Source organism: Streptomyces sp. NPDC002619, assembly GCF_042889305.1.
Classification (GTDB): Bacteria; Actinomycetota; Actinomycetes; order Streptomycetales; family Streptomycetaceae; genus Streptomyces.
The window spans coordinates 113,027-227,529 of record NZ_JBIAQV010000011.1 but is presented as its reverse complement, the minus strand read 5'-3'; the positions used below and the strand labels follow the sequence as shown (position 1 = coordinate 227,529).

The following is a 114,503-nucleotide window of genomic DNA, read 5'->3' as shown; positions in this document are numbered from 1 at the left end:
GTCGAACGTGATGGTGTTGGAACCCGCCTTCAGGGCCAACTGGACGCTGACGGTGTCGACCGTGCCCCAGTCGCCCGTGGAGGGGAATCTGAGGCTGGTGCCGTTGCCGCTGTTGGAGTAGACGGTCACCGAGCGGGGGTCGCCGCTGACGTAGGCGACGTTGACCGTGTAGATGCCGTCCTTCTTCACCGTGATGTCGTTGAACTGCAGCTTGCTGTCGAGGTAGAGATTGCCGACCTTCTTGCCGCCGGAGCAGGAGTCGCATGTGGCGACGGAGGCGTTGCCGGTCAGGGTGTTGTTCGCGGACTCGGCCTCGTAGCCGGTGGTTGCAAGCGGGGCTCCGCCGGGCTTGACGGTGAACAGCCGTGAGCCGTGTGCGGGCAGCGTCGCGGTGATCTTGTTCTTGTACGTCCCGAGGTCCTGGTGGTTCCACAGGTCGCGTACGGAGGCCGCGCCGGTGAAGGCGAAGGATGCCCAGTTGGCGGTGACGGAGGCCGACGAGTTGCCGAGGTTGAACAGGGCGACGGTGTAGCTGCCGTCGGAGTTCTTGGTTCCCCAGACCTGCGCGTCGCCCATCGGGGTGACGGGACGTGCGACGGGCGAGTTGTTCTGGTCGACGGCGATGACTTCCTGGTTGGTCAGCAGGGAGAGACCGTAGCTGTCCAGCTTGGTGAGGTCGTCGCCGGTGAACAGCGGCGACTTGTTGATGGCCCACAGGGTCATGTAGCTCTGCCGCTCGGCGTTGGTGAGGCCGTCCATCGCCCCGTTGCCGACGTCGATCGCGTCGAGGTCGTTCCAGCCGCCCGGGCCTGCCTTGTGGCTCCACGCGGGGGCGTCGTTCCACCGGTCGTTGACCGAGTTCTCCCAGGTGACCAGGGTGTTGCAGTAGCACTCGACGTCGGTGTCGATGCGCCAGCCGTTGGAGTACTTCTTCCAGTCGGCGGCGTGACCGATGTCGAGCGACCAGGAGAGCTCGAGGTGGATGGGGCGCCCGGTGGCGGCGATGGCCTTGTGCCAGGCGGCGACGTCCGCGACGTTGTTGTAGTTGTCACCGGACTTGAACGAGCCCGGACCCACCCCGTCCAACTTCAGGAAGTCGTAGCCCCAGTCCGCGAACATCTGCGCCTGCGAGTCGATGTACTTCTGCGCGCAGGGGTTGTCGAAGTTCAGCTTGTAGGCGCTGTCCCAACCGTTGGTGGTGCGCAGGTCCGGGTAGACGGCGTCCGCGGTGGTGCAGCCGGGCGCGTTCCAGATCGGCACCTTGCCGTCGCCGTACCCCCCCTTCTCCAGGCCGACGGGCAGGTAGATGCCGGCCTTGAGGCCCTTGGAGTGGATGTGGTCGGCGACCGACTTCATGCCGTTGGGGAACCGGACCGGGTCGGGTGTCTGCCGACCGTACTGGTCGTAGCCGGTCTTCCAGTTGTTGTCCATCCACCAGCCGGCATCGATGTTGACGTAGTCGTAGCCGTACTTCTTCAGCGTGGTGGCGAGGGCGTCCGTCTGCTTCAGGACGTTCGTCTCGGTGAGGTAGCTGTAGTCACCGTTGGGGTTGAGGCCCGGGTACTTGGAGGACTGCATGCTCCAGCTGGACCAACCCATGTACGGCTTGGCTGCGATACCGGAGTCGGCGTCGACCGTGGTCGCGGCCGAGGTGACGGCTGCGGTCGTGGACGTGGAGGCGGCAGCCGTGGCCTGGGTGGCAGCCACCGGGACCGCTGTGGCGAGTCCGGCCGTGACGGCCAGGACCAGCGTGGCTCTGATGGTACGGCGCGGGGAGCCGGAGAGGGCTCCGCGCAGGGCTCTGTACGAGGATGACCGCATGGGTCGGGCCTCCTGGTGGTGGGATGAGCGGGATCGCGCGGTTGTACCCGGTGGGGGACGGGCGTGGTTCCGGGCAGGGGACGGCGTTGTTCCGGGGACGCCGGGGAAGCGGTCGGGCAACCGACTGCCGGGGCGTCGGGTCGGCGGCTCAGCCCTTGCCCGAGCCGATGGTGAGCTCGCTGATGAACTGTCGCTGCGGCGCGAAGTACATCTGCCGCGATGAGGTTGGGGTTGGGGAAGTACGCGCCCTGGAGATCGGCCGGTGCGGAGGTGACCGGACGCTTGTCACCCGTCTCGATCCCCGGTGCCGAACAGCTCCTGGAGCATCGTTCTGCGGCCGGGGCCTGGGACGGTCTGAGGGCTGCGGCTCTGCAGCGTCATTGCTACTCCTCGTACGTGTCTGATCCGATGAAGGACTGGATCGCGGTGGCCGCGGCCCCACGCGCCCACTCCTCGAAGGGCAGGGGACGTGTCATCACGTCGCATTGCGATGCGGTACCGAAGGCCGACGCGGCGAACGCGTCCCGGATGCCCTCGGCGAAAAGGTCGTAGGCGGCCAAGCCCTCCCCGGAGATGATCACCCGCTCGGGACCGAGGATGTTCACCAGGGAGCCGATGGCCTTGCCGATGGCTTCACCGGCCCGTGCGTAGACTTCTCGGACACCGGGGTCTCCGCTGTGGGCCAGGTCCAGTGCCTCGGCTGCAGTGGTCACGTGCTTGCCCGTCGCCTCGCGCACTCCGCGGAGTATCGCGGGGTCCGCCGCGATCGCCTCCACGCACCCCCGGTTACCGCAGTGGCAGAGCGGGCCGAGCGGGTCGAGGGACAGATGTCCGATCTCGCCGGCCACGCCGTGCGCGCCCGACACCACCCGTCCGTGCACCACCAGGCCACAGCCGACGCCGGCGCCCACGGTCACCAGGGCGAAGTTCGAGAGACCGACTCCGGCCCCGAACCAATGCTCGGCGACCGTGAGCGCCCGCACGTCGTTGTCGACCGTGACCGGCAGCCCGGTCGCGGTCCCCACGATCTCGGCGAGCGGTACGTCCCGCCACTCCAGGAAGGGCGAGTAGCGGACCACACCGTCCGCGCGGTCCACGTCCCCCGAGATCGCGATGCCCAGCCCCTGCACAGGCACACCGAATCCGTCGGCCTCCGTGAGCAGTTCCTGCACCAGCGCGGTGATGGCGGGAAGAACTGTCTCCGGCTCGCGGCCCGTGAGCCGTACGTGCCGGGGGATCCGAATACGGCAGCACAGGTCGGCCAGCACGGCGATGATCTCGTCGCCTGTCACCTTGATCCCGATGAACAGTGCCTTGCCCGCGTCCACCCACACCAGGCTGGCCGGACGGCCCACAGCGGACCGCGCCCCTTCGTCCACACCCTCGACCAGATAGCCGAGCTCCATCAGCGGACGAACCGCCTTGGTGATGGCGGCCGGGGAGAGCCTGGTCCGCCGTGCCGTCTCGGCCCGGGTGAGCGGACCGTGGGAGAGGAGGGTGGTGAAGACCTGGGAAGCGGCCGGCGTCATCGCCGGTACCGCCACATGGGAGGGGGTCGAGCGCATGGCCGGAAACCTAGGGAGGTTCTTTTTCGCTGTCAATGAAAAAAGCAAGTTTCTTCTGAAGGGCTTGCGTTGACCGCGATGAGCTTAGAAAACAGAGGCGCTGACCATGCATTGACACATGATCAAAGGAAGGGTTGGCTGCGCACTGCTCCTGTACGGCACTCTCCGAACGTGAGGATCAATGTCTGCGATCTCCTTCGACCCGGCCTCCGGTGTCTGGTTGCTCTCCACTGCGCGCACGTCGTACGCGATGCGGATCGACCGCACCGGAGCGCCCTGCCACCTCGCCTGGGGACCTCGGCTGCCCCTTGCGGCGGCCGGCCAACTCGTGCCTCCCCAGGCCGGGGAGATCAGCAGCTTCGAGGGCCGCTCTCCCGCCGGCGAGGAGTTGCCGGTCGACGGTGGGGCCCGGTACGGAGCGCCGTCCCTACGGGTGCGGTTCGCCAACGGCACCCGGGCCTTCGAGTGGGAGCCCCTGGGCCACCGGATCAGCGAGCCGGCACCCGGAACGACGGAACTCGCCCTCGAGTTCCACGACCGCCACTACCCGCTGGCGGTCACCCTCCACTACCGCGTCCACGCCGACACGGATGTCATTGAGCGCTGGACCGTACTGCGCAATACCGGACAGCGACCGGTTGCTGTACTGCGAGCGGACTCGGCCGCCTGGACGCTGCCGCCGCGCGACGACTACCGGATCAGTCACGTCACGGGCCAGTGGTCGGCGGAGGGCCTGCTGCACCGGGAGCCGCTCCCACACAGTGAGACCGTGCTCACCAGCCGGCGCGGCATCACCAGCCACCACGCCAACCCGTGGCTGATGCTGGACGCCGGCGATGCCACCGAGGACTGGGGCGAGGTGTGGAGCGCGGCCCTGGCCTGGAGCGGAAGCTGGCAGCTCACCGCGCAGCGCACGCCCGATGGACGTACGGCTTTCACGGGCGGGGCAGGGCATGACGGAACGGCACTGCCGCTCGGTCCGGGCGAGGAGTATGCGACCCCGCGTTTCGCGGCCATGTACACCGACCGCGGTTTCGGCGCGGCGAGCCGCTCCTGGCACGCGTACGTCCTGGCCCATGTGCTTCCGCACCCGGACGAGACGCGCCCCGTGCTGTTCAACTCCTGGGAGGCCACCGGCTTCGATGTCGACGAGGCCGGCCAGAAGGCGCTTGCGGCCCAGGCGGCGAAGCTGGGGGTGGAGCTCTACGTCGTCGACGACGGCTGGTTCCGAGGCCGCCGCGACGACACCGCCGGACTCGGCGACTGGACACCGGACTCCGAGCGGTTCCCCCAAGGGCTGGGTCCGCTCGTCGAGGAGGTCCACCGGCTCGGCATGCGCTTCGGCCTGTGGGTGGAGCCCGAGATGGTCAATCCGGACAGTGACCTCTACCGCGCGCACCCCGACTGGGTGTTGCACCTCCCGCACCGCACCCGCACCGAACTGCGCAACCAACTGGTGCTCAACTTCGCGCGTGACGACGTCGCCGAGTGGGCGCACGGATGGCTGACTCGGTTGGTCGGGGACAACGGAATCGACTTCCTCAAGTGGGACATGAACCGCGCCTTCAGCGAGGCCGGCTGGCCCGCCCTCGAGGACGGCCAGGACCTGCTGTGGACGCGTTACGTGCACAACCTCTACGGCGTCATCGACCGGCTGCGTGCGGACCACCCCGGGCTGCGGATCGAGACGTGCAGCGGCGGCGGCGGCCGCGTCGACCTCGGCATCCTCTCCCGTACGGACCAGGCGTGGCCGTCCGACAACACCGACGCGGCGGACCGGGTCTCCATCCAGCAGGGCTTCAGCCAGATCTACCCGGCACGGGTGATGGCGGCCTGGGTGACGGATGTGCCCAACCAGCTCACCGGCCGCTCGGTGCCGCTGCGTTACCGCTTCCATGTCGCGATGGCGGGGGTCCTGGCGGTGGGCGGCGACCTCGCACGCTGGACGCCGGAGGAACTCGCCCAAGGCGCGGAGCTGGTGACGGAGTACAAGAAGGTCCGTCACATCGTGCAGCACGGCACCCAGCACCGGCTGCGCGGTCCCGTCGATGACGGGCCGACCGCTGTGCAGTACACCACCACGGACCGCCGGGAGGTCTTCGTGTTGGTGTGGCAGCGGGCACCCCGCCACGGCACACCGCGCCCCGCCCTCAGGCTCGCCGGCTTGGACCCCGCCGCGCGCTACCGGGACGCCGCTACCGGCGCCGTGCATCACGCGTCCGTACTGACCGGGTACGGGATCACGCCCGAGCTGCCGGCCGGTGACTGGTCGAGCACATCCCTGCACCTGATCAGGGTGGACAGCGAGGCGGCTGACGGCATTGGCCCATCGGCGTCATGAGTCTTTCAGCGGCAACGCCATCTCGCAGTGGTGGACCTCTGTTGGCGTACGGGCGGCGGCCCAACTGCCTGAGTGGGGCCTCTGGATGTGGCCAATTTCCTATACGATCTTGACCGGACCGACAGTCGATGACGGTTGATCGAGGGGTAGGTATGGCCGGATTCAGGTGCTCCTGGGTCGCGTCAGCACCCTCCCGCCCTCATGTGAAGGCCCTGTAATACCAGGGAAGATGGCGATCGATCGTACGGTTCAGGGGGTTGACGGGGAGCAGTGTGTGGCTGAGCATCGCCATACTGATTTCCTATTTGATTCTGAAGAGTGGTGGAGATGCGTCCCCCGACCCGTTCCGTTCTGCCAGGAGTTGTCGCTGCCGCTGTGCTCATGGCGGGCTCGGCGGCATGCACCATCAAGTCGTCCGACGCGCCTTCGGGCACCCAGGCCCCCGTGTCCGGCACGGCCGGCACCGGCACGGCGGAGCTGGCCGACGGGTCGGGCACCAAGGTGGCCCTCGTGCCCGGCGGTGCCCACCCGTACTTCCAGCCCTGGAAGGCGGCGGGCGCCGCCGCGAAGAAGGAGTACGGCCTCGGGGACGTGACTTTCGACGAGACCTCCGAGTGGGACCAGCAGAAGCAGGACAACCTGGTCTCCACGCTCGCGGCGCGCGGTTACAACGCGTTCGGGATCTTCGGGGTGTCGCCCACTGACATCAACACCACCTTCGCGGATCTCAAGTCGCAAGGATTCGCTGTGGCTTCGCTCGCCTCCTGCCCGGCCGGAGGCACCGACAAGGCCGACTTCTGCCTGTCCACGGACGTGGAGGTCGCCGCCTACAAGGCGGCCAGGACCACGATCGACGCAATGGGCGGCAAGGGCACGCTCGTCCACCTCACCGGCAACAACGTGGACGCCAACACGCAGCTGCGGATCAAGGGCGTGGCCAAGGCGGTGAAGGAGTCCGGCGGCAAGGTGAAGCTGCTGCAAACCATCACCGACGTCGACAAGGACCTGCAGACCGCGCAGAAGGCCGTCTCCGACCTCCTCGCGGCCAAGGGCAACCAGATCCAGGGCATCGTCACCACCGCCTACAACCCCGCCGTCGCCGCCGCCGACGCGGTCAAGAACTCCGGATCCAAGGCCAAGGTCGTCGCCATCGACGACGACGCCAAGATCCTCAGCGCGATCAAGGACGGCTCGGTCGCCGCAACCGTGGTGCAGAACCCCGTGGGACAGGCCGAGGTCGGAACTTGGGCGCTGGCACTGCTACAGACGAAGCAGTGCACCATGCGCAACCCGGGCCAGATCATCGACTCCGGATCGTTCGTGGTCACCAAGGCGAACGTCGGCACCTATGACACGGCCAGGAAGTCGAAGACCGAGCAGCTCAAGGAGCAGTTCGCAAGCACGTTCCTGGTCTGCAAGTGACCACCGACGGCGCTACGGAAAGCGGACTCGCACGATGACCATCATCACGACCGCCACGGCGCTGCTCGCCGACATCGCGGTGGAGAAGGACCGCACGGACGCCGTGCAGGCCTTTGTCAAGCAGGAGACGATCCTCGTCGAAGTCACCACCGGGGACGGCCTCCAGGGAACCGGCTACGCCTATACGATCGGCACCGGCGGGTCGTCCGTCCTGGCGCTGCTTCGGGAGCACCTGCTGCCCCTGCTCATCGGAGCGGATGCCCGCAACGTCGAAGCACTGTGGAAGCGGCTGTTCGCCACGACGCGGGCCACCACCACCGGAGCCATCACCTCCCTCGCCCTCGCCGCCGTGGACACCGCCCTGTGGGACCTGCGCTGCAAGCGCGCCGGCGAACCGCTGTGGCGCCTGGCCGGAGGCCACCGCCAGGAAGTCCCGCTCTACGACACCGAAGGAGGCTGGCTCCACCTGAGCACCGACGACCTGGTCGATTCGGCGCTCGAGGCGCAGAAGGCCGGGTGGGCGGGCGTCAAGATCAAGGTGGGAAAGCCGCACGTGGCCGAGGACGCCGAGCGGCTGCGTGCCGTCCGCGAGGCGGTCGGTCCCTCGATGCACATCATGACCGACGCCAACCAGTCACAGACCATCTCCTCGGCGCTCCAACTCGCGGCCGCCCTCGAGCCCTACGGCCCGTACTGGCTCGAGGAGCCCCTCCCGGCCGACGACATCAGCGGACACGCCCGGCTGGCGGCCGCGACGAGGATTCCCGTCGCCGTCGGCGAGTCCATGTACTCCGCCATGCAGTTCCGCACGTACCTGGAGTCGGGCGCCGCCTCCGTCGTGCAGGTCGACGCCGCGCGCATCGGCGGCATTACGCCGTGGCTGAAGGTCGCGCACACGGCGGAGAGCCACAACGCCATGGTCTGCCCGCACTTTTTGATGGAACTGCATGTCAGCCTGGCCGCCGCGGTGCCCAACGGCATGTTCGTCGAGTACATCCCGCAGCTGAGAGCGGTAACGCACACCGAACTGACGGTCCGTGACGGCCTGGCCGTGGCACCGGACGTGCCGGGGATCGGGATCGACTGGGACATGGATGCCATCGACAACAGGAGGGTGGCATGAGGACACCCGTCACGGCATCGGAAAACGACAGCCGCGCCGAGGAGGTGGCCGCCGCGCCGCAGCCTGCGCGCCGGCTGCCGTTCTGGGTGAACCAGCGGCTCGGTCTGCTGGTGCTCATCGTTGCCCTCGCAGCGCTGTTCGGCGTCCTGCGGCCGGCGTTCCTCGACGAGCGGCTCGTGCTGTTCCCCCTGCTGCGGGACATCTCGACGCTCACCGTGGTGGCACTCGCCCAGATGGTGGTCCTCTCCGTGGGACACATGAACCTCGCCGTCGGCCGGATGGCGGCCTTCGGCGCTCTCTTCGCGGGCCTCGGTTACGACCGGCTCGGTCTGCCGCTTCAACTCGGCTTGTTCGTCTGCCTGTTCGCCGGCGCCACCATCGGCGCTCTGACCGGCTGGATCATCGCCCGTACCGGCGTGAGCTCCTTCGTGGTCACCCTGGCCATGGACTTCGCCCTGCTGGGACTCGTCTCCCTGCTCTACTCGGCGCTGACCGAGAACGCGGCCTTCACCACGCAGCCGAACGGGCTCATGGACCTTCGCTCCAGCTCACTTGCCGACATCTGCATCGGTCCCGTCTGCGGATCCCCGGCCGTCCCGCAGCTGGCCCAGTTCACGGTCCTGGCGCTGGGCGGCCTCGGTTTCCTGTACACCTGCACCCGCATGGGCCGGGAGCTTCTGCTGACCGGGGCCAACCCCGCGGCCGCGGAGCTCTCGGGCATCCCCACCGGCCGCCGCGTGATCCTCGCGCACACCCTCTCCGGTCTGCTCGCCGCGCTCGCCGGCTTCATGGCCGCCGTCGGCACCGGCACGTTCCGCGCCTCCATCGGCGACGACTTCATGCTGCCTTCGTTCCTCGGGGCGGTCCTCGGCGGCACTCTCCTCACCGGCGGCGTCGTCTCCGTACTCGGCGCGCTGCTGGGCACCTCCCTGGTCGGCGTCATCCGCAAGGGCCTGGACCTGCTCGGCGTCGGTCTCGAAAGCCTGAACATCTACCTCGGCTGCGTCCTCCTGCTGGCCCTGTCGGCCGACCGGGTGCGCACCGTCGTGTCCTATCGCAAGGTGGTGCGCTCCACGTGATCACGATCAACGATCGCGGAGCCCGTACCGGCGCGGTCCTGCGCCGCTTCTCCCGCTCCACGACCATGACGCTGCTGTGCGTGACGCTGGCCGGATACCTCGCCCTGGGTGTCGCCTCGTCGGGCGAGTTCTTCCAGGGCCCGTCGGTACGGACCTTCCTGCAGTACCTGGCCACGCCCATCCTCATCGGGCTGGCCCAGATGGTCGCTCTGTGCGTCGGACAGCTCAACCTGGTGGTCGGTGCCCTGGGCGGTTTCACGGCCTGTCTGACGGGCGTCCTGATGGCAGACGTCGGTGTCCCCGCACCGATCGCCGTTGCGGCCGGCGTCCTCGCGGCGACGCTGGTCGGTCTGGTGACCGGTGTGTTCATCGTGGCGACGCGGATCAACGGCTTCATCGTCACGCTCGGGACGATGACCATCCTGCTGGGAGCCCAGTACCGGCTGGCGGGCACGCGGACCATCGACGGCTACTCCCCAACTCTCAAGGAGCTCGGCCGGGCGGCCCCGCTGAACCTCCCGCTGGTGTTCCTCGTCGCGGTCGCCGCGGCGGCCCTGCTGGCCGCGTTCATGCACCGCGCGACCGCCGGTCGGCGACTCCTCGCGGCGGGCGGCAACCCGCTGGCGGCGCGACTGTCGGGCATCTCGACCGACCGGCAGATCGTGCTCGCCCACACCCTGTCGGGTCTCCTGGTCGGCGTCGCCGCCGTGACCGCAACGGCGTCGCTGCCCGGCGTCAACCGCAGCGTCGGAGGGGACTGGCTGCTGCCGAGCTTCGCCGCTCCGATCATCGGAGGTGTGGCGCTCAACGGCGGATCCGTCGCGGTGTTCGGCACGGTACTGGCGGCGTTCGTCATGCGGCTCATCGACGCCGCGCGCGCCCAGTTCTCGCTCGACCCGAGCTGGGTGAACTTCCTCATCGGCCTGGTCGTGCTCGGCACGGTGGTCGGCGGCCGCATCCACCAGACACATCTGGAAAAGAAGGGCAAGGCACAAGGGCGTACCCCGCCGGCACCGGTCGACCAGGGACCGACGGCCGACGCCGCCCTGCCGAACGCGGGAGGTGTGCGATGAGCGACGTCCTTCTCGAATGCCGGGAGATTGTCAAGGTCTTCCCCGGAGTACGGGCCCTGGATGGCGTCGGCCTGCGGCTGACGGCCGGATCCGTGCACGCGCTTCTGGGCGAGAACGGCGCGGGCAAGTCCACCCTCATCAAGGTCCTGACCGGCGTCCACACGCCCGACGGCGGCCGGCTCACCTGGCGTGGCGAAGAGGTCCACCTGCGCTCGCCGCTGGAGGCGATCCGAACCGGCATCGGCGTCGTCCACCAGGAACGTAACCTCATACCCGACTTCTCGGTGGCGGAGAACATCACGCTGCAGAGCCCTCCCTCGCGCCGCGGGCTCGTGGACCGGGAGGCCATGAACGCGCCCGCCCTGCGCTGTCTCGCGGAGCTGGGCCTGGACCTCGACCCGCACCGGCCGGTCCGCGAACTGTCCGTGGCCCAGCAGCAGTTGGTGGAGATCGCGAAGGCGCTCCACACCGAGAGCAAGGTGCTGCTTCTCGACGAGCCGACCGCCTCCCTGTCCCCGCAGGAGGCGGAACGCCTCTTCGAGGTCGTCCGGCGGCTGACCACGCGTGGCACGTGTGTCGTCTTCGTGAGCCACAAGCTCGAAGAGGTCTTCGCGATCTGCGACACCGTCACAGTGCTGCGCGACGGCAGGTCCGTGCTGGAATCCTCACCGCTCGCCGACCACACACACGACGACGTCGTGAACCTGATGGTGGGCCGCGCGCACGCGGCGACCGAGATGCGGCCGCGCACACCGGACCGGACGGCCGCCCCGGTCCTTGCGCTCGACGGGATCTCGACCGCCGACGGCCACCAGGAGATCTCCCTGGAGGTGCGGCCCGGTGAGATCGTCGGTCTCTACGGACTCGTCGGCGCCGGGCGCAGCGAACTGATCAAGGCCGTTCTGGGCCTCGACCGCGTCAGCGGCGGCGAGATCAGGGTGCACGGCAAGCAGGCCCGGATCGCTTCCCCTCGACAGGCGCTGCACGAGTTCGGCATCGGCTACCTGACCGAGAACCGCAAGGAAGAGGGCGTCTTCCTCGAGCAGCCCATCCACCGGAACATCACGGTCACCGTGTGGAAGAAGCTGGCCAAGGCCCTCGGGTTCGTCTCCGCCCCTGAGGAGCGGAACGTGGCGCAGGACCTGGTCGAACGCCTCGGCATCCGTATCTCGGGGCTCGAGCAGAACGCCGGTGAACTGTCCGGAGGCAACCAGCAGAAAGTGAGTCTGGCGAAATGGCTCGCGGCCGACACCCGGCTGCTGATCGTCGACGAGCCGACGGTGGGCGTCGATGTGCGTACCAAGCACGGTTTCCACGAGCTCCTCTGGGAGCTGGCCCGCGGGGGTCTGCCGATCCTGCTGATCAGCAGCGACCTCGCCGAGATGATCACCCTGGCGGACCGTGTCGTCGTCATGGCCGACCACCGCATCCGCGGCGAGGTCGACAACGACCGTGATTACGAACGGATGAGCGGCCAGATCATCCGCATCATCCACGACCGCGCGATCTCGGCAGTGACCGCGGAGGGGGACAGGGGATGAAGCGCGTGGCGCAGGTGGTCCGGGTCCGCCCGGAGGAGCTGGAGAAGTACCGCGAGCTGCACCGCAACGTACCCCGGCCGGTGCTGGACACACTGCGGGACTGCCACATCAGGAATTACTCGATCCACCTGCTCGGCGACCTGCTGTTCGGCTACTTCGAATACCACGGTGACGATTTGGCCGCGGACATGGCCCGCATGGCCGCCGACGAGGCGACGCAGGCTTGGTGGCGGTGCACCGCACCATGCCAGCAGCGGGTGGAGGAGGCGGCACCGGGGGAGTGGTGGGCCTCGATGGAGCAGGTGTTCCTCATGCCGTGAGACCCGACGGACGGGTGTCCTGCGAAATACGGCGCCGGACCGAAGTGGCCGGGTGTCCGGCCGTGGCCCCCACGCCTCTGTACTTCTGCGCGAAAGGAATCCCGTTGTCCCCGGACCCCGCACGGATCACCGACGGGTTGGCGTTTTCGGCGGCACGGCGGTGAACGCCTACTGGCTGCGCGTGCCTTGACGCCGCCGACGCCTGCGCCACACAAACACGGTCCTTCCTGCCGGCACCCCGGCCGGCGTGGCACTGGGCCTGCCCGGCACTCCCTACCTCCGCACCGGCGACACGGCCGAGCTGGAGATCGACGGCCTGGGGTGGCAGAGGCAGGTCTTCGCCACGGTCGAGGCCTGATCGCCGAAGCCGAACGCAGGATGAGCCCGGGCTGGGGGCCACGGGCACCGGGGTGGCCGCGCGACCGAGGCAGAGCCGGGCAACGCCCTCACTTGGGTAAACTGCTCTCGTCCCGACACCCCTGGAGCAGCAGGAGCAGGAGAACGGATGTCGCCGCATGACAGTTCCTCTGCCAGGGCCTCGGAGTCCGAAGGAAGAAGCCAATCCGCCGGTCCTGGTCGCCAGGTCCTTTCGGACAGCGTCTACGAGCAGATCAAGGCCATGGTCATGGACCATGAGATCGCCCCTGGCGCACGCGTGGGGATCGAGGCGCTGTCGCGTGCTCTCGGCGTCTCGCCGACGCCCATCCGCGAGGCGCTGGCCAGGCTCGAGTCCGACGGACTTGTGGTGAAAAGGTCGCTCTCCGGGTACCGGGCGACCGAGTTGCTGACCAGCGAGGGCCTCGAGGAGCTCTTCGAAATGCGGCTTCTCCTGGAACCGAGAGCGGCGGCGCTCGCCGCCATCAACGCCGCCGAGGAGCAACTCGACTCCATCGAGCGGCTCGTGGAAGAGATGCAGATTCATCCGGGGCCGACGGGGCGGTACGCGGACTACCGCGACTTCGCCGCTCTCGACCAGCGGTTTCACGACGCGATCGCGATGGCCTCGCAACGTCCGCTGCTCGTCGATGCGGTGGAGCGGCTCCACTCCCATCTGCATGTCTTCCGACTCAGAAGTGCCAGGAGCGCCGACGACCCAACGCTGGCGGAACACGAACGTGTCGTACGCGCGATACTGCGCCACAAGCCCGACCGTGCCGCGGAAGCCATGGCGGAGCACCTCACACGCAGCCTTCAGCGCCAACTCAGCCAGGACCCGGGGTCCTGACCGGCGGCGCGGAGGCCCGGCACCTGCGCCGCCGGGGCGAGGCCGCCTCCGTGGCCGCCGACACCGAAAGGCGGGCGAAGTCCGGCTTCAGGCAAACACCGTTGCCGTACTAGCGCACACCTTCCCAGAGCAGGCGTTCCTCCCTCCGTGGGTCGTCCTCCGGAGCGGGGTCGTCGGCGAAGACCATCGTCGTGCGGGTGGTCGTGTCGTACGCGGGCCAGCCGGGGTCGCCGGTCTTCGCGAAGGAGACCCACGCTGCGTGCATCGCGTCCGCGAGAGCCTGGGGTGGGTGGGTGCCGAGCATCGGGGCGTACGACGGGTCGTGGAGGCGGTCGAAGACGAAGGCCAGTTCCAGGGCGTGGCATGCGCCGAGGCGGCCGCCGAACCGCGGGGAGCGCCAGGCGAATTCGTACAGGTGCGAACCCGGGACGGACTCGGCCAGACGGATGGCGGGGATCCGGTAGAACCAGTCCGTCGCCACCGCGTCCAGGAGCTCGCCCGGGGCGGCGGTGGGGCGGGTGGCGCGGTAGACGGGGAGGGCCTTGTCCGGGTCCACGCCGTAGGCAGCCGCCATGGCGCGCAGTCGCGGTTCGGGGAAGGCCTCGAGGCGCTCTGTGGGAACCAGGAAGAGCCGGTACTCCTCGTGGTTGCTGCCGATCAGGAGGTCGACGCCGCAGTCGGGGCCGGGAAGGGCCGGACCGACGGTCACCGGTTCGAAAGGCATCATGTTGAGCGCCGCCTCGCCCCACAGGGCCGGATCCGGGAGGGCGCCCACCTCGGCGCGGAGTTCGGCCTGGGCGGGAAGGAGGTCGGTGAGGGGGACTGCGGCGAAGGCCTCCGAAGTCGGCTCGATGCCGAGCTTCGTGGCCAGGCGGGCCGCGATCAGGACCGCCGAGGACGGGCGGAGGAAGTGGTGACAGCCGCCGCTCTGCAGGATCGCCCGGCGGAACAGGCCGCGTGCCGAGCCCGTGGCCAGCAGGACGCCGATGCTCATGGCGCCCGCCGATTCACCGAAGACCGTCACCTGATCGGGGTCGCCGCCGAAGGAGGCGATGTTGGCGCGGATCCAACGCAGGGCGGCCAACTGGTCCAGGAGACCGCGGTTGTCGGGGACGCCGGGAAGATGGAGGAAACCATCCGTGCCCAGGCGGTAATTGAGGGTGACGCAGACGACCCCGTCGCGAGCGAAGGCGCTGCCGTCGTACGCCGATGCCGAGCCCGAGCCGTTGGAGAACGCCCCGCCGTGCAGCCACACCATCACCGGCAGGCCGGCCCCCGGCCCCGGGGCGGGGGTCCAGACGTTGAGGTTCAGACACTCCTCACCAGGGATGACGTCCTCCGGGATGAGGGCGTCGAAGGGCGGTGCGTAGGGCGCGTGCGGCGCCGTCGGACCGTAGGCCGTGGCGTCCCGTACGCCTGTCCAGGGCTCAGGGGGACACGGTGCGCGAAAGCGAAGAGGGCCAAAGGGCGGGGCGGCGTAAGGGATGCCCAGAAAGGACGCCACGCCGTCCGCGGACAGGCTGCCGCGCACGGCGCCCAGCTCAGTGGTGCATACCGTCATGCCGACAGGATTCCCAGCAGTGCCGCGCCGAACTCCTCGGGGCGTTCCAGGTGCACGGCGTGGCCGGCGCCGGCCACGGCGACCTCCCGTACCGCTCCGCCGCTTGTCGCGTAGCGGTTCAGGACATGGCGTGTCTGCGCCACCATCGGCTGGGCCGGGGTCCCGTCCCAGCCCGGCACCGCGCCGATCGAGCCCAGGTGTGCGAGGTCGAACATCGAGGTGTCCGAGACGATCACGTCGTCCTCGCCGCGTATCCACAGCACCGGCGGCTTGGGGTCGATCAGATGCAACTCGTCGATGCGGAAGCAGAGCGGCGAAAGGCAGTTGAGGACCCCGCGGGTGCCGGGTGCGACGCCCGGCCAGACGGCGGACGCCACGCTGTCGCCCGGGTAGTGGTCGTCGCCCGTCCGCGTGGTGAGCATGGACGTGACGTACTCGTCCTCGTGCTCGGGGCGCCATGGCGGCTTGACATAGCAGTTCGCCAGGACGGAGCGGGGTGAGAGCGGGGAGTCCTCACCGCGGTCGCCCTTGGCGAGCCGCGCGACGAACTCCGGGTTGGCCGTGCCGCCGCCCGAGCCCGCCCCGTCCTCGGAGTTGAGGGTTCCCTCCACACCGTGCGTACCGCCGAAGCCGTACGGGGAGACCGGGTTGACCAGGGTCAGGGAGCGCACCGCGGCCGGGTGGTCGCACAGGTACTGCATGATCACGCCCCCGCCCATGGACCAGCCCACCAGGTGTACCCGGTCGAGCCCGAGGGCCACCAGCAGAGCGGCGAGGTCGTCGGCGTGGTCGCGCAGGCCGCGCGTCGCGTCGATGGGCAGCGGGTCGGTGCTGCCGAAGCCGCGCAGGTCCAGCGCGATGGGGCGGTAGCGGTCCGGGAGGAGGGGCAGGATGGTGTGCCAGAAGGCCGAGGAGGAGACGTTGCCGTGAACGAAGAGGACCGGTTCGCCTTCGGCCCGGATCTCGGTGATCCCGACGGTGAGACGATCGGTGGGCACGCGGCGGGTACGGATGCTGCCTGTGGTCATGCGGGGTCCTTTACGAGAGCCAAGTGGCGATCTGGGCGGCGGCCGAGTTGTTCCATCCCAGCTCGAGGTGGTTGGCGCCGGCGATGGTGGCCGTGCCGCCGACCGTGGGGATGCCGGTGGTGTCGAGCGCGCTGGCGATGAAGACGACACCGTCGCTGGGCCCCCGGTTCTCGTTGAAGATGCCGAGGACGTTCGGGGATCCGCCGGCCAGCAGGTAGGTGGTGACGGATGCGGGTACTCCGGCGTTGTGCAGCGGCGTGATCAGTGAGCCGGCGTCGATGGCGGCCTGGATGCCGCTGCCCGCGGTGTAGAAGCCCTGGCCGCCGTAGTACGTCGTGTACCAGTCCTGGGTGGCGCCGTCGACTCCGTACACACTGTCCCAGCGGGCCAGCATCTGGCGTTGGCCGGGGTAGTCGTCATGGCCGCCGGAGGGCGTCATGGAGAACTCGGGGTGCGAGGTGTACAAGCCGTAGCACGTCATGTGCGAGTGCGGGGAGGGGGCGTTGACCTTCCCTCCACACTCGGGCCAGATGGAGAAGTCGTGCGACCAGCCGTGGGCGTACGGGTAGTCGTAGCCGCCGTTCGGACCGCCGACGGTGATCAGCCTGCGTACGTCGCCGGCGTACGCCCGTCCCCAGCTCGGCTTCAGGGACGACACGTATGCGCGGGTCGACATCTCGCCCTTGCTCCAGCCGACGAGGTCGACCTTGCCGACGCCCAGCTTCGCCTTGATGACGGCGATCGCGTCGCCGACGATCTGCGCCTGCATCAGGTTGTCGCCCTGCTTGTGCGCGAAGCCGACGGCGAAGACGCGGTGGCCACGCCCGGCCAGGTACTGCATCAGCCCGGTGGACGGGCAGGACGCGGTGCCGCAGCCGTAGCCGCCCGCCTCACCCGGATTGGCCCAGGCACGGTCCGCGGTGTCGTTCGCGCCGTGGACGAGGAGGACCGGCGTGGTACGGGTGCCGGTGTTCCAGCCGGGGGCCGAGTAGAGCAGGAAGCGGCCGGAGTACGGGCGTAAGACGCCGCCGAAGTACGTCACGCGCTGTCCGTCCTGGTCGCCGCGGCCGTCCGGCGGGTAGCCCTCGGCGCGGAATCCGGTGGTGGTGTCGAGATAGCGCTCTACGCGTTCCCAGCCGTTGGTGACAGTGCCCGCTGCGTAGCTCGCCTCGAGGGTGAGGTAAGGGGGCGGCTCGGCGGCGGACGCGGTGCCGCCGGCAGCCGGCAGTCCCGCCACCACCGCCATCAGGAGAGCGAGCAGCAGCCGCCACCGGCCTTCACGGCTGCGTCTGTATTGCATGTCCTGGCCCCCTCGCCCACGCTTCACGCCGTTATGCGGCGCGGCGCACACGATAGGCAAAAGGTGCGTGGGAGGGCATGTGTGCGGACGCCACAAGGGAGGCGGGGCGTATGGGGCCGCAGCCTGGCAGTCCAGGATCTCCGCCCGAGAACGGAGCTTTGGTTCTGGCGGGAAGGCCGGTCACCGTTGGCGAGCCCGTCGAGCTTCTTCTGTGCTGCTTCCTTGTCTCGTTGTGCCTCGTTGATCCACTGGGTGACGACGGCTGGGTCGACAGCCGGAGTTCGCCCCTGCGCGACCATGACCGTATTGCCAGCGGTCAACTCCCCCTCGGACACAACCACTGACGGTACGCACGCCGTAGCGCCAGGATTGACCTGTGCGGATCTTCTCGGCAGGCCTGCCATTCACTGGTCGCGGAGGACTCTGTGGGCCGGGTCAAATCACTGATTGCGGCCTTCCTGCCAAGGCGTGGGGAGGAGAAGACGGACGGCGGCTGCGGCCACGAGTGCGCTTTGGCGGCCGTCCGGAAGGGATGTGCGTGGGGAGGCCGTCGCCGCGTCCGCGCGCGTCAGCGCTGCGCGAGCCACGCGCTGAAGGTCGTGTGACCGATGTTGGCGCCCGGTTCGGGCAGAAGCGCGCGTCTCCCCACTTCGGCGGCGAAGAGCCTGGCGCGCGCATCGGTGACAACACTTCTGGCGTCGCCCTTGGCGGCGAGGAGCTTCGCCGTGAGGTCGTCAAGGCGGTACTCCTCGGGGCCGGCCACCTCGAGTGTGCCGAACAGTGGCAGTCCCACAGCGACATGCGCGACCGCAGCGGCGATGTCGTCCGTCGCCACGGGACGGACCAGCGCAGGCGCGACGTGGACCCCGTCCGGGTGTGTGTCTGCGACAGCCATGGCCTCGAGGGACTCGAAGGACAGCGCAGCACGCACGATCGAATGAGGGATCGGAGACTTTCGTACCTGGTACTCCTGCAATTCTTTCGCGAGGAAGTAACCCGACCGCAGCCGCTCGGCTCCCACCACCGACAGGACCACGTGATGCTCGACGCCGGCCGAGGCCGCCGCGGCCAGGAGGTTGGTCGTCGCGGTGCGGAAGAACCGCAGACCGGCTTCCTCAGTGCGCGCCGGCGCATCGGTGAGGTCCACCACCACCTCAGCCGCCCGCAAGGCCTCGTCGAGACCGTTCCCTGTGATCACGTCGACGCCATGGCGGCGTGAAACGGGCACGACCTGCACCCCGTTTTCACGGAGCCTGGCAACCGTGCTGGAGCCGATCAACCCTGTGGCCCCTGCGACAACCACTCTCATCTGGATCCCTTCCCATCGAGGGGTCATCGACCCCGTGTACGTCGTGGTGACGGTGAAGTCAGCAACGTGCACTACACACGACAGGACTCGCACCACTGTTGTGACACTGAGCGGAGCAGCCTGAAAACAGCGACCTCCGTCACACATGTCACCTGCACTCGGTCCATTCATGACAGCGCCCCTGTCGGGCGCTTCTGCACGGCCCCGCCCGAGCCTGCGGTGGGCCGGATCCCGAGCGGGCCGAACGCGTCGAACACGAAAGCCCTGTCCGGGTGGCGCTGAAGGACTGGAAGACGGACAGCCGGACCGAAGGGGCGCTCGGCCGCCCACCGGTCGGTGCCCGTTCCGGTGCCGTGCCGGACTCCGCAGTGGGCGAGGTCCGGCGAGCCGCAGGCGCGGGCCTGGCCGGGTAGGTGTCGTGGTCCAGCAGCGATCGGCGAAATGGACGATCGGCAGGGGCCGCGGTGGGCGTTGGTAGCGTCAAACATGTGCCGTGCCGCCCGGTACGGTGTGCCGAGCGAGAGAGACGTGATGTCCCCGACGATTCGCAGGGCCGTGATCCCCGCTGCCGGACTCGGCTCCAGGCTGCTGCCTCTGACGAAGGCGATACCGAAGGAGATGCTCCCGGTCGGCGACAAGCCAGTCATCGAGCACACCGTGCGCGAGCTGGTGGACTCCGGCATCACCGACATCACCATCGTCGTCTCCGGCGGCAAGAGCCTCATCCTGGACCACTTCCGCCCCAACCCCGCCCTCGTCGAGCAACTCCGCAAAGACGGCAAGACGGCTCACGCGGACGCGGTCGAGGAGGTCGCAGAACTGGCCCGCCAGGGTCACATCACCTACCTCGACCAGTACGGCCCGTACGGCAACGGCACCCCTGTGCTGAACGCTGCCCGTGCCTTCGGCGACGAGCCCGTGCTGGTGCTGTGGCCCGACGACGTCTTCGTGGCCGAGATCCCCCGCGCACAGCAGTTGATCCGCGCGTACGAGCAGACCGGCTGCCCGGTGCTGGCGCTCATGCCGATGGACCCCACCGACTCCCAGCGCTACGGCGTGCCCATCGTCAAGGAAGACCTGGGGGACGGCCAACTGCGCATCGCCGGCCTGGTCGAAAAGCCCAAGCCCGCTGCCGCCCCGTCGTCGTACGCGGCCATCGGCGGCTACGTCGTCACCCCCGGCATCATCGACGAACTGCGCGAACAGACCCGCCGCTGGTACGAGCACAGGACCGGCGAGATCTACCTGACCGACGCCATCAACGCCTACGCCTCCACCCGCGCGGTGTACGGGCAGGTCATCAAGGGCCGCTGGTACGACACCGGCAACCCGGCTGACTACCTGGTCGCCCAGATGGCGTTCGCTCTTGCCCACCCGGAGTACGGCCCCCTCCTGCGAGGCCTGGCCGCCGGACTCGACGTCGACCGTGCTGCCGCCCTCCAGGCGGAAACCGACGCCTGACCTGCCGCTTTCCGTCTGGGGCCGCCCGCCCGCAGCGAGCGGCCAGGACAGAGAGCACCTCGTGGTACCTCAACGCGTTTTCGAACCCGTCATGGATCAGCACGACATCTTCGAGTGAGGTCGGCGGCTCCACCGCCAGGACGTGGCACAGAATGACGATGCCGGCCGGTTGAGCGGACACCGGCGTGAACGCCGGTGTCCGCTCGGGCTGCGCAGTTCCGGATGGCGGCCGCGGCCCCGTGAGGGTCGTCTCCCGCGGGCCGCGGCAACGGGCGGGTGGCGGCGTCGTCCGGGCAGGGGCTCCCGCTCCGTTGCTCAGTGCCTCCTCGTGATTCGGCCGACGACGTCGCGGCGGAGACGCTCGACAGGGTCGACTTCGCGCCGGATTCTGCGCTGCCCCCTTCGGTCGGGGCCCTCATGGCAACGCGTTTTCTGTTGCCGCGGTCGCGCCGTGGTGGGCGCGGATGAGCGTGATCACGGCGTCGGTCGTGCGGTCGAGGTAGCTGCGGCCATCGGGCAGGTGTTCCTCCGGGCTGATGTAGCTGCGCGGCCCGATGTGGGTGGCTGGATCGAGCCGATGCACGGTGATCTTCCCGGCGCGGCGGGCGCGGTTCCATCCGCTACGGCGGAACAGGCGCCAACGCTGAGGGAAGATCCAGGTGCCGACCCGCTCGATCCGGTCGCTCGCACTGGTGAGCCGATACACGTGCTCGACGTGGGTGAGGTCGTTGGCGCCGTTGTGGAACCCGCCGAGCGTGATCACGATGAGCGGGGAGCGTAGCCGGGTATGCAGTTCGTCAACGGCGCCGGTGGCGACCTGGGCGCCCCCGCTGTAGCTGAGCAGCACCACGGGGATGCCGCTGTCGGGCTGGTAGCCGGCGAGCCGGAGCTGCGCGGCGATCTGGGAGCCGACGGCCCGGTTGTACAAGGGGCGGTACCGGTGGTCGGCGGCGACGAAGGTCTGCATGACGTTGTGCAGGAACAGCAGCAGCCCGACGTGGCGGCGCAGCCACGACCACCCCGGCCGATCGGCCAGCGGGTCGGCCAGCGGCGAGTAGGGCTGCACCTGACCCAGCACCCGCAGCTCCGGCGCTCCGGCGATCAGGGCCTTGACCAGCCGGCCGCCGTCACGGGTGTCGCTGACGCGACGTTTCCCGATGCCGTCCAGGTAGACCAGGTAGGCATCCGGGGGACGGTCGGCGGCCGCACCCCGGGCATACGGCACGCCCTCCGGGAGCTCGGTGTTAGTGGCCCGCCAGCCGGCGCTGTAGACCAGCACCTCATAGCGGGCCAGCAGACCTTCGGCGAGCAGAGCCGGCCCAAGCGCGCAGACCGAGAGCAGGAAATCGTTCATGTGATCGGCTCCGGCGCCTCGGTAGCACTGATCCTCACGACCAGACGCCGAACGGCCTCCACAGCGACACCCAGGCCCACCCCGGCGACGGCCACGTAACCGGCGGCGGCCCACCAGCCCAGCCCGGTCGCCGCTGCGAGCGTGCCGGCCAGACCGGCCCCGACCCCCACGAAGAGCAGCAGGTGGAGCAGGGGCCCGAGCAGCGGGAACGCAAGGACGGCAGCGAGCACCAGCGGGGCGACGAGGCCCGGTGTCCATACCAACTCGCCGCCTGGCGGTGGAGACGACAGCACCAACTCGGCCAGGTTCCATGCGGTCAGCGGCCACAGCGCGAACACGGCACCCTCGACGACGCCGGCGGCCAGCAGCAACCCGGCCACAAACGTCCGCGACATGCCAGGCCGACGTGTCACCAGCGGCAGGATGCGCCCGGCGGCCTCCGACAGCCCGGCCAACAGCAGCAGGACGACGACAGGTGACATCACTCAGCTCGATGTGACGGATCGACGGGAACCGACTGACGGACCGAGCCGGCCGTATGCAGGTACCGCTCGAGTTCGTCGGCAGCCCGCCGATATCCACCGGCCTTGTGCTGGGCGGCCTGCAGGGTGGTCGCGGCTGCCTGGAACCCGGGGTCGTGGAGCAGGCGTCGGGCGAGGGCACGCACGGAGCCCTTGGCGACGTCCTGGGTACGGATCGACAGGCCTGCGCCGAGTTCGACCACGCGACGGGCCACGATCGGCTGGTCGGCGCCCTGCGGGACCACCAACATCGGAACCCCGGCGTACAGGGCCTCGTTGACGCTGTTCATCCCACCATGGGTGACGAACAGCGCCGCGCGGGCCAGCACCTCCGGTTGAGGCACGAAACGGCGGGCGAGCACGTTGGCGGGCAACGGACCCAGCGTGTCGGGATCGGTCTGCCCGGTGGAGACGACCACGGTGCCGCCCAGCGGGGCGAGCGCGGTGGCGAAAGTGCGCAGCAACCGCGCGTCGGCGTTGAACACCGTGCCCAGCGAGGCATACAGCACTGGGTCCTGGAGCCGATCGGCCGGGAACGACGGGTCGATTGGGCGGGCGCCGATGCTTGGGCCGACGAAACGGTAGGACTCGTCGAAATCCTCGGCGGCGGGCTGGAACACCCGCGAGGTGTAGACCAGATTGAGCGGCTGGCGGATGTTCCCCAGGTCGAGCAGTGGCAACCCTCGCGTGTCGAAGCGACGGTGCAGCTCCCGGCGAGACCGCAGGTAGCCCTGGACGCTGCGGGGCCGGTTCGTCGCCGCGGCGAGTAGGTCCCACGAGCCGCGGGTGGGGCTGGGGACATGCCGGTTGAAGGCAAACGTGGTGAACGACGACGCCGCAGGCACGTCGAGTTCGCGGGCGGCGACTGCGCCCCACAAGCAGGCGTTGTCGTGGACGATCAAATCGGGTCGGACGCGGCGCAGGTCGGTGAGCATTGCGGGCAGCAAGCGGACGGCAGTGCGCGCGAGGCCCTCCATCAGGCTGACCGGCGTCGGCGGATCGGGGAGCGGCTGGTCGCCCCCGGGGTAGAGACACACAGTCGCGCCGGTGGCCGCGATCTCCTCACGGAACGCGGGTGAGGTGTGGTAAGTGACAGCGTGGCCGCGCCGAACAAGCTCGGCCACGACCGGCAGCGTCGGATTGACGCGCCCATGCATGCCAATATTGAGGAACGTGATGCTACTCACAGGCCTGCCCCTGGTATGGAAGAAGTCGATGCGTCGCCCGGACTTGCGGACGTCGCCGAAGGGTCGTTGACCCGATACAGGCCCGGCCCACTGATGCGCAGCCCGTCGAGAAAGCGTCCCGCCGTGAGGGACGCGGTGCTGATCAGCCGCTGGGAATGGCCGAAGTCCCACGGGGCGGGCCAGGCCTCGATGCCTGTTGGCAGCACGACGGTCGGGATGTACGTGGACACCTCATGCAGATCACGCTCGATCTGATGGCGCAACAGCAGCAGCCCGGCCCTGGCGGCGATCGCACTGGCACGTCGGCGCGGATTGATGGGGCGCAGCGGCGAGCTCTCCGGCCCGGTCGCCACCACCACCACGCTGGCCGCCCCAGCCTGCAGGGCTGCCAGTACCGGGACATAGGCGACCACTCCGCCGTCGACGAGCGTCCGGCCCTCACGATCGACCGGGGGCAGCATCCCGGGAATGGCTGCGCTGGCCAGCAGGGCGGACTCGAGGTCTCCGTGGTCGAGCAGCGCCGGAGCGCCGGTGCCCAAGTCCATGGCCACCGCGGTGAACGGGACCGCCAACTGCTCCATCCGCGACGGCAGCCCAGCCCGAGCGATCAGTCGACGCAGGCCGCGGTCGGTGAAGATGCTGGCCCGTGAGGACGGGTAGCCGAGGGGATACACCTCACGGCGACGCAACTGGGTCCACACGTGGTCCAGCCACCGCGCGGCCCTGTCGGGGTGGGCGGCCGCGATGGCCCCGTTGAGGGCACCCACCGAGGTTCCGATGATCATGTCCGGCACGAATCCGCGTTGCTCCAGCGCGTATCCGAGACCAACATGCGCCGCACCGAGCACGCCACCGGCGCCCACCACGACGGCGACGGGACGAGGGAGTGCGCGCAAGCCCGCCGACGGGTCTCGGGTCGACTGGGTCGGCGAAAGGGAACGTGTCCCCTTGTCTCCCGTCATGTCCGACACCCTCCATGGTCACGACCATGCGCCGAGTCGCCCCCGCTGAAGCCAGAACGTGCCGACGAGGCTGGACTCCGGCGACAAGTGACCCTCATGATCCAACTCTCTCCTCACGCATCGGGCTGGCATCACTAGGACCGGGCTGCGACCCGATGTGTGACGCTGTCGGCCGGGGTGGTCGTGTGAAGCCGTCAACTGGGAACGGTGACAACGCCCGGCACGTGTCAATGGCCACCGTCGGGGAGCAATCCGGGGCGATCCGCATGCTGTTGCAGCTGCTCAGCCTGGCCGCCACCGATCCGGAGCAGTGCGGCAACCTCGCTGCCGACACCGTCGAGGTCATGATCGGCCCGATCGCCGCGGCCTACCTCCGGCTGGGGCACCCGCCACAGCAGGCGCGGCCAGGGCCACGCCGCCCGTCTCCGGCCTGCGCGGATTGTGCCAGGACCGCCTGGTACCCATGACGTCGCCCGTACCGACACGGCCGCTCGCCGACTCATCAAGGACGCAGTCGCCGCGGCCGACTGACGCTCGCCGCGAATGCCCTGTCCGCAGGCGGACGACGGACGGTGCGTCACAGATACGGGTTGTGCCTTGTCTTCAGTGCGAAGCAAGTCGTGTGAGCCCGGAGTAGACGAACACGGTCACCGCCGAACGAGAGGTCGGTACACCGGCCCAGGAGGCGGTGGCCGACGCGAGATCGTCCATTCCGGGCAGGCCCACGGAGGTGCAGCACAGTGTCGGAGGGGGACTCAGTGGACGGGACCGCCGAGCAGGAGAGTCCGGCGATGTTCGGGCCCAAGGTGCTGGCAGCTCGACGGTGAGCCGGAGCGCGTGATCAAGGCCAGTGAGACGTTGTGGGAGTCGGGCGGTGACGTGATCCACCATCAGACGGCGACGCCCTGTCGGACGCGCCGACCGAGTTCGTCGTGACCACTCTGTGCGCGCCGGGTCGGCCGATGCTCACGCTGGTCGACGACGAGGAGCTGGAGAAGCGGGCCACCTGCGCGCCCCGCGTCCCTCCGCAGGCTGACCCGCGAGTTCGATACGGGAGGCGGACCCGGCTCCGACGGCTGGACGGCTTCGTGCGGCTCGCCCTGCGAGGTCGGAGCAGACGCGCTTCCCCCTTGTTCGCTTACACCACTTGGCGAAACGCCATCAACATCGAGAGAGAGGGCCTGGCTGTGCTCATTCCGGATCCCAAGGTCGTCAGAGGGCTGCTGACCCGGTACGCGACCCTGCAGATCGCGCTCGCCGAAAGGGAGACGCTCGAAAGGGCACGAGAGTCTGAGGACGTCAGTTACACGCTGTGTGTCTTGATGGGAACCCGGAGCGTGCACGAAGCCATAGCGGTCGGGGACGCGCTGCTCGTGGCCGGGACCGGGTGGGAGAGCGTCCAGGAGCCGACGACGGTAACGGGCCGCCGGTGGCGGTCTGAGGCACCACGACCGGCCTGACCGTCCACGTGAGTGACCCGCGCCCCGACCCCGCCGAGGCCATCAACACCGCGCCGGCAGAGTTCACCCCGCACCTTTCCGCCCTGGGCCTGAACGTCGAGGGCCTGGTCGACCGGGTCCACATCGCGGCCGACGTCACCGAGGCCGTCCGGGACGCCGACGCCGTACGGGAAAGCGGCCCCGAAAACGTCGAGTTCAAGAAGCATCTGTTCGCCCGGCCGGTCCGGGAGGCCCCGCGGCACGCGCTGCTGCTGAGTTCGTCGTCGGAGATTCCGGCGACGGCCTTCACCGGGGAGCTCGTGCGGGCGAGTACACCAGCGAGGACGCCGTCCAGGCGGCTGTGGAGCTGATCGACTTCGATCGCCCCGTCGGCGTTATATTCAGCGCCATCCTTCACCACGTCAACGACGAGGAAGACCCAGCTGGAATCGTCCGCTACTGGCGCGACCAGGTGCCCTCCGGGAGCTACTTCTTTATCAGCCACTTCCGTTCCGGCAACAACCCGGAGACAGCGGAGGCCGAGGGAGTCCTCCAACAGACTTTCGGCCGCGGTCGGTGGCGCACCGACGAGGAGATCGAATCCCTGCTGGATGGCCTGGAGATCCTCGACCCCGGGATCGTCCCCGCGTCTCTGTGGCGTCCTGACGTGGTTGACGGCCCGTGGCACAGCGGCGGCGAACGGGAACTCACCGTCTGGGAGCGTCTCATCGCCGCCGGGTTGGCCCGGAAGTCCAGTCAGCCGATTCCTGGCCTACGCCGACAGCGGTCTCAGAGGTAGAGCTCGGCCTGCGCCACCACGACCGTATCGTCAGTGGTCGAATCCCCCCTCGGACACAATCACTGACGATACGGAGTCGAGGGCCTCGACTTTACGGTCGGTGTCGGCGGCGTGGACGCGCTGTGCGACGCCGAGGGCAGCGAGTTCGCCGTGGATGCGCCGATACCCCCGGGAGCTGTTCTCGCGGGCCAGGGCGACGCTGTACGTCTTCGCCGTCATCGAGCACACCAACCGCCGCATCCGCGTCCTCGGTGCCACCGCACACCCCACCGCGGACTGGGTCACCCAGATCGCTCGGAACTTGGTCATGGATCTCCAGGACGCCGGCGCCACCGTCACGCACCTGATCAGGGACCGCGACAGCAAGTACACCCGCGCGTTCGACGCCGTCTTCGAGGCCGAGGGCATCGAGGTCGTCACCACCGGCATCCGCGAGCCCCGCATGAACTCAATCATGGAGCGCCGGGTGCAGACCCTGCCGACCCAAGCCTGCCGCCGACCACCCGGGGGGAGATCGGTTGCAGTATCAGGGGCGTTGGCTCGTGTCGCGGCTCCGTACTCGCCAGGCCTGCACCAGCAGGAAGAGTCCGATCAGCGCAACCACCGCGCCCAGCACGGCGTATTGGCCGTGGCCGGACATGCCCGAGCCGCCCATCGCACCCGTGCCCTGCGCGATCCAGACCGCGCCGAGGACGACGAGGATAATCCCGCCGATACCACGGACCAACATATTCGCTCCATTCTCCGCACCGGTACGACTGTCGCGGTACCCCGCGCGTCCATCATTCAGCTTGGTCCCATTCGGTGCGCCAGGGGCGGCCGAAATTCTTACGAATCGTGAACGTCGTACCGGCTGGTGCGCCGATGGCCCTGGGGTCCCGGTACGAGATGGGAGCGGACAAGGCAGGGTTCGGGCTGGCGCGGCTTCATCAGTGCCGGTGAGCTTCGTGGTGGACAAGGAAACCACCCGCGAAGACACCACCGGTGCAAGGAAGTTCCGGGCAGACCGGCTGGCCGCGAAGGTGCCGAAGCGGAGCTGGCAGAAGCTGTCCGCCGGGGCGGTCGCCAAGGGCGGCAACTCGGTTGGTGGGTTCCTGGGCACTGGCCGTGTAGCGATGGGCGGGGGGCTGATTCTCACGGGCCGACAGTCGTGCCACCTGGTGGATCTTGCAGCGCGAGAGATCGCCCGAGGCCTCACCGGCGCCCACTCCCGCGGCTCCGGGAGATCGTCGGCAAGGACATCGGGCACCGCCGCGCAACGTCTGCGAGCCGCACGGGCGTGGTTCCGGGCGGCCCCGCAGGTGCAGGGGTCGCCCGGAACCACATCGGTCGGCGGAACTTTTGCCCCAGGTCACATCGCCGGTACGACCAGGGGCTGCCGGGACAGGGTGTCCGGGTGGATGGCTCCGCTCGTCCGGCTGAGCGGCATCCCGCTGCCGCCGTGCCGGCCGCCGACGATCTCGGCTGCTATCGACAGGGCGGTCTCCTGCGGGCTGCGGGCCCCGAGGTCGAGCCCGAGCGGGCTGTGCAGCCGGGCCAGTTGCCCCTCGTCCAGGCCGACGGCACGCAGCCGTTCCAGACGGTCGCGGTGGGTCCGGCGCGACCCCATGGCGCCGACGTACGCGACCGGCAGGCGCAGTGCCTGTTCCAGCAGCGGGACGTCGAACTTCGGGTCGTGGGTCAGGATGCAGATCACTGTCCGCTCGTCGACGCAGGTGCCCGCCAGGTAGCGCTGCGGCCAGTCCACGACGACCTCGTCGGCCTTCGGGAAACGGGCCGGGGTGGCGAAGACCGGGCGTGCGTCGCACACCGTGACCCGGTACCCGAGGAACGATCCCACCTCGGCGAGGGCGGCCGCGATGTCGACCGCGCCGAACAGCAGCATGCGGGGGCGGGGCACGCTGCTTTCCACCAGCAGCCTCACCGGGCCGGCTGCGTCGGCGGCCGTGAGGGAGCCCGTGGTGCCCATGGCCAGCAGGTGGCGGGCCTGGCGGGCAGCGTCCTGGTCGAGGGACGCCGAACCGAGACTTCCCAGATCGTCGTGGCCCGGACGCAGTACGAGCGCCCGGCCCCGGTCGGCGGCCGGTCCCTCCACCGGGCGGACCAGCGCCACGGCTTCCCGGCGTGCCGCCGCGGCGAGGAACGCGGCGATCTCCGGACGTGCGGCGGGGTCGATCCGCTCGACCAGTACCTCGATGCTGCCGCCGCAGGTCAGGCCGACTGCGAAGGCGTCGTCGGCGGAGAAGCCGAACCGATCGACGACCGGCTCCCCGCTGTCGAGGACCTGTGTGCACAGCTCGAAGACGGCACCCTCCACGCACCCGCCCGAGATGCTGCCCAGGACTGCGCCGTCGGCGTCAACGGCCAGTGCGGCCCCCGGTGTCCGCGGTGCGCTGCCGCCCACCGCGGACACCGTCGCCACTGCGAACGGCCGCCCCTGCCGGGACCAGTGATGCAGTTCCTCAGCGATGTCCAGCACGGGGCGGCCACCCCCTTCCGCGGGCCGGCGGAGCCGGAGTGCGGGCCGTCACTTCTGCGCCCCCCGCAGCTTGTCCGGGGTGATGGGGAGTTCCCGGATGCGTGTGCCGGTGGCGTTGAAGACGGCGTTGGCGATGGCTCCGGCCACGGTGCCGATCGTCGGCTCTCCCGCGCCGAGCGCCGGCTGGTCGGGCCGGTCGATGAGGATCGTCTCGATGGTCGGGACCTCGTTGAAACGGATGACGTCATAGGCCGCCCCAGCGGTGGCGGACTGCCATGTCAGGGAGGTGATGCGGTCTCCCGTGTAGTGGACCTCCTCCTTCAGGGCCCGGCTGATCCCCTGCACCACGTTGCCCTCGATCTGGTTGCGCAGACCGTCGGGGTTGATGATCAGTCCGCAGTCGTGTGCGACGACGACCCGGTCGACGTGGACCTGCCCGGTGGCCGGGTCCACGTGCACCTCGACGTACGTGGCGACGTAGGCGTTGACCACCTCGTACTGATGGAACGCCACTCCGGCGCCGGTTCCGGCGCCGCCCTCGGGGCGTGCCTCCCAGGTGTCCAGCAGTGCTCGGCACACGGCGAGCGCCCGTGGATCACTCAGGGAGCCGAGGCGCAGGTGCAGCGGGTCGTGGCCGCCGGCGTGGGCGAGTTCGTCGAAGAACGACTCGTTGGCGAAGCTGTTGGAGAAGCCGCCGAGCGACCGCAGGGCGGTGGTGCGGGGTATCCGGTAGGTCAGCGGGGTGCTGGGGGCGGCTGACGTCGGTCCGGTGGTCTCGAAGCTCTTGATCAGCCGGGCCTCGACGCGCTGCGGGAAGTCGTAGGTCACCGGTGCGTTGCGGCCGGAGGTGTCGACCGACGTGGCGGGCAGCGGGTCGGGCAGCAACCCGGAGAGCGCGCCGGCCAGGAGCGTGCCGGGGTTGGTGGCGGTGGGGCGGCTGTTCGCGGTGGGGGCGTAGATCAGGTGCGACCAGGCGGTGATGCCCTTGTTGTCGAGGGCACCGGTCATGTCGTGGGCCTGCGCGCCGCCGTAGGGCTCCCAGCCGTGTTCGTCCTGCCGCGTCCACTGCACGCGCACAGGAGCGCCGACGGCGCGGGAGAGCAGGGCTGCGTCCGCGGCACAGTCGTCGACACCGTCGTGGCCGTAGCAGCCGGAGGACTCCTCGTAGATCACCCGGACCGCGGTGGTGGGCAGGCCGAGCAGCCCTGCGATCGCTCCGCGCAGTGCGGTCACGTTCTGGGTGCCGGACCAGACGGTGGCCCGTATGCCGGTGGCCGGGTCGGGTTCGCTGCGGATGTCGGCGACCGCGGTGGAGGCTCCCATGGTGCCGTGCATCTGGAACGGGGTGAAGTACTGCGCGGTGACGACGGTGGATGCCGCGGCGAGCACCGGGGCGACGCCGTCGTCCTGCTCGACCACGGTCTTGTAGTGGTTGACGGGGTTGCGCAACGCCGTGGGCAGGTCGGCCTGCGGGATGAGCGCCGGACCGTCGCTCCAGGTGACGGTGATACCGGTGGCCGGGTTGGCGGCTCGGGCCGCGGCCCACTGCGTGGTGGCGACGACACCGATGAACCGGTCCTGCTGGACGACGTCCACGAACCCCTCGATGGCCCGGGCACGGTCGAGGTTCCCGATCACGGGGTTGTGTGAGTTGCGGCCGGGGGGACGCACGACCCGCCCGTGCAGAGTTCCGGCCGGAGCGACGTCGTGCAGGAACCGGAAGGTGGCGTCCAGTTTGCCGGGCAGATCGACGCGGGGCTGGCTGGTGCCGACGACGTTGTAGTCGCGGGGTTCGACCAGGGGTGCGGTCGTGTCGAGAGGCAGGACGCTGTTGCCCGTCCTGAGCAGTTCGGCGTAGGTGACACGGTGGCCCTGGGCCGAGAACGCGCCGTCGGAGGCGCGGAGTTTACGCGGGTCGACGCCGAGTGCGGCCGCCGCGCGGCGCCGTAGTTCGGCGAACGCGGTTGCGGCTGCCTGACGCAGCTGCACGCCGCCGTTCTGCACGCTTTTTGAACCCGTCGTGCCGCCCTGGCTGACGCTGAGCAGGGTGTCGCCCTGCACGTAGTGCACGTCGCCGACGCCCAGACGCAGTTCTTCCACGACGATCTGCGTCAGCGAGGTCTGCACGCCCGTGCCGAGTTCGACCTTGCCGCTGTAGACGGTGATGGCTTCCTCGGTCAGGACCAGCCACGACTGGGAGGCTTCACCGTTCGGGTCGTCGACACGGACGAGGCCGGGATCGCCGCCTCCGTCACCGGCGGTGGTGTCCGCGGCGGCGGTGCCTGTGCCCGCCAGGGAGAACCCGACGGCGATGGCACCCGCTCCGAGGAGGAAGTGGCGGCGCGTGGGTGCTGCGGTGGTGCTCATCTGACCATTTCCTTCGCTGCGCTGCGGATGGCGTCGACGATGCGGGTGTGGGTGCCGCAACGGCACAGGTAGTTGCGCGTGTTGTCCGCGGATGCCCCGGACAGGAAGTCCTCAACCTCTTCCTTGGTCGGCACCGCACGGTTGCCCGCGGCGATCCGGGCCTCCAGCCAGCCGAGGGATCCCATGACCATGCCGTTGACGCAGAAGCCGCACTGGGCCGCCTGCAGGGCGACGAAAGCGCGCTGCAGCGGATGCGGCTCGCCCCCGTCGGCCAGGCCGTCAAGGGTGCGGATCTCGGACTGGTCGGGCACCGTGTGCATCTGCTGCACGCAGGACCTGGAGGGTGTTCCGTCGAGCAGTACCGTGCAGGCGCCGCACTGGGCGATGCCGCAGCCGAACCGCGGACCCTGCTGACCCAGTCGGTCTCTGAGCCAGTACAGCAACTGCTCTGAGTTCTGTGAACTTCCGGTGCCGGTCGACTGATAGTCAGCCTGCACTGTCTCCCCGTTCAGCCGAACGGTTCGTGACCCCATAGCACAGCCTTCTTTGCGGGAACGCACTCTTGGTTTGGAACAGCGCCGGCGGCGCCGTAAGGAGTACGGACATGCTTGGGTGAATGTTCAATCACCCGGGCCGTGTTCTGTTTTTTCTCGGTACAGCCCGTTCCTCTCGACTGCCGCCTTTGCTGGATTTGTTGACGGATGTGCCGATCGGGTCGAGAGGCGGGCGCCCGGGTCGTCGGGTTTCCGGCCGGGCGGCAGAAGACCATGACCGCCCACGCCGGCAGTGCCTGGTCCTACACCTACGACCTTCATGGCCGCCGGACCAGCGCCACCGACCCCGACACGGGCACCACGCAAACCCACTGCGCCGCCGTCGACCAGGTCGAGTGGACCCAGGACGCGGATGACCGCAAGCTCGTCCACCCGTACGACGTACTGGACCGGAAGGCCGACCTGTGGCAGATCGACACCACCGCCGCGGCCGCCGACAAAGGCCCAGTTCACGACCGGAATACGGGCTCCCGGAGCCGCCGTCGGACTGACAGTACGTCAGCCTGCAGCTTCGGTGGGAGCACGCCAGTCGACCCGATCGCAGCCGAGCGCCGGCCTCGGCCAGGGCCGGCGGTGTGCGGGCGGTGTGTGGGGGACGCCCCGCGCGGTGCGGCGCGCGGGGCGTCCAGGCGGTCAGAGCAGCGAGGACAGGTAGACCTGCTGCGTCCGGTCGCGCTGCGGGCGGGTCGCCGCGCGGTCGCTGGCGAAGACGACGACACCGCGGTCCAGTGCGGGCCAGGTATTGTTACCCCGCGTCGTGACCTGCTCCGCCGCCGACCAGCCGGTTCCGGTCGTGAGCGTGGCGGTAAAGACCTTCCACCGCCAGTCCGCCGCGCGGGAGTCGTACCAGACCGCGCGGACCGCGCCGTCGGGGTCGCAGCTCAGCACGGCCCGCTGGCTCATGGCCTGGGGCGCCAGGGCGACCTGCTCGAACGGCGTCCACGTCGTCCCGCCGTCGGTGGAACGGCTCGACCGCAGCTGCAGGTTGGCGCCCGAGCTCTGCAGCGCGCCGCTCTCCCAGATCGCGACGACCGTGCCGTCGGCGGCGATGGCCAGACCCGGGTGCCGGTCGGCGCGGTTGGTCACGGCGCTGACCTGCACCGGCGCTCCCCAGCTGCGCCCGGACGCCGTACGCACCGCCGCGAGGATCTGCCAGTTGTCCGGGTCGGTGCCGCCGCTCGCCGGCTGGCCGGCGGGCGGGGTGTGGCCCGTCCACAGCGGATCCGGGTCGAAGCGGTCGTCCTGCCAGGTGACCACGGCACGCCCGTCCCCACCCACGGCGATCGCGGGGAACAGGGAGGCCGGGAAGCGCGGTGACCGCGCGTCCTCCGGCGTGCCGGCGCTGGTCGTCTTGCCGGCCGCGGAGATGTTCACCGGGGTGCTGTCGACACCGATCAGCTGCGCGAACACATCGAACGCACCAACGGAGTTGTCCGCCCACGCCACCAGCGGGTACGTCCCGTCGACCAACGCCAGCGCCGGCTGGACGGCACGGCCGACGCCCGAACTGAGCTGCCGGGGGGCGGAGAACGAACGGCCGCCGTCGGTGCTGTTCGCCAGCAGGATCACCGGCCGGTGCGGCTGCTCCTGGCCCAGCTCGTCCTGCCAGACCACCCACACGCGCGCGCCCGACGCGACGACGCGCGGGGACCGGGCGGTCGCGGAGTCACCGGACAGCGTCAGAGCCCGGGTGAGCTTCCCCTTGGCGCTCCGCCGGAGGTAGACCACCTTGGTCGCCTGGTTCTCGTGGACCTCCGCGACGATGTGCGTGAACTCCTCGTCCACCGCCACGTCCGGGAACCCGGCGAACTCCCCCTGCTCGCCGACAACCAGCTCCGCCGGGTCGGCGGTGGTGTCCGCGACCGGCAGGGGGATCTCCGGCGTCGGGTCCGCCGGCGCACCGACGGACAGGAAGATCGGCGTTGTGGCGCCGCGCAACTGGTCGGGGAGGCCGGGGTTCGCGTGGGCGCCCGAAGGGCTGCCGGGGGAGCGCGCTTCGACGCGGTACCAGGTGTGGTCCGCGCCGGTGAGCGCCAGCGGCACCTCGTAGGTCTCGTCCGCGGTCTGTGGGGTGAACGTCTCGACCGGGCCCGCGGAGCGGCCGGGGGCCGCGTACAGGTGCACGGTGGTGCCCTGGCCGCCTTGGACCCTCACCCGCAGCGCGGCGCGCTTGTGCAGTCGGTGGTCGCGGACCACGACTTCGTCGCCGCCGATCGCCTCGAACTCCCCGTCCCCGTCGACATCCGCCTCAAGGGTGAGGAAGGGGCCCTGGATGTTCTGCGAGACCGTGGTGTGCCCATTGCGGAAGCCATCCAGGATGCCCTGCACGGAACGCTGCGGGGCGAAGACGCGCGTGGTGGGCTGCCCGGGCCCGGCGATGCCCCACAGCTCACGGAAGTGGCAGTCGCTGGCCGCGGAAACGCCGAAGCGGAAACCCGCGTTCCAGCGGTTCTCCGCGTAGTCGATCTCCGCGTCCGGGTCGCTGGCGACGTTCAGCACCTCGACGAGGTTCGCGCCCTGGACGCTGGCGTTGTCGTTGACGCCGGCGGCCGGGGTGTACTCGCCGTCGTCGGGGTGGGCCTGCGACCAGATCGCGTCCTGGGCGTGCACGTCCCAGACGGACTGCTGCACATGCCGGAAGGCCGCCGAGCCGGCCGGGTTGGCGCCGTCGACGACGACGTCGACCGCGCCGAGGACGACGGCGTGCGGGGAGCCGTTCGCCTCCTCTCCGGGGACCAGCAGCAGGGCCGACGACTCCCACTGGGGATCCCAGTGCTGGTCGTAGGTGCGGTGGTCGGTCAGGGGCATGAAGTCCAGCCCCGTCCGCTCGCCCTGGCCGATCTGGTCGCCCACGGGCAGGTTGCCGGGCTTCGTCTGCTTGGACGTCTGCCGCGGCAGGCTGCCGTCCGAGGAGTGGTCGTCGTGGACGTGGGTGTCGCCCGCCAGCCACTGACCGCGCCGGCCCCCGTGCCATTCGAAGCCGCCCGTCCCGGCCGCTCTCGCGGCGGGCACCGCGCCGTCGGTCGGGGCCGCCGCCTCGGCGGTGCCCGCGCCGATACCGGCCACTGCCACCGCGGCAGCGGTCCCGACGACGAAGGTCCTGCGTGTCAGTTCGCCCGAGTCGGTCCTCCCGGCAGGTTCGGACGATTCCATCGATATTCCCATCAGTGCACGCCTTTCTAGTGCCGGTTCACTGCGATATGCCGCGAACCGGTTGCGGTTGCTGAAAACCGTCGGGTGCGTAGCCGTGAACGCCCCTGGATCCGGTGGTGTCGCACGCCGGAACACCACGAAGATCTCCGGCGGCTACGAGCGCGCCTCGGTGACCGTCACCTCTGCAACCGCAATGCGGAGCGGGGACGGGCCGGACCGCGCGGTGCCCGGTGCCCGGTGCCCGCCGGCCGCCGCGGAGGGCGGGTCGGGCACCGGACTCGCCGATATGCGCGGCGAACTCGGTTTCGGCTACTCGGCCTTGTGCTTGAGGAACTGGCGGCCGAACGTCGCCATGCCGGGCGCCTGCGGCTCGACCGTGGCGGGGTGCTTGCCGCCGTGGTGGCCGGTCTGCAGCGGGGCGGGGGAGACCGACGGGGCGCTGTCGGCGCTGCAGGCCGCGGCGGCGTCGCTGACCGGGCCGAGCACCTCGGCGCTGGTCGGGATGGCCCCCGCGGGGACGGAGCGCCGGGGCTTGTTGTGGAGTACACGGCCCAGATCCTGGGCGTTCGCGTCCCGGGCGGTGAGCGGGCGCAGCCCGAACGTGCTCTCGATCAGCTTCAGTGAGGAGGCGTGCTCGAACGGGCCGTGGTGGGCGACCTGCGCCGGAGCCAGGTTTGACACCACGATGGCGGGTACGCGGAATCCCAGCTGCCGGTAGTCGGGGATCAGCCGCCCCTCGGTGGGCGTCGCGCCGTCCCCGGTGTGGTCCACGTGCGCCGGGTCCGTGTCGTCGACGACCCGCGGCGGCGGCACGTGGTCGTAGAACCCGCCCCACTCGTCGAAGGTGATGACGAACACCGTGTTGTCCAGGTAACCGGCGTCGGCCAGGGCGTGGTAGGCGTCGGCGATGAACCGCTCGCCCAGCCGGATGTCACCGAACGGGTGGTCGTCGCCCGAGGTGCCGGAGCTTTCCGCGTCGAAGGCCGGGTCGATGAAACTGACGTTGGGCAGGTTCCCCTGGGCGGCGGCCTCGGTGAACGACGGCCCGGCGACCGGGATCCCGTGGGCGTCGCCGGGGGTGAACGGGCGCCAGAACGGGGCGTACTTCGTGCCCCACAGGCCCAGGAAGGGCGCGTCGCGGAAGAAGTAACCGCCGGTCGGGATGCCCTTGTTGTTCGGGATGGGCGACAGCTGGTCCCAGATGGTCGGCAGTGTCGAGACGACGCCCGAGTTGTGGTCCCGGTCCGTGCGGGCCGAGTGCTGGTAGAAGCGGTTCGGGAAGGTCTCACCGGCGAACGAGCAGAAGTAGCGGTCGAGCACGGTGTAGTGCTGCGCCAGCGCGCCGATGACCGGCAGGTCCGGGACGGCCTTGGGGCGGCCGTGGTGGTCGAGGTTGGTGTAGTAGCCGACCGGGAAGGTGTTGGCGGCGGCGGGCGTCACCCCGGGGAAGACCGGCGGTGTGGTGGGCCGTTGCAGGAATCCGTCCAGTTTCCCGCCGTTGTGCTGGACGAGGAAGCCCTCCCAGCTGTGGTCGGGGTCGCTGTAGCCGCAGCCCGAGAAGTCGGGTGCCAGCGGGTAGTTGGGGTAGACGTTGCCGTCCGCGGACAGGAACGTCATGTCGTGGCGGCCGTCGGCCCCCGGCAGCCAGCCGAGGAAGTGGTCGAACGACCGGTTCTCCATCATGAGCACGACCACGTGCTCGATCCCGTTGGAGCCGTTGGGCCGGATCGAAGGGGTGGCACTGGCCACTGCACTGTTCAGAAGCTCGGCGCCGGAAACCGTGGCAAGACCCGCCGAGGCGCTCATGAGCTGCAGGAACATTCTCCGTGTGAGCATAGCCCTCAGCGTGGGGACCGGCCGCGAACGTCTGGCTGGTACTCCATGGCGGCCGCATGAAAATTAGGTAGGGCATAGTTCAAAAATCAACGACAGGCTTGCGTTCCACCGTGGTGGCTTCCACGGCTCTGGCCGGCGGCGCGCACCAAGCGACGGCCGCCGCATCGTGCTGGTGAACCCCGCCGACCTGGAGGCACTCGGCTTCGCCGACGGTGCCGAGGTGGACCTGGTGAGCGTATGGCGGGACGGGACGGGACGGAGCGCCGCGCCCCGGACTTCCGGCTCGTCTCCTGTGCGACGACGCCCGGCTCCGCCGCGTACCACCCGGAGACCAACGTCCTGGTACCGCTGGACAGTGTGGCCGACATCAGCAACACGCCCACGTCGAAGGGAATCGTGGTTCGGTCGGAGCGGGCCGGCACGCGAATCTGAGACAGACGCACACACGCCCCGCGCCCCGGCCCGTGCATGCGTCAGGGCAGCATGATGGCCTGGGCCGGGCCCGAGGTGACACGGGGCACTCGCCCCAACTGCTCCCGGGCGAAACCTGGAAGGCTGCTGCGCCGGTACACGGGGTGGCTCCCGCGCTGAGACCGACGGGTACGGTCACACTCGAACCGCTGCTGCTCACCGACGTGTCCGGCTCGACCGTCCCTCTCGCCGTCGTCGAGGCCACGACACACGCCCGGACCCTCCCCTGGGCATTGCTGCCTTTCCTCGTCGTCCTGTCCGGGGCTCGTCCTCGCGCGGCTCGTTTCCCGCCGCCGTCAGGCCGGGCATCGCGAGCATGCCGACGTCCAGGAGGCTGTCGAGCAGGTGCACCGCGAGCGGGAGACCTCTGACCTGGCGTTGCGCTGCGGATGATTTATCGGCACCCGCACCGCCCCAGCCGGTCGCAAGAAGAGCGTCTCCGGCCGGCTGGAGCGGTGGACAGCAGGGTGGCGGACCGTCAGGCCATCACGGCGAGGGCGCGGTTCGACGGTCGGGCCGACTGTGCGTCCGACCGTCAGGCCCACTGCGCGGCGATGCATCGGGCGTGGGCCGCCAACAGGACCGGCATCGGCAGCAGAGGGCCGTCAGGGTCCTTCGCCTCGTCGTCCCAGCGGCGCACCGCCACCGCGTCCGCGGCCAGCGGATGCGCCGCGAACTCCGCCGCCTCGCGTTCGTCCATCGGGCCGCCCTGGACCTTCAGGGACGCGACCGACACCGGGCTGAGCCGGGCGTGGTAGGCCGGGTCGGTCGCCACCAGATAGCGCTTGGCCGGTACGTGCTGGGCGATGACCCATGCCACGCGTTCGCTCAGTCGGCGCCGGGCGAACGCGGCGCCGGCCAGCTCGTGCGGCAGGCCCGGGTGTTCGGCCCGGACCGGCCGGGCGCGGCCGATGTCGTGCAGTGCCGCAGCCACCACCAGCTCGTCGTCCGCGCCCGCGTCCCTCGCCAGCCACGCCGTCTGCAGCGCGTGCGCCCGCTGATCGACGCGCTCCCCGCCGTACGGGAGTCCCGCGAGGCCGTCGACGAGTGCGGTCAGTTCCTCGCTCGTGAGCGGGGTAGGGGTGGTCATCGCTCCTCCGTTCCGCGGATGGTCTCCGCCAGTTCTTCTGCGAGTCGCGGGGTCGCCGCGACCACGCCCGACCAGCGGCGGGTGAGGTCGGGGTCGATCTCCAGCGGTCGGCCGTGCACATCGATCACCGCGCCGCCCGCCGCGGGGACCGTCACCATCGCGGCTGCCAGGTCCACGATCCGGTGCGTGTCGGAGCCGGCGTCGGCGAACGCGTCCGTCGACCCCTCGGCCACCAGCACCGCCTCCAGGCAACTCGTCGACAGGATGCGGATCCTGGAGGCCCGCGTCGCCACCCGCCACCAAGCGTCGGCGATGTGCGGCTGAGGCCGCAGCAGGCTCACCGCAGCGCCGTCCAGTTCCGTACGGCCGCTCGTCCGGTACGGCGACGGCTGCCCCGCCACCGTGTGCCAGCAACGCCCGGTGTCCAGCCAGCAGGTCAGCGCCTCCGTCGGCACGCCGTCCACCGCAATGACGCCCGCGAAGGCGGACAGCGGCACGCCCGACGCGGCGTTCGCGGTGCCGTCCACCGGGTCGGTGACGAGCGTGACGGCGGAGCCGTTGTCGATGCTGCCCAGCTCCTCGCTGAGCAGATTGATCCGGTGGGCCTCCACGACCTCGGCGATCGCGGTGTCCACGAGGATGTCCAGCCGCATCGTCGGCGTGCCGTCCGCGCCCATCTGGACCTTCTCGGCCAGCTGGGCTCGGTCGTACGTCTCGCGCGCGACCCGGAAAGCGTTCACCGCGGCCCGGGTCGCCGCGGCCAGCGCCGGGTGGACGCCGGACGGCAGGTGCGGTTCGGGCACCGGCCAGGGAATCAGGCCGCTCATGCCGCCTCACCCGCCGAGGCCGCGCGCAGCACGGCCGCGACGACGGGCCAGGGGCGGCCCGGCTCGGCCAGCACCAGGTCGGCCCGCAGGCCCGCCTCAAGCCGGCCGCGGTCCGGGAGACCGGCGACGTCCGCGGCACCGCCGGTGACCAGGCCGACCGCCGCGGGCAGCGGCGCCAGCCCCTCCTCGGCGAGCAGCAGTGCCGCCCCGAGCAGTCCCGACGGCAGGTAGTCGGAGGCGAGCGCGGTGACCAGACCGCGGCCGACCAGCTCGCGGCCGGAGGCGTTGCCGTTGTGCGAGTTGCCACGCAGGACGTTCGGCGCGCCCATCACGGTCGGCATGCCGTGCTCGCGTGCGGCCTCCGCGGCAGCGGCGGTGGTGGGGAACTCCGCCACCGCGCCGCCCCGTTCGCGCAGCTCCTCGATCTCCCGCGGCGAGCTGGGGTCGTGGCCGAGCAGCCGGATCCGGCCCGCCCCGGCCTGCTCGCCGAGCCAGTCCAGCGCCTCCTCGCGGACATCGAGCCGGCCGTCCCGGTCCTCGATGAGCCGGTCGACGTGGAGGCGGGCCTCCTCCGCGGTGACCCCGCGGGCGCCGACGAGATACCGCTCGTAGTAGCTGCGGTCCGCGTACTGGCCCTGGCCCGGAGTGTGGTCCTCGTGCGACACCAGTACCGGCCCGCGGGCAGCGCCACCGATCTCCTCCAGCCGCTGCCGCAGCCCGGCCAGGCCCTCCGGGCAGCGGACGTCGAGCCGGTGCAGAATCCGGTGGTCCACCAGGCCGTCGTCGCCACGGTTCTCCACGGCCGCGCAGATCCGCCGCGCGTTCTCCAGCGAGCGCCGCATCCCGCGGCCGCCGCTCTCCTCGAACGCCGCGCCGTGGAAGGCGGTGGTGACGCCGGCCGCGCGCAGCTTGCCTTCGAAGGACAACAGTGCGAATTCCAGGGGCAGTTCGGCCCCGGGCCGCGGCAGCAGCTCCTTCTCCAGACCGTCGCTGTGCACGTCCACGAGGCCGGGCAGGCACAGCATTCCCTGGCCGTCGACGTCGGCCTCCAACCCGGCCGGATGCGGTTCGACCGCCGCGATCCTGCCGTCCCGGACCGCGATCAGCGCGTCGTCCAGCACCCGGTCCGGCAGCACCGCCCGTACGTGCCCGAGCACGTAGTCCCGGGGCGGGCCGCCCAGCGTCCAACCCTGAGCCGGCGCCTCGGCCGGCCCCCTGCTCACCAGGCCCGTGCTCATGCAGCCACCTCCAGCATCTGAGCCGGATCGCCCTGCCGGGCGATCCGGCCGTCTTTGACGAACACCACTCGGGACGCCAGTTGCCGGATGGCGTCCATGTCGTGGAAGACGGCGAGGACGGCGACGCCCTGCCCCGCCAGTGAGTCGATCAGCTCCAACGCCGCCTCCCGGTTGGCCGGGTCCAGCGCGGAGACCGGCTCGTCGAGCAGCAGCAGCCGGGGCGGCTGCACCGTTCCCGCAGCGAGGTTCACCCGCTGCCGCTCACCACCGGAGAGGACACCGCAGTCGACGTCCCACAGCGCCTCGTCGAGGTTCAGCCGGCGCAGCGCGGCCACGGCGGCCTCCCTCGACCGCGCCCGGTCGAGCCCGCGCCGCCGGGCGGTCGCGGCGACCACCTCCAGCGGGCCAGTGCGCGGCGGGGCGGCGAGGAACTGCGAGACGTAGCCGAATTCCCGGCCGCGCAGCCGGGCCATCTCCCGGTCGGGCAGCGTGGTCAGCTCGACCGGCCCGGCCGCCGTGCGCAGCCGTACGGAACCGGAGTCCGGCAGGTACGTGCGGTACACGCAGCGCAGCAGCGAGGACTTTCCGGCGCCGCTGGGGCCCGCGAGGGCGACGTGCTCGCCGGTGCGGACGTCGAGGTCGACACCGCGCAGCGACGGGACGGTCCGCCCGTCGATGCTGTGCAGGGTGAAGGACTTGTACAGGCCGCGTATGGAGAGGACGGTGCCCTCCGGCTCGGTTGCGGACTGTTCGGTGTGTACGGAGCGGGTGGTGTCGGCGGTGTTCACCGGGCTCACCTCCGGGCCGCGGCGACGAGCCGCTGGGTGTAGGGGTGGTGGGGATCGTGGAAGAGCTGGTCGGTCAGGCCCTGTTCGACGACCCGGCCCGTCTGCATGACCAGCGTGCGATCGGTCAGTGCCTCGATCACGGAGAAGTCGTGGCTGACGACCACGGCGGCGACGTACCGCTCGGCGAGCAGGCTCCGCAGCAGGTCGAGCACCCCGGCGGCGACGGAGGCGTCGAGACCGGTGGTGGGCTCGTCGAGCAGCAGCACAGGCGGTTCGGTGGCCAGGGCCTTGGCGATCTGCACGCGCTGCCGCATGCCGCCGGAGAAGGTGTGCACGGGGTCGTCCATGCGGGACAGCGGCACCTCGACCCGGTCCAGCAGCTCTGCCGCACGGCGCCGGATGGCGTGGTAGCCGCGCCAGCCCGCCGCGGTCAGCCGCTCGGCGATGTTGCCGCCGGCGGAGACGCGCAGGTCGAGTCCTGCGGCCGGGTCCTGGTAGACCACGGCCATCGAGTCGATCCGCAGCCGCCGCCGTATGGCCGCGGGCAGGTCGAGCACGTCGGACGTGCCGCCGTCGACCGTGGCGAGGCGGACCCGGCCGGCGGTGGCCGGCTCGTCGCCGATCACACAGCGCAGCACGGTGGACTTGCCGGAGCCGGACTCGCCGATGAGACCCAGGGCTTCGCCGGGCGCGATGTCGAACGAGACGTCCCAGGCGGCCACCACGGCGCCGGTGGACGGGCTGATCGCGGTGCCGTGCTCAGGGCCCGTACCAGGCACGGCCGATGCGCCGCCGGCGCCGTGCACCTTGCCGAGTCCGTCGACCCGCAGGGCCCATTCGGGGCCGTCGGTCGGCCCCCGGCGCACCGCTGCCGAGTCCCGGGCCGCCTCCGCTCCGGCGTCACCGGCCAGTTCCGCGGCAGTAGGCGGGGTGCGGCGTCCGGCGCGGGCCTCGGGACGCGGCAGCAGGGCCAGCGGTGCGCGTTCGCGGTGGGCGGCGGTGTCGGCGTCCCCCGCCTGGACCCGTGCGCACCACTCGGTGTCGCTGCAGGCGAAGGCGCCCTCGGTGCCGGCGTTGACGAGGTAGACGTCGTCACTGCCGCAGAACTTGCAGCGCGCGCCCGGCTCGTGCTCGACCTCGAACGGCACGTCGTCGAAGGTCAGGGGCCGGACCTCGGTGTGCGGGGGGACCGCGTAGATTCGCTTCTCGCGGCCTGCGCCGAAGAGGTTGAGGTGCTCGGCCTGGTGGAGGCGGGGCACGTCCCAGCGGGGGATGGGGCTGGTCGCCGTCACATAGCGGCCGCCGACCAGCACCGGGTAGCCGGTGGTCGCGGTGATCATGCCGTTGCGGACGATGTCCTCGTAGAGGCTGACCCACATCGCGGAGTAGTCGCCCTCGGCGTGCATCCGCGCGCATTCGGCCATCGACTTCTGCACGCCGCGCAGCGGTTCGGGCACGGGCACCTGATAGACCAGCACGTGGTGGGCGCCCAGGGCTTCCTCGGGGACGCGGTGGCGGGTCTGTACGACCGTGGCCCTCCGGGTGTCGGCGGACTCATCGCACCCGGTGGTCTGCGCGATCATCCGGCGCAGATTGGTGGCGTTGACCCCGGCGTCGTCGCCCTGGTCGATCACCTTCACCGTGTCGTCGGCGCCGATCACCCCCAGGGTGACCTGCAGTCCACCCGAGCCCCAGCCGCGCGCCACGGGCATCTCACGGGAGCCGAAGGGGACTTGGTAGCCGGGCACGCAGACCGCGGCGAGCGTGGCCCGGCGGATCTCCCGCTTCGCGTCCTCGTCGAGGATCCCGGCGGGCGGGGTGCCCGCGTCCGTCTCGGCGACGAGCGCGCCGACGCGCGATATCCGCGGGGTTTCGTACGTCGTGCTCATCGGCAGTCCTTTCCGGCGGGCTCGGCGGCCCGTGCCGGCGGGTCTTCTCCCGCCTCGGCGGCGGCCCGCATGGCTTGCTTGCGCTCGACCATCGATCGGAAGGTGACGTAGTGGGGGAGCTTCAGGTGCTCCAGGAAGCCGCCCGAGTCGAGGCCGTCGATGGTGAGCAGCAGCAGTTGCTCCAGCGGCCCGCTGCGTCCGAACCGACGGCACGCGATGTCCAGGTTGGCCATGGCGATCGCCTTGCGCTCGTTGTGCCCGAAGCACAGGCCGTAGCCGACGTCGAAGCGCGTACGGTCTTCGTCCGCGCCGTCCAGGTCCTCGATCGCCTCGGCCTCGGTGACCCGGAACTCGCCGACCGTAACGGGGTTTCCGGTGTGTGGGTGGCGGACGCGCAGCGGCAGCCGCCCGTGCCGCAGGTCGCCCAAGGTGATCTCGTGCACATCACCATCCGGCCCGAGGATCGAGCGATACCACAACGCCACCAGCGCACCGGACTCGGCCCGGGCCATGGCGGCCAGGACGGCGGACCGTTCGGCGGGCGGCCGGGCGGGCTTGCGGGTGATGTCGTGCGGCGCCGGGTCGTCGGCGGTCCGGCCCTCGACGACCAGGTCCATCTTCCGCAGCAGGTCCAGGAACCGGCGCGGACTGCGCTGCTCCTCGGTGCGCACAGTGCCGTCCGCGCGCTCCGTGCGGTCTGTGCCGTCCGCGGTGTCCTGGCCCTCGGGCAACGGCTCCGGCGGGCCTTCGGGCCGCTCCAGCAGCCGGCCGGTGTAGTCGGAGGTACGGCCGAGCAGTTGCGGGCCGTCGGGCTCCCGAAACGCCGGCACGATGCGTCGCATCACGGTCATCTCGCCCGGGTCGACGGGTTCGCTGACCGCCAGCCGCGGCAGCGTGGACCGCTGCGCGCGCAGCAGGTGCGAGGCCTCCAGGGTGTCCCCCTCGGCCTGCCGGAAGGCGGCGGCCGCGGTGGGCTCGTCGTACAGGCCGGCCTCTCCCATCACTCGGTCGACGGCCAGCCGGAAACGGGCGGTGATCTGCTCGGTCGACGCCCACGGCGCGGGCGCGTGATCCCGCTTGCGGCGGACCAGGTCCTCGGCGGCGAGAATCGCCTCGAGTCCTCCGCGTGCTCCCGAGTACCCCATCAGTCCTCCTCCTCGGCCACGGCATCCGTCCCCGTATCGGCCGCGACGGTGACGGTCGTGCTGCGCGGCAGGCCCATGACGCGGCCGTCGGGTGCGACCAGCAGCAGATCGGCTCCCGCGGGGAAACCGCCGACGGCCTCGGCGCGCGCCTCGACAAACCCGTCCGGCACGCCTTGAGGGGCGACGTCCCGTTCGCCCGGCACACCGGGCCCGGACAGCCGCCAAGCAAACGGCCCGCCCTCCAGCGCGGTCACGGGCAGACACAGCACGGCGCCGTCCTCCGGCGCGTCGGCTGCGCCCCGGGCCAGCCGCAGGATCTCCTCCGGTGCGACGGGCCGTACGGCGGCGGCGAGCCGGGCCTTCTCCAGCGGCACCGCGGGGGCGTTGGTGGCCACGCTCACCACGTCGGACCAGCGCCGGGAGTCTGCCTCTTCCAAGACGCAGACGCCGGTGCCGAGGTCCGCGAGCGCGAGGACCGGCAGTAGCGCGGGCGGCACCGCACCGTTGACGTCCGCGGGGAGCCGGGTCACCGTGCCCGGCCGCGCCAGGGCGTCGAGCACGGCGCGGAAGACGCCCTGCGCCTGAGCCGGGCGCAGCTTGGCCGCGGTCACCAGCTCCGCGGTCCCGGAGGAGTCCGGGGCGGGCGACCCGCCGGCGGGTGCCGGCGCTGTCTCGACAGCGGTCACGTCAGCTCCTCGAACTCGACGACGGTCGGGGCGAGTTCCGCCCACTCCTGGCTTTCCCGCCGCTCGTGGCGGGTCACGATCCGCTCGCACAACAGGTCGATGTCGGCGGCCCGGGGGCGGCCGGACTGCGCCTCGGCGTCGAGCACTGCGGCGGCCAGCACGGCCAGGCGATCGTCCCCGAGGCGCATGGCCCAGCCGCGGTGGCCGGCCAGCTCCACCTCGGCACGGCAGGCCAGGACGTCACCGAGCAGGAACCGCTGCGCCAGGACCGGTTCGCGGACCTGCGCGGTCACACAGCCGACCTCGGGCCCCACCAGCACCTGTACCTGCGCGCCGTCGGCGATGCAGGCATCGGCCAGTTCGATCAGTTCGGCCCTCTCGGCCTCGGCCAGCAGGGCGCAGCGATGCTCCCTGTTCAACACATATGTCACTACTTCTCCCGGTACATTGCGGTGTGACAGCTCTCTGCGGTGTGGAAGCTCACCGCGCTGTGACGGACTGTGCGTCGGCAGCCGGCCCGTTGACGGCCGCGTCGCCGACGGCCCGTTCGTCGAGTTCGACCACGACACGGACGGCGTCGGCACGGGTCCAGGTACGGCTGCACATCAGGACGTTGCCGATCACTTCGTCCCGGCTGACGCTCTCCACCAGCCAGGCGGGCTGGCTGCTCTCCATGCGCAGGGCGCGCAGGACTTCCGCCGGCGGGACGTCGATGCTGACCCGGCACCAGGCCCGCATCGGCCTCACCTGCACCATCTGGCGGAGCACCAGGTCGACGGATTCGACTGCGTGCAGTGCCAGATCCAGGTCAGGCACTGCGTCGACCGGGATCCACTCGTGGACCCAGGAGGCGAGGAGGTCGTCGATATAGAACTCGCGCAGCACCTCATGCACGGGCGAGCCGACGGGTCGCTCGAATCTGTCCGCCAGTCCGGCGGGCAGGGGTACCTTGCGCACCGACTTGACCAGGGCGCGAGGTGTGGCGCCCGCCGCCGAGATCGTGGTGGACCACGACGGCGGGGCGCTGCGCGAGATGACGTAGTCGATGCGCCGGTTGACGAACGTGCCCGCCCCCTGGGTCCGGCGGACGACGAACCGGCGCTCCAATTCCTGTACGGCCGCCCGTGCGGCGGCCCGGCCCACGCCGAACCGCCGGGCGATCTCGGCCTCACTGGCGACCCGTGTGCCGCGGGTGCACTCGGCCAGCTCGGCGGACAACTGCTCCGCAATCTCCAGATACCTCGGCGCATTCACACCAGCAACTGTGGTCGGCCTGCTTGTCCGGACAACCTGCTTCCGCCCAACGAGTCCGACCGTGAATGTGAACAGCCGTGAGAGTTGTTTCGCGGTTCCGAGCGGCCTTCTCCCTTGGATTCCATCGTGGGGGACCCGCACCCGGGGATTGCGGTCCGGCCGGCATCCGGCCGTCAGCGGACGATCCGGCGCAGCCACACCGCGAGCAGCTCCACGACGAGCACGGTGGCGAACACCAGCAGCAGCACGGTGGTCACGACCCCGAAGTCCAGTACCCGCGAGGCGTTGAGGAGATCGAAGCCGATGCCGCCCGCGCCGACGATGCCAAGCAGCGTCGCGGAGCGGATGTTGACGTCGAGCTGGTACAGGATGTGCCCGACGAACGCGGGCGCGGCCTGCGGCAGTGTCGCCGAGCAGAAGACCTGCCAGCGCCCCGCACCGGTGGCGCGTACCGCCGCCTCCACCCCCGAGTCGACCTCCTCCAGCGAGTCGGCGACGAGCTTGCCGAGCAACCCGACCGCGCCGACGCCCAGTGCCAGCGCGCCGGCCACCGCGCCGAGGCCGGTGATCACCACGAAGACGATGGCGAGGACGAGTTCGGGAATTCCGCGGATCAGGACCACCGCGACCCGGAACGCGGCGGCCGTCGCGGGCGAGGGCGCGACGTTGCGAGCGGCCAGCGCGCCGATGGGCAGGGCCAGCACCGCGCCGATCAGGGTCGCGGCGAAGGCGATCTCGACGGTGTCGAAGAGGTCGGACAGCAGGTCCGGCAGGATGCCGCCGGTGCTCGGCGGCCAGAACAGCCCGAGCGTGGGCCCGATGTTGCCGAGCCCACCGAAGAACTGGTCCGGTGCGAGACCGGCGCCCCACATGGAGGCGGCGAGCGCCAGGACGGTCACGGCTGCGTAGGCGGTGCGGCGGACACGGCGGGCGTTCCACGGCGGGCTGATACGGGGCAGGCCCGCACCGCCCACCGTGGTGCGGGCCGCGTGCGCCGCGTCCCCTGCCTCCCCGGCGGCCGACGTGTCCTTCGGGCCCGAGGGGGCCACCGCGGTCAGAACTGCCGTGCGGGCAGCGGAAGACCGGGACACCGTGCCCTTGCCTTTCTTCCGCCCGCCCGCGTCGACGTTCCGCAGCAGCGACCGGCGGATCGCCCCGGAGAGCAGCTCCACCAGCACGCACAGCAGCAGCACCACCAGCGCGAGCGCCATGCCCCGCCGGTAGTCGAGGGCGTTCAGGGCCCGCGCGATCTCGAAGCCGAGGCCGTTCACGCCGACGAAGCCCAGCACCACGGAGATCCGGAGGTTGATGTCCAGCCGGTGCAGGGCGTTGGCCACCAGGGACGGCAGTACTTGCGGCAGCACGCCGGAGACCAGCTGCTGGAGGCGGCCGGCGCCGGCGGCGCGTACGGCGGTCCGCGGTCCCCCGTCGATCTGCTCGATCGCGTCGGCGTACATCTTGGCGACCATGCCGACCGAGTGCAGGCCCATGGCCAGGACGCCCGCCAGTGCGCCGAGTCCGAAGACGCGGAAGAAAACGATCGCCAGGACCACGTCCGGTACGGCCCTGGCCAGGACGATGACACCGCGCGCAGCGAACCGGGCGCTCGCGTGCGGGGTGGTGTTGTCGGCGGCCAGCACCGCCACCGGGATGCTGAGCACCACCGACAGCAGGGTCGCGCACACCACGATGGCCATGGTCTGCCCGCACAGCAGCAGAACGTCGGCGGCGGAGGGGAAGTCGAGTGGGAACATCCGACGGGTGAAGTCCACCGCGTTCGAGGCACTGTCCACGAGTGTGGCGGCGTTGATGTGGAGGTTGGCGAAGGCCCAGCAGGCGAAGCCGGCCAGCGTGACCATCACGAGCAGTGCGGCAACGCGGCCCGCGCGGGGCCGGGGCAGGGTCCGGGGCGCGGCGTTCGGCTCCGTCGGCGGGGCGGGGGAGGGCGGCGTCGGGGCGGCCGCGGTCGAGACGCTCACGGGCTCAGCCGGCCGTGGCGGCGAGGACGGCCGGGGTCGCGACGCCCAGCCGTGCGTACACGGACATCACGTCGTCCCGCGTCAGACCGGACACGGGGCTGTCCATCAGCACCCGGCCGGCCCGCAGGCCGATGATCCGGTGGCCCCAGGAGAGCGCCAGGTCGACCTGGTGCAGGCTGCACAGCACGGTGAGCCGCTCCTCCTCGCCGATCTCCTTGATGAGCCGCATGATCTGTGCCGAGGACTCCGGGTCGAGGGAGGCGACGGGCTCGTCGGCGAGCAGGATCTCCGGCCGCTGCATAAGCGCCCGGGCGACAGCCACACGCTGCTGCTGACCGCCGGAGAGGGTGTCCGCACGCTGGAACGCCTGGTCCAGCAGGCCGACCCGCTCGAGGTGGCGCAGCGCCTCGCGCCGCACCGTCTGCGGATAGCTGAGCAGGCCGAGGCGGGGGCCGCGCAGCCGGCCGAGCGCGCCGGTGCACACGTTCTCCAGCACCGTGAGGCTGCCCACGAGGTGGAACTGCTGGAAGACGAAGCCGATACGGCGGCGGAGCCCGCGCAAGCCGGCCCCGCGGGCGCGGCCCACATCGGTGCCGAGGACGGTGACCGTTCCGGTGGTGGCCCGCTGCAGTCCGTCGACGTGCCGCAGCAGGGTCGACTTGCCGGACCCGGAGAGCCCGAGCAATACGACCATCTCCCCGGCCCGGACGCTCAGAGAGACATCGTCGAGTGCGAGCACATCGGAATCGAACTGCTTGCTGACGCCCTCGAATCGCACTACGGGTTCGGGGAGATGGTCGGTGGCCAAGGGTCGCTCCGATTCTTTCGATGAACTGAACTGCCTCACGGACAAAGGGGATTGGGGCGCTGGGCGCTCCACAATCCCCGTTGTCCGCGCTATTCGCGTTACCCGCTCTATTGGAGTTGTCCGCGGGATCGGGCCGTGCGGGTCAGGACTTCACGCACTGCTTGTCCTTGGTGACGTCGCACACCTTGCGGACGCCGTCGTAGTCGGAGTCGTCCACCTTCGCGTAGCCCCAGTCGCCGGCGTCGTCGGCCTCGCACTTGCCGCTGCCGGAGCAGAAGCCGTGGGCCTTCAGGTAGTCGACATTGGCCATCGTCTGGAAGGCATTGGCGATCTTCTGCTTGAGACCGGCGTCGAGATCGTCACTGACTGCCACCGGGGAACCCGGGATGACCGGGGACTTCCACAGCGTGGTGATCTCGCCCTTCTTGAGCTGGCCCTTTTCGATCAGCTGCTTGTCGACCATGGTGTCGTAGGCGAATCCGGCGTCGCACTGGCCGCTCTTCACCGCGAGCACGGAGGCGTCGTGGCCGCCGGCCATCACCGGGGTGATGCCTTTGTCCACGTCCACCCCGGCCTCCAGCAGCCCGGCCCGCGGGTAGAGGTAGCCGGAGGTGGAGTTGGGGTCGACGAAGCAGACCTTCTTGCCCTTGAAGCCCTTGAGGTTCTTGATCGGCGAGCCCGTCCTGACGATGCCGTAGGACTGGTAGCCGGGCTTCGCGCCCTTCGTCGCGATAGCGGCGGCGACCGGGGTGGTCTTCACACCGGAGCTCTTCGCCTGCACGTAGGAGAACGGCCCGTACCCGGCAATCTGGATCTTGCCGGAACGCTGTCCCTCGATAACGGCCGCGTAGTTCGTGGCCGCCTGGAAAACGATCTTCTTGCCGGTCTCCTTCTCCAGCAGTTTGATCACGGCTGCGTAGGACGCCTTGAGGGAGGTGGCGTTCTCAGAGGGGACGGCAGCCATCACGAGGGTGTCGCTGCCCTTTCCGTCCGACGACGCGGAAGAATTCGAGGCAGCACTCTCGCCGCAGCCGGCCAGGGCGAGAACGGAGGCAGCACCAAGGGCGAATACGCCGAGATTGCGCCGGTTCACTAGAAACATTGTCTGGCTTCTCCTCAAACGGCCCGCACGGGCGCCGCCGGAACGGTTCTTGAACGGCACCAACGCTGAGTCCGGGGCGTGCCGGTGCGGAGAAGCGATGGTTGCGCCCTGTCGAACTAGTCCGGTCTCTTACGGGCACCCGACCGGACGACTCGGGCCGAGCCGTCCCCGGACGTCGGCAGGAGCGCGAGGTCGTCGTGCGGCCTTGCGGAGTTGTAGTGGCGGGCGTACTCGGCGATGCTCCCGGCCCGGGCGTCCTGCCGCTGGAGGGCGCTGGGCGCGCCGTGTGCCGGTTGTCTGGAGGCACGATCTGGCGGCCGGGGTTCGGGCAACAGTCGTCAGCTGCAATCCGTCGCCCCGGACCATGACCGGGCCCGCCCCCTGCGGTCAGGAGTTGAGGGCGGGCCCGGCGTATCAACCCCGCCGTGTCTTCAGGCCGGGCGGCATGCACCGACGTGCAGTCGTGGCGTCAGGAACGCGCATCTGCCAGTTCCACCGTGCACAGCGGGTCCTCGTGAAACGGCGCCAGCTGCTCTTGCGCCGCGCTCGTGTCCGTGATCAGCGTCCAGGGTCGGGTGAGTGTCGCCCACCAGTGCGAATCCGCGCGTCCGAGCTTCTGCGCGTCGACCAGCACATAGACCTCCCGTCACCGGTCGATCATCAGCTGCTTCAAGGACACTTGTTCCGGGCGCGCCTCGCAGTGAAGTGACCCCGCAGGTCCCGACACTTGCGTTTCATGACGCGAGGCCCAGTCGTTGCCGGTAGCGGGTCCTCGCCTCGTACGGTCTGATGTAGCCGATCGTCGAGTGGATCCGCTCCCGGTTGTAATGTTCCGCGATCCACCGGAAAACGTCCTGCCGGGCCTGCGCCCTGCTTTTCCAGACCGTCGTGCCGATCTCGGCTTTCAGGACGGCGAGAACTCTCCGCCGCGGCATTGATGCACAGTCGAAGCATGATCCGGTCCGGCCGGTACTCTGCCGGATGTCCAACTCGGCCGGCAACTCCCGGAATCATTCTCTGCGGATGCGGTACCAGGGCGCGTGCCGGCCGCCCGGCTGCGTGTTGTGGTTCACCGGGCGAGTGTGCCGGGCCGATCGGCCTACCTCAACTGCGTTCTTCTGGCACCCTCGCGACCGTGAACGGTGATCTTGTGACTCATGATCTGTGGATACGTGTGGCTCCCCTGCTTCCGCCCGGCCCGCAGCGGCGGCACTGGTGCACGGGGCGGCGTCGGACACCGGACCGCATCGCTCTGGCGGGCATCCTCGGACTGATTACCGAACCGGAACGGCTCGAGCCGGTTGAACTACATCGACGTGATCGACTCGGCGGCATCCTCCACGAATACGCGCATGCAGTTTGACCTGCGCGGGCTCAATGATCGGTGCCCGCGCAACGGTCAAATATTGAAAGGGTGAACGTCAATGGTGAATTCCGCGACCCCATTGCACGGACCGTCGACTCGCGGGAGTGTCGTCGAGAATCTTCCAGAAATCGGCTTGCCGGATTTATTCCGCGGACCATCCGAGATATCATGTCACCATGCCGGACACCAGCGTAGGCGGAGTCGTCCCTGTCCGCGTCGGTCTTCATCGGGCAGCGACGCCGCCATGATCTGGGAAATACTGGGCCTGGGTTTTGTACTCAGTCTCGATAATTTCCGGGTATCGATCGCGCTCGGCACCGTCCCATTCGGTCTGAAGCGCGCAGTGCAGGTCGCGCTGGCCTTCGGGCTGTGGGACGCGGTCATGCCCCTGGTCGGGCTGTTGATTGGTCGCCAGATCGGGGAGGCCGTCGGGAATTTCGCCGATCTGGTGGGCGCGGCCGCGCTCGGTGGGTATGGTCTCTACCTCGTCATCTCGGCCCTTCGGAATCCCGAGCCGGACGAGTTGGACCACGCGTGGGCGCTGTTCGGCATCCCGTTGACCTTGAGCCTGGACAACCTGTTCGCCGGGGCGAGCCTAGGGATCCTCGGGCTCTCGCCGTGGTTGTCGGCCGCCGTCTTCGGCGTCATGACGGCGGTGATGTCGCTGATCGGGCTGCGGCTCGGACGAGCCGCGGCGCGCCTCATCCGGATCCGCTCGGACCTGCTGAGCGGGGTCACCTTGATCATCGCCGCTGCGGCGCTGCCGTTGGTGTTCGGCGGCTAGCCGGTCCGCCACCCGGCGAACCCGGTGCGGGCGGGGGATCAGCGGAGGATCGTCGGTCCGCGAGTCGGTGTTGGCGGCCTCGACCGCCTGGGCGACCAGGTCGTGGTCGGGCGACAGGTGGCAGACCGGGTCGGTGCGGGCGGCGTCGCCGGTGAGCAGGAACGCCTGGCAGCGGCACCCGCCGAAGTCCAACTCCCGCCGGGGGCAGCTCCGGCAGGGCTCCGGCATCCAGTCCGTCCCCCGGAACGCGGTCATCACCGGGGCTTCGGCCCAGATCTTCTCCAGCGGGTCTTCCCGCACGCTGGCCCGCGGCAACGGCAGGGACTGGGCAGCCGGGCAGGGCAGGACGTCGCCGTTCGGCGTCACGGTCAGCTGCCGGGAGGCCCAGCCGCCCATGCAGGGCTTCGGATAGCGGCTGTAGTAGTCGGGGATGACGTAGATGACGTCCATGCGGTCCCGCAACCGCTCGCGGGCGGCCCGCACGACTACCTCGGCCGCCTTGAGCTGGGCCCGGCTCGGCAGCAGCGCGTCACGGTTTCGCCAGGCCCAGCCGTAGTACTGGGTGTTGGCCAGCTCCACCCGGTCGGCACCCACCTCCTCGGCCAGCCCGAGCACGTCGGCGACGCGGTCGATGTTGTGCCGGTGCAGCACCACGTTCATGGTGAGCGGCCAGCCCAGCTCCTTGACCACGCCCATCGCCTCGATCTTGCGCTGGAAGGATGCGATCCCGGCGATCCGGTCGGACAAGGCCGGCTCGTCGGCCTGGATGCTGATCTGCACGTGGTCCAGGCCGGCGGCCCGCAACTGCTCGGCCCTCGGACGCGAGAGCCCGAGGGCGCTGGTCACGAGGTTGGTGTAGAGGCCCAGGGCGTGGGCGTCCGCCACGATCTCCACCAGGTCGCGCCGTAGCAGCGGTTCCCCGCCCGACAGGTGGCACTGCAGAACCCCGAGGTCGCCGGCCTCGGCCAGCACCCGCCGCCACTCGTCGGTGGCCAGCTCGTCCTGGTAGCCGGCCATGTTCAGCGGGTTGGAGCAGTACGCGCAGGCCAGAGGACAGCGGTAGGTGAGCTCGGCGAGCAATCCGAACGGGCTATCCATCGGTGAGCTCCACCCAGCGCCGGGCGACGAGCCGGGTCAGGAACTGCCGCACCTCGTCGTCGGGGACGGTCTGGTAGTGGGCGCCCAACTCGGTCACGATCTCATCCACGGTGTGCCGGCCGTCGCACAGCTCGAGGATGGCCGCGCTGCTGCCGTTCAGAACCACCACCGTCTCGGGGTGCAGCAGAATCTGACACTGCCTGGTCCGGCAGAAGGTCATCCGGACATGGCGCGCCAACCGGGGCCGGTCAGAGCCGGACACCTCTACGCCCGGTCGGATCCCGGTGCTGGTCTGGGTCGTTCCAGTATGGGTCGGGTCCATGGTGGTCACTCCGGGTAGGCCTGGTCGATGGCGTCCAACAGGCTCCACAGGACGTCGCACTTGAACGACAGTGCGTCGACAGCGCGCGCCTGGGACTCGGCGGAGAGGCAGTACGCGGTGACCACCTCGAGGGCGTGCTCGCAGTCGCGGGGTGCCTGCTCGAGGCGGGCGCGGAAGTAGGCAAGGCCCTCGGGGTCGATCCACGGGTACCACCGCTCGAACCCGGCCAGCCGCGCCGCCATCAGGTCGGGCGCGAACAGCTCGGTGAGCGAGGACGCCACCGCCTCCACCCACGGGCGGGTCCGGGCGAAGTTCACGTAGGCGTCGACGGCGAACCGCACCCCGGGTACCAGGTGCCGGTGGTCCCGGACCTCCTCGCGGGCCAGCCCGACGGCCTCGCCGAGGCGCAGCCACGCCTCGATGCCGCCCTCGCCGGCGGCGGTGCCGTCGTGGTCGATGATCCGTCGGATCCAGCGGCGGCGGACCTCGAGGTCGGGGCAGTTGGAAAGGATCGCGGCGTCCTTGCGGGGGATGTTCTCCTGGTAGTAGAAGCGGTTGGCCACCCAGCCCTGGATCTGCCCGCGGCTCAGCCGGCCGGCGTTCATCCGGACGTGGAACGGGTGCTGGTCGTGGTACCGCCGCGAGTGGGCCCGCAACGCCTCGACGAAGGCGTCGGCGCCGGTTCTCGTGGTCGTTGCCGTCATGGCCCTACACCTGGACCTCGAGGCCGTCCATGGCCACCTCCATGCCGTTCTCGTCCAAGATGCGCCGCTCGGGCGCGTCCTCCAGGAGGATCGGGTTGGTGTTGTTCATGTGCACGAAGATCGTCCGCCCCACGCGCAGCGACGGGAGTTGCGCCAGGCTGCCGTCCGGGCCGTCGATGGGCAGGTGGCCCATCTCCCGGGACGTCCTGCCGGCCAGGCCGAGCCGTACGAGTTCGTCGTCGTGCCAGCAGGTCCCGTCGATGAGCAGGCATGCGCAGCCCTCGATCTCCATGCGCAGCGCCGGCGTCATCGATTGCACCCCTGGCAGGTACACCAGCGTGCCTCCGCTGCGCTCGTCGGTCAGCCGGTAGCCCACGACGCGGCCCTGGTCCACCCCGGCTGCGAACCGAGCGCGCTTGGTGGTGGGCACGTCGAACGCCCGGCAGGACAGTCCGTCCGCCAGGGCGAGGTCGGCGCCGGGGATCACTGCCTGCCACTCGACCGGGCAGTAGCGCTCGAGCGTGCTCAGGATCCCCGAGCCGTCGGCACCCAGAATCTTGCGCACCGCCGGCGTGGCGTACAGCCGCAGGGCGCGGGCCTCGCGCAACAGAAGCAGGCCCAGCGTGTGGTCCAGCTCGGCGTCGGTGAGCAGCACCGCCTCCAGCGGCGTCGTCCGGTCGTCGTACGGGTGCAGGCCGGGGAAGGCCTCGATCTGTGTGCGGACGTCGGGCGAGGCGTTGATGAGGAACCATCGGCGGCGGTCGGCGCTGACCGCGACCGACGACTGCGTGCGCGCGAGGCCGGCCCGCGAGCGGACCGCGGCGCACACCGGGCAGCCGCAGTTCCACTGCGGGGAGCCGCCCCCCGCCGCCGAGCCCAGCACTCGCAGCAACACGCCGACACTCCGTTCATCGACGATCCGGGTCCGTCGTCGGCCCGGCGGTCTGTGCCGCCCGAGCCGTCGGAGGGCGCCGGACCTGGTCCGGCGCCGCCCCACATCGACTAGTCCTCCAACCGATCGAGGTACATGGTCACCTCGGCCGCGACTGTGATCTCGACGAACTCGGGCGTCTCCCACACAGCCAGCTGAGACTCCATGGATTCACCTCCTCTCTGCCCGCATTACGGCAGGCTCCGGTCACGCGCTACGACGATTCCGGGAGGGCGAAGACGATCAGGGCGCTACCGTGCCCCGCGCCGAGCATGCCGGGCAGGAATCCCTCGGCCCATCCGCCCCAACCGACCGGCACGGCGATGTACTGCCTGCCGTCGACCATGTAGGTCGTCGGGCTGCTGTGATGGCCGCTTCCGCACTGGAACTGCCACAGCAGCTCCCCGGTGCGGGCGTCGAGCGCGTTGAACTCCCCGGAGGGTTCACCGGCGAACACCAGGTCACCGCCGGTGGCCAGCGTCGAGGCGCACATCGGGAGTTCGTTGCGCCAGCGCCACTTCTCCTCGCCGCCCGCATCGAAAGCGCTGATGGACCCCGCCATGTCCTCGATGTCCACCTGAACGCCCGCGCCCCAGTAAGGAATGCTCTCCTTGAACTCCCGGCGCCGCCGGGTGGCCGTCGCGCCGGTGTCCTGGACCGGGACGTAGAAGAGCCCGGTCTTCGGGCTGTAGGCCGCATGGGTCCATTCCTTGGCGCCGGCGGGACCTGGGTAGAAGTGGACCGGCTCTCCCTCCTTGTCCGGGTACACCTTGGCCGTCACCTGGCCGTCCCTCGTGATCGCTCCCCACGTGATGCGGTCCACGAAGGGGGTGATCCGGACCCTCGCGCCGCTCGTGCGATCAAGGACGAAGAAGTAGCCGTTCTTGTCGAAGTGCCCGAGCAGTTTGCGTCCGTCCTGCTCGAACAGGATGCACTCGGCGATGCTGTCGTAGTCCCACACGTCGTGCGGAGTGCACTGGTAGTGCCAGCGGATCTGACCGCTGTCCACGTCGACGGCGATGATGCTGTCGGTGAAGAGGTTGTCGCCCTCGCGGACGCCTCCGTCGAAGTCGGGTGCCGGGTTGCCGGTCCCGACGTACAGCAGGTTCGTCTCCGGGTCGAAGGTGCCGGTGACCCAGCAGTTCGCCCCACCCCGTGCCCAGGCCTCGCCTTCGGCGGGCCAGGTCTCCGAGCCGGGCTCCCCAGGCTTCGGCACCGTGTAGCAGCGCCACTGGTGCTCGCCGGTTTCGAGGTCGAAGGCGTCGAGGTGGCCGCGTACGCCGAACTCGCCGCCGGAACTCCCGACGATGAGCAGGTTCTTCACGACCAGCGGGGCGAGCGTGGCGCTCTCCCCGGCCCGGACGTCTCCGTAGGTCCTGTCCCAGACCCGCTTGCCGGTGGTGGCGTCGAGCGCGAGCACACGAGCATTCGGCGTGACGAAGAAGACCTTCCCCTGAGCCACGGCGACCCCACGGTTCACGTTCCCACAGCACAACGACACGTCGAAGGGGACCGCATGCTTGTACCGCCAGATCTCCACACCCGTCTTCGCGTCGAGGGCCCAGGCCCAACCGTCCCAGCCGGAAAGGAACATGACCCCGTCGACGACGATCGGTGCGGCCTCGAACGAGTAGGTCGACGAGCCCGCGATCAGACCGGTCGTGCCGGCCTGGAAGACCCATGCGGGGACGACGCGCTTGACGTTCTCCGTGTTGATCTGGTCCAGCGGGCTGTACCGCTGCCCGTTGTAGGCGCCGTAATAGGTGAGCCAGTTCTGGGGTTCCTCGCGGGCGTTGAGTATGCGCTCGTAGTTGACGCCGGCCACTACCGGCGGCGCGACGTCCCCGCCCGCGACCTTGCCGCTCAGGGCTCCCTGATCGACAGCGACACCCGCGTCCACGTAGTCGACGACGGTCATTTACTCCGCCTCCTTCTCTTCTGCTACGGCCGCGGCTGTTCGGGACGGTCGAGGCGAGCCTCCGGTGGAGCGTCTCCCAGGACGACGATGGCGCCGGTCAGCCCGCGGCCCTCGTCATTGCCCGTGGGCGAGCTGAACCAGTAGTAGCCCGGACCGTCGAGGTTGAGGTTCGCCCGTCCTCGTGAATGGTTCACCAACCAGATGAACTTCCGGTCGCCATTGCTCGGCAGGAGCGCGCAGTGCGTGTTCATGTCGTCATTGACGAGCTCGAGCTCGATATCGCCTCCATGGGGCATGACCAGAATGTCGGGATCCCAGGTCAGCTCATCCGGGTGGATGCGAATGGTGGCCTGCATGCTGCCATCCGATTTCTCGGTGGCCTGCCCAATTCTTCCGGTCCCCAGCACTTGACCCAGCGTTGCCTTGTTCTGTGCGGCCAACCCGATCTTGTCCAGCAGGTCGGATCGCTCCTGCGCGGTCGTCATCGGGACTTCACTCTCCTCAATTGACAAGGAAGGCGTTATGCCGGATGAATCACACCGAAAAGGGTGAGAAATTGGTGGTCAAGAAAAACGCTACGCCCGAGCGCCGGCTTCGAGTCGGCTCATGCCGTTCGTCCGCGACCAGCCGCCGTTCGTACCCGATGTGCCACCGCTAGGAGGGGCCGGGCTGCGACGGAGGATCAAGCGAGGTCGTACCGATCGAGGTTCATGACCTTGTCCCACGCGGCGACAAAGTCCTGCACGAACTTCTCCCGTGCGTCGTCGCTCGCGTAGACCTCCGCGACGGCACGCAGCTCGGAGTTCGAGCCGAAGACGAGGTCGACGCGGCTACCGGTCCACTTGACCTCGCCGGTGACGCGGTCGCGGCCCTCGAAGGTTTCCGCGGTCGCGGATGTCGGCTTCCATACCGTGCCCGCGTCGAGCAGATTCACGAAGAAGTCGTTGGTCAGCGACCCGGGCACCGGGGTGAAGACGCCCAGCGGCGACTGCTGGTGGTTGACGCCCAACACCCGCAACCCACCCACGAGGACGGTCATCTCGGGCGCGCTCAGGTTCAGCAGGTTCGCGCGGTCGACCAGCAGGTGCTCCGACGGCAGCCGGTTGCCCTTGCCGCGGTAGTTGCGGAACCCGTCGGCGGTCGGCTCGAGCGGGGCGAAGGACTCCGCATCGGTCCACTCCTGCGTGGCGTCCGTGCGTCCCGGGACGAAGGGGACCTGGACGTCGTGGCCGGCAGTCTCGGCGGCCTGCTCGACGGCGGCGGCTCCGCCGAGCACGATGAGGTCGGCCAGCGAGATCTTCTTGCCCCCGGTCTGGGAGCTGTTGAAGGACTCCTGGATCCCCTCCAGGGTGTGCAGCACCCGTGTCAGTGTGTCGGGCTCGTTGACCTCCCAGCCCCGCTGCGGCTCGAGGCGGATGCGCGCGCCGTTCGCCCCGCCACGCCTGTCGCTGACGCGGAACGTCGAGGCCGACGCCCACGCAGTCGAGACGAGCTGGGAGACCGACAGCCCACAGGAGAGGATCTGGTTCTTGAGCGCGGCGATGTCCGCCGCCCCGACGAGCTCGTGGTCCACAGCGGGGATCGGGTCCTGCCAGATCAGCGTCTCCCGGGGGACCAGCGGGCCGAGGTAGCGCTGGATCGGGCCCATGTCGAGGTGCGTCAGCTTGAACCACGCCCGGGCGAACGCGTCCGCGAACTGGTCCGGGTTCTCCAGGAAGCGCCGCGAGATCGGCTCGTAGACCGGGTCCGACCGCAGCGCGAGGTCCGTTGTCAGAATCGTCGGGGCGTGTGTCGTCGATGGGTCGTGGGCGTCCGGCACGGTACCCGCCCCGCCGCCGTCCCTCGGGATCCACTGCCACAGACCGGCAGGGCTCAGCTCCAGGTCCCACTCGTATCCGAACAGGGTCTCGAAGAAGCTGTTGTCCCATCTCGTCGGGCTGGGTGTCCACGTGCCCTCGAGCCCGCTGGAGATGGCGTCCCTGCCCTTTCCGGTGCCGTAGCTGCTCCTCCAGCCCAGGCCCTGCTCCTCGAGGGGAGCGCCCTCGGGATCGGGGCCGAGGTAGGCGTCCGGGGCGGCCGCGCCGTGGGTCTTGCCGAATGTGTGGCCGCCCCCGATCAGAGCGACGGTCTCCTCGTCGTTCATCCCCATGCGCCGGAACGTCTCGCGGATGTCCCGGGCCGCCGTGAGCGGGTCCGGGACGGTGTTCGGTCCCTCCGGGTTGACGTAGATGAGGCCCATCTGGACGGCGGCCAGAGGGTTCTCCAGCTCCCGGACGCCGCCGTGGCGTTCGTCGCCGAGCCACGCCCGCTCGGGACCCCAGTAGATGTCCTCGTCGGGCTCCCAGACGTCCACCCGGCCGCCGGCGAAGCCGAAGGTCGTGAAGCCCATCGTCTCCAGGGCGCGGTTGCCCGCGAAGATCATCAGGTCGGCCCAGGAGATCTTGCGGCCGTACTTCTTCTTCACCGGCCAGAGCAGCCGGCGCGCCTTGTCGAGGTTGCGATTGTCGGGCCAGCTGTTCAGCGGCGCGAAACGCTGCATGCCGGCTCCCGCGCCACCGCGGCCGTCGCCGACGCGGTACGTCCCGGCGCCATGCCACACCATCCGGATCACGAGCGGCCCGTAGTGGCCGAAGTCGGCCGGCCACCACTCCTGCGACGTCGTCAGCACCTCGTCGACGTCCCGCGCCAGGGCGTCGAGGTCGAGCGTCCGGAACTCCGCGGCATAGTCGAAGTCCTCGCCCATGGGGTCGGCCATGGCGGGGCGTTTCCGGAGAATCGCCAGGTTGAGCTGGTTCGGCCACCAGTCGCGGTTGCTCGCGCCCCCCATCGGGTGACTGCGGTACCCGGCCGAGACGGAGAGGCCGAGGCCGCCCGCGCTCCCGACGTTCGTCTCGCCGACAACGGCGTCGGGACTGTCAGACACGGGAACTTTTCCTTCCGGGAACAGATGTTGTGCAAAGAAACTCAGATGTCCAGCGCGCGACGCACGGCCGGCGCGTTCCGCCGGGAAACCGGCACCATCTCGTTCGTCCGGTCATCCATGACCAGAGACAGCTCGCCCCTGAGTCCGCGTTCGATCTCCCGTATGCGACTGAGGTTGACCACGTACCGGCGGTGCACCCGCAGGAAGCCGGCATCCGCGAGCTCACTGTCGAGCTTGTCCAGGCTCAGAGAGACAGCTCGCAATCGCCCCTGATCGGTGGAGAGCCACACGTCATTTCCCTGCGATTCAGCGAAGGAGACTTCCGGCAGCCGCAGCAGCACCATCCGGTTGTCGCGCGTCGCGACCAGTCGGCGCGGCGGCACCCGAGGGTGCGCGGACCCCTCCGCCTGGGGCAATTGTGCCCCGTCGGAGGCGCCGAACGAGATCAGGTTCCCGATCAGGTGTCCGGACGAGAAGACGGGGCGGATGCTGATCGATGTCGGCTCGTCGGCGAGGTGGGCGAAGATCTGCGTCGAGCCGACCCAGTCAGGGTTGTGGGCTGCCTGCCCGGTGGCGTACCGGGCGGCTGCGATCAATTCCGGCAGTCCGGGGTTCCATCGCAGCGTGGGGCAGACCGCCGGGGTGTTCGCTGGGACGCCCAGGAGCACGCTTGCCATGTCGTCGGCGATCACCACCTTGCCCGCGGTGTCCACCGCGGCGAGCGCCGTACTGGAACGTGCTCTGGCCTGGGTGTAGGCCGCGACCAACTCGGCGCCGCTGTCCCGGGCACGCCTCTTGAGCGGGGACTGGGTCATGGTGGCCGTGTTCGCCAGCCAGCTTTCCGTGGACGCGGGGAGCCGGCTGCGCCAGCAGCCGATGTTCAGGACCGCGAGCGGTTCCCTGGTCACCACATCACGCACCGCGATGCCCGCGCAGGCCCAGTCGTGAAACGCCTGGCACCAGTGCTCCGCGCCCCTGATCTGTACCGGGCCGTGCGCCTCGAGCGCCGTGCCCATGCCGTTCGTGCCGACCGCGCACTCGGACCAGCAGAACCAGGGTGCCAGATTGGAGTCGCCGGCTCTGGCCAGCGTGGCTTGATCACCCCACTCGGCCAGGATCCGGCCCGTGGCATCGGTGATGGTGACGACGCCACCGATGCTGCCCACTTCATGTGCCACGGAGGCGGCACGAAAACCCAGCTCAGCGAATACGACATCTTGCTCGGGCGTATGGTCGAGCTCCGCGACAGCTACCGGAGCCTCTGTGAGGTGGGGATCGACTCGGTATTGCTCTCGGCAGCGATGCCAGGAGATCGCCACCAGGGGCCGGACGCCCAGGGCGTGATCCTCGCCCTGCACGAACCGTTCCCATGCCGCGAGCACGGTGTCGCTGCCCAGGTTCGCCGAGATGGGCTCAAGCCGATGTACATCTCTCATGGTTCAGAACCGTCCTTGGTCCATCCCCAACGCCCGACGGCGTGCGCGGTCCGCGCCGGTCGCCGCTCGTCGTGGCCTGGCCTACGGCGGACTGGGTGCCGTCGCACGTCTTCCTGCTTCGTCACTCGCCCCAGGCTGTGTGACAGACCTGCACTTCCCACCCTAGGTTGGGGGTGCCGATAAATCATCCGCCCGGGTGGGTGCCGCCGGGGCGCACAGCAACACGACCGGCCATCATGTCCGGGTGATCGCCAACCGCGCGAGTACCGATTCGAACGCTCGCGCTCGAGAGCCCGTGCATCCCGCACGCCAGCTCCCACCTGGGCGGATGAGGTTTTCGGCAAGGCGAGGATCCTGGTGGTTAATTGGCGCAGCGTCACGGCGACGTTCGCGAAGGTGCCGCTGCTCGTCCGATTTGTCAGCGATGGGCGCGCAGTCGCGGCTGGTGACCTCCGACGTTCGGCCACTCTGTGTAATTAACCACCAGGATCGGCGAGGCGGGGGCGAGATGACCGGGAGCAAAACGGCCCTTCAGAACCGCGGCTTCCCGCCGACTTCGTCTGCTTCCTCGTCACGTCCCCGCGCGCGGAGGTTCTGCTCCAGGCGCGAGCGGGTGTGCTTGGCGCCCGAGTAGTCCTTGCCGGCCACGCGCTCGAAACGTGGCAGGAGGTCGGCGTTGATGGCGCGGGCCGCTTCATGGTCCCCGAGACTGTGCAGGACCTCGGCGACGCTCGCTTCCGCCCTCAGAGTCATCAGGGAGTCTTCCCCAGAGATCCGTTTGCGCCGCTGCAGAACGTCCCGATGCAGCGCGAGCGCCCTCTGATGTTCCCCGAGCCTCGACAGGGTGCCGGCGAGATTTGCGGTGGCCAGCATCGTCGTCTCGTGGTCCCTGCCGAGCAGCCGCTCGCAGCGCCGTACCGTGTCCTCGTTCAGCTGGAGGGCCGCGTGGTAGACCTCATCCACAGCGAGGCACGCGCCCATGTTGCACGCCGCGAGCAGCGTGGCGGGATCATCGTTGCCGAGTACCCTTGCGCGCAGCCGCACCACCTCTTCGAACAGCGGTCGGCACTCCTCCGTTTCCCCCAGTGCGAACAGGCATGCGGCGAGGCGTTCGGCGACGTCGATGGCGGCTGTGTGCGAGGCACCGAGCTGAGCTGCCCACTCGTTGTGTACGACCCTCGCCAGCAGTGCGCCGAGTTTCCCCTCCTCGGCTTCGTAGAGGTATCTGAGGACATCGATCAGTAGTGATCGAAAGGACGGGAGCTCGCTGCTGGGGACGCCCGTCTCACGCAGGTAGCCGAGGAGCGTCAGTACATCCGCCGTGACCAACCGGTAGGAGCTCCAGCTGAGCGGATCCCTGGGTTCGAGGGCCGGGAGAGCCGCGAGGCGGTCGCGTGCGGCGCGGCACACCGCTTGCAGGTCAGCGGAGTCCGTGCGGAACAGGTACAGGATCTCCGCATGCGCCTGCTGTACCGCCGAGGCAACGGGCTGCGTCATGACACCTGCCTGCCGTGCGCGGGGCCGATGACAGCGAGTTCCGCCAGCCGGACGCCATCCACGACCTCGGGTGCGGCGTCGTCGGCGGAGGTGCAGGCGAGCCCACGGGCGACGGCCGAGGCGAGGATGCCGGCCACGTCGGCGTCCAGAGCCGCGATCAAGACGTCCGGCCCGTTCTTCAGCAGCGACATGGCGAATCCCCAGTCCGTCGAGGCGACCTCGTAGAACTTGCGCAGCGCGACGTTCGGCTCGCGCTCCAGCAGGACGGGGAACAGGCGGGCGACGACGTCCCGGGGAATCCAGTGCTCGCCCGGCCAGCCGAATGTGCAGTGTTCGGCCTGGTTCAGGAGGGCGACGGGATTCACCAGGTCGCCGAGGAGCGGGGATGCCACCAGGGAGGCCAGAGTGTCCGCTCCGAGTGCGGAGCCGTCGCCCGCCTTCGCGATGACCAGCGCGCCCAGCTCGCGCAGTTCGCGCCGGTGTTCCGGTCTGGCTTCCGCGGCGAAGACGAGCAGTTCAGCGGCAGCGGGCAGCGGACCCTCGTCCAGCATGCCCCGCACCCGTCGTTCGAACGAGGGGCTGAGCGGCCTGCCCGGCTCAGGCGTCAACAGGTCGACGGCGGCGGCGTAGATGGGGTTCTCGATGCGTACGTGCTGTACCCGGGAGCGATAATCAGTGAGCAGGAGTGAGTCCTGGACCCACATCCTGGTACTGCGCGCATCCCGAACGGTTGTGGATGTGCTGGTCGCCCGCGTTCTTTCGGGTGTCCCTGTCCGGGCGCGTGCATCGGGTGCACGGTCCGTGACGGGGTGGCGGGTTTCCTCACGCCTGCGGGTGCCCGGTCGGGCCTGGACGGTCCGATGCCCCGCACGATCGCTCTGGTCGTGCGGGGGCGGTGCCGTCCGTCGCCGGACCGGGTGCCCGAGGGCGCGTCGCCCGATCGCGATGCAGGCTGCATCGTGCCGGGAAACCTTGCGAGTCTGGCTGGTCAGTGGCTGCTGCCAGTGCCGGGCGCCCCACCGGGAGGTGTACGCCGGATCGACCGCGACGACCGCGATGTCCTGCTCGGCGGCCATCGCCGTCAGCCGGGCGGTGGGGAAGCGGGAGATGAGCCGGCGGAAACGCTTGTTGCGGCCGTACGTCTCGCGGGACGTGCCGTCGGTGAAGTCGAGGTCCTCGATGGCGATCGCCGCCGCGCCGGTGACACGGGTGTAATGCAGCAGCCGGGTCAGGGCGTGCCGGATCTGCGCATCCCGGTGCGCGGTGGTGCCGGACAGGTCGTAGAAGAACCGCCGCGGCTCGCCCACCGGGTTGCCGTGCACATCCAACTGCCAGGCGGCGAGGTGGTCGTCGTTCATGTCGACCGCGACCACACCCCGGGCCAGGGCCGCCTCCGGCGGCAGCACGGGGGCGGGGGTGCGCTGCCAGGACGCGGTCACGTACCAGCGGCCGCGTACCGGGTCGTGGTGGATGCGGTAGGCCACCGCCCGGTTCGCGGTGATCCGGTCGCACCATTCCCCGCCCCGGTGCGCGAAGCGGACGCTCGCATCGAGCCGGTAGCGGCCGTGCGGGGCGTTGGCCAGATGGGCGAGGGCGGCCGGGAGCCTGACCGAGAGCTGTCCGGTGCCGGTGATGCGGATGGTCTCGTTCCCGAAGCGTTTGCCGGACTCCCCGTCCGCCGACAGGAACATCCGCGCCGCCTCCCACCGCCGGCGCCAGCCGTGCGCGTCCAGCCCGGCCTGGTCGAGGTGGTGGCGCAGGCGGGCGAGCTGTTTGCCGCCGCGCACCACGTGCACCCGGCCCACCGCCCAGTCCGCCTCCAGCCGCACCAGCCGGTCCCGCAGAGCGTGCAGGCGGCGGGACTTGGCATGCCACTGCGCCCGCGACCCATACCCCCGCGGCAACCCCGCCCGCTTGTCCGCCTTCGCGCCCAGCGGACGCGCCAGCCGCGCCTCGATCCGCGTGATCTGCCCGCGCAGCCAGGCCAGCTCCGCCGCCTGACCACGCCGGGCCAGCGCCCACTGATCATGCGTGGCCTTCGTGACACTGCCCGCCCACCGCAACGACGACGAGCCGGTCAGCTCCCGCTTGCGCACCGCCCACGACCCGGCATCATGCCCCAGCCCCTGCCCGCACCTCCGTGCGAGGTCACCGGCGGCCAGCCCACCCACAAACGCCCCGACCTCACGCAGCACCGCCGCGTCCGTGTCCGACACCCGCAACCGGGCGCTGACCGCCACCCCCGCCGGGCCGGGCACCACGAACGGATCCGCCAACTCCCGCAGCACGCCCACAGCACCCGCCCCCGATCCCCGCCCCGGCCATCCGCCACCACCCACAACGAACCGACCACGAGAAAGGTCACGCATTCGGCACACAAACTCCCGTTCGCCCTACGCGGATCCCCGCCCGCACAGAGGACCCCAACAGTGACACTCTCCCCGGTGCGTCCGCCGGAAGCCGTACGCCGCATCGGCTCTTCCAACGCACCGAGGCGGTCCGCGTAAGCGGCGAACGGGTCGCGGCGGCACACACCATCCGGCCGGCGCCGTGACGGGCCGCGGACGTCCGACGTTCGCCAGACGTTCCAGGGCGTCTTGCTCCGCTTCATCCAGGCCGAGACCGTCGGCAAGCGCCGTCACCGTGCGGCGCTGCGGCCCCAGACTGTGGCCGCGCTCGAGTCCGCCGATCGTTCGCGCGCTGACCCCTGAGGCGTCCGCCAACCCGTCCAGCGTCATCTGCGCCCGTTGGCGCAACCGTCGCAGCTCCGCGGCAAACGTGCTCTCCGGTTGTTCTTCGCCCATAGCCATCCTCGTCCTTCCTGGTGGAGGGCGAGTTGCCGGGGAACGTCGGCAGCTATCCGCCCGAGTGGATGCCGAACAGGTCGGACAAGCGTCGCCGACCACCAGGGCCGGCACCCAGGCCGCGACCAGGCTCCGCGAACTCGCGGAAGCCGGCATCCGCGAGGTCCTCGCCACCCTCAGGGAAGCGGACGGCGACCAGGAGTTCCGCGTCACGACCGCAGTACCCGTAGGCGACGGTCGAGTCCCCGGCCCGTCCGGAATCGTCCACCGGGAATTTCATACCGCCATTTTGCTCAAAATTGGAATTTCCATTAAATGCAATGTCGGCCGGGGCCGGTGACCGAATCCCGAATCGCCGACTCCATGATGTGTGACTTTGAACTCCTTTTCTTCCGGAGCATTCCGTTCGGCCTAGGATCAAAAAAACTCAGCAGGGCCATACAACGAACATCCGGTACATGAGCGCAATGAGGTGACGCAATGCCCATCGCCGTTTCTCAGGCTCTCGCCGAGCAGGGACAGGCGGCCGCCGACAAGGTCGACAGCCTCCGCAGGCCGGGCCGCTATCTGGTCAGCTCGCTGCTGGCCGGTGCGTTCATCGGGGTTGCGGCAGTACTGCTGCTCACGGTCGCCGGACCACTGCTGGCCGCCTCGTCGCCGTACACGAAGCTCGTCGAGGGGCTGGTGTTCGGCGTGGCGCTGACCCTGGTGATCTTCGCCGGCGCGGAACTGACGACGGGCAACATGATGACCACGGTGCAGGGAGTCATCGCCCGGCGCTGCACCGTCGCCAACGCGGTGGCGCTGATCGTCGGTTCGTTCGTGGGCAATCTCTTCGGGTCCGTCGTGTTCGCCTGGCTGGTGCACAGCAGCGGTGTCATCACCTCCGGTGCCACCCTCGGGCATCCTGCCCCGGCGCTCGCCCTGCTGGCGAGTCTGATCAAGGCGAAGTCGGCGGAGTCGGGCGCGGCGCTGTTCTTCCGCGGGGTGCTGTGCAACTTCCTTGTCTGCCTGGGCGTGTGGATGGCGGCGCGGACCAGGTCCGACGGCGCCAAGCTGATGCTGATCTTCTGGTGCCTGCTGGCGTTCGTCGGCTCGGGCTTCGAGCACGTCGTGGCCAACATGACCTACTACGCGCTCGGCATGTTGGAGCACGTACCGGGTGCCACCGCGGCCGAATTCGCCCGCAACCTCGGGCTGGTGGGGCTGGGCAACCTCGTCGGCGGAGGTCTGCTCGTCGGGGCGGCCTACGGCTTCGTGGGCCGCGGTACGTCGAAGCAGCTCGCCGCCGAGCCCACCGAAATCGAGAAGCCGGCGACGGTTTCCGCGTGAACGGCGGAATTCGGGACGGTCGGCCATCGGCCACCGGCCGATAAAGCACCCGCACGCCTGCGAAAGCAGCAAAAGGGCCACACAGCCGAACCCGGTGAACCGGGGCGTCTTCAACACCCCGCGGGGCAAGGCGGCGGGACGATGGCCCGCTTGAGGATCTTGCCGGTGGGGCCCTTCGGTAGCGCGTCCACGATCCATACCTTCCGCGGATACTTGTAGGCGGCGACCTGATGCTTGACGTACTCACGCAGTTCCTCGGCTGTCGTTCGGGCGCCCGGTTTCAGAACGACCGCCGCACCGACCTCCTCACCGAGATCGGAGTCGGGAAGGCCGATGACAGCGGCGTCGGCGACCGCAGGATGCTCATACAGCACATCTTCGACTTCGCGGGGGTACACGTTGTACCCGCCGCGAATGATCACGTCCTTCTTCCGTCCGACGATCCAGAAGTATCCATCCTCGTCGACCCGGCCGAGGTCGCCGGTGTAGAGCCAGCCGTCCCGGATCGCGGCGGCGGTCTCCTCGGGGTGTTGCCAATAGCGCTTCATGACATTGTGCCCGCGGATCGCGATCTCGCCGGTTTCCCCATGCGGTACCTCCGTGCCGTCGTCGACCACCCGCATCTCGACGTCCCGGATCGGGGTGCCGACCGAACCGGGCCTGGGTCCGGCCTGCAGGGTGTTGAACGAGGCGACGGGCGAGGTCTCCGACAGCCCATACCCTTCGAGCACGACGCAGTCGAAGGCGGCCTGAAAGTCGTCCAGCACCTGGACCGGCATCGCCGCGCCGCCGGTGAGGGACATGCGCAGCCGGGAGACGGGGTAGGCGGCTCGGTCGGGCTTCTGCACCAGCCTGCTGAACACCGTCGGGACCCCGGCGAAGACCGTCACCCCGTGCTCGCCGAGGATCCCCAGTGCTTTCGCCGCGTCGAAGCGCGGCAGCAGCGTGAGGCACGCGCCGGAGGCGACGGCGGCGTTGAGGGTGCAGGTCTGTCCGAACGCGTGGAACAGCGGCAGCCCACCGAAGATCACGTCGTCGGCGGTGAGCTGGAGCAGGTCGGTGGCCACGATGTCGCAGTTGCGGGTGAGGTTGGCGTGGGTCAGTTCTGCGCCCTTCGGCTGACCGGTCGTCCCCGAGGTGTAGAGAATGACCGCGGTGTCGTCCTCGTGCCGGTCGGCCAGGTCCTCGACGGGTGGGGCGGGCGTCAGCAGTTCGTCGAACGAGCCGGGACCGACGACGACCGACTCGGCCTTGGTCTGCTGCGCACCGGCCCGTGCCTCGTCGGCGAAGGCATGCCAGGCGAACAGAAGCCGGGCACCTGAGTCGCCGAGGTAGTAGGCGACCTCACGGGACTTGAGCAGCGGGTTCATCGGGACGACGATGCCGCCGACCCGGAGTACGCCGAAGTAGGCGAGGGCGAACTCCGGCACGTTGGGCAGCATGATCGCCACTCGGTCCCCGGGTTTCACGCCACGGTCGTTGAGCAGTCCTGCCATGCGAGCGCTGCCCTGGTCGAGCGATCGATAGGAGACAACCACGTCCTCCAGACGGAGCGCGGCGCGATCCGGATGGGTCAGGGCGCTGTCGACCACGTGGGATGCGAGGTTCATGCCAGCTCCTTCCCATCGTGCCCGGGCAGATCCTGTTCGGCCCAGACGACCTTGCGGCCCGTTGTCCAGCGGCAGCCCCACCTGCGCGACAGATGGGAGACGAGGAGGATGCCGCGGCCGTACTCGTCGGTGCTGCCAGTGTGACGAAGGAGTGGGAAGGACCTGCTCGCGTCGGACACCTCGCAGGTCAGCAGGCGGTGCTTGATCAGACGCAGGGCCACGGGGCCGGCGCCGTGACGGATCGCGTTCGTGACCAGCTCGCTGGTGATCAGCTCCGTGTCTGTGATCAGGTCGTCCAACCCCCACCGGGCCAGTTGCCGGGTCACCAGGCTGCGGGCACTGCAGACGACGGCCGGGTCTCGGGGCAGGTCCCAGGACACGGTCTGGCATGGGCTCAAAGCACGGGTCCGGGTCAGGAGCAGGGTGACGTCGTCGGACGGTGACTGGGCCGGCAGCGCCTCGATCACTGCGGAGCAGAGGTCGTCCAGGGACCGCTGGGGCTGGGCCGCCAGGGTGGCGCCCAGTTGCCGCATTCCGACGTCGATGTCGCGGTCGCGGGTCTCGACCAGTCCGTCGGTGTAGAGGGCGAGCAAGGTCCCCTCGGGCAATTCCGTCTCCACGGCCTCGAAGGGGACCGACCCGACGCCGAGTGGGGCTCCGGCGGGGAGGTCGGGAAACGTGACCTTGCCCTGCGGGTCGACCACAGCGGGCGGGGGGTGTCCGGCCCGTGCGATCGTGCACCGCCGGGTGACCGGGTCGTAGACGGCGTAGAGGCAGGTGGCGCCGATGATCATGTGGCGGCCGTCCCCGGCGGCGACGTCCTCCTCTGCCTGGCGCCGGACCGTGTCATCGAGATGGCACAGCAGTTCGGCGGGGGCCAGGTCCATGTCCGCAAGGGTGCGCATGGCCGTTCGGAGCCTTCCCATGGTCGCCGCGGCGTTGATGCCGTGCCCGACCACATCCCCGACGACAAGAGCCACGCGGGCGCCGGACAGCGGGATCACGTCGAACCAGTCGCCTCCGACGCCGTTGTCCACGTCGGCCGGCAGGTAGCGCGAGGCCGCCTCGATCGCCGCGCTGTCCCTCACGCCTTGCGGAAGCAGAGTGCGTTGCAGGGCGAGGGCCGCTGTGTGCTGGCGAGTGTACTGGCGAGCGTTGTCCAGGGACAGTGCGGCCCGGGTGACCAGTTCCTCGGCCAGGAGCAGGTCATCCTCCTGGAACGGCATCGGTTCCTCGGTGCGGACGAACAACGCCGCACCCAGCGTGGCGCGCCTCGCGCGAATGGGGACAAGCATCATGGAGTGGATCCCGTTCTCACGGATGCTCTGCGCCCGCGCCGGGTCCTCGTCGACCCAAGTGCCCCGTGAAGCGTCCAAGCTGGGTTCCAGGTGAGAGGCGCCCGAGGACAGGACACTGATCCAGGGTGAGGCCGGCGGGATGAAGACCGGCTCGCCGCGTGCCCAGGGCGACTCGGGAGCCCCCGGGTGGATCGAGGCCAGGCCGGCGCGGCACAAGGCCGGACCGTGCTCCCCCGTCGGGCTGATGCCGGTGGCGGGTTCTTCGCCGAGCGGGACGGACTCCGCCAGGTCGACGACGGCGTAGTCGGCCAGGAGTGGCACGGCGAGGTCGGCCAGTTCCTGGCTGGTCTGCATCACGTCCAGAGTGCTGCCTATCCGGGTGCTGGCCTCGGTGAGGATGGCGAGGCGCTCGCGGGCCCGCTGGTTGCCGGTGAGATCCACGCTCATGGAGCACACCCCGAGCGGCCTGCCGTCGGCGTCGCGCAGGCAGAAGAACGAGACCGAAAAGTCGTGTTCCCGGCGCTGATCCGCCAACGGCCAAGCCCGGTATTGATGGACCGCGGTCGTGCCGCTGCTCAGCACCTTGCGCATCACTGCTTCGAGCGCCTCGGATTCGAAGCAGGACAGCGATTTCGGGAGGCGCCGTCCAAGCCGCCGGTCACGAGGGACGCCGTCCTGACGTTCGACGACGTCGTTGACCCAGGCACAGCGCAGTTCCAAGTCACGCACCACGATGCCGATCGGTGTGCGGGTGAGAAGCGACTCCCGTACCGATCCAGTGACCTCCACCGCGGAAAGCGAGGCGATATTGGTGCCGGAGACGAGCCAGCGGACTGCTCCGTCGCGCCCCCACAACAGCGAGACGCGCAGGCTTGCATGGAGTGTGTGGCCGTCGCGGTGATGGACCGTCGCTGTGCCGGACCAACCGCCCCGGGCGCGGCGCTGCTGGGAGGCCGCCCATGTGTGTAGTGCGTTCTGGAGAAACGGCAGCACGGACCAGACGGGTCGGCCCACCATCTCCCCGGCCGCGTAACCGACAAGCCGCTCCGCGGTGCTCGTCCAACCGACCACCGTCCCCTCGCCGTTGATCATCGCAATCGCAGAGTCGGGCACTTCTCGAGGGTTCAGCGGCTCTGTGAGGCTGTATCGGAGAAAATTGCTCAACGTGAATCACCCTTCGGGTGTTCTCGAACAACGGGTGGAAGGCCGATCTCTCTCCCCAAGCCGCGTGCCGGACGGGTTCGACAGTTACCAGAGGCTAGGCGTGCAGTGCACGAAAGCCACTGGTCCCGCAATACGACCTTCGGGTTGGAATTGGTGCCGATGGACCATTCCGCCGGCGGTGGTCGCGCAGGCTTGCCGGAGTCCGGCCTGTCGCGAGCCACCCCTGTAGGGTTGAGGTATGGCTGCGGAGCATCCCGAGGCCGCGAAACTACTGTCCGTGGTCGCGGAAAACGTTGGGGTAAGCGTCTCGGAGGTCAGCCGCGACGTCGTGGAGAGTGTTACGTCCGAGGTCCCCGAAGTCAGGGGTGATACGACCGTCATCAAGATCCTGCAGGCAAGCTGCGCAGAAAATGTCACCACGTTGCTGCACATTTTCGAGAACGACATATCTATGGACAACGTCGAGGCGCCTGCAGCTGCTTTTGAGTACGCCAGGAGGCTGGCTCAGAGAGATATCCCCCTCAGTGCGATGGTCAGGGCCTACAGGATCGGCCACTGGCGCTTTCTGCAGTGGTGTCTGGACGAGCTCGACCGACAGGGCGCCGACTACGAGTTGTCCAGCGCGACCCACCGGCGCATGCTGCGGCTGACCTTCGGTTACATCGACCGGGTAACCGAACAAGTCGCCGTGGTCTACCAACGGGAGCGCGACAACTGGCTGCTCAGTCAGCTCGCCACGCGCGCCGCGCGCGTGCGAGAGCTCCTCGCCGAGAAGGACGTCGACCTCAACTGGTCTGAACCAGCGCTTGGTTACCGGCTCCGGCAGAACCACCTCGGGCTGGTGACCTGGTTGCCCGCGTCGGCGGATGGGGGTGCGGGACTTGCTCAACTCGACCGGATCACCACCGAGATTGCCGGGAAGCTCGACTGCCCCGCCAGGCCGCTCTTCGTCCCCCGGGATGCGGTCTTGTCCTGGGCCTGGCTGCCGCTCGGCTCGCACAGCCACGTCTCCTGGGAACAGGTGTCGAATGTGGTCGAGCGCAGCAATCCTTCCGTGCACGCGTGCGCTGGGTCCGTGGGGTACGGCATCGAGGGATTCCGCTCCACGCATCGGCAGGCACTGCGCACGCAGGAACTCGCGGCAGCGGCCAGTCAAACCCCCCAGTTCACTTGCTTCTCCACCGTCGCTCCCATCGCCTTGATGGCTACGAACGTCGACGACATGCGCGCCTGGGTGTGGGGTGTCCTGGGGCCTTTGGCCGTCGATGACGAGAGCAGTGCACGGCTTCGAGAGACCGCGCAGATTTTCCTGGACTCCGGCTGCAGTTACACCGCTACCGCCGGCGCTCAAATTCTGCACAAGAACACCGTGCAATACCGAATCCGGAAAGCCGAAGAAATCATGGGACACCCGATCCAGAAAGGGCACACCGATCTGGAAATCGCGCTGCGCGCCGTTGAGTACCTCGGCTCAACCCTCCTTCGCGCCGGCCCCGAATGACTTGCTCGGTGATGCCGTCGACGGCGGATTGAGCCAGAGGCAGCCGATCCTTCGGATCATGCGGGACCGATCCCTACAGCATCGCCTTCTGGGGTTGCGTGGGGACCACGATGACCGTGGTGGTGTCGGCGGCCAGGGCCGCCTTGAATTCCCGCTCCAGGTCCTCGGTGGTCTCCACGTCGACCGCGCGGCATCCGAAGCCGCGGGCCACGGAGGCGATGTCGAGTCCCGGCAGGTCGAGTCCTGGAACGCCCGGGGTTTCCTCGAGTACCGCGAACGACTTGAGGATGGAGTACTCCTGGTTGCGCATGACCACGTACACAATCGGGAGGTTGTGCTGCGCCGCCGTCCAGATGGCCTGCACGGAGTACTGGAAGGAGCCGTCGCCGATCAGGCCGACGATCGGCCGTTCGACGCCGTTGTCCCGGTCGCCCAGTGCGACCCCCACCGCTGCCGGGGTGCCCCATCCGATGCCCCCACTCTCTGTGGAGAAGAACGAACCGGACCTGACCGTGGGAAGCCACTCGACCTGCTGGGCCATGGTGGAGGTCGATTCATTGACGATGACCGCGTCAGACGGCCTGACCCTGCTGAGGGCGGCGTACACCTCCGGCGGTGTGAGCGGGCTGCTCGGCACCTGCGGAAGCTTGCGGGGCCGCGACATCGGCTCTGGCATGGCGCGTGCGGATCCCTCCGTGACCAAGTCCAGGAGCAGCTCGATCGCCGTCTTCGGATCGCCGATGAGGCTGTCGCCGACTCGCGCCGCCGCGGCGACATCGGGGTCCGCGGTGATCTGCAGCAGCTCGGTGCCTGCGGGCAGGTAGTCGCCGGGCACGTAGGGGTAGTAGCGGAACACCTCCGCGCCGATCACGACCACCAGGTCATGCCCGGTCAGCCGGTCGCCGATGGTCTTCACGGACATTCCGAGCGGGCCGCGGAAGAGGGGGTGGTCTTCGGGGAAGGAGGCGCGGTCCAGGAGCGGGGCGCCGTAGACGGCCGCGCGCAGCTTCTCCGCCAGGGCGACGGCCCCGTCCCATCCGCCGGCGCGATCCACCTCCGGGCCGAAGACGAGGGCGGGACGCCGACTTGCGGAGATGCGAGCGGCGAAACCGCGCAGCCGCTCGGCGTCGGGAGCGACCCGGGTGCTCACCGTCCGCACACGCGCGAAGGCGGACAGCGGCTCGTTCCAGTCGTCCAAGGGAATGGACAGGTGGACCGGTCCTGCCGGTGGCTGCAGCGCGATCGCGTAAGCCCGCATGAAGGTCTCCGGTACGTCCTGGGCGCGGGCCGGCTCGTAGGACCACTTCACCCACGGCTTCAGCATGGTGGTGGACTCACGGTTGCCCAGGTATGGCTCCCCGATCATCAGTTCCCGGTGCTGCTGTCCCGAGGTGACGATCAGGGGAGTGTTTCCGTGGTAGGCCGCTATCAGGCTTCCCATGGCGTTGCCCGCACCGGCCGCGGAATGCACGTTGACCAGTGCCGGGCGCCGGGTGACTTGCGCGAAGGCGTCGGCCATCGCGAGGACAGAGGCCTCCTGCAGCGCCAGAACGTAGGTGAAGTCCGCCGGGAAATTCTGCAGGAACGTCTGCTCGGTGGAGCCGGGATTGCCGAAGACCGTGGTGAGGCGGAGGGTCCGCAGCAGATCGTAGGTCACGCTTCGGACGGTTGATTGCTCAGCCATCGTTGGTCGCCTCTTCCTGCGGTGTGTGTGGGTGGCTGTGCCCGTGTAGCGGGCCTGGGCGGCAAGCGGCCTGCAGGGCGGGCGGATGTCAGCGGCCCTGCCAGTGCGGTGAGCGCTTTTCCGCGAAGGCGTGGGCGCCCTCCTGCGCGTCGTGCGACGCCAGAACCGACCCGACGATCTGGTCCTGCTCGGCGAAGGCGTCCTGGTCGCAGAACGCTCGCCGCTCGTTGACGACGAGTTTGACAGCTTCCACGGTCAGGGGCGCGTTGTGCGCGATGCCGGCGGCCCGCTTCAGGGCCCCGCCCGGTTCGGTGAGGTAATTGACCAGGCCGAATCGCTCGGCGCGCTCGGGCAGGCGCACCATGCCCCCTTCGGGCGGCACGATGCCGTAGCGGACCTCGGTCAGGCCGAAGGTGGCGTTCCGCGCGGCCACGATCATGTCGCAGGCGAGCGCCAACTCGGTTCCGCCGCCCAACGCATAACCCTCGACGGCCGCGATGAGCGGGGTCTTGATCCGGGCGCGGGTGATCCCCGCGAAGCCCCGTCCTTCGACGATGGGCGTGGCTCCGGCCGCGAAGGCCTTGAGGTCCATGCCCGCGCTGAAGTCGCCGCCGGCCCCGCTGATGATGCCGACCCTGAGGTCGTCGCGGGCCTCGATGCGGTCGACGGCGGCGGCCAGGGCCCGGGCGGTGGCCCCGTCGATGGCGTTGCGGGCCTTCGGCCGGTCGATCGTAATCACGAAGATGCCGTCGATTTCCTCGGTCAGTACGGTCGGTGTGTCCGTGGTCGTGGTGGTGGTTCCCTTCTTCCCTGGCGCCGCTGAGCTGCGGCTTCAGTCGATCGCTTCGGCCTTGCGCAGATCCTTGATTCCGGCGGCGTCGAAGCCGAGGTCGAGGAGCACGGAGTCGGTGTGTTCGCCCAGGTCGGGGGCCGGGCCCGGACAGATCTTCTGTTCCTGCTCCAGCCGGACGGGGCTGTCGACGGTCAGGTGTGGGTCATCGCTGCCGTCGTCGATCGGCACGACCACCCGGTTGGCGAGGAGCTGGGGGTCCTGGGCGCACTCCTCGAGCGTCTGGACGACTCCGAAGGTGAGGCCCGCGGCGTCGAGCACCTCGCGCCACTCGGTCAGGGAGCGAGTCGCGAACGTCTTGTCCAGCAGGGTGACGATCTCGGCGGCGTGCCTGCGGCGGCTCGGGCTGTCGGCGTAGCGCGGGTTCTTCGCTGCCTCGGGATGGCCGATGGCCTTGAGGAAGGGCGGGACCTGCTTGTCCTCGTTGGCGAAGACGAGGACGATCCAGCGGTCGTCTGCCGTGCGGTACATGTTTCCGAGCGCGTTGGGCGGGTGGCACCGGTCGATGAGGCGGGGAGGTTTCGCCCCGACCAGTACGGCTTGCAGCCACATGCTCGCCGCCCAGGCCCCTTCGGCGAGGAGCGAGGCCGTGACACGTGCGCCCTGGCCGGTCTTCTCCCGCCGGTACAGCGCGGTCATGATGCCGGCGAACAGGGTGATCGCCGTGGAGTGATCGCCCGATCCGAACGCGTTCATCGCGGGCGGCACGTCCCTTTGGCGTGTGAGGTCCATCAGGCCGCTGCGCGCCCAGTACGCCGTCACGTCGAAGCCGGGCAGATGCGCATCCGGACCCTCCTCACCGAAGCCGGTGACATCGGCGTAGATCAGCCGGGGGTTGAGGGAGGCCAGCACGTCGTACTCCAGGCCGAGCTTGGCCCGCGTCCGCGGCGGGAAGTTGGTCACCAGCACGTCGGCCCACCGCACCAGACGTTCGAGCACGGGCCGGGCGCCCGGCGACTTGAGGTCGAGCGCGATGCTGCGCTTGTTGCGGTTGTCCAGCTGCCAGGGGTAATTGACCCCTTCGACACGGGGGTTGGGAGGGATGCGGCTGAGCGAGCGGTATGCGTCGCCCACGTGCGGTGGTTCCACCTTGACGACGTCGGCGCCGAAGTCACCGAGGACGGTGGCCGCGGCGGGCCCGGCGATGAAGCTCGCGAGATCGACGACGTGCAGTCCCTCCAGGAGGGGCGTCTTGTTCATGACTACTCCGTGTCTTCTGTGCGGTCGGGCGCGGCGCCCGGGGCCGACCCGCTGTCACAGGGCGCCGCGATGCATGCCTGGTCAGTGGCCCGGAGCCATCGGGACGAAGGCGTTGTAACCGGTGATGTCACGGCCGACGATCAACGTCTGCACAGTGTCGGTGCCCGCGCACGTGTCGATGGCCTCGAAGTCGCACAGGTGCCGGGCCCGTGGTAGTCGAGCACGACGCCGTTGCCGCCGAGCATGTCGCGGGCGTCGGCGAGGATGGCCCGGGCTCGTTCGGTGTGGTGCATCTTGGCGCTGTGCCCTGTGTCGCCTTCATGCTCCGCTCCTGCCGGTCAGGGATCCGATTGCGTCCGCGAGAACGACGGTAGGAGCGAGCAGCAGCACGGCCATTGGTCGCGGAACACCATATTTATGTCCAAATTGGTGTCTCTAGCCCAATTCGGCCGGAAGGGTCTGCGCGTCAGCCTTGGACCACGGCTCGGGGAGAGCTGCCGTGCTGCCTCGGCTGCCCGAGCCGACCCGAGGACCAGAGGAAACAAACATGAGCACACCCCACGGATGGGTCGGACTGCTTCCGCCGTCCTTCGACCCGGACTACATCGAGCGCGCCGTCGTGCCCTACCTCTCGAGCAGCGAGTACGTGGGCGAACGGCCGGCACTCTGACGTCCAGGACCCGGAGGGCACCTTCGTTCACTACTGGCTCAAGAACGGCCAAGGCGGCGAGCACTTTCGCCGCGAAGACATCGTCTTCGAGTGCTTCCACAACTTCCTGGCGTTCAGCCAGTGGGGCTGGACGCGGGCCACGGCGACCCGTCCGTCAGGTCGTGGTTCGAGCGGACGATGACCAACAGCCCGGACACGGCGGACGGCGGCGCATTCACCCCACTCGACCGCTACGTGATGGAGCTGTTCCGCACCGTTTCACCGAACGGAGGCAGCCTGTCGACCGTGAGCACCGAACGTGGTGCCAATCCTCGCTTGGGCAATGTTCTCACCCTGCACTCCTCGTCGAGCCGAGATCCCCGGCAGTGGACCAACCCGGAGGAGTTCGAACCCGACAGGTACCGGGCAGCGCCGACGAGTGTGGAGCCGCGGGATCGAATTCACCAAGCTCGACGTTGAGCATCCCGAGAAACCGCCCGTTTCACCGCGCACCGTCATCGACGACAACATCGGCTTCCGGCAAGGGCGGTGAGAACCGAGGCTCGAGGCGCGGATACGCCGGAATCTGCAGCGGCGGATCAACGGCCTGCAACACAAAAGGCGTTCCCGGCCGGGAAGCCCCGGCCGGGAACGCCGGTCCTGGTTTTAGTAGCCGCCGTCACCCCAACCGCCGTCGCCGTCGTCGTTGCCCCAGCCGCCGCCGTGGTCGGCGTGGCCCTGAGCCGAGTAGCCGACTTCGTGGCTCTGCTCTGCCACACGTCCTCCGTGCTGTCCACCACCACGCTACGGACGGAATTGAGGCGATCCATCGGACGCACGACAGGAGAAAGGCGGAACCGTTCGTATCCAGGACCCGACATTGGTCGCCGGCACGTACGACGACTGCGCCTTTGCGCAGCCGCCGAAGTGCGACTCCGTACCGCTCAGGCGCTGACCGGCTCGGACCCGCCGGTGCGGCGCTCCTCGAACGAGGCGAAGACCGCTGAGATGCCGTAGACGATGCTGAACAGCCCGAAGACGGCGGCGAGTGAGACCGCGCCGATGTCCGGACGGACGAACAGCACGAACGCGAGCGCGATCGACACCAGGCCGGTCAGCACGAACAAGGCCCGCTCGCCCGCCTTCTCGCCGCGCTGGAACGCCAGGACGATCTCCATGACACCGGTCGCCAGTGCCCACGCGGCGACCCAGATCGTGAGCGCGAGGGCCGTGATGCCGGGCCAGGCCAGCGCGACCACGCCGGCCGCCAACGAGAGCAGGGCGAGCAGCAGCCAGCCGAAGACGGGCCCCACCCTGTCGCTGGCGAAAGCACGGGCACCGTCCGTCACCGCACTCATGAACGCGTAGACGGCAAAGAGGATGACGAAGGCGCCGACGGTAATGCCGGGCCATGCGACGGTGACTATGCCGATGACGACGGCCAGCAGACCGCGCCAGAGGAGTGCGTTGGGCGAACTGAGCATGGTGACCTTCCACATACGAGGGTGTCGCCTCGTTCCTGACACGAAGCGGGGATGCATGGTGCGGTGCCCGACCTCACCCGAGGCCGTGGCGTTCGCCATGAACGCTAGAGTCGTGGCTCCCCGCTGCGATCCGTCATACGACTGCTTCCGCTACTCCAAATGACAGCGCACTCCGACTTTGCCCCGATGCAGTGCATCAGGCCGGGGGCCGTTTCCCAACCCAGGAGATGGATCACTTTGCGTGCGCCGGGTGGCGTGGCGTGCAGCAGCAGACGGCGGCCGTCGCGGCTGAGCGTCTTCGCGACGGTCGTCATCAAGCGGATTCCGGCGACATCGATGAATGTGACGCCCGCCAGATCAATGTGCAGATCGCCATTGCCGAACTGGACAGCCTCGTCCAGAGCTGCGGCTAGTAGATCCCGTGAGCAAAGGTCTATTTCGCCTTCGAACCGCAGCCCCGACGGGCAGATCGTCGGGACGACACGCAGGAGCGGGCCGTCCCGTAGCAGGCGTTCGAGGGTCGGAGCAGCCACAAGGGCGACGGACGACGGACGGAGCGGTCGGCGATCGGTCATGGAAGTCCCGTTCATGCTTGTTGGGAGCGCACCCCGCGGCTGCCTCAGGAGAATCACCAACCGAGAAGGCGCGTAACGATGAGAGCACCATGCCCAACGGCTGTCGGCGGAGGCTTCTGCAAAGTGACTGACCGTCGTACCGCCATCGGGATGGTCGGCGACCCCGTCTCGGCTCGGACCGACTCCGCTTGCTGTGCCGGGACGAGGTCGTCGACGTCCGCGGACCCCTGCGCGGCGGTCCGTATCGTGGTCAGGCCGGCACCGCGGCCGCCCGTACCGGATGGTCTTCCGCCACGGTGACCTTTCACACGCCCGCACTGTGGCCGTCAACCGGCTGAGGTGGTCGTGGACGGGTCCGGCGGGCTCAGGTGCGCGCCGGCTGCGCACCGCCGGTGTCCTTGAGGCCGCGACGCTCCCGGAAGGCCGCGACGGTGCCCGTGGTGCCGTAGAAGATGCTGAACAGCCCGAAGACGGTGGCCAGCGAGACCGCGCCGATGTCCGGCCGGGCGAAGAGCACGAAGGCCAGCACGACCGACACGAGGCCGGTCAGCACGAAAAGGGCCCGTTCGCCCGGCTTCTCCCCGTGCTGGAATGCCAGGACGATTTCCATGGCACCTGTCGCCAGTGCCCACGCGCCGACCCAGATCGTCAGGGCAAGGGCCGTGATGGCGGGCCACCCCAGCGCGACCACACCGGCGACGACCGACAGCAGGGCGAGCAGCAGCCAGCCGAAGACCGGGCCCACGCGGTCGCTGCTGAAGGCTCGCGCGCTGTCCAGCGCCGCGCCGATGAACGCGTAGACGGCGAACAGAATGACGAATGCGCCGACGGTGATGCCAGGCCATGCCACGGCGACCACTCCGACGGCGACCGCCAGCAGACTGCGCCACATTAGTGCGTTGGACGAGCTGAGCATGGCGATCTCCCAGGGTGAGGGTGTTGTCTCGTTCCTGACAGGAAGCGAGGGAGAGGCGAGGCATACGCGCCGGTGCGCCCGACCTTGCTCGAGGTCGTCTTCTCCCCATCGAACGCTAGGGACGGCGGGCGGGGAGGGTGATCCGTCATCCGACTGCGGTCGGTACCTCATCACTTCGTCCCACGGACGGACCGGTCGGCGAACGCGTGGCGGCGGCCCCCCACATGACGCAATGCAGTCATGTGACGGATGCGCGGATCAAGTTCCGGCGAGAGCATGGGTACCCCCGAGTGGCGGACGCCGGGAGAGGAACCCGGGTGCGTCATCCTGGCTTTCGGCCTGTCGACGAGGAGCCGACGTGATCAAAGGGATCGACGGCCATGGCATCCAGCCGGCTTCGGATGCCGTCGGCCCGTCGGAAGGCTCCTCGCCGCCGGTGATCGATGTTCCGCCTCGACGGGCCGTCCGGCGGGCGGCCGATCTGTGGCGGCTGCTGGTGTCCGTGGCCTCACTTGTGGTCACGGTGCTGCTGGCGGTCGCGACGCGCGATTTCGCCCGTACGGTGCAGCAGGGACTGCTCACCACGGCGACCGCGCTGCCCCCGGCTCTACGGGACGGTCTCGTGGGAACGGTGCAGGTGGTCGCCATGCTCGCGCCGATCGCCGCCCTGGTGGTCTGGTGCGTACGGCGACGGCTCGACCCGGTCCTGCGGGTCGTGCCCGCGGCGGCGCTGGGCGCGCTGGTCGCGTGGTCGCTCACGCACCTGGCTCTGGTGCGCAGCAGGCCGCATGCGTGGCCGGAGGTGCTGGTCGGCCGGAGCGGTCTGGTGCAAGCGGGCTGGCCGTCGGCCGTGTACCTGGCGGCCTGCGCGGCGGCGGTCGTCGCGGCGGGCCCCTGGCTCGGATCGCGCCGGCGGCGGGCGCTGTGGTCGCTGACCGTCGCGTGTGCCGTGCTGAGCGTCGTTGCCGCTGCGATCGTGCCGCTGGACGCCGTCGCCGCACTCGCCGTGGGTGGCGCGGCCGGGTCGGTCATGCTGCTGCTGGCCGGGGCTCCGGCCGACCGCCCGACGGCGCAGGCGGTCGCCGACGCCCTCGTCGTCTCCGGCATCCCGGTCGCCACCCTGCGTGAGTTGCCCTCGGACGAGCAGAGTCCAGGAGAGGGGACCCTCTACCGAGCCGAGACCACCGCCCGTTCCCGGCTGGCGGTAAGGGTGCTTGCCGCCGAGGACCACAACCGCGATCTGTTCCACCGCCTTGCCCGATGGACGCTCCTGCGCCATCCGGCCGACACGACCGCCCAGTCACCGCTCGGGGCAGCCGAGCACGAACTCCTCATGCTCGTCTTCGCGGCCCGCACCGGCGCCCGGGTGGACGAACCTGTCATGGCCTATCCGGTGGCCGGGGGCGGCGCGCTTGTGGCGACCGTCGAGAAGGGCGCCCGTGCGCTGTCCGCGTTGCGGGACGAGGAGATGACCGACCACGTCCTCACCGGGGTGTGGACGTCCGTGGCCCGCCTCCAGGAGCACCGGCTGGCACATCGGGCACTGCGCCCGGAGCACGTCGTCGTCGAACCGGGCGGTGAGAGCCGGCTCTCCGCGTTCGCGAGCGCTCAGCTCAATGCTCCGCCCGAGGTGCTCGGCAGCGACATCGCCGAACTGCTGGCCACGACCGCGGTACGGGTCGGCCCCCAGCGTGCCACCGCGTGCGCACTGGCCGGTTTGGGACCGGAGCTGCTGGCGACCGTGCTGCCCTACCTGCAGCCGCTCGCGTTGATGGGCCCCGCACGGCGTGAGGTCGCCCGGTACGACCAGGCCCGCGCACGGGCGGCCAGGGAGAGCGCCCGGCGGCGAACACTGCGCGCCGGCGGCCGCCCCAGTCTGCTGCGTGATCTCGTCGTCGAGGTCGGAACTGCCAGTGGTGCCCAGTCGGTTCCGCTCGCGCATCTGGCGCGCTTCACGTGGAAGAGCGTCCTGGGCCTGATCGGCGCGTTTCTGGTCATCCACCTCGTGCTGCCGCAGTTGGCCAACGCCCCGGCGGCTGTCGACGCGCTGCGCGACGCGAACTGGTGGTGGGTACTCGCGGTGCTGCCCGTCACCTTCCTCTCGCAGGCGTTCTCGACCTGCCTGCAATTGGGCACGATCCCGGACAGGCTGCCGTTCGGCCCCACCTACCAGGTGCAGTTCGCCAGTTCGTTCCTGAACCGGATCACCCCGAGCAACGTGGGTGGCATGGCGCTCAATCTGCGCTACCTGCAGAAGACGGGGATCGAGACCGGGGCCGCCACGGCCTCCGTCGGGCTGCAGAGCCTGGCCGGTGCGATCTCCAACGCCGTTGTCGCCGCCGTCTTCTTCGCCTGGGCGGGACGGAGCCACACCGGAGTGCATCTGGACCTGCCCGCCAGTCGCTATCTGCTGTGGGCCATCGCCCTGGCGCTCGCTGCCGGGGGCCTGCTCTTCCTCACCCCACCCGGCCGGCGCTTTCTGCACGACAAGGTATGGCCGTTCCTGCGCGCGGCCGGGTCGACCGTCGCCGGGGTCGCGGCCGACCCGGCCAAGGTCGTCGTGGGTGTCACCGGCGCGCTCGGCCTGCCGCTCATCCAGATCGTCGGCCTGGCCATGAGCCTCCAGGCGCTGGGCGGCGGCCTTCCCTTCATCCAGGTCAGTGCCGTGTACATGGCGGCCCGCCTGATCGCCAACGCGGCTCCCGTGCCAGGCGGTCTGGGCGCGCTGGAGGCCGGACTCATCGCCGGTCTGACGACGCTCGGCGTGCCGGCCGGGGCGGCCACCTCGGCCGTGCTCGTCTACCGGCTGCTCACGTTCTGGCTGAACGTCCCGCTGGGCGCCCTGGCCTTGAGCGTGGTACAGCGGCGAGGTTACGTCTGACATGCGGGATCAGCGATGAGTCCCGCCGCGCCTGCGACGGGCGGAGTCGTCACGGGCCTCCCAGTACCCATGGGGTCACTCACCGCCGTGTCGATGTCGAGGCCGCCGCCCGCGTTGCTGGACGCCTTGTAGTTTTGGGTCCAGTCACTTGACTCAAGCCCTGCCGCTGTGGTTCCCCTACGCTCTCACCGAGAAGACATGGTGCGTACTGGAAGACTGGGGAGACGCGTGTACGAGGCCGGGCTCCTTGGCCGCGATGAGCAGTTGAGAGTCCTGCAGGAACTGATGGGAAGGCTGCCCGCCGCCGGCGGCGCCATGACATTGCAGGGCGGCCCGGGCGTCGGCAAGTCCGCGTTGCTGCGGGCCGTGGCCGAACGCGCCCGCACGGCGGGATGGCAGATGCTGGAGGTTGCCGGGCGCTCCGACGACACACCCTTCAGCGGTCTGCGCGAGTTGCTGCGGCCGGTGCTCGGCACGGCGGACGCTCTGCCCGCGGGACAGGGCGGGATCCTGCGGTCGGCGCTCGAGATCGGTTCCGGGCCACCGCCGGAGACCTCCAAGGTGGCGCTGGCCGCATTCAACCTGATCACCACGAGGGCGGCCGAGCAGCCCGTGGTGCTGATCGCCGACGACGTGCAGTGGCTCGACATGCCCACCCGAGACGTATTGGCGTTCATGGCGCGCAGGGCGAGCGACAACCCTGTCGTCATCCTCGTGGCACTCCGCAGAGGACGGAACATGCCGGGCGTGCCCGTACTGGACGTGCCGGTGCTGGACGAGCCCTCGGCGCGGCGGCTGTTGGCCCGTCATGCGGCCACGCTGCCTCCTGCCGTTCGGGAGCGGATACTCGGGGAGGCGCTCGGCAACCCGCTCGCGCTGGTTGAATTCCCCGCAGCGTGGCGCCCGACAAGGCCGCCGGGTTCGTGGACCCACCTGCCGGTGAGCTCCGCATTGGCGACGACGTTTGCGGCCGGGCTCGGCGAGCTGCCGGTGCAGGCCCGGGACGCCCTGCTGGTCGCGGCCGTCGACCATGTCGGAGACCTCTCGGAGATCCTGGCAGCCGCGTCCGTCCTGGCAGGGCGCGCTGTCATGGTGGACGTTCTCGACAGCGCGGTCGCGGCCTCGTTGATACGACTTGACAGGACGACACTGCGCTTCCTCCATCCCGTGGTCCGCTTCGCGGTGTTGGAGGCGGAGACCCCGGCCCGCCGACAGGCCGCCCACGCCGCCATGGCGCAGGTGCTGGCCGAGCACCCCGACCGGCGCACATGGCATCGTGCCCAGTCCGTCAACGGCCCCGACGACGAGATCGCGGACGGGCTGTCGGATGCTCACGCTTCCTTGCTCCGGCGGCACGGAGTCGTCGCGGCCATATGGGCGCTCGAGCGATCGGCGCAGCTCACCACGGACTCGGCCACCCGGGGACACCGGTTTCTGTGTGCGGCCGAGCATGCGTACGGTCTCGGCCGCACACGCCTGACCCACTCCCTGATCGACGAGGCAGAACGTCAGGAGCTCAGCGATGCGGACCGGGCGAAGGCCGCCTGGCTGCAGGACATCTCGGACGCGGACCCGCAGCCCGCTCCGGCCCGGACGCAAGTGCGGGAAATCAGCGAGCTGTCGGCGGGCGATCCCAACCTGGCTCTCGACCTGCTGCTGAGCGCGGCGCTCCGTGCTCACAGGACCGGTGCCGACCCCGCTCGGCGGGCGGGCATCGTCGCGGCCGCCGAGCGACTGACAGGCACGAGCGATCCACGCCACATCGCGGCTCTGGCGTTGGCCGAACCCGTGCTCCGCGGCCGGGTGGTGGCCGACCGGCTGCCTTCGAACGAGAAGGTGTGGTATCTCCCCGACGCCGACGGCCTTCGGCTGTTCGGGATGGCCGCGCACGCGACCGGCGATCCGGTCCGCGCGGTCGACCTGCTCAGCCGAGCAGAAACAATTCTGCGCGAGCAGGGCCGACTCGGTCTGCTGTCGGAGACACTCCTCACCGAAGCCGCCGATTTGCTGCTGATCGGGGACTGGCCGCGTGCCGCTCAACTCACCGAAGAAGCACGCCGGATCCTCGCCGAGACTCGACAACCGTCCTTAGTCGCCGCGCTCACCAGCACGGACGCGGTCGCCGCCGCACTGCGCGGGCAAGCCGAGCGCGCGGTGGAGCTGGCCGACACCGTGGCGGCATGGCAGCGCACCGATCTGATCCCGACGCTACGGCTGGCCCGCGGCGTGGCGCGGCTCGGTGAGGGACGGTACACCGAGGCGTACGACGAGCTGAGGCCGCTCCTCGACCAGCCGCACGAGGGTCTGCGGTGGCAGAGCTTCGCCGCGGTGATGCCGTTCGCCATGGCCGCGGATCGTGGCAGCAGCCGTCATGAAGCCGCAGACATACTCGCGGTCCTCGAGGAAGCGGCAGGCGTGACTCCCGCCCCGCTGCTGCACGTCCAGCTGCCGTACGCGCGAGCGGTGCTCGCCGCCGACGCGGCGGCCGAGGAACTGTACATGGTCGCGTTGGGCCAGGACCTGGCCCGCTGGCCGCTGGTCAAGGCGCGGACGGAGCACGCGTACGGACAGTGGCTGCGGCGCCACCGGCAGGCCGCTCGGTCGCGCACGATGCTGCTCTCGGCGCGGACCGCTTTCGAGCTCATCGGAGCCTCCGACTGGGCGGGCCGCAACGCTGCTCGAGCAGCCGACAACCCGCTTCCGTCGGTCACGGACCTGTTGTCACCCCAGGAGACACTGATCGCCCGGCTGGCCGCGGATGGGCTCTCCAACCGCGAGATAGCGGCACGGCTGCATCTGTCACACCGTACGGTCGCCGCACATCTGTACAGAGCCTTCCCCAAGCTCGGGATCACCTCGCGCAGTGAGCTGGCGCCGCTGTTGAAGCTGCCGGAACCGGCCGCGAGCGACCACTGAAACCAGCGTTCGCCGCATCGCTGGATGTGTGGGCGGGATCAGTCAAACGACGCAAGCCGCCGATGGTGCGGAGTGATTAGCGTGGAGGCTCTGGGGAGTTGGGAGTGGATCCATGGGTGCGGCGATGCTGGTCGGAAGGGAGCGGGAGATCGCTGTGCTGGCGAGGCTCCTCGAACGTACGCCGCCGAGCGGTGCGGTGCTGCTGATGCTCGGGGATCCGGGTATCGGCAAGTCGTCGCTGCTGCATGAGGCGGAGTCCAGGGGGCGGGCCCGGGGTTTCCGGATACTTCGGCTGGCCGGTGTCGAGAGCGAGGCGAGTTTTCCCTTCGCGGGACTGCACCAGATGGTCGGTCCGGTGCTCGATCACCTCTCGCTGCTTCCGCGGCACGAGAGGGAGGCATTGTTGGCGGCGTTCGGCCTGGTCGAGGGTCCGCCACCGGATCCGTTCCTGATCAGTCTGGCGGTTGTGGACCTGCTGGCGGCCGTGGCGGCCGACCGGCCGGTGCTGGTACTGGCCGACGACGTGCAGTGGCTGGATCCGCAGTCGCACGAGGTGCTGACGTTCGTCGGACGGCGCTTGGCGGGACCCGTGGTGATCACCGCCGCGATGCGCCGGGGCCATACAGGCCCGTTCCTCGACGCCGGCTTTCCGGAGCTGACCGTCGACGGCGTGGACGCCGATGCGGCAGCACAGATCCTGTCCGCCCATGCTCCTGGCCTGCGTCCGGCCGAGCGCAGGCGTATCCAGCGAGAGGCGCTGGGCAATCCGCTGGCGCTGCGCGAGTTGCCGATCGCGATGGCGGCTCTGCCCTCCGCTGGACTGCGTCCGCTGACCTTGTCCGACCGGCTGGAGCACGCATTCGCAGGGCGCGGGGCCGAACTGTCCGCGGCGACCCGGGACGCCTTGCTCGTCGCGGCCGTCGACCCGGCGGACGACCTCGGCGAAATCATCGCCGCGACCTCGGCCCTGCGCGGCGAACCGGTCACCGCTGAGGTGTTCGGCCCTGCGCAGGCGGTAGGACTGGTGACCGTGGAAGAGGGCCGGGTCGCCTTCCTGCATCCCCTGGTGCGTTCGGGAATCCTGCAGGCCGAAAGCCTGGCCCGGCGTCAGTCGGCCCACCGGGGGCTGGCGGACAACCTGGAGGACGTGTACCGGCGGACCTGGCACCGCGCGCAGTCCATCGTGGGGCCCGACGACCGGATCGCCGACGCTCTGGAGGCCAACGCCGCGCACGCACTGAGCCGGGGCGCGGTGTTCTCGGCGATCAACGATCTCGAGCGGTCGGCAGAGCTGACGAGTTGGTCGGCGCTGCGCGGGCACCGGCTGCTGATGGCCGCCTGGCACGCCTTCGGAATGGGCCGGGAGGACATGGTCCAGGAGTTGCTGCAGTCGGCCGCGAGGACCGACCTGACCGACCTGGACCGGGCGCGTATGGCATGGCTCGGCGAGATGTTCGACCACGTGCCCGGGGGTGACGCGCGCGTGAACGAGTTGTGCGACCTCGCCGTTCGGTCCGCCGCTGCCGATCCCGATCTGGCGCTCGACATTCTCCTGGCGGCTGCCTTGCGATGTTGGTGGGGCGACACCGGGCCGGCCGCACGGGCGCGTGTCGTCGCTTGCGCCGAGCGGCTGCCCGAGACGGCGGGCGATCCGCGTCACCTCGCGGCCCTGGCGCTGGTGGAACCGGTGCTGCGCGCTCGGCAGGTCGTCGAGGCACTGACCGGGACGCCTCCTGGCGACGATGGGGACGCACTGCGGGTCATGAGCATGGCAGCACACGCGGTGGGGCACATGGCCCTGGCGGCCGAACTGCTGGCCCGATCCGAGGTGACATTGCGTCGGCAGGGCCGACTGGGACTCCTCTCGCAGGTGCTGACCATGCAGTCGATGACGTATGCGCTGCTTGGGGACTTGGTGCGGGCGGCCGACGTGGCCGAGGAGGGGAGGCGGCTGGCAGCGGAGACGGGGCAGCCGACGTGGGTAGTCGGACAGCTGGTGACCGACGTCCTGGTGAAAGCGTTCGTCGGTGATGCGCAGGAGGCACTGCGGCGGGCCGTCGAGGCCGAACTGCGAGAGGCCCGCGGCCGGAACGTGATGCTGTCGGTGCTTCAACTCGCCCGTGGACTGGTGGCACTGGAGGCCGGGCTGAACCGGGACGCCTACCGGACGGTGCGGGCGATATTCGATCCGGCTGAACCCAGCTTCCACCAGCGGCACGGTTTCGCGAGCCTGATGTTCCTCGCGGACGCGGCCGTGCGCGCCGGACACCGGGAAGACGCCCGAGAGGTGGTGGCGGAGCTGGAGGTGATCGCACGTGAGACGCCGTCGCCGATTCTGCACGTTCACTTGTCGTACGCCCGCGCCGTCCTGGCCGCCGACGAGGCAGCCGAGGACTTCTACCTGGCGGCCCTGCGGCAGGATCTGTCCAGCTGGCCCTATGCCCGCGCGAAGCTCGAGCTGGCTTACGGCTCCTGGTTGCGCCGTCAGAAACGGCTCCACGAGGCACAGTCGTTGCTGACCTCGGCGCAGTCCACCTTCGACCGGATCGGCGCGCTCCCGTGTGCTGACGAGGCACGACTCGAACTGCGGGCAACGGGCGCCCCGATCGACTGGCCCGAGTCGACCGCCGAGCGGTTGAGGCAGATCACCGAGCTGTCTGCCCTGCGGCTTCCGGACGACGAGATCGCCGAGCGGCTCAGCCTGCGCAGGGCGGTTGTGGCGATGTACCGCGACAGGACACGGCCCGACACCCCCCGGTGAGGACATCGCGGCAGTCGGATGACTCAAGCCCGGCAACGGGACCTCCGGCAGCATGACAGGAGTCCGCTTCTGTCGAGTGGCCGGATGGGACTGAATGGGAAAAGCCGAGAACGGATCGATTTCCTTGCTCGATTCTGAGAATTCGGCACCCCCTGGTGTCGAACTGCGCCATCTGCGCTATTTCGTGGCAGTGGCGGAAGCAGGCACCTTCACACACGCCGCGGAGCGCATGTATGTCGCGCAGCCGACACTGAGTCAGCAGATTCGGCGTCTGGAGGAATTCGTCGGCACGCCGTTGTTGCAGCGTCGGCGTGAAGGAGTGCGGCTGACCGAAGCCGGCACCGTACTGCTGGAGGAGTCCCGGGCCGTTCTCTCCCTGGTCGATCATGGCGTCAGCCGAACCCGAGAGGCCGCGGGGCTGGGCCGGTCGCGCCTGCGCTTCGTCGTTCAGCCGTATCTGCCGCCCACGCTCGCCGCGGAGACCGTCTCGCGGCTGCGATCAGCGACCCCTGAGGTCGACGTGACCTGGTTGGAGACGGCGCTGGACGCAGATTTCTCCTCGATCCTCCAGCGGCGGGCCGACGCCGCTCTGGGCTGGATGAACCCGGCGAACTGTGCGCTGCCGCACCCCCTCGACGTGATGGACATCGGGTCCTTCGAACCCGATGTCTGGATTCCGGCACGGCACCAGGGGGCGGTGAACGGGGCCATCGGCCTCGACGAACTCGCCCGCATGCACGTCATCCACGGTCCTCGTCACGCCGACCCCGGAACGTACGACGCATGGCGCTCGGTGCTGCGGACCAGGAACCCGTCCTTCGACTTCACCGACCCGCCGTTTCGGCAGTCGCTGCCCATGACGCTGGCCTTCGCCGCGACCGGGAGCCGGCCGAGCGCCGTTCTGACGGGACCGTGCCGCCTCGTGGGGATCGCTCCGCAGTCGACGGCGGACGCGGGCCGGCACGAGATGGTGCCCGTTCGCGTCGAGGGGTCCCCGCTGACTGCCACCGCCGGTCTGGTGTGGAGCACGGACCTCCCTCGTGAATTGCAGCAGGTACTTTTCGAAACCGCCGAAAAGATTGCCGCCTGATCTGCTGGCAGGCCTGTGTCATGGAATCCATAGCGCAGACCAATACCAGAATCATCCGCATCGCTTTTACTGGCACCGAGGTTTCGCGGTGAACTGATGACGAAGCGGAAATTCGCCGCTCTCACCGGAACGGAAGGATCCCCCTGATGAGCAAGACAAAGGACGTTCGCCAGTCGGTCGAGGCGGAGCTCGTCTTCGATCCGCTGGTGGACTCGACGGACATCACCGTTCACAACCTGGGTGGTGAAGTAAGGCTCACCGGCACCGTCCCGAGCTACCTCCAGTACCTGGAAGCCGCCGCCGCTGCGCAGCGTGTGGCCGGCGTCACCAAGGTCCACAACAACCTGGAGGTGGTGCTGCCGCCCGCGCACGAGCGCGACGACGCGACGCTGGCCGCGACGGCGAACAACGTGCTGCTGATGAACATCGCCGTGCCGGTCGGTGTCGAGGCGACCGCCAGCAACGGCAACCTGAAGCTGACCGGCATTGTCCGGTACGGCTCGGAGCGGCGGGCCGCGGAGGATGCGGTCGCCGGACTCACGGGAGTCCGCGGTATCAAGAACAAGATCGAGATCTCCGACGACGCCGACCCGGTCGACGTCACCCTGCTGGTGTCGGACGCGCTGGACCGCAACGCGCTGATCCTCGACGACAGCGAAGTCACGGTCACCACCAATGGGAACACGGTCGTCCTCACCGGCCATGTCCGCACGTGGGCGGAGCACGATGCCGTGCTCGATGCCGCCTGGATGGCGCCGGGCGTCTACGACGTCCGCGACGACCTCTTCATCACCGGCTGACACCGAGCCGCATCAGGAGCCTCATGAGGGCCGGTTCTTCGGGAGACCCCGCGGGACCGGCCTGCTCCTCTTCTCAGGAACACCCGAACCCGACCGAGAGGCACAGCACGCCATGCACGACGCGGCTCGATCCACGAAGAAGGGCACCGGCCGGTTCCGCGAGCCGGGCACCGAACTCGAAAGCCTGCTGCGGGACGCACTCGCAGTGGTCGCCGGTACGAAGGCGGTCTCCCGCACGCCTTCCCACCATCACTGGTTCCGCGACGCTCCGCGCCACAGGCTTGCCCGCACCGCGGGCCACCTGTGCGGCTACGCACTGCTCGGCTACATCGTCGTCCACCAGCGGCGGAGCCTGAAGAACCCGGCCGTCTGACGAGGGGGCCGGCTGCCCGGCGCGGCACGAGGGGCACACCCTAAGGCCGCGCCGGGCGCAGCTCACGCGCCCCGGCACAGATCAGCACAGAAAGAGAAGCACATGGCCCGCTCGCACAACGAACCAGCCAGGGACGTACGTTCCGCAGAACAGGACTGCGCGGATCTCTCCCTGAGGATGTGGCTGCACGTGTCCCTGCACGAGTCACTGCCGATCCAGGCCCGCTTCAGCTACGACCACACCCAGCCCCTCGAGGTGCGCGTCACATTCTTCAACAACATCGGCGGCGCCGTCACCTGGGCGCTCTCGCGGGACCTGCTCATGCGGGGCCTGCACCGACCGAGCGGTGACGGTGACGTACGGATCTGGCCGCCGTGCCAGCGCCACGGCGGGGACAGCCTCTGGATGCTGCTCCAGGGACGGACCGGCGCGGCACTCCTCGAAGGCCGTGCCGACCTCCTGGGCGCCTGGCTCCAAAAGACGCTCACATACGTTCCGTTCGGCACGGAAGGCCTCTCGATGGACTGGGACGAGGCCTTCGCGCACGTTCTGGCCCAGGGGGACCGCTGACGGTCCTACGGTGCCCGGTAGGGTGCCACGCCGTCGATGGCCTGGGTTCGATGACGCAGGTCCAGGCCATCGACAAGGGCGGAGTCGGACAGGCGCATCCGACCCTCGCGGGTACGCAACAGGGCGAGGACGATCTGGTCGAGCCCGGTGCGCCGGGGCAGCACGTCGACCAGCCCATGAGGTACTGCCCGCAACATCTGGGCGCGCCCCACGTACTGGGCCACCAGCACGATGCGCGGCCGCCCATGTTCCGTGCCCGCACCGCGCATGAGAGCGAGCGCCTCTTCGTCGAGCTCCGTTGCCAGGACGAGCAGCGCCTCCGCGCGCGCTTCCTGCCCCGGTCGCAGCAGGCACACGCGGGGCCGGGCACGCAGGGCGGTGGAGATGTCACAAGCAAGCCGGAGGTCGCCGGATTTGACGGCCACGGTCACTGGAGCGGTCACTCGTTCCGTTCTTCTCATGACTTCGAAGCTAGGTGGCCGACAACCTGTCAGGCTTCCGTCGGACGACTGCTCGACACACGTACGACGGACATCCGGGCCGTTCCCGTCGCACGGTAGGCGGTTGCGTCATCCGACAGAAGCCTCCGTATCCCGACCCGGATCACGATGGCGGCCCTCGGCCCCCTGGCCCGCTCAGCCGCTCGGAGGAACTGTCATGACCAGTCCGATCAACCCGATCCGTCCCCGTGTCCTGATCGTCGGCGGAGGCTTCGCGGGCGTCGCCTGCGCCCGTCGGCTGGAACGGGTAATGAAGGCCGACGAGGCCGACATCGTCCTGGTGACGCCGCTCGATTACGAGTTGTACCTGCCGCTGCTGCCACAGGTGGCGGCCGGGGTGCTGACACCGCAGTCGGTTGCCGTCTCGCTGCGCAGGGTGCTGCGCCGCACCCGGATCGTCCCCGGTACCGCCCTGGGTGTCGACCTCGAATCCCGGGAGTGCGTGGTGCGGCTGATCACCGATCAGGTCATCCGCGGGGGATACGACATCGTGGTGCTGGCCGGCGGAAGCGTGACGCGCTTGTTCGACATCCCCGGTGTGCCGGAACACGCCCACGGCATGAAGACCCTGGCGGAGGCCGTCGCCATGCGCGACCACGTCATCGCCCAACTCGACCTGGCCGACGCGACCGGGGACCGGGCGGAGCGGGAGGCACGGCTGCGGTTCGTCGTAGTGGGCGGCGGATACGCGGGGACCGAGACCGCCGCCTACCTCCAGCGGCTCACCGTCGCGGCGACCCACCGCTACCCGGGGCTGCGCCGGGAGCCGATCGAGTGGCACCTGGTCGATGTCTCACCGCGGCTGATGCCGGAACTGGGCCCGCGACTGGGTGACAAGGCGTTGTCACGGCTGCGGCGGCGCGGCATCGAGGTCTCTCTGGGTGTGAGCGTGGCATCGGCCGGGCCTGGCTGGGTCGAACTCACCGACGGGCGCCGGCTTCCCACCCACACCCTGGTGTGGACCGCGGGGGTCAAGGCAAGCCCGCTGGTCGCGTCGACGGGCGCGAAGACCGTACGGGGGCGGCTCGCGGTCACCGCGGAGCTGACCGTGCCGGGCCACGACGACGTGTTCGCCGTCGGGGACGCCGCCGCGGTACCCGACCTCGCCGCCGGTGGGGACGCGGTCTGCCCGCCCACCGCGCAGCACGCGCTGCGTCAGGGCAGGACGGCGGGTGACAACGTCGTCGCGCGGTTGCGCGGACGGAGCCTGAGCCAGTACCGGCACCGTGACCTCGGCCTGGTCGTAGACCTGGGCGGCCTGGGCTCCGTCGCCCGGCCACTGGGCATCCCGCTCAGCGGCCTTCCGGCACAGCTGGTGACGCGCGGCTACCACCTGCTGGCGCTGCCCACGCTCGTGGCCAGGACCCGCGTCGCCACGAACTGGATGCTGCACGCGGTGGCGGGAGACGATTTCGTCCGCACCGGATTCCTCGCCGGACAGCCGAGCACGATCCGGGCGATGGAGCATACCGATGGTTTTTCGACCACTGAGGAGGTCCATGTCACCGCCGACTCCGAGAAGCCCGCGGGGACGCAAAAGGCGTCATGACGAGGGGGGTGGCCCCGGCGGCCGAGCCGCACGGGCCACCCGTCGTCTAACGGCTCAGCGAGAGCAGGTGCCAGTGCCAGGCGTCGAGTGCGACGAACAGGCCAGGGTCGACCAGTTCGTCGCCGTCCCGTTCGTAGGCGTTCTCGCCGAGGAGTTCGGTCAGTTCGCATGACCGCCCGTGAAGGTCGGGCCAGGGCACCGGCACCCGCCCCTGGGCCGGCCGGTCGGAGTAGTTGATCACGACGAGGTACCGTTCCTGGCCGGCGGTCCAGGACCAGGCGAGCAGATTCTGGTGGGTGTCGTTGTCCGGCCAGCCCGTGCAGGTCAGCGGCCGCCAGTCGCCCTCGCGGACGGCGGCCACGGCGGCCACCAGGCGGCCGTAGAAGTCGCGCAGGGACGCGTCGGCCGGTTCCTGGGGCCGACGTGAGAGGAACACGGGCGGGCGTACGCGGCGTCCTTCGAACTGGCCCTCGTGCCACAGCGTCGCGCCGGGCAGGGTGGCGACGGCAACGGCTGCCGCGCGTTCCCGTCCGCCGGGCAGGGCGGCGGCGGCCCGGGGTTCGTCGTGGTTCTCCAGGAAACGGACGAGCCGGCGCTGGTAGGTGAGGTCGGCGCCGAGATGGGCGCGGACGGATGCGGCGTCCTCGTGGACCAGGCGGTCGTAGAGCCGCTTGTCGTAGCAGTGGTCGAATCCCTGTTCCTGGAGGGCCCATTCGAGGTCCCAGTACGCCTCCGCGACGAAGAGGATGTCGGGGTGGCGCTCCCGCACGCGCGGGATGACGTATCGCCAGAAGTCCTCCGCGGGGGCCGCTCCCGCCAGGCTGCCCCACGTCTTCGCGAACACGTCGTTCATGAGGAGCATCGCCATGTCGCAGCGCACGCCGTCCGCCTGGTCGCCGATCGCCGCCAGCGTGTCCACCGCCGCCGCCCGCAGGTCGTCGCTGAAGGCGTTCAGCTGGACGACGTCCGGCCACGGCGGGAAGTACGGGTCGCGGCCGCGCGCGTACACCTGCCCGTCCGCCTCCAGGAAGGCCTCGGGAGTGCGAGCCAGGTCGTCCGGCGTGCCCCGGACCAGGCAGCTCGGACGCTCGGTGAGCCAAGGATGGTCGGGGGCCACGTGATTGGGGACGTAGTCCAGGATCAGGCGTACACCCCGCGCGGCGAGCTCGGACCGCGCCGCGGCCAGTCCCTCGGGGCCGCCCAGGCTCTCGTCGACGACGTAGTTCCGTACGCAGTACGGGGAACCGGCGATGTCCGCCGGGGTGAGGTCGGGCAGGGCCTCGCGGAAGGAGGCGAGCAAGCGGTCGTCCCGCAGGGCGATCCTCAGTCCCGCCGGGCTGCGCTCCCACACGCCCATCAGCCATACGGTGTCCACACCCGGCCGTGCGATCTCGTCCCAGACCTCGCCGGGCACATTGCCCAGGGTGACGCGACGTCCGTATCGTTCAGTCAACTCACCCAGCCAGACCAGGGTGTTGATCTCGTAGATGACCGTCATGACAGGGGTTCCTCCCGCAGGGCGCCCCAGTCGCCGGCACCGACCAGATGGAACAGGGTGGCGGTGACCGCGGCCAGGCCGGTCCAGCCGGTCTGGTGGGAGGCGCCGAGGCCGGCGCCGGTGTCGCCGTGGAAGTACTCGTGGAACAGGATCAGGTCCTTCCAGTGCGGGTCCTCGGCGAACCTCGGCCGGGCGCCGTGCACCGGGCGGTGGCCCTCGGCGTCACGCAGGAAGGTGGAGGTGAGCCGGCCGGAGATCTCTCGCGCGACCTCGTAGAGGTTCATCCGCCGGCCTGAGCCGGTGGGGCATTCCACGGTGAAGTCGTCGCCGTGGTAGGCGTGCAGGTTCAGCAGGGCGCGGACGAGAAGGACGTTGACCGGGAACCACACCGGGCCGCGCCAGTTAGAGTTGCCCCCGAACATGCCCGAGTCGGATTCGGCCGGCAGGTAGCCGACCCCGTAGGTCTCGCCGTGTACCTCGAAGGTGTACGGGTGCGCGGCGTGATACCGCGACAGGGAGCGGATGCCGTGCGGGCCGAGGAACTCGTCCTCGTCGAGCATGCGCGACAGAATGCGCCGCAGCCGGTCCTCGTCGAACAGAGCGAACAGGTGACGCCCCGCCGCGCCCGGCCCGAGGGCGTGGTGGGAGGAGACCAGGGCTTCGACGGCCGGGTGCCTGCGCACGAACTCCTGTGCGCCCTGGACCAGTTCCGGGAAACGCTGATCCGTCCAAGCGCCGATCACGCTGGTCGCGGCGAGCGGGATCAGCCCGACCAGGGAGCGGACCTTCAGCCGGGTCGCGCTGCCGTCCGGCAGCCGCAGGACGTCGTAGAAGAAGCCGTCCTCCTCGTCCCACAGGCTCTGGTTGTCGTTGCCGATGTGGTTCATCGCGACGGTGATCCAGGCGAAGTGCTCGAACAGGGTCTGCGCGTGCTCGACGTAGACCCGGTTGCCGTCAGCCAGTTCGATGGCGATCTCCAGCAGGTTCTGGCAGTACAGGGCCATCCACGCGGTGCCGTCGGCCTGGTCGAGGTGGCCGCCGGTGGGAAGCGGGGCGCTGCGGTCGAAGACGCCGATGTTGTCGAGTCCCAGGAAGCCGCCCTGGAAGACGTTGTTGCCGTCGATGTCCTTGCGGTTGAGCCACCAGGTGAAGTTCTTCGTCAGCTTCTGGAAGGCGTTCTCCAGGAAGGCGCGGTCGCCGTGGCCCGTGCGGTGTTTCTCCAGCTCGTAGACGAAGAGGACGGCCCAGGCGTGCACCGGTGGGTTGACGTCGCCGAAGTTCCATTCGTACGCCGGGATCTGCCCGTTGGGGTGCAGGTACAAACGGCGCAGCAGCAGCTCCAACTGGGTCTTGGCGAACCCGATGTCGACCATGGACAGGGCGATGGCGTGGAAGGCGAGATCCCAGGCCGCGAACCACGGGTACTCCCAGGTGTCCGGCATCGAGATGACCTCGTCGCCCACCATGTGGTACCAGGCGCTGTTGCGGATGCGCGGATCGGCGGCGAGCGGATCGACGCCGTGCTCGGCGAGCCAGCGCTCCACGCCGAGGTAGTAGTACTGCTTGCTCCACAGCATTCCGGCGAGCGCCTGGCGCACCATGCACCGCTCGTCCTCGGCCAGGCCGTCGGGGACGACGCCCTCGAAGAACACGTCGGCCTCGGTCCGTCGTGCGTCGAGCACCGGGTGGAACTCGGCCCAGGGGTCGGCGAGTTCGGTGTCGGTCAGGCGCAGTCGTACGGTGGTGCTGTCGCCGGCGGGCACGGTGAGGACGTGATGGACGGAGGCCTTGGTACCGGTCCGCCGCGGGTTGACGGTGCCGCTGTCGCCGTGGACGACGTACTGGTCGATGCCGTCCTTGACGTACGGGGTGGTGTTCGGACTGCCGAAGATGCGCTCGTTGTTCGTGTCGTTCTCGGTGAACAGGGTCTCGGCGGCGCCCTCGAAGTAGAGCCACAGTGTGCCGAGTTCCTCGTGGTCGGCCCGGATTGCGCCGTCCGTCCGCCGCAGACCGGGCACGGCCGTGCCACCCGCCCACGACCACGTGTGCCGGAACCAGAGCGTCGGCAGCAGGTGGAGGGCGGCCTCGTCGGGGCCCCGGTTGTGCGCAGTGATCTCGATCAGCAGGTCCTCGGGGCCGGCCTTGGCGTACTCGACGAACACGTCGAAGTAGCGGTCCTCGTCGAAGACGCCGGTGTCGAGGAGTTCGTATTCGGGGTCGTGTCGGCCGCGGGCCCGGTTGACGGTCACGAGATCGTCGTACGGAAAGGCGCCCTGGGGGTACTTGTAGAGGTACTTCATGTACGAGTGGGTGGGCGTCGAGTCGAGGTGGAAGTAGTACTCCTTGACGTCCTCCCCGTGATTGCCCTCGGCGTTGGTCAGGCCGAACATCCGCTCCTTGAGGATCGGGTCCCGGCCGTTCCACAGCGCGAGTGCGAAGCACAGCCGCTGCTTGTCGTCGCTGACGCCCGCGATGCCGTCCTCGCCCCAGCGGTAGGCTCGTGAGCGGGCCTGGTCATGGGTGAAGTACGACCAGGCATCACCGTCGGCGCTGTAGTCCTCGCGTACCGTGCCCCACTGCCGCTCGCTCAGATACGGCCCCCAGCGTCGCCACTGCGCCCGCCCCGCATCGGCATCCACCAGCCGCAGCCTCTCGGCGTCCGTCCCGCCACTGTTCTCTGTCATCGCACGCCTTCCCCATGCAGCACTTCACTCGGACCCCGGCGTCTCGGACTCGGCCGCACTGACCTTGCGGGGCCGCAGCCGCCAAAGTTGTCTGCGTTCCCCCTCGGACATGCCTCCCCAGACGCCGTACGTTTCAGGACCGCTCATCGCGGTCCAGGCACAGGCCTCGATCACAGGGCAACGCCTGCAGACGGCCCGGGCCTTCTTCTCCCGCGCCCGCTTGTCGGCACCGTTCTCGCCGGGCGGGGAGAAGAAGACGGAGCTGTCCATGCCCCGGCAGCGTGCGTGCTGTTGCCAGTCCCAGTAAGCAAGGAAAGGGCGATGTCGCAGGATCATGACGCTTCCTCCGGGTGACAGGTCGATCCGGTGCAGATCATCGTCACCGCTGGGTCGGCGTCGCGGCATCAGTCGATTGGCTCATTGGCGGACGTATTCATCTTCGCCTGGTTCTGCGCGAGGAGGGTCTGCACCCCCTGTTCGACCTGCTTGGGGTCGACTCCGAGGGCATGTCCGATATGAGCCGACCACACCTCGGAGCGGATGTTGGTCTCGAAGTCCAGGTCGGCGCGGACCTTCTCACGAATCGCCTGGCGGTTCTGGCTCACCATCACAAAAGTGGACAGAAAGATCGCCTCAAGGCTGACGATCATGGTGAGCAGTCCGAAAGGGTACGGGTCCCAGACCGCGGAGCGGCCGAACAGTCCCTCGTTGAAGACGATCCAGACCGTGAACCACACCGCGTGGATATAGACGAATTGCATCGTCCCGGCAAAGGTGGTGATCGCGTCCGCGATCCGGTCCTGGGTCCCGCGCATCCGCGCGAGAACGGCCTGCTCGTTCGCAGGACGTATGTCCAACCCATTGATTCCAGGGGTCATGGCCACTCCTTGATCCGCTGCTCGCGAGAGACGCCCGCCAGCGTACGCGCGGGGCAGGTCGCCCCCTTGCGTCAATCGACTGCCTACAAGGCCGAATGCGTATCCGTACGTAGTTCATTGAGTCGATTGACCGAAGCGAGCCGGGCCGGCGCTGCGGCAGAGTGCCGGCCGTGCCGCTTTCGCCTCGCCCCGCGGGAGCGGCCACTCTCCGAAGGAGAAGGGCATGAGCATGGCCAAGTCGACGGCGAGGGCCATATGACTGCTCAGCGGTTTGGTGTCGGTGCTCCTCGGGATCGTGCTCGCCGCGCGGCCCGGCGCCGGCGAGTCACGCTCGTCTCCGTGTTCGGCGCCTTCAGCATCCTGCACGGGGCTTCGTGTTCGTAGTGCCCGCGGGGATTCGCCGTGCCACGCACACCACGAGACGACTCGCCCGATCCCACTGATTCCCCCCGGGATGCACCTCAGTACGTCCCGTCATCGAACAGCACACATCCGTCAAGGAAGGGATGCACCATGTCAGACCCGACGCCGCAGAAGAACCAGGTGCCTGGCACAACCCCGGACGGCCCGGCCAGCCGCCTCGCCGAGCTCTCGCAGAAGGCCCAGGAAGCGCAGCGGACCGTGGCAGCAAGTGTCGCGCAGGACCGGCAGAAGCTGTCCGCCGCGGTGGCCGACGCAAAGGACAAGGCCGAGCAGGGCGCGCAGAGGCTGCAGGCGAGTGGGCAACGGGCGAAGGCGAATGTCGCCGGAACCTGGAACCAGGTGCAGACTTCCTGGCAGGCGCATGTGGACTCGGTCCGCGAGAGGCTGGACGAACGTAAGGCGGAGCGCGATGTGAAGCGTCTGCAGAACGCCGCCGACGATGCCGAGGAGTACGCCGCCGACGCCATCGACTTCGCGATCGCGGCCGTCCAGGAGGCCGAGTACGCCTCGCTGGACGCGGTTCTGGCAAGGGCGGAGGCGGACGAAGCGGCCGACGCAGCAAAGTAGTCGTTTCTGACGCGCCTGCGGGTGCGAGCGGCTGAACGGCCGGGGCAGCGGGTCGTGGGACAGCGCCCACGACCGGCTGCCTGTTGACCGGCTGGTACGGCGAGGTGTCGCCTCCGGCCCGATCGCCCCGCAGCAGTCCCGACGGTGATTCGGTGGTGGCGCGCCAGGATGCGGAAGGCGTGGAGCACGCGCAGCCGGTTGGCCAGGGGCCTGACCCCGGACCGGTCCAGCAGGGTGCCCGGGATCAGAGCGACCGCGTAGAGCGCCGGCCACCCGCCCCGCGACGAGAAGGTCCACAGGGGCGTGCGGCTCGGCGTGCTCATCCGCCACCACCATGCAGCCGAGCTCCGCAGTCTGCGCGGCGGGATCGCCGTCAGTCACTCGCTCAGGAAGTCGGCCCGACATCTGTGTTGGCGGTAACGGGGGTCACCCGCGCTGGCCCTGGCCTTCGAGCCGACGTTCTTCGAGCGGCTGAACGAAAGTGCAGGGTGGGGGGAAGCGGCGTTCGACGGAGCGCCGACGCGACCGCGGGGATCGTTCAAGAGCATGCCCAGCCCGCCGCGCCGATCCTTGGCGATGCCTGTGCGCGCGTCGTCGGAACGCGAATACGGCCGTGATCGGATGATTTGACCCAAGATTCGCGCAGCCGCACGGCGACCGCCCGGAGTGCGGGCGACCGTACTGCAGTTCGGTTACCGCTCCGGGCGTCGCCCGAGCCGAGGACCGGCCTCGCGCAGGGAAGCACCATGGCCGCATCAACCATCGGTTTCCCGGCGAGATCCGGATGGGCCGATGCCCAGCGCGCCTGATGCCGCGCGATCAGTTCGCGGCCGCAGCGCCGGGCGGTGGGTTGATGTGCCCGACGCGACGCGGTAGGACGAACGGGAATCCGTCTACCAGGCCTCTGCTCCGTCGGCTGTGTCACCGCACCCGGCGCTCCGGCCGCCGAGTGCTCATGATCAGCTCGTGTGGGGCGAGGCCCGCTCTGCGCGGCGCCGTAGCGTCACGAGGTCTCTGAAGCTGCTGCGCTGACGCTGGGCGTCAGGGGAGCCATTGCGGCGTCCGCTCACGCATTTCATTGGCGTCTGGCGGAGATGTCCAGAATCCCCGGTCGGATGCCTCGCGGCGACGGTGTGGCCAGTCACTGCCGTTGGAGCCGATTGCTGTGGCCAGGAACATGGACCACCGTTCCTCAATCAGTGACGATCTCGCTATCGATGTGAAGCGGACGTTCGGCCACGTGGAGACGGCAAGCCTTCTCCCGTGCCGCTTCGACATCGTCCGTGGTTCCCGGTTGCTCCATGTTTGGCGTGCACGCAGGGGGTTCGGCGACAGCACTTTCCGTTCCACCTGCTGTGGGGTGCGCGTGTTGCAGGGCTATGTCTATCCGCGGTCGCCGCGAGGGCAACCGAACCTGACCCCTGTTCCGCCATGGCTCTACTTCGGTGACATCGTTGTCAGCGGGCCGCCGGAACCAGGTCCCGGCACCGCAGGGACTCGGGCAGTCAGATGCGGCTCACCCCCGCGACAAGTCGGCGGACCGGCGCTGTCGCCGGGCGGGGGTCGCCGCCGTGCGAGTCCGAGGGCGAAAGAGGCCATGTCGGTACGGGGTGCCGGTCCGACCATCCACGAGAAACCTGCAGGAGGTCAGTGTCAGCGAGGGTCGGCGCCGTGGTCCCCACGCGGTCGCATTCGGCGGACTTCGGATAGTCGGGGGCCCCGATTCCCCGCCGTCGTCAGGTTCATCACGGCGGGCGACGCAGCCGAGCCCGGTGGCCGCGCCTTGATCGTCGCAGATTGCATGAATAGTAGAGGAAGCTCTTTCTTGTCAACCCATCACGATTTTTCCGGCAAGCAGCTTGATAGCGGGAAGTCGGTGAGTTCACGGCCTGGAGTGGACCTGGCCGGGCGCACGGCCGAGTTGGAACTGATCGACTCGCTGTTCATCAGGAACGATCCGAGCGGCCCCGGCGTGCTGCTGCGCGGGGACCCGGGGGTGGGAAAGACGGCGCTGCTGACTGCCGCGGCGGCCCGGGCCGCAGACGTCGGAATGCGAGTACTGCGCGCCTCCGCCGTGGAGTTCGAGGCCGAGATGAATTTCTCGGCGCTGCATCAGTTGCTCTACCCGCTGCGCCATCACGCTGGTCGGCTCCCCGACCACCATCGCGACGTCCTCGACCAGATCCTCGGCCTCGCGCCGGGACCCTCGCCGGACCCGCTGGTCGCCTCGACGGCCCTGCTCGCCCTGCTCAGCGACATCGCAACCGAACGTCCGCTGCTGCTGATCGTCGACAACGTGCAGTGGGTCGACCGCGCCAGCGCGACCGCGCTGGGGTTCGCCGCCCGCCGTATCGACGGCACCCTCATCGCCTTCCTGGCCGCCAGCCGGACCGGGGAGGACGGCTTCGTCCACCACATCCGGCTGTATGAGCGCATGATCGGCCCGCTGGCCGAGCAGCCGGCGGCCACGCTGCTGGACGCCCGATGGCCGGGACTGGCGCCTGCAGTACGGCGGCGGCTGCTCGCCGAAGCCGCCGGTAACCCGCTGGCACTGGTGGAGTTGCCCACGGCACTGACCGACCGACAGCGCTTCGGCCAGGACCCACTGCCCGCCTTCCTGCCTCTTTCCGGGCGGCTGGAGGAGACCTTCGCCGCTGCCGCCCGAAAGCTGCCCGCACCCACCCGGAAGCTGCTGTTGCTGGCCGCACTGGACGCCGAGTCCGACTTGACCACCCTGCAGACGGCCGCACAGGGCTCCGCGGACGGCGACGACCTCGCCCCGGCGCTGCAGGCCACCGTGGTCCATGTCGAGACGGCCGCCGGTCACCTGTCGTTTCGCCATCCCCTGATCCGCACGGCGATCTTGCGCGCGGCACTACCGGGTGAACGACGGGCCGCGCACCAGGCCATGGCAGCGGCCCTGGCCGACAAGCCCGAGCGCCGTGCATGGCATCTGGCCGAGGCTGCGACCGGACCCGACGAGGCGGTGGCCCGGGCGCTGGAGGAAGCAGTCCTGTCCGCCTGGCGGCGCGGCAATCTGTCCGGCGCCACGGCCCGGGCGTCGGACGGGGCGGCCGTCTTCGACCGGCGGCGCTCCGGTGCGTCCGCCGCGGTGGCCGCGCTCATGCGGGCCGGTGAACTCAGCCCGCATCCGGGCGACCGGTCCCGCCGACTGGTCGAGGCCGCCTACCTCGCGACCGACACCGGTCAACTCGAAGACGTTTCACGGCTGTTGGCCGATGCCGGGCAGGCACTTGACACGCCGACCGGGCTGGTCTTCGTCGCCACCGCCCACCTCCTCACCAACGATGAGGGCGATGTCGATGCCGCATACCGGCTCCTGGCCCGGGCGCTCGACGACAACACCGACACCGCCAAGAACCACAACTGGGACGACTGCGGCATCCTGTACGCGCTGCTGCTCGTCAGCCTCTACACCCTCCGCCCCGAGCCGTGGCAGCTCTTCAAGACCGCAATGGCCCGGTTCGAACCGGCTGCAGTAACACCGTTCAGACTGTGCTACGACGCGTACATCGACCCCACTCGCGCCTCCGATGCGGTGCGGAAGGGCCTCGCCGACGCCTTCGCGGCACTGCCTGCCGACGCGGCACCCTGGGAGGTGATCCCCCTGGCCTTCGCGGCGGTCGCGATGGACACCCTGTCCGACTACAGGTACCTGGTCCTTCGCATGATCGAACGGGAACGCGACGGCGGCGCGATCGCCATGGTCATTCCCGCTCTGACGCTGCTGTCCCACGACTCCTACGTCCACGGACAGTGGGACGAGGCCGAGAGCCGGGCACAGGAGGGACTGGACCTGGCAGCGATCTACGGCTATCACTTCTGGGAGCGCCAGATTCGGGCCCTTCTGGCATCAGGCGCCGCTCTGCGCGGCGACGTGGACCTCGCCCGGACCCGCAGCGAGGAGACCACGACCTGGGCGGCGCCCCGCGGCATCGAGGTGACGGAGGCCATCGCCCGGGCTGCTCGCAACATCGCGGCCATGGGCCAAGGCGATTACGAGGAGGCCCACGTCCAGGTGGCAAGGATCGACCCACCGGGCGCACCGAGCTCCGGTATCCCGGGCCGGTGGAAGGTCCTGGACCTGGTTGAGGCGGCGGTCCGCACCGGCCGCATGGACCAGGCCCGCGCCCACGTCGCCGCCGCACAAGAGGCAGGCATCCACCGCATCTCCCCCCGCATCGCGATGATCACCGCCGGGGCCGCGGCTGTGGCTGCCGACGAGAACGAAGCCGGCCCACTGTTCGAGGCAGCCCTGTCCCTGCCCCAAGCGGCCCGCTGGCCATGGGAACACGCGCGCATCCAACTCGCCTACGGACAGTGGCTTCGCCGCACCCGCGACCCCCGCGCCCGCCTGTATCTGAGCGCCGCCCTCGAAACCTTCGACCGGATCGGCGCCAAAGCCATGGCCCAGCGGGCCCGTAACGAGCTACGCGCTACTGGCGTTGCCACCACCGGGCCCGACGCACCGACAGCCGCATTGACCGTGCAGGAACGGCAGATCGCCGAGCTGGCGGCCATGGGCCTGACCAACAAGCAGATCGGAGAACGGCTGTTCCTGTCCCACCGCACGGTCGGCTCCCATCTGCACCGGCTGTATCCCAAGCTTGGTATCACCTCACGCGCCGCGCTCCGCGCCGCCCTGGAGCCGATGGCACCCGTCGAGGACGACCAGGGCTCACAGTCGGCGTCCCTCACCGAAGACCAGGAAGGCCTGCCATCGCGTTCGGCCACGCATGACTGAACTTTGCGACCATGCCCGCCCGCAGCGTTGCAGCGTGGCCCAGGGCGCCAGCCGGCCACGGGCGGCCCGTAGTGCCTTGGGCCCAGCGAGGCGGCGGCGCCGTACCAGGGCGCGGGCTGCCGCTCCGGCGGTACTGTGGAAACAGGATCCCCTGATCGGCGAGCCGGAGAAGACATTGGTCGACAAGGAGGTCAACGCCCTGGCGACCGTGCTCCTCGAACGCGTCGGGGAGCTGGCGAAGGAGATGGCGGCGCGGATCCGCGCCGGCTCGCGGGACTACCACTACGACGTGGTGCCCGCGGAGGAGCTGGAGGAGACTTGCCGGACCCACCTCGGCAACGCACTCCGGGCACTGACCGGACAAGTGCCTGTGGACACCGAGGCCGCGGCCCGCATCGGCCGCCGACGCGCCCTGCAGAATGTGCCGCTTCCCGCCGTGATGACGGCCTACCGCATCGGCGTGAAGTACTTCTGGGAGACAGTGGTCGCCGAAGCCACCACAAACCCCCTGGTGGGGAGCGACATGCTGGTCGCGGCGGCCTCGGCCATGTGGGTGCTCCAGGACGGCATCACCGAGGCCATGGTCTCCGGATACCACGACGCGGTGGCCGAGCGGCTCCTCGCCCATGAGCATGAGCGTTCGGCGCTGGTGGAGGCGCTGCTGGAGGGCAGGAGCATGGACGCCGACGCCGTGTGGTCCGCGGCGGAGGTCCTGGGCATGCCGCGCAAAGGTCCGTTCACCGTGGTCGCCGCAGAGGTACCGCACATCGGTCGGCAGGCCCTGCCGGAGGTTGCGACCCTCCTGAGTCGGCGCGGCATCCGGTCCGCCTGGCGGCTGCGCCCCGACATCCAGCTCGGCATTGTGTACCTGCGTACCCCGCAGGACCTGGATGACCTCGCCGAGGTGTTGCGGCAGCACGCGGAGCAGCGGGTGGGGGTCAGTCCCTCCTATGACGACCTGTGCCTCACGGGGGACGCCCTGCGCTTCGCCAAGGTCGCCATGCGCGGCGGTGACGCGGAGAGCGGCGCTGTGACCGTCTTCGACGAGTCACCGGTCGCGGTCGCGGCAGCCGGCGCACCCGACGTCATGGCCCGCGTCGCCACCAACGTCCTCGGTCCGATCGAGGCCCTGCCGGTCGGCGAACGCGAATTGCTGCTGGACACGCTGGACGTCTGGTTCAGGAGCGGCGGATCCGCCGAGGAGGCCGCCAAGTGTCTGTACGTTCACCCCAACACAGTGCGCCTGCGGCTACGCCGTATCGCCGAGCGCACCGGCCGCTCCCTTGCCGATCCCCGCGGCATCAGCGAACTCTCCCTCGCACTGCGCGCCGTGCGGCAGACACCGAAGTCCCCGTCCTCGGAGTCGACCGGCACCACAGGGACCACGACGACAGCGGACAGCTGAACCGATCGGCACCACGGCCGAGTCGACCCGAGGAAACCGCAGAAGCGTCTTTGACGTTTCCACGACAGATCACATGAAGGTTCAAATGATTCGGGCGGGGGTGAGCACGGCGGCACTGCCCACCCCCGTCCGCGGCAGCGAGGCTGGTACGCTCTCGAAATGACCATCCCCGACAGGTCACAGCAGGCGGAGGAGCACGCCGACTTGTGGCTTACGCCGGCCGAACTGGCGTCATGGATGTCGGTGGTACGCCTGATCACCCGGCTTCCCTGGGCGCTCGACGCTCAGCTGCAGCGCGACGCAGAGCTGAGCATGGCCGAATACATGACCATGGCAATGCTGGCCGAGGCCCCCGAGTGGACCTTGCGCATGAGTGCGTTGGCCGAGCACGTCAGTTCGTCGCTGTCCCGGCTGTCGCACCTGGCGAAACGACTGGAAAGTCGTGGCTACATCCGGCGCGAACCGGATCCGAGCGACGGACGCTTCACCAATGCCATCCTCCTCCCCGACGGGATGAGGAAGTTGGAATCGGCCGCGCCCGGTCACGTGGCTTGCGTCCGCCACCTCGTGGTGGACAACCTGTCCGGTGAGCGCCTGCGCCGACTCGGTCAGGATGCCGAGCGCATCCTGCAGCGCATCGACTCGCCCGTACGCTGAGCGCACCCGGTCGACGCACGTCGTAAGTGCCTCGTCCCGGGATTCCGCGGCGGCGGCCGCACCCGGCACACATGCACGCGGCCTCCAGAGGCGCGCCACCGACAGCAGCCTTGCGCGCCGTGATGACTTGAGTGTTAAAGTGATGGGGTGCGAGGGAGTGAACCCCCCTGCGCCGGCACGTCTCCGCCCGCCCGAGGGCCCAGCCGTCCGGCGACATGGCGGTCCACAGCCTGAGCAAGGCGGCGCCGAGCCACCTGATCCTCGTACTCGAGCTGCGGCCCCAGAGCATCCAGGTGCACGCGGTCGCACCGCAGCCGCTCGACAGCCCCGGGACCCGGGCCGCCTTCCCGCACGACCCGATCAAACCGTAACGAAAGGCAGTTGAGACCATGTCACCCGATTCGGCAGCGAACCGCCGTTCATTCCTCACGCGTTCGGCGAAGGTCGCGGCCATCCCGGCGATCGCAACACTGGCCGGTGGCGCTCTCGCCCAGCCGGCCTCGGCCGACGCCACCGACCTGCCGGACTACGCCCCGATCCCGCCCTCGGCGCTCGGCCCCGCAGTCAACGCCCAGGGCTACTACGTCGGACGGATCGAGCGCAATCTGTACTGGGTGACCGACGGCACCTACCAGGCGGCGTTCCTGACCACGCAGGAAGGCGTCGTACTGTTCGACGCGCCCCCGACCATCGGGCACAACCTGCAGCGCGCCATCGACGAGATCGCGGGCGCCAACGGCGTGTCCAACAAGGTCACCCACATCGTGTACTCGCACCACCACGCCGACCACCTCGGGGCTTCTTCCCTGTTCGGCCGCCACGTGGAGCGGATCGGTCACGCCGAGACGCGCCGACTGCTGCTGCGCGACAACGACCCGGCCCGCCCGGCGCCGGATGTCACTTTCACCAATCGCAAGACCCTGTACATCGGCGGCGAGCGCATCGAACTGGCCTACCAGGGCACCAACCACACCCCCGACAACATCTACATCCACCTCCCCGAGCACGACACACTGATGCTCGTCGACGTCAACCTGCCGGGGTGGGTGCCGTTCTACGACTTCAACCTGAACGAGGACATACCCGGCTCCATCGCCGCGCCGGCCAAGGCTCTCGCCTACCCGTGGAAGCACTACGTCGGTGGCCACATGGGCCGACTCGGCACCCGCGAAGACATGGTCGTCTACCAGCAGTACGTCACCGACATCGTCGACAACGTCAAGATCGCGATGAACACAGTCGACCCGACCCCCTACTTCACCAAGTACGGCAACAACGCCTGGGCCGGAGTCAAGACCTACCTGGACGCAGTCGCCAACTACGCGGCAGACCCCGTTATCAAGAAGTACACCGGTGTCCTCGCCGCTGCCGACGTCTTCACCGCCAGCAACGCGTTCATCATCCTCGAATCCATACGCCTCGACCTCGGCTACGGATCGCAGGTTCACGACTGACCCGCAGGCAGGGCGATCAACGACCGATCCCGCATCGCCCTGGACGCTGTGGCCGCGCCCGGATCCGGGCCCACATTTACGGATCCGGGCGGGCCCGCCAGGACGAGCACACATGAACGAACCGAGTCCGACCACAGGAGGCACCATGTCGGACCACACCCAAGCCATCGAACCCGCAGGGTCGTTCACTCTCGGCTCCTGGCGAGTACGCCGGGTCGGATACGGCGCGATGCAACTGGCAGGCGACAACGTCTTCGGGCCGCCACGAGACCGAGACGAAGCGCTGCGCGTGTTGCGCGCCGCCGTCGAGAACGGGGTCAACCACATCGACACCGCTCAGTACTACGGCCCGGGCATCGTGAACGAGCTCATCCGCGAAGCGCTGTACCCGTACCCGGCCGACTTGGCGATCGTGAGCAAGGTGGCCGCCCGCCGCGACGCCGTAGGCGCGGTCCTGCCGTTCGATGAACCGCACCAGCTTCGCCAGGGCATCGAAGACAACCTTGCCACCCTCGGCATCAGCCGCCTGGCAGCGGTGAATCTGCGCCTGATGGCCCCGTCCGCTCCGGGCAAGCGGTTCGACCTCCAGCTGGCAGCCCTCATCCGGGCCCGCGAGGAGGGCTTGATCGACGGCATCGGCCTCAGCAACATCTCGAGGGAACAACTGCTGCGAGCGGTCGACCAGACCGAGATCGTCTGCGTCCAGAACCTCTTCAACCTCGCGGATCAAAGCTCTCTGGACGTGCTTGAGGAGTGCACCGACCGAGGAATCGCGTTCGTTCCTTTCTGTCCCCTCGGGTGGCCGCGGGGTGTCCAGAACCAGATCCTGACAAGCCCTGTGCTCGCCGCGCTGGGGGCAAGGATGCAAGCGACCCCTGCGCAGATCGCACTCGCCTGGCTCCTGGACCTCGCGCCGAATGTCCTTCTCATCCCCGGAACCCGCACGCGCGCGCATCTGACCGAGAATCTCGACGCCGCCGCTGTGAAGCTCGACGAGGCCTCCCGAGCGGAGCTGGCCAGGAACTTTCCGACTGCGCGATGATCCGATTCGAGTTGGCCACGGCCGCCGCCCCCGGCCCAGGTCAGCAGCGGGCGCGGCGGCCGTGGCCGCCGTCGCACCGCGTGCCGGCCGTCAGTCCTTGGCGCGGGCGGGCAGGCGCCAGTTGGGGCGCGGGAAGTGGCAGGTGTAGCCGTCGGGGTAACGCTCCAGGTAGTCCTGGTGCTCGGGCTCGGCCTCCCAGAAGGGGCCGACCGGCTCGACCTCGGTGACGACCTTGCCGGGCCACAGGCCTGAGGCGTCCACATCCGCGATGGTGTCCTCGGCGACCCGCTTCTGCTCGTCGTCCGCGTAGTAGATCGCCGAGCGGTAGCTGAGGCCTATGTCGTTGCCCTGGCGGTTCTTCGTCGTCGGGTCGTGAATCTGGAAGAAGAACTCCAGGAGCGCGCGGTAGTCGGTCCGCTCGGGGTCGTACAGGATCTCGATCGCCTCGGCGTGCGTGCCGTGGTTGCGGTACGTCGCGTTCGGCACGTCACCCCCGGTGTAGCCGACCCGGGTCGCCGTGACCCCCGGCTGCCTGCGGACCAGGTCCTGCATGCCCCAGAAGCATCCGCCCGCCAGAACGGCCCGTTGTGTCTGTTCTGCCATCTCAGTCCTCCGTGTCGGTTCTGTCGTCCGGTCGGGCCGTCCCCGTGGGACCGGCCGGACCGGGAGCCGTCTGCTGGTGTCCATTCTCCTCGCCGCCGGTGTACGTCGTTGTTGTCAGCGTTCCGGAAGGCGCATCGGCGTCGCTCCTGCATGATGCCTGTTCGTCACCTTCTTGACTGGTGATGATTCTGGAGCGTCGTACGTCACCCGTCAAGGCAGTGGCGAGCGGTGTGGAGTTGGTCACCAGTTGAGCCGGTGATGAATGTACTCGTCGGGGCCGGAATCACGCGTCGGCTGTTGCCTGCGCTGCAGGGATCCCCAGCAGCGACAGGGCGCTGGTCCACAGGGTGCCGATCAGGGACGTGTTGTTGTAGAGCTTGGCGAAAAGCACCTGGCCCTCGAGTTGCGCGACTATCGACCGCGCGGCTTCGCGGGGATCCGTGACGGTCACCTCGCCCCGCCCGGCGGCCTCCGTGATGAGCTCGGTGACCATGTCGACCTGAGCCTCGAAAATCTGCTGCAGCCGCTCGCGGATGGCCTCGGTCTGGTTGCTCATCTCCAGGGTGAGGTTGCCGAACATGCAGCCCGATACCGTGCCGCAGCTCTGCTGCCCCGCCGTCTGGGTGGCCTCCGTCGCCTCGAACAGTTGCCGCAGTCGCTCCAGCGGCTCCGCGTCGCTCTTCAGAATCCGGGTCCACTCGCGGCGCTGGGCCGCCCAGTGTTCGTCGATGACCGTCAGTGCCAGCGCTTCCTTGGACTCGAAGAAGTGGTAGAAGCTGCCCTTGGGCACGCCGGCCGCCTTGCAGATCTCGGCCACGCCCAGGGCCGAGTAGCCCCGGAGCTCGATGAGTGACTCCGCGGCGCTGATGATCTTCTCTTTGGCATCACTGGTCCGGCCCATGACAGCAAGTATACGACCGCTCGGCTACTGTTTTACTAGACCGGTCGGCTAGAGTGGTCGACATCCCACAGGAAGGCTCATCATCATGATCAACGACCCGTCGGACACCCCCATGCGTGAGGTGCTGGACCGCTGGAAGGCCGCCTTCGACGGCCACCGGACGGACGCCATGGCCGGGCTGTTCACCCCCGACGCGCTCTTCCAGGGGTTCGGGCCCGAGACGCTCTCCGGTCGGGAAGCCGTGCGCGACTACTACGAGGCCGTCCCGACCCACCGTGCCGCCCGTGTCGGGACCGTCCAGGAGTACCGGATCGGCGAGGACGTGACGGGCGGTTTCGCCGACGTCACATTCCATGACCCGGACGGCTGGGAGGCGCCCGTGCACCTGTCGCTGGTGCTGCTGCGCGAGGGCGGCGACTGGCGGATTCGTCAGTACCACGTCTCCCGGGTGTCCGCCGAGCACTGAAACCGCGAGAGACGCGGAGAACGGAGAAGCCATGAAGGAGTTTCTGGTCGAGCTCACCACCACCGTCCCGGAGGGCGCCGACCCCGCCGAGGTCGATCGCCGTCGTGCCGCCGAGGCCGTACGGGCCAAGGAGTTGGCCGCCGTCGGCCGTCTGGTCAGGCTGTGGCGCCCGGTGGGCGAGCTGCGCAGCATCGGGCTGTGGCGCGCCGCCGACGAGTCGGAGCTGTACGAGAAGGTGCTCGGCACGCTGCCCCTGTGGCCCTGGATGGCCGCTGCGGTGACGGCCGTGCAGTCGCACCCCAATGATCCGGGTCGGAACAGCGCCACGATCTGACCGGCATCGCTACTCCGCCCGTTTTATCTGCTTTGGTAGTCTTTGGACTTGTCGATTATATTAGGCGACCGGTCGTCTAGTACGACGCCACTCCATCCAACGAAGAAGGTCATCATGAGCACTCACGGTCCGAAGGTCGCGGTCATCACCGGGGCCTCCCAGGGCATCGGCGCCGGACTGGTCGCCGCCTACCGCAAGCTCGGCTACGCCGTGGTCGCCACCTCGCGCACTATCGCCGAGTCGCAGGACCCCGAGGTCCTCACCGTCCAGGGCGACATCGCCGACCGCGCAACCGCCGAACGGGTCATCGCCTCGGCCGTCGAGCGGTTCGGCCGCGTCGACACCCTGGTGAACAACGCCGGCGTCTTCGTCGCCAAGCCCTTCACCGACTACACCGAGGACGACTACAGGCGCGTGCTCGGCGTCAACGTGGACGGGTTCTTCCGGATCACCCAGCTCGCGATCGAGCGGATGCTCGAGCAGGGCGGCGGACACGTCGTGCAGATCACCAGTGTCCTGGCCGACCGGGCGGACTCCCGCGTCACCTCGGTGCTCGCCTCGCTGACCAAGGGGGGCCTGCAGTCCGCCACCAAGGCCCTGGCCATCGAGTACGCAACCCGCGGCATCCGCAGCAACGCCGTGTCCCTGGGGACCATCAAGACCCCCATGCACCCGGAGGAGTCCCACGAGGCCCTGGCGGCGCTGCATCCGGTCAACCGCCTCGGTGAGATCAGCGACATCGTCGACGCGGTGATCTACCTCGAGAACGCACCCTTCGTCACCGGCGAGATCCTCCACGTCGACGGCGGCGTGAGCGCAGGCCAGTAAGTCGCGGTCGATGTGACCGGAGCGACTTTGACATATACTCGACCGGTCGTCTAGTTTTATATTCGGAGATAGGCGACCGGTCGTCTAGTACGCGAAAACCGGTCCACGGCCATCTGCTCCCCAGTACCTCCACAAACCCGCACAACGAACCGGAGACCCTGTGTCCACCCCCGTAAAGCTCGCAATCGTCTACTACTCCTCGACCGGCACCATCACCGAGGTTGCCGGAGCGCTGCGCGACTCGGCCGTGAAGGCCGGTGCCGAGGTCCGGCTGCTGAAAACCGCCGAACTCGCCCCGCAGGCCGCGATCGACTCCACCCCGGCGTGGGCCGCCAACCACGCCGCCACCGCGGAGGTCCCCGAGGCCACACCCGCCGACGTCGAGTGGGCCGACGCCGTGATCTTCGGTACCCCGACCCGCTTCGGCAACGTCTCCTCTCAGCTGAAGCAGTTCATCGACACGCTGGGCGGCCTGTGGGCCCAGGGCAAGCTGGCGGACAAGGTCTACAGCGGCTTCGTCTCCACGTCGACCGCGCACGCCGGCCAGGAGTCCACTCTGCTCGCGCTCTACAACTCGGTCCATCACTTCGGCGGCATCGTCGTGTCGCCCGGCTTCACCGACCCGGCGAAGTTCGTGGACGGCAACCCGTACGGCACCTCGCATGTGGACGGCCAGCTCAGCAACCCCGTCGACGACACCACTCGTGCCGCCGCCCGGGTCCAGGCCGAGCGCGTCGTGCGGATAGCCGCGCAGCTCAAGGCCGCCTGACCGACTGCCGACGGCCAGCGTGGGGCGGGCCGTCGGTACGCTGTTCCCGGATGAGGACGCCCCGCGCTTCTTGCCTGCATCTTCGTCACCTGTCAGAATGGTGACATGATGCACGCATTCCCCTGTGGCACCCCTGCGCTCGACTTCGTGGGGACGCTGCGCGCGCGGCGCAACGACGAGCCGCGCGAGATGCTCACGACGCCGGAGAGCCTGGACGCCTGGTTCCGTGAGTCCGGACTCGTGGACGGTGAGACGCACTGCGAGCCGTCCGACGTGACGGAGGCCGTGGCCTTCCGGGAGGCGGTCTACACGCTGGTCTCCGGCAGCCTGGCCGGCAAGGACCACGACGCCGACGCGATCGCCCTGGTCAACCTCACGGCACGCGAACCGTCCGCGATCCCGCAGCTCACCCCGGCCGGGCGGCGCGTCGAGGCCACGCCGCGGCAGGCGCTCTCCTCGCTCGCCCGAGAGGTCATCCACATTCTCAGCGGCCCGGAGGGCACGCTGCTCAAGGAGTGCGGCAGGCCGGAGTGCACGCAGATCTACATCGACCGCTCACACGGATCCCGGCGGGAGTGGTGTGCCATGGAGACCTGCGGCAACAGGATGAAGGCGGCGGCCTACCGGGCCCGTAAGCGGGCGGCCGAGCCGCGCAAGTCCGCCTCCGCGCGCCCGTAGCGGACCGTCAGTTCTCCCTGTCCGAGGGCAGAGCGGGGGCGTAGGGGCGGAGTGCACGCCGATGCGAGAAGACCGCCGCCTCCCGGGAGGCGGCGGTCCCTGTTCCCGGTGTTCACCGGGGCGCTGTCGCCGTGCTTACGACTCCGGCCGGAGGGCGATGGTCTCGCGGGTCGCTCGGTCGCGGGGGATCGGGGTCAGCCCGAAGGGGGGTGCCTGCCGTCTCCGGTGAGACGGCGGGCACCCCCATGTCCTTCTCCCGGTCAACTCGTCGCCTCGCCGATCGGGGACTGTTTCCGGCGGATCGTGAAGAGCATCGCCCACAGCGAGAACACCAGCGGTATCGCGCCGGAGATGATCACCTGACCGCGGCTGGAGACCAGACTGTTGGGGGTGCCCAGCAGATAGCCGAGGCCGATGCAGGAGCGGGACAGCGCCTGGAAGCAGGCCCAGGCACTGCCGTGCACCTCGGCGGGCACGTTCGAGTGCACCGCGTTGCGCAGGCCCACGTTGCACGCGCCGTTGCCGAAGCCGCCCAGCAGGAACAGCGGGAAGATCACGGCGGCCACGGGGATCAGCCCGGCGAGGAGCAGCCCGAGGGAGATGCCCAGCACCCCGCCCAGGATCAGCGCCGTGTGCCGGTTCGCCCAGCCCGGACGGCCCGCGAGCAGCGCCCCGGGGACGGAGCCGAGCGCCCAAGTGGCCAGGAACAGGCCGAAGACGGTGTCGTTGCCGGAGGCCACGTCACGCAAGTAGTAGACGCCCGCGACGACTTCGATGCTGGTGGCAAGCATCGCCGCGGCCAGCGCCGGCATCAGCGCGCCCACGACCGGCGCGTCCCGCAGCGCCCGATAGCCGTCCGACAGCTTCGAGGCCGGGCGGCGACCGATCGCCACGTCCATGGAACGCGGGACGGCGATCGCGGTGCACCAGGCGAGGACGAGGAACGAGGCGCCGTCGACGCCGAGCAG

The 114,503-nt window shown here is 69.5% G+C and carries 95 protein-coding genes and 8 pseudogenes (2 of these 103 running past the window's edge); 43 read left to right on the top strand and 60 right to left on the bottom strand.

What is annotated here, in order from left to right; translation table 11 throughout:
• Both ACFYXB_RS20285 and ACFYXB_RS20280 read right to left on the bottom strand, forming a co-directional pair.
• On the bottom strand, positions 1-1,821 hold the 5' portion of the coding sequence (locus ACFYXB_RS20285; RefSeq protein WP_389584117.1) for an alpha-galactosidase D. The gene continues 57 nt to the left of window position 1, outside the view; the window shows 1,821 of its 1,878 coding nt (coding positions 1-1,821); its start codon is at positions 1,819-1,821; its stop codon lies off the left edge, out of view.
• Between the two features lie 383 nt (positions 1,822-2,204).
• Entirely contained in the window at positions 2,205-3,386 is a 1,182-nt protein-coding gene (locus ACFYXB_RS20280) for an ROK family protein (RefSeq protein ID WP_389584114.1), read from the bottom strand.
• A gap of 181 nt (positions 3,387-3,567) precedes the next feature.
• Here ACFYXB_RS20280 and ACFYXB_RS20275 point away from each other — a divergent pair, with 181 nt between their 5' ends.
• The 9 genes and pseudogenes from ACFYXB_RS20275 to ACFYXB_RS20235 all read left to right on the top strand — a co-directional run bounded on the left by ACFYXB_RS20275 (position 3,568) and on the right by ACFYXB_RS20235 (position 13,510).
• Positions 3,568-5,727, top strand: coding sequence for an alpha-galactosidase (locus ACFYXB_RS20275; protein WP_389584112.1), 2,160 nt, complete (start codon positions 3,568-3,570; stop codon positions 5,725-5,727).
• A gap of 327 nt (positions 5,728-6,054) precedes the next feature.
• Positions 6,055-7,149, top strand: a complete 1,095-nt coding sequence (locus ACFYXB_RS20270) for a sugar ABC transporter substrate-binding protein (protein WP_389584109.1) — start codon at positions 6,055-6,057, stop codon at positions 7,147-7,149.
• A 34-nt stretch (positions 7,150-7,183) separates the two neighbouring features.
• The gene (locus ACFYXB_RS20265; protein WP_351358071.1) at positions 7,184-8,272 is read left to right on the top strand and encodes a mandelate racemase/muconate lactonizing enzyme family protein; all 1,089 of its coding nucleotides are present in this window, start codon (positions 7,184-7,186) and stop codon (positions 8,270-8,272) included.
• Positions 8,269-9,351 (top strand): ABC transporter permease, encoded by a 1,083-nt coding sequence (locus ACFYXB_RS20260; protein WP_389584106.1) that lies wholly within the window; start codon positions 8,269-8,271, stop codon positions 9,349-9,351. The genes ACFYXB_RS20265 and ACFYXB_RS20260 overlap by 4 nt, the downstream gene beginning before the upstream one ends.
• Positions 9,348-10,424 (top strand): ABC transporter permease, encoded by a 1,077-nt coding sequence (locus ACFYXB_RS20255; protein ID WP_389584104.1) that lies wholly within the window; start codon positions 9,348-9,350, stop codon positions 10,422-10,424. The genes ACFYXB_RS20260 and ACFYXB_RS20255 overlap by 4 nt, the downstream gene beginning before the upstream one ends.
• Positions 10,421-11,965: a sugar ABC transporter ATP-binding protein gene (locus tag ACFYXB_RS20250; protein ID WP_389584101.1), complete on the top strand. Its 1,545-nt coding sequence runs from the start codon at positions 10,421-10,423 to the stop codon at positions 11,963-11,965. Before ACFYXB_RS20255 ends, ACFYXB_RS20250 begins: the two co-directional genes overlap by 4 nt.
• Positions 11,962-12,285, top strand: a complete 324-nt coding sequence (locus ACFYXB_RS20245; protein WP_389584099.1) for an L-rhamnose mutarotase — start codon at positions 11,962-11,964, stop codon at positions 12,283-12,285. Before ACFYXB_RS20250 ends, ACFYXB_RS20245 begins: the two co-directional genes overlap by 4 nt.
• A gap of 220 nt (positions 12,286-12,505) precedes the next feature.
• A pseudogene (locus tag ACFYXB_RS20240) lies at positions 12,506-12,643 on the top strand (2-hydroxyhepta-2,4-diene-1,7-dioate isomerase); the annotation flags it as partial.
• A gap of 147 nt (positions 12,644-12,790) precedes the next feature.
• Positions 12,791-13,510, top strand: coding sequence for a GntR family transcriptional regulator (locus ACFYXB_RS20235; protein WP_351358086.1), 720 nt, complete (start codon positions 12,791-12,793; stop codon positions 13,508-13,510).
• A gap of 109 nt (positions 13,511-13,619) precedes the next feature.
• Here the strand turns inward: ACFYXB_RS20235 and ACFYXB_RS20230 are convergent, their stop codons facing one another.
• The 5 genes and pseudogenes from ACFYXB_RS20230 to ACFYXB_RS20210 form a co-directional block, all read right to left on the bottom strand.
• The gene (locus tag ACFYXB_RS20230; protein ID WP_389584097.1) at positions 13,620-15,071 is read right to left on the bottom strand and encodes a carboxylesterase/lipase family protein; all 1,452 of its coding nucleotides are present in this window, start codon (positions 15,069-15,071) and stop codon (positions 13,620-13,622) included.
• Positions 15,068-16,099, bottom strand: a complete 1,032-nt coding sequence (locus tag ACFYXB_RS20225) for an alpha/beta fold hydrolase (protein WP_389584095.1) — start codon at positions 16,097-16,099, stop codon at positions 15,068-15,070. Before ACFYXB_RS20225 ends, ACFYXB_RS20230 begins: the two co-directional genes overlap by 4 nt.
• 10 nt (positions 16,100-16,109) lie before the next feature.
• Positions 16,110-17,399 carry an esterase/lipase family protein gene (locus tag ACFYXB_RS20220; protein WP_389584092.1) on the bottom strand — a complete coding sequence of 430 codons (1,290 nt, stop codon included), beginning with the start codon at positions 17,397-17,399 and terminating at the stop codon, positions 16,110-16,112.
• Between the two features lie 568 nt (positions 17,400-17,967).
• Positions 17,968-18,708 (bottom strand): SDR family oxidoreductase, encoded by a 741-nt coding sequence (locus ACFYXB_RS20215; protein WP_389584089.1) that lies wholly within the window; start codon positions 18,706-18,708, stop codon positions 17,968-17,970.
• A gap of 185 nt (positions 18,709-18,893) precedes the next feature.
• Positions 18,894-18,995: pseudogene (locus ACFYXB_RS20210) on the bottom strand (IS630 family transposase); the annotation flags it as partial.
• 244 nt (positions 18,996-19,239) lie between these two features.
• Between ACFYXB_RS20210 and ACFYXB_RS20205 the strand changes: the two are divergent.
• Positions 19,240-20,169, top strand: coding sequence for a UTP--glucose-1-phosphate uridylyltransferase (locus ACFYXB_RS20205; protein ID WP_351358101.1), 930 nt, complete (start codon positions 19,240-19,242; stop codon positions 20,167-20,169).
• Between the two features lie 415 nt (positions 20,170-20,584).
• Here ACFYXB_RS20205 and ACFYXB_RS20200 read toward each other — a convergent pair whose 3' ends face one another.
• From ACFYXB_RS20200 to ACFYXB_RS20185, 4 genes are read right to left on the bottom strand one after another with little or no spacing between them, the layout of a single operon-like run.
• Positions 20,585-21,523 (bottom strand): hypothetical protein, encoded by a 939-nt coding sequence (locus ACFYXB_RS20200; protein ID WP_389584087.1) that lies wholly within the window; start codon positions 21,521-21,523, stop codon positions 20,585-20,587.
• Positions 21,520-22,005 (bottom strand): hypothetical protein, encoded by a 486-nt coding sequence (locus ACFYXB_RS20195; RefSeq protein WP_389584084.1) that lies wholly within the window; start codon positions 22,003-22,005, stop codon positions 21,520-21,522. Before ACFYXB_RS20195 ends, ACFYXB_RS20200 begins: the two co-directional genes overlap by 4 nt.
• The gene (locus ACFYXB_RS20190) at positions 22,005-23,231 is read right to left on the bottom strand and encodes a macrolide family glycosyltransferase (RefSeq protein WP_389584081.1); all 1,227 of its coding nucleotides are present in this window, start codon (positions 23,229-23,231) and stop codon (positions 22,005-22,007) included. The genes ACFYXB_RS20195 and ACFYXB_RS20190 overlap by 1 nt, the downstream gene beginning before the upstream one ends.
• Complete coding sequence (locus ACFYXB_RS20185) at positions 23,228-24,193, bottom strand: patatin-like phospholipase family protein (RefSeq protein WP_389584078.1); 966 nt, start codon at positions 24,191-24,193, stop codon at positions 23,228-23,230. Before ACFYXB_RS20185 ends, ACFYXB_RS20190 begins: the two co-directional genes overlap by 4 nt.
• Before the next feature lie 266 nt (positions 24,194-24,459).
• Here ACFYXB_RS20185 and ACFYXB_RS20180 point away from each other — a divergent pair, with 266 nt between their 5' ends.
• The 5 genes and pseudogenes from ACFYXB_RS20180 to ACFYXB_RS20160 all read left to right on the top strand — a co-directional run.
• A complete protein-coding gene (locus tag ACFYXB_RS20180) occupies positions 24,460-24,660 on the top strand; it encodes a hypothetical protein (protein WP_389584076.1) in 201 nt (66 codons plus the stop codon).
• Between the two features lie 349 nt (positions 24,661-25,009).
• A pseudogene (locus ACFYXB_RS20175) lies at positions 25,010-25,229 on the top strand (cupin domain-containing protein); the annotation flags it as partial.
• A gap of 52 nt (positions 25,230-25,281) precedes the next feature.
• On the top strand, positions 25,282-25,653 hold the full coding sequence (locus tag ACFYXB_RS20170; protein WP_389584074.1) for a DUF5133 domain-containing protein: 372 nt from the start codon (positions 25,282-25,284) through the stop codon (positions 25,651-25,653).
• Between the two features lie 8 nt (positions 25,654-25,661).
• Complete coding sequence (locus tag ACFYXB_RS20165) at positions 25,662-26,003, top strand: 3-hydroxyacyl-CoA dehydrogenase NAD-binding domain-containing protein (protein ID WP_389584071.1); 342 nt, start codon at positions 25,662-25,664, stop codon at positions 26,001-26,003.
• Positions 25,994-26,431, top strand: a pseudogene (locus tag ACFYXB_RS20160) (SAM-dependent methyltransferase); the annotation flags it as partial. The gene ACFYXB_RS20165 and the pseudogene ACFYXB_RS20160, both read left to right, overlap by 10 nt.
• Positions 26,432-26,461: 30 nt before the next feature.
• On the opposite strand, the gene ACFYXB_RS20155 reads toward ACFYXB_RS20160, so the two are convergent.
• Positions 26,462-26,740, bottom strand: a complete 279-nt coding sequence (locus ACFYXB_RS20155; RefSeq protein ID WP_389584069.1) for a hypothetical protein — start codon at positions 26,738-26,740, stop codon at positions 26,462-26,464.
• Between ACFYXB_RS20155 and ACFYXB_RS20150 the strand changes: the two genes are divergently transcribed.
• Positions 26,739-27,272 (top strand): hypothetical protein, encoded by a 534-nt coding sequence (locus ACFYXB_RS20150; RefSeq protein ID WP_389584066.1) that lies wholly within the window; start codon positions 26,739-26,741, stop codon positions 27,270-27,272. The genes ACFYXB_RS20155 and ACFYXB_RS20150 overlap by 2 nt on opposite strands.
• A gap of 510 nt (positions 27,273-27,782) precedes the next feature.
• Here the strand turns inward: ACFYXB_RS20150 and ACFYXB_RS20145 are convergent.
• The 3 genes from ACFYXB_RS20145 to ACFYXB_RS20135 are packed head-to-tail and all read right to left on the bottom strand — an operon-like array spanning position 27,783 to position 31,774.
• On the bottom strand, positions 27,783-28,910 hold the full coding sequence (locus tag ACFYXB_RS20145; protein ID WP_389584064.1) for an XdhC family protein: 1,128 nt from the start codon (positions 28,908-28,910) through the stop codon (positions 27,783-27,785).
• Positions 28,911-28,958: 48 nt separating this feature from the next.
• Positions 28,959-31,277, bottom strand: a complete 2,319-nt coding sequence (locus ACFYXB_RS20140; RefSeq protein WP_389584062.1) for a molybdopterin cofactor-binding domain-containing protein — start codon at positions 31,275-31,277, stop codon at positions 28,959-28,961.
• Entirely contained in the window at positions 31,274-31,774 is a 501-nt protein-coding gene (locus ACFYXB_RS20135; protein ID WP_388506101.1) for a (2Fe-2S)-binding protein, read from the bottom strand. Before ACFYXB_RS20135 ends, ACFYXB_RS20140 begins: the two co-directional genes overlap by 4 nt.
• A gap of 204 nt (positions 31,775-31,978) precedes the next feature.
• On the opposite strand from ACFYXB_RS20135, the pseudogene ACFYXB_RS20130 reads away from it, so the two are divergent.
• Positions 31,979-32,131 (top strand): annotated as a pseudogene (locus ACFYXB_RS20130) (RHS repeat domain-containing protein); the annotation flags it as partial.
• A 333-nt stretch (positions 32,132-32,464) separates the two neighbouring features.
• On the opposite strand, the gene ACFYXB_RS20125 reads toward ACFYXB_RS20130, so the two are convergent.
• Both ACFYXB_RS20125 and ACFYXB_RS20120 read right to left on the bottom strand, forming a co-directional pair.
• Positions 32,465-34,984: a CehA/McbA family metallohydrolase gene (locus ACFYXB_RS20125; RefSeq protein WP_389584059.1), complete on the bottom strand. Its 2,520-nt coding sequence runs from the start codon at positions 34,982-34,984 to the stop codon at positions 32,465-32,467.
• Positions 34,985-35,293: 309 nt separating this feature from the next.
• Positions 35,294-36,820 (bottom strand): alkaline phosphatase family protein, encoded by a 1,527-nt coding sequence (locus tag ACFYXB_RS20120; RefSeq protein ID WP_389584056.1) that lies wholly within the window; start codon positions 36,818-36,820, stop codon positions 35,294-35,296.
• A gap of 157 nt (positions 36,821-36,977) precedes the next feature.
• Here ACFYXB_RS20120 and ACFYXB_RS20115 point away from each other — a divergent pair.
• Positions 36,978-37,252, top strand: a pseudogene (locus ACFYXB_RS20115) (hypothetical protein); the annotation flags it as partial.
• A gap of 574 nt (positions 37,253-37,826) precedes the next feature.
• Here ACFYXB_RS20115 and ACFYXB_RS20110 read toward each other — a convergent pair.
• From ACFYXB_RS20110 to ACFYXB_RS20045, 14 genes are all read right to left on the bottom strand, one after another.
• On the bottom strand, positions 37,827-38,381 hold the full coding sequence (locus tag ACFYXB_RS20110; protein WP_389584054.1) for an HD domain-containing protein: 555 nt from the start codon (positions 38,379-38,381) through the stop codon (positions 37,827-37,829).
• The gene (locus ACFYXB_RS20105) at positions 38,378-39,208 is read right to left on the bottom strand and encodes an inositol monophosphatase family protein (protein ID WP_389584051.1); all 831 of its coding nucleotides are present in this window, start codon (positions 39,206-39,208) and stop codon (positions 38,378-38,380) included. Before ACFYXB_RS20105 ends, ACFYXB_RS20110 begins: the two co-directional genes overlap by 4 nt.
• On the bottom strand, positions 39,205-40,446 hold the full coding sequence (locus tag ACFYXB_RS20100; protein ID WP_389584048.1) for an alpha-D-ribose 1-methylphosphonate 5-triphosphate diphosphatase: 1,242 nt from the start codon (positions 40,444-40,446) through the stop codon (positions 39,205-39,207). Before ACFYXB_RS20100 ends, ACFYXB_RS20105 begins: the two co-directional genes overlap by 4 nt.
• Complete coding sequence (locus tag ACFYXB_RS20095) at positions 40,443-41,234, bottom strand: phosphonate C-P lyase system protein PhnL (protein WP_389584045.1); 792 nt, start codon at positions 41,232-41,234, stop codon at positions 40,443-40,445. The genes ACFYXB_RS20100 and ACFYXB_RS20095 overlap by 4 nt, the downstream gene beginning before the upstream one ends.
• A gap of 5 nt (positions 41,235-41,239) precedes the next feature.
• On the bottom strand, positions 41,240-43,123 hold the full coding sequence (locus ACFYXB_RS20090; protein ID WP_389584042.1) for an alpha-D-ribose 1-methylphosphonate 5-phosphate C-P-lyase PhnJ: 1,884 nt from the start codon (positions 43,121-43,123) through the stop codon (positions 41,240-41,242).
• Positions 43,120-44,268 (bottom strand): carbon-phosphorus lyase complex subunit PhnI, encoded by a 1,149-nt coding sequence (locus ACFYXB_RS20085; protein ID WP_389584040.1) that lies wholly within the window; start codon positions 44,266-44,268, stop codon positions 43,120-43,122. The genes ACFYXB_RS20090 and ACFYXB_RS20085 overlap by 4 nt, the downstream gene beginning before the upstream one ends.
• Positions 44,268-44,954, bottom strand: coding sequence for a phosphonate C-P lyase system protein PhnH (gene phnH / locus ACFYXB_RS20080; protein ID WP_389584037.1), 687 nt, complete (start codon positions 44,952-44,954; stop codon positions 44,268-44,270). Before phnH ends, ACFYXB_RS20085 begins: the two co-directional genes overlap by 1 nt.
• The gene (locus ACFYXB_RS20075; protein WP_389584034.1) at positions 44,951-45,385 is read right to left on the bottom strand and encodes a phosphonate C-P lyase system protein PhnG; all 435 of its coding nucleotides are present in this window, start codon (positions 45,383-45,385) and stop codon (positions 44,951-44,953) included. Before ACFYXB_RS20075 ends, phnH begins: the two co-directional genes overlap by 4 nt.
• 49 nt (positions 45,386-45,434) lie before the next feature.
• A complete protein-coding gene (locus ACFYXB_RS20070) occupies positions 45,435-46,208 on the bottom strand; it encodes a GntR family transcriptional regulator (RefSeq protein ID WP_389584032.1) in 774 nt (257 codons plus the stop codon).
• A gap of 173 nt (positions 46,209-46,381) precedes the next feature.
• Positions 46,382-48,187 carry a phosphonate ABC transporter, permease protein PhnE gene (gene phnE, locus ACFYXB_RS20065; RefSeq protein WP_389584029.1) on the bottom strand — a complete coding sequence of 602 codons (1,806 nt, stop codon included), beginning with the start codon at positions 48,185-48,187 and terminating at the stop codon, positions 46,382-46,384.
• Between the two features lie 4 nt (positions 48,188-48,191).
• Positions 48,192-48,995: a phosphonate ABC transporter ATP-binding protein gene (gene phnC / locus ACFYXB_RS20060; RefSeq protein WP_389584027.1), complete on the bottom strand. Its 804-nt coding sequence runs from the start codon at positions 48,993-48,995 to the stop codon at positions 48,192-48,194.
• Positions 48,996-49,137: 142 nt separating this feature from the next.
• Positions 49,138-50,097 carry a phosphate/phosphite/phosphonate ABC transporter substrate-binding protein gene (locus ACFYXB_RS20055; protein ID WP_389584025.1) on the bottom strand — a complete coding sequence of 320 codons (960 nt, stop codon included), beginning with the start codon at positions 50,095-50,097 and terminating at the stop codon, positions 49,138-49,140.
• Between the two features lie 469 nt (positions 50,098-50,566).
• The gene (locus tag ACFYXB_RS20050) at positions 50,567-50,731 is read right to left on the bottom strand and encodes a hypothetical protein (RefSeq protein WP_389584022.1); all 165 of its coding nucleotides are present in this window, start codon (positions 50,729-50,731) and stop codon (positions 50,567-50,569) included.
• Positions 50,732-50,831: 100 nt separating this feature from the next.
• Positions 50,832-51,032, bottom strand: coding sequence for an integrase core domain-containing protein (locus ACFYXB_RS20045; RefSeq protein ID WP_389584019.1), 201 nt, complete (start codon positions 51,030-51,032; stop codon positions 50,832-50,834).
• 489 nt (positions 51,033-51,521) lie between these two features.
• Between ACFYXB_RS20045 and ACFYXB_RS20040 the strand changes: the two are divergent.
• Positions 51,522-52,157 (top strand): annotated as a pseudogene (locus ACFYXB_RS20040) (manganese efflux pump MntP family protein); the annotation flags it as partial.
• On the opposite strand, the gene pqqE reads toward ACFYXB_RS20040, so the two are convergent.
• From pqqE to ACFYXB_RS19975, 13 genes and pseudogenes are all read right to left on the bottom strand, one after another.
• Entirely contained in the window at positions 52,059-53,345 is a 1,287-nt protein-coding gene (pqqE, locus tag ACFYXB_RS20035) for a pyrroloquinoline quinone biosynthesis protein PqqE (RefSeq protein WP_389584017.1), read from the bottom strand. The pseudogene ACFYXB_RS20040 and the gene pqqE overlap by 99 nt on opposite strands.
• Positions 53,338-53,667, bottom strand: a complete 330-nt coding sequence (gene pqqD, locus ACFYXB_RS20030) for a pyrroloquinoline quinone biosynthesis peptide chaperone PqqD (protein ID WP_389584014.1) — start codon at positions 53,665-53,667, stop codon at positions 53,338-53,340. The genes pqqE and pqqD overlap by 8 nt, the downstream gene beginning before the upstream one ends.
• 5 nt (positions 53,668-53,672) lie before the next feature.
• Entirely contained in the window at positions 53,673-54,371 is a 699-nt protein-coding gene (gene pqqC / locus ACFYXB_RS20025; RefSeq protein ID WP_389584012.1) for a pyrroloquinoline-quinone synthase PqqC, read from the bottom strand.
• Between the two features lie 4 nt (positions 54,372-54,375).
• Positions 54,376-55,266: a pyrroloquinoline quinone biosynthesis protein PqqB gene (pqqB, locus tag ACFYXB_RS20020; RefSeq protein ID WP_389584009.1), complete on the bottom strand. Its 891-nt coding sequence runs from the start codon at positions 55,264-55,266 to the stop codon at positions 54,376-54,378.
• Positions 55,267-55,373: 107 nt separating this feature from the next.
• Complete coding sequence (gene pqqA, locus ACFYXB_RS20015; protein ID WP_389584006.1) at positions 55,374-55,469, bottom strand: pyrroloquinoline quinone precursor peptide PqqA; 96 nt, start codon at positions 55,467-55,469, stop codon at positions 55,374-55,376.
• Positions 55,470-55,516: 47 nt separating this feature from the next.
• Entirely contained in the window at positions 55,517-57,220 is a 1,704-nt protein-coding gene (locus ACFYXB_RS20010; protein WP_389584004.1) for a PQQ-dependent dehydrogenase, methanol/ethanol family, read from the bottom strand.
• A 23-nt stretch (positions 57,221-57,243) separates the two neighbouring features.
• Positions 57,244-57,705, bottom strand: a complete 462-nt coding sequence (locus tag ACFYXB_RS20005) for an MSMEG_3727 family PQQ-associated protein (RefSeq protein WP_389584000.1) — start codon at positions 57,703-57,705, stop codon at positions 57,244-57,246.
• 197 nt (positions 57,706-57,902) lie between these two features.
• The gene (gene katG / locus ACFYXB_RS20000) at positions 57,903-60,047 is read right to left on the bottom strand and encodes a catalase/peroxidase HPI (protein WP_389584142.1); all 2,145 of its coding nucleotides are present in this window, start codon (positions 60,045-60,047) and stop codon (positions 57,903-57,905) included.
• A gap of 137 nt (positions 60,048-60,184) precedes the next feature.
• On the bottom strand, positions 60,185-61,579 hold the full coding sequence (locus ACFYXB_RS19995) for a LytTR family transcriptional regulator DNA-binding domain-containing protein (RefSeq protein ID WP_389583997.1): 1,395 nt from the start codon (positions 61,577-61,579) through the stop codon (positions 60,185-60,187).
• A 531-nt stretch (positions 61,580-62,110) separates the two neighbouring features.
• On the bottom strand, positions 62,111-63,076 hold the full coding sequence (locus tag ACFYXB_RS19990; RefSeq protein ID WP_389583994.1) for a tetratricopeptide repeat protein: 966 nt from the start codon (positions 63,074-63,076) through the stop codon (positions 62,111-62,113).
• 671 nt (positions 63,077-63,747) lie between these two features.
• Positions 63,748-65,370 (bottom strand): annotated as a pseudogene (locus ACFYXB_RS19985) (IS200/IS605 family accessory protein TnpB-related protein); the annotation flags it as partial.
• Positions 65,371-65,469: 99 nt separating this feature from the next.
• Entirely contained in the window at positions 65,470-65,880 is a 411-nt protein-coding gene (locus ACFYXB_RS19980; protein ID WP_389583991.1) for a helix-turn-helix domain-containing protein, read from the bottom strand.
• A 52-nt stretch (positions 65,881-65,932) separates the two neighbouring features.
• Positions 65,933-66,160 (bottom strand): hypothetical protein, encoded by a 228-nt coding sequence (locus ACFYXB_RS19975; RefSeq protein WP_389583989.1) that lies wholly within the window; start codon positions 66,158-66,160, stop codon positions 65,933-65,935.
• 200 nt (positions 66,161-66,360) lie between these two features.
• Here ACFYXB_RS19975 and ACFYXB_RS19970 point away from each other — a divergent pair, with 200 nt between their 5' ends.
• Positions 66,361-67,212, top strand: a complete 852-nt coding sequence (locus ACFYXB_RS19970) for a formate/nitrite transporter family protein (RefSeq protein WP_389583987.1) — start codon at positions 66,361-66,363, stop codon at positions 67,210-67,212.
• A 110-nt stretch (positions 67,213-67,322) separates the two neighbouring features.
• On the opposite strand, the gene ACFYXB_RS19965 is transcribed toward ACFYXB_RS19970, so the two are convergent.
• Entirely contained in the window at positions 67,323-68,822 is a 1,500-nt protein-coding gene (locus ACFYXB_RS19965; RefSeq protein WP_389583985.1) for a long-chain fatty acid--CoA ligase, read from the bottom strand.
• Positions 68,819-71,233, bottom strand: a complete 2,415-nt coding sequence (locus ACFYXB_RS19960; RefSeq protein ID WP_389583983.1) for a SpoIIE family protein phosphatase — start codon at positions 71,231-71,233, stop codon at positions 68,819-68,821. The genes ACFYXB_RS19965 and ACFYXB_RS19960 overlap by 4 nt, the downstream gene beginning before the upstream one ends.
• 289 nt (positions 71,234-71,522) lie before the next feature.
• Here ACFYXB_RS19960 and ACFYXB_RS19955 point away from each other — a divergent pair, with 289 nt between their 5' ends.
• Positions 71,523-72,785, top strand: a complete 1,263-nt coding sequence (locus ACFYXB_RS19955) for a PucR family transcriptional regulator (RefSeq protein ID WP_389583981.1) — start codon at positions 71,523-71,525, stop codon at positions 72,783-72,785.
• A 73-nt stretch (positions 72,786-72,858) separates the two neighbouring features.
• Here the strand turns inward: ACFYXB_RS19955 and mdlC are convergent, their stop codons facing one another.
• The 3 genes from mdlC to ACFYXB_RS19940 form a co-directional block, all read right to left on the bottom strand.
• Positions 72,859-74,442: a benzoylformate decarboxylase gene (mdlC, locus tag ACFYXB_RS19950; RefSeq protein ID WP_389583979.1), complete on the bottom strand. Its 1,584-nt coding sequence runs from the start codon at positions 74,440-74,442 to the stop codon at positions 72,859-72,861.
• A 115-nt stretch (positions 74,443-74,557) separates the two neighbouring features.
• The gene (locus ACFYXB_RS19945; RefSeq protein WP_389583976.1) at positions 74,558-75,208 is read right to left on the bottom strand and encodes an enoyl-CoA hydratase-related protein; all 651 of its coding nucleotides are present in this window, start codon (positions 75,206-75,208) and stop codon (positions 74,558-74,560) included.
• A 93-nt stretch (positions 75,209-75,301) separates the two neighbouring features.
• The gene (locus tag ACFYXB_RS19940) at positions 75,302-76,519 is read right to left on the bottom strand and encodes a CaiB/BaiF CoA transferase family protein (RefSeq protein ID WP_389583973.1); all 1,218 of its coding nucleotides are present in this window, start codon (positions 76,517-76,519) and stop codon (positions 75,302-75,304) included.
• Between the two features lie 547 nt (positions 76,520-77,066).
• On the opposite strand from ACFYXB_RS19940, the gene ACFYXB_RS19935 reads away from it, so the two are divergent.
• Both ACFYXB_RS19935 and ACFYXB_RS19930 read left to right on the top strand, forming a co-directional pair.
• Complete coding sequence (locus ACFYXB_RS19935; protein ID WP_389583970.1) at positions 77,067-77,189, top strand: hypothetical protein; 123 nt, start codon at positions 77,067-77,069, stop codon at positions 77,187-77,189.
• Positions 77,190-77,366: 177 nt separating this feature from the next.
• Positions 77,367-77,648, top strand: coding sequence for a hypothetical protein (locus tag ACFYXB_RS19930; protein ID WP_389583967.1), 282 nt, complete (start codon positions 77,367-77,369; stop codon positions 77,646-77,648).
• A gap of 464 nt (positions 77,649-78,112) precedes the next feature.
• On the opposite strand, the gene ACFYXB_RS19925 is transcribed toward ACFYXB_RS19930, so the two are convergent.
• The 3 genes from ACFYXB_RS19925 to ACFYXB_RS19915 all read right to left on the bottom strand — a co-directional run bounded on the left by ACFYXB_RS19925 (position 78,113) and on the right by ACFYXB_RS19915 (position 80,143).
• Entirely contained in the window at positions 78,113-78,652 is a 540-nt protein-coding gene (locus ACFYXB_RS19925; protein ID WP_389583965.1) for an HdeD family acid-resistance protein, read from the bottom strand.
• A gap of 104 nt (positions 78,653-78,756) precedes the next feature.
• Positions 78,757-79,227: an STAS domain-containing protein gene (locus tag ACFYXB_RS19920; protein WP_389583962.1), complete on the bottom strand. Its 471-nt coding sequence runs from the start codon at positions 79,225-79,227 to the stop codon at positions 78,757-78,759.
• A 364-nt stretch (positions 79,228-79,591) separates the two neighbouring features.
• Positions 79,592-80,143 (bottom strand): HdeD family acid-resistance protein, encoded by a 552-nt coding sequence (locus tag ACFYXB_RS19915; RefSeq protein WP_389583961.1) that lies wholly within the window; start codon positions 80,141-80,143, stop codon positions 79,592-79,594.
• Positions 80,144-80,501: 358 nt separating this feature from the next.
• Between ACFYXB_RS19915 and ACFYXB_RS19910 the strand changes: the two genes are divergently transcribed.
• The 7 genes from ACFYXB_RS19910 (at position 80,502) to ACFYXB_RS19880 (ending at position 91,534) form a co-directional block, all read left to right on the top strand.
• On the top strand, positions 80,502-83,024 hold the full coding sequence (locus ACFYXB_RS19910; protein WP_389583958.1) for a flippase-like domain-containing protein: 2,523 nt from the start codon (positions 80,502-80,504) through the stop codon (positions 83,022-83,024).
• Positions 83,025-83,222: 198 nt separating this feature from the next.
• Positions 83,223-85,940 carry an AAA family ATPase gene (locus ACFYXB_RS19905; RefSeq protein ID WP_389583956.1) on the top strand — a complete coding sequence of 906 codons (2,718 nt, stop codon included), beginning with the start codon at positions 83,223-83,225 and terminating at the stop codon, positions 85,938-85,940.
• A gap of 112 nt (positions 85,941-86,052) precedes the next feature.
• Positions 86,053-88,701 carry an ATP-binding protein gene (locus tag ACFYXB_RS19900; RefSeq protein ID WP_389583954.1) on the top strand — a complete coding sequence of 883 codons (2,649 nt, stop codon included), beginning with the start codon at positions 86,053-86,055 and terminating at the stop codon, positions 88,699-88,701.
• A 124-nt stretch (positions 88,702-88,825) separates the two neighbouring features.
• Positions 88,826-89,791: a LysR family transcriptional regulator gene (locus ACFYXB_RS19895; RefSeq protein WP_389583951.1), complete on the top strand. Its 966-nt coding sequence runs from the start codon at positions 88,826-88,828 to the stop codon at positions 89,789-89,791.
• A 146-nt stretch (positions 89,792-89,937) separates the two neighbouring features.
• Positions 89,938-90,591: a BON domain-containing protein gene (locus ACFYXB_RS19890; RefSeq protein ID WP_389583948.1), complete on the top strand. Its 654-nt coding sequence runs from the start codon at positions 89,938-89,940 to the stop codon at positions 90,589-90,591.
• Positions 90,592-90,703: 112 nt separating this feature from the next.
• Positions 90,704-90,964, top strand: a complete 261-nt coding sequence (locus tag ACFYXB_RS19885; protein ID WP_388505612.1) for a hypothetical protein — start codon at positions 90,704-90,706, stop codon at positions 90,962-90,964.
• Positions 90,965-91,066: 102 nt separating this feature from the next.
• A complete protein-coding gene (locus tag ACFYXB_RS19880) occupies positions 91,067-91,534 on the top strand; it encodes an SsgA family sporulation/cell division regulator (RefSeq protein WP_389583944.1) in 468 nt (155 codons plus the stop codon).
• 5 nt (positions 91,535-91,539) lie between these two features.
• Here the strand turns inward: ACFYXB_RS19880 and ACFYXB_RS19875 are convergent, their stop codons facing one another.
• Complete coding sequence (locus ACFYXB_RS19875; protein WP_389583942.1) at positions 91,540-91,995, bottom strand: hypothetical protein; 456 nt, start codon at positions 91,993-91,995, stop codon at positions 91,540-91,542.
• Between the two features lie 196 nt (positions 91,996-92,191).
• Between ACFYXB_RS19875 and ACFYXB_RS19870 the strand changes: the two genes are divergently transcribed.
• Entirely contained in the window at positions 92,192-93,583 is a 1,392-nt protein-coding gene (locus tag ACFYXB_RS19870) for an NAD(P)/FAD-dependent oxidoreductase (protein ID WP_389583939.1), read from the top strand.
• Between the two features lie 46 nt (positions 93,584-93,629).
• Here the strand turns inward: ACFYXB_RS19870 and ACFYXB_RS19865 are convergent, their stop codons facing one another.
• The 4 genes from ACFYXB_RS19865 to ACFYXB_RS19850 all read right to left on the bottom strand — a co-directional run bounded on the left by ACFYXB_RS19865 (position 93,630) and on the right by ACFYXB_RS19850 (position 98,643).
• Positions 93,630-95,081 (bottom strand): alpha-amylase family glycosyl hydrolase, encoded by a 1,452-nt coding sequence (locus tag ACFYXB_RS19865; protein ID WP_389583937.1) that lies wholly within the window; start codon positions 95,079-95,081, stop codon positions 93,630-93,632.
• A complete protein-coding gene (locus tag ACFYXB_RS19860) occupies positions 95,078-97,765 on the bottom strand; it encodes a glucosidase (RefSeq protein WP_389583935.1) in 2,688 nt (895 codons plus the stop codon). The genes ACFYXB_RS19865 and ACFYXB_RS19860 overlap by 4 nt, the downstream gene beginning before the upstream one ends.
• A gap of 24 nt (positions 97,766-97,789) precedes the next feature.
• On the bottom strand, positions 97,790-98,101 hold the full coding sequence (locus ACFYXB_RS19855; protein ID WP_389583933.1) for a WhiB family transcriptional regulator: 312 nt from the start codon (positions 98,099-98,101) through the stop codon (positions 97,790-97,792).
• Positions 98,102-98,169: 68 nt separating this feature from the next.
• Positions 98,170-98,643: a DUF1003 domain-containing protein gene (locus ACFYXB_RS19850; protein ID WP_389583931.1), complete on the bottom strand. Its 474-nt coding sequence runs from the start codon at positions 98,641-98,643 to the stop codon at positions 98,170-98,172.
• Between the two features lie 513 nt (positions 98,644-99,156).
• Between ACFYXB_RS19850 and ACFYXB_RS19845 the strand changes: the two genes are divergently transcribed.
• From ACFYXB_RS19845 to ACFYXB_RS19815, 7 genes are all read left to right on the top strand, one after another.
• A complete protein-coding gene (locus tag ACFYXB_RS19845; protein ID WP_389583928.1) occupies positions 99,157-99,633 on the top strand; it encodes a hypothetical protein in 477 nt (158 codons plus the stop codon).
• A 1,876-nt stretch (positions 99,634-101,509) separates the two neighbouring features.
• Positions 101,510-104,398, top strand: coding sequence for an AAA family ATPase (locus tag ACFYXB_RS19840; protein ID WP_389583926.1), 2,889 nt, complete (start codon positions 101,510-101,512; stop codon positions 104,396-104,398).
• A 175-nt stretch (positions 104,399-104,573) separates the two neighbouring features.
• Positions 104,574-105,803 carry a PucR family transcriptional regulator gene (locus ACFYXB_RS19835; protein WP_389583923.1) on the top strand — a complete coding sequence of 410 codons (1,230 nt, stop codon included), beginning with the start codon at positions 104,574-104,576 and terminating at the stop codon, positions 105,801-105,803.
• 159 nt (positions 105,804-105,962) lie between these two features.
• Entirely contained in the window at positions 105,963-106,460 is a 498-nt protein-coding gene (locus ACFYXB_RS19830) for a MarR family winged helix-turn-helix transcriptional regulator (RefSeq protein WP_389583920.1), read from the top strand.
• A 215-nt stretch (positions 106,461-106,675) separates the two neighbouring features.
• The gene (locus ACFYXB_RS19825) at positions 106,676-106,831 is read left to right on the top strand and encodes a hypothetical protein (RefSeq protein ID WP_389583917.1); all 156 of its coding nucleotides are present in this window, start codon (positions 106,676-106,678) and stop codon (positions 106,829-106,831) included.
• Between the two features lie 18 nt (positions 106,832-106,849).
• Positions 106,850-107,914, top strand: coding sequence for an MBL fold metallo-hydrolase (locus tag ACFYXB_RS19820; protein ID WP_389583914.1), 1,065 nt, complete (start codon positions 106,850-106,852; stop codon positions 107,912-107,914).
• 112 nt (positions 107,915-108,026) lie between these two features.
• Positions 108,027-108,956, top strand: coding sequence for an oxidoreductase (locus tag ACFYXB_RS19815; RefSeq protein WP_389583911.1), 930 nt, complete (start codon positions 108,027-108,029; stop codon positions 108,954-108,956).
• Between the two features lie 90 nt (positions 108,957-109,046).
• On the opposite strand, the gene msrA is transcribed toward ACFYXB_RS19815, so the two are convergent.
• Positions 109,047-109,559 (bottom strand): peptide-methionine (S)-S-oxide reductase MsrA, encoded by a 513-nt coding sequence (gene msrA, locus ACFYXB_RS19810; protein ID WP_389583908.1) that lies wholly within the window; start codon positions 109,557-109,559, stop codon positions 109,047-109,049.
• Between the two features lie 283 nt (positions 109,560-109,842).
• Positions 109,843-110,460: a TetR/AcrR family transcriptional regulator gene (locus tag ACFYXB_RS19805; protein ID WP_389583906.1), complete on the bottom strand. Its 618-nt coding sequence runs from the start codon at positions 110,458-110,460 to the stop codon at positions 109,843-109,845.
• Between the two features lie 85 nt (positions 110,461-110,545).
• Here ACFYXB_RS19805 and ACFYXB_RS19800 point away from each other — a divergent pair, with 85 nt between their 5' ends.
• From ACFYXB_RS19800 to ACFYXB_RS19780, 5 genes are all read left to right on the top strand, one after another.
• Complete coding sequence (locus ACFYXB_RS19800; RefSeq protein ID WP_389583904.1) at positions 110,546-110,926, top strand: SgcJ/EcaC family oxidoreductase; 381 nt, start codon at positions 110,546-110,548, stop codon at positions 110,924-110,926.
• Between the two features lie 31 nt (positions 110,927-110,957).
• Entirely contained in the window at positions 110,958-111,260 is a 303-nt protein-coding gene (locus tag ACFYXB_RS19795) for a muconolactone Delta-isomerase family protein (RefSeq protein ID WP_389583901.1), read from the top strand.
• 114 nt (positions 111,261-111,374) lie between these two features.
• A complete protein-coding gene (locus tag ACFYXB_RS19790; RefSeq protein WP_389583899.1) occupies positions 111,375-112,088 on the top strand; it encodes an SDR family NAD(P)-dependent oxidoreductase in 714 nt (237 codons plus the stop codon).
• Positions 112,089-112,248: 160 nt separating this feature from the next.
• Positions 112,249-112,857, top strand: a complete 609-nt coding sequence (gene wrbA, locus ACFYXB_RS19785; protein WP_389583896.1) for an NAD(P)H:quinone oxidoreductase — start codon at positions 112,249-112,251, stop codon at positions 112,855-112,857.
• 108 nt (positions 112,858-112,965) lie between these two features.
• Positions 112,966-113,535 (top strand): CGNR zinc finger domain-containing protein, encoded by a 570-nt coding sequence (locus ACFYXB_RS19780; protein WP_389584139.1) that lies wholly within the window; start codon positions 112,966-112,968, stop codon positions 113,533-113,535.
• A 260-nt stretch (positions 113,536-113,795) separates the two neighbouring features.
• On the opposite strand, the gene ACFYXB_RS19775 is transcribed toward ACFYXB_RS19780, so the two are convergent.
• Positions 113,796-114,503, bottom strand: partial view of an MFS transporter gene (locus ACFYXB_RS19775; RefSeq protein WP_389583893.1) — the 3' portion only. It continues 528 nt past the right edge of the window; the window shows 708 of its 1,236 coding nt (coding positions 529-1,236); the start codon falls outside the window, past its right edge — the gene reads right to left on this strand; the stop codon is at positions 113,796-113,798.

Coding starts and splice junctions, on each gene's coding strand:
- ACFYXB_RS20110 (WP_389584054.1), bottom strand. CDS start 38,381: ATGACCACCCCTACCCCGCTCACGAGCGAGGAACTGACCGCACTCGTC.
- pqqC (WP_389584012.1), bottom strand. CDS start 54,371: ATGACGGCAACGACCACGAGAACCGGCGCCGACGCCTTCGTCGAGGCG.
- pqqA (WP_389584006.1), bottom strand. CDS start 55,469: ATGGAGTCTCAGCTGGCTGTGTGGGAGACGCCCGAGTTCGTCGAGATC.
- ACFYXB_RS20155 (WP_389584069.1), bottom strand. CDS start 26,740: ATGACCAAGTTCCGAGCGATCTGGGTGACCCAGTCCGCGGTGGGGTGT.
- ACFYXB_RS20140 (WP_389584062.1), bottom strand. CDS start 31,277: ATGAGCACCACCGCAGCACCCACGCGCCGCCACTTCCTCCTCGGAGCG.
- ACFYXB_RS20120 (WP_389584056.1), bottom strand. CDS start 36,820: ATGCTCACACGGAGAATGTTCCTGCAGCTCATGAGCGCCTCGGCGGGT.
- ACFYXB_RS19825 (WP_389583917.1), top strand. CDS start 106,676: ATGGCGGTCCACAGCCTGAGCAAGGCGGCGCCGAGCCACCTGATCCTC.
- ACFYXB_RS20105 (WP_389584051.1), bottom strand. CDS start 39,208: ATGAGCGGCCTGATTCCCTGGCCGGTGCCCGAACCGCACCTGCCGTCC.
- ACFYXB_RS19970 (WP_389583987.1), top strand. CDS start 66,361: ATGCCCATCGCCGTTTCTCAGGCTCTCGCCGAGCAGGGACAGGCGGCC.
- ACFYXB_RS20275 (WP_389584112.1), top strand. CDS start 3,568: ATGTCTGCGATCTCCTTCGACCCGGCCTCCGGTGTCTGGTTGCTCTCC.
- ACFYXB_RS19940 (WP_389583973.1), bottom strand. CDS start 76,519: ATGAACAAGACGCCCCTCCTGGAGGGACTGCACGTCGTCGATCTCGCG.
- ACFYXB_RS20250 (WP_389584101.1), top strand. CDS start 10,421: ATGAGCGACGTCCTTCTCGAATGCCGGGAGATTGTCAAGGTCTTCCCC.
- ACFYXB_RS19800 (WP_389583904.1), top strand. CDS start 110,546: ATGATCAACGACCCGTCGGACACCCCCATGCGTGAGGTGCTGGACCGC.
- ACFYXB_RS20200 (WP_389584087.1), bottom strand. CDS start 21,523: ATGAACGATTTCCTGCTCTCGGTCTGCGCGCTTGGGCCGGCTCTGCTC.
- ACFYXB_RS19980 (WP_389583991.1), bottom strand. CDS start 65,880: ATGGGCGAAGAACAACCGGAGAGCACGTTTGCCGCGGAGCTGCGACGG.
- ACFYXB_RS19880 (WP_389583944.1), top strand. CDS start 91,067: ATGGCCCGCTCGCACAACGAACCAGCCAGGGACGTACGTTCCGCAGAA.
- ACFYXB_RS19830 (WP_389583920.1), top strand. CDS start 105,963: ATGACCATCCCCGACAGGTCACAGCAGGCGGAGGAGCACGCCGACTTG.
- ACFYXB_RS20185 (WP_389584078.1), bottom strand. CDS start 24,193: ATGACGGGAGACAAGGGGACACGTTCCCTTTCGCCGACCCAGTCGACC.
- ACFYXB_RS20265 (WP_351358071.1), top strand. CDS start 7,184: ATGACCATCATCACGACCGCCACGGCGCTGCTCGCCGACATCGCGGTG.
- ACFYXB_RS19845 (WP_389583928.1), top strand. CDS start 99,157: ATGTCAGACCCGACGCCGCAGAAGAACCAGGTGCCTGGCACAACCCCG.
- ACFYXB_RS20085 (WP_389584040.1), bottom strand. CDS start 44,268: ATGGGGTACTCGGGAGCACGCGGAGGACTCGAGGCGATTCTCGCCGCC.
- ACFYXB_RS20215 (WP_389584089.1), bottom strand. CDS start 18,708: ATGAGAGTGGTTGTCGCAGGGGCCACAGGGTTGATCGGCTCCAGCACG.
- ACFYXB_RS19850 (WP_389583931.1), bottom strand. CDS start 98,643: ATGACCCCTGGAATCAATGGGTTGGACATACGTCCTGCGAACGAGCAG.
- ACFYXB_RS19820 (WP_389583914.1), top strand. CDS start 106,850: ATGTCACCCGATTCGGCAGCGAACCGCCGTTCATTCCTCACGCGTTCG.
- pqqE (WP_389584017.1), bottom strand. CDS start 53,345: ATGGATAGCCCGTTCGGATTGCTCGCCGAGCTCACCTACCGCTGTCCT.
- ACFYXB_RS20100 (WP_389584048.1), bottom strand. CDS start 40,446: ATGAGCACGGGCCTGGTGAGCAGGGGGCCGGCCGAGGCGCCGGCTCAG.
- ACFYXB_RS19905 (WP_389583956.1), top strand. CDS start 83,223: ATGGTGCGTACTGGAAGACTGGGGAGACGCGTGTACGAGGCCGGGCTC.
- ACFYXB_RS20280 (WP_389584114.1), bottom strand. CDS start 3,386: ATGCGCTCGACCCCCTCCCATGTGGCGGTACCGGCGATGACGCCGGCC.
- ACFYXB_RS19990 (WP_389583994.1), bottom strand. CDS start 63,076: ATGACGCAGCCCGTTGCCTCGGCGGTACAGCAGGCGCATGCGGAGATC.
- ACFYXB_RS19870 (WP_389583939.1), top strand. CDS start 92,192: ATGACCAGTCCGATCAACCCGATCCGTCCCCGTGTCCTGATCGTCGGC.
- ACFYXB_RS19780 (WP_389584139.1), top strand. CDS start 112,966: ATGCACGCATTCCCCTGTGGCACCCCTGCGCTCGACTTCGTGGGGACG.
- ACFYXB_RS19805 (WP_389583906.1), bottom strand. CDS start 110,460: ATGGGCCGGACCAGTGATGCCAAAGAGAAGATCATCAGCGCCGCGGAG.
- ACFYXB_RS20180 (WP_389584076.1), top strand. CDS start 24,460: ATGCTGTTGCAGCTGCTCAGCCTGGCCGCCACCGATCCGGAGCAGTGC.
- ACFYXB_RS20225 (WP_389584095.1), bottom strand. CDS start 16,099: ATGACCACAGGCAGCATCCGTACCCGCCGCGTGCCCACCGATCGTCTC.
- ACFYXB_RS20205 (WP_351358101.1), top strand. CDS start 19,240: ATGTCCCCGACGATTCGCAGGGCCGTGATCCCCGCTGCCGGACTCGGC.
- ACFYXB_RS20245 (WP_389584099.1), top strand. CDS start 11,962: ATGAAGCGCGTGGCGCAGGTGGTCCGGGTCCGCCCGGAGGAGCTGGAG.
- ACFYXB_RS19995 (WP_389583997.1), bottom strand. CDS start 61,579: ATGAGAGATGTACATCGGCTTGAGCCCATCTCGGCGAACCTGGGCAGC.
- ACFYXB_RS19795 (WP_389583901.1), top strand. CDS start 110,958: ATGAAGGAGTTTCTGGTCGAGCTCACCACCACCGTCCCGGAGGGCGCC.
- msrA (WP_389583908.1), bottom strand. CDS start 109,559: ATGGCAGAACAGACACAACGGGCCGTTCTGGCGGGCGGATGCTTCTGG.
- ACFYXB_RS19965 (WP_389583985.1), bottom strand. CDS start 68,822: ATGAACCTCGCATCCCACGTGGTCGACAGCGCCCTGACCCATCCGGAT.
- ACFYXB_RS19815 (WP_389583911.1), top strand. CDS start 108,027: ATGAACGAACCGAGTCCGACCACAGGAGGCACCATGTCGGACCACACC.
- ACFYXB_RS19865 (WP_389583937.1), bottom strand. CDS start 95,081: ATGACGGTCATCTACGAGATCAACACCCTGGTCTGGCTGGGTGAGTTG.
- ACFYXB_RS20230 (WP_389584097.1), bottom strand. CDS start 15,071: ATGACGGTATGCACCACTGAGCTGGGCGCCGTGCGCGGCAGCCTGTCC.
- ACFYXB_RS20235 (WP_351358086.1), top strand. CDS start 12,791: ATGTCGCCGCATGACAGTTCCTCTGCCAGGGCCTCGGAGTCCGAAGGA.
- ACFYXB_RS20005 (WP_389584000.1), bottom strand. CDS start 57,705: ATGACGACCGCGCAGGAGCGATCCGACCTGCTGGACAAGATCGGGTTG.
- ACFYXB_RS20090 (WP_389584042.1), bottom strand. CDS start 43,123: ATGAGCACGACGTACGAAACCCCGCGGATATCGCGCGTCGGCGCGCTC.
- ACFYXB_RS19930 (WP_389583967.1), top strand. CDS start 77,367: ATGACCAACAGCCCGGACACGGCGGACGGCGGCGCATTCACCCCACTC.
- ACFYXB_RS20220 (WP_389584092.1), bottom strand. CDS start 17,399: ATGCAATACAGACGCAGCCGTGAAGGCCGGTGGCGGCTGCTGCTCGCT.
- ACFYXB_RS20125 (WP_389584059.1), bottom strand. CDS start 34,984: ATGGAATCGTCCGAACCTGCCGGGAGGACCGACTCGGGCGAACTGACA.
- ACFYXB_RS19955 (WP_389583981.1), top strand. CDS start 71,523: ATGGCTGCGGAGCATCCCGAGGCCGCGAAACTACTGTCCGTGGTCGCG.
- ACFYXB_RS19790 (WP_389583899.1), top strand. CDS start 111,375: ATGAGCACTCACGGTCCGAAGGTCGCGGTCATCACCGGGGCCTCCCAG.
- ACFYXB_RS20260 (WP_389584106.1), top strand. CDS start 8,269: ATGAGGACACCCGTCACGGCATCGGAAAACGACAGCCGCGCCGAGGAG.
- ACFYXB_RS20045 (WP_389584019.1), bottom strand. CDS start 51,032: ATGCCGCGGCGGAGAGTTCTCGCCGTCCTGAAAGCCGAGATCGGCACG.
- ACFYXB_RS19975 (WP_389583989.1), bottom strand. CDS start 66,160: ATGAAATTCCCGGTGGACGATTCCGGACGGGCCGGGGACTCGACCGTC.
- ACFYXB_RS20195 (WP_389584084.1), bottom strand. CDS start 22,005: ATGTCACCTGTCGTCGTCCTGCTGCTGTTGGCCGGGCTGTCGGAGGCC.
- ACFYXB_RS19900 (WP_389583954.1), top strand. CDS start 86,053: ATGGGTGCGGCGATGCTGGTCGGAAGGGAGCGGGAGATCGCTGTGCTG.
- ACFYXB_RS19915 (WP_389583961.1), bottom strand. CDS start 80,143: ATGCTCAGCTCGTCCAACGCACTAATGTGGCGCAGTCTGCTGGCGGTC.
- pqqD (WP_389584014.1), bottom strand. CDS start 53,667: ATGGACCCGACCCATACTGGAACGACCCAGACCAGCACCGGGATCCGA.
- ACFYXB_RS19860 (WP_389583935.1), bottom strand. CDS start 97,765: ATGACAGAGAACAGTGGCGGGACGGACGCCGAGAGGCTGCGGCTGGTG.
- ACFYXB_RS19925 (WP_389583965.1), bottom strand. CDS start 78,652: ATGCTCAGTTCGCCCAACGCACTCCTCTGGCGCGGTCTGCTGGCCGTC.
- ACFYXB_RS19890 (WP_389583948.1), top strand. CDS start 89,938: ATGAGCAAGACAAAGGACGTTCGCCAGTCGGTCGAGGCGGAGCTCGTC.
- ACFYXB_RS20055 (WP_389584025.1), bottom strand. CDS start 50,097: ATGTTTCTAGTGAACCGGCGCAATCTCGGCGTATTCGCCCTTGGTGCT.
- ACFYXB_RS19920 (WP_389583962.1), bottom strand. CDS start 79,227: ATGACCGATCGCCGACCGCTCCGTCCGTCGTCCGTCGCCCTTGTGGCT.
- katG (WP_389584142.1), bottom strand. CDS start 60,047: ATGGGGGGCGCGAGCAACCGCGACTGGTGGCCGAACCAGCTCAACCTG.
- ACFYXB_RS20010 (WP_389584004.1), bottom strand. CDS start 57,220: ATGACCGTCGTCGACTACGTGGACGCGGGTGTCGCTGTCGATCAGGGA.
- ACFYXB_RS19855 (WP_389583933.1), bottom strand. CDS start 98,101: ATGATCCTGCGACATCGCCCTTTCCTTGCTTACTGGGACTGGCAACAG.
- ACFYXB_RS19885 (WP_388505612.1), top strand. CDS start 90,704: ATGCACGACGCGGCTCGATCCACGAAGAAGGGCACCGGCCGGTTCCGC.
- ACFYXB_RS19875 (WP_389583942.1), bottom strand. CDS start 91,995: ATGAGAAGAACGGAACGAGTGACCGCTCCAGTGACCGTGGCCGTCAAA.
- ACFYXB_RS19935 (WP_389583970.1), top strand. CDS start 77,067: ATGAGCACACCCCACGGATGGGTCGGACTGCTTCCGCCGTCCTTCGAC.
- ACFYXB_RS20270 (WP_389584109.1), top strand. CDS start 6,055: ATGCGTCCCCCGACCCGTTCCGTTCTGCCAGGAGTTGTCGCTGCCGCT.
- ACFYXB_RS20150 (WP_389584066.1), top strand. CDS start 26,739: ATGGATCTCCAGGACGCCGGCGCCACCGTCACGCACCTGATCAGGGAC.